The sequence below is a fragment of the Psychrobacillus sp. FSL H8-0487 genome (assembly GCF_038008385.1).
Classification (GTDB): Bacteria; Bacillota; Bacilli; order Bacillales_A; family Planococcaceae; genus Psychrobacillus; species Psychrobacillus psychrotolerans.
Map to the genome: position 1 here is coordinate 1 of NZ_JBBOZA010000001.1, position 115343 is coordinate 115343.

96 protein-coding genes, 14 tRNA genes, 12 rRNA genes, 1 other RNA gene and 1 other annotated feature (1 of these 124 running past the window's edge) are annotated in these 115343 nt (G+C 39.3%); of the genes, 107 read left to right on the plus strand and 16 right to left on the minus strand.

What is annotated here, in order from left to right:
* From dnaA to MHI47_RS00060, 12 genes are all read left to right on the plus strand, one after another.
* Nucleotides 1-1344, plus strand: coding sequence for a chromosomal replication initiator protein DnaA (gene dnaA, locus MHI47_RS00005; protein ID WP_093538017.1), 1344 nt, complete (start codon nucleotides 1-3; stop codon nucleotides 1342-1344).
* Nucleotides 1345-1517: 173 nt separating this feature from the next.
* On the plus strand, nucleotides 1518-2654 hold the full coding sequence (gene dnaN, locus MHI47_RS00010) for a DNA polymerase III subunit beta (RefSeq protein WP_093538018.1): 1137 nt from the start codon (nucleotides 1518-1520) through the stop codon (nucleotides 2652-2654).
* Nucleotides 2655-2933: 279 nt separating this feature from the next.
* On the plus strand, nucleotides 2934-3161 hold the full coding sequence (gene yaaA / locus MHI47_RS00015; protein ID WP_093538030.1) for a S4 domain-containing protein YaaA: 228 nt from the start codon (nucleotides 2934-2936) through the stop codon (nucleotides 3159-3161).
* A 1-nt stretch (nucleotide 3162) separates the two neighbouring features.
* Nucleotides 3163-4278, plus strand: a complete 1116-nt coding sequence (gene recF, locus MHI47_RS00020; RefSeq protein WP_340828953.1) for a DNA replication/repair protein RecF — start codon at nucleotides 3163-3165, stop codon at nucleotides 4276-4278.
* Nucleotides 4279-4369: 91 nt separating this feature from the next.
* Nucleotides 4370-6292 carry a DNA topoisomerase (ATP-hydrolyzing) subunit B gene (gene gyrB / locus MHI47_RS00025; RefSeq protein WP_175496307.1) on the plus strand — a complete coding sequence of 641 codons (1923 nt, stop codon included), beginning with the start codon at nucleotides 4370-4372 and terminating at the stop codon, nucleotides 6290-6292.
* A gap of 27 nt (nucleotides 6293-6319) precedes the next feature.
* Entirely contained in the window at nucleotides 6320-8836 is a 2517-nt protein-coding gene (gene gyrA, locus MHI47_RS00030; RefSeq protein ID WP_093538021.1) for a DNA gyrase subunit A, read from the plus strand.
* Between the two features lie 127 nt (nucleotides 8837-8963).
* Entirely contained in the window at nucleotides 8964-10070 is a 1107-nt protein-coding gene (locus MHI47_RS00035; RefSeq protein ID WP_340761060.1) for an HD-GYP domain-containing protein, read from the plus strand.
* Nucleotides 10071-10377: 307 nt separating this feature from the next.
* A 16S ribosomal RNA gene (locus MHI47_RS00040) occupies nucleotides 10378-11931 on the plus strand.
* A 195-nt stretch (nucleotides 11932-12126) separates the two neighbouring features.
* Nucleotides 12127-15055 (plus strand): 23S ribosomal RNA (locus tag MHI47_RS00045).
* A 186-nt stretch (nucleotides 15056-15241) separates the two neighbouring features.
* A 5S ribosomal RNA gene (rrf, locus tag MHI47_RS00050) occupies nucleotides 15242-15357 on the plus strand.
* The 16S, 23S and 5S rRNA genes sit together here, the layout of an rRNA operon.
* A gap of 358 nt (nucleotides 15358-15715) precedes the next feature.
* The gene (guaB, locus tag MHI47_RS00055; protein ID WP_093538730.1) at nucleotides 15716-17182 is read left to right on the plus strand and encodes an IMP dehydrogenase; all 1467 of its coding nucleotides are present in this window, start codon (nucleotides 15716-15718) and stop codon (nucleotides 17180-17182) included.
* A 142-nt stretch (nucleotides 17183-17324) separates the two neighbouring features.
* Nucleotides 17325-18659 carry a serine hydrolase gene (locus tag MHI47_RS00060; RefSeq protein WP_340828956.1) on the plus strand — a complete coding sequence of 445 codons (1335 nt, stop codon included), beginning with the start codon at nucleotides 17325-17327 and terminating at the stop codon, nucleotides 18657-18659.
* A gap of 22 nt (nucleotides 18660-18681) precedes the next feature.
* Here MHI47_RS00060 and pdxR read toward each other — a convergent pair whose 3' ends face one another.
* Complete coding sequence (gene pdxR / locus MHI47_RS00065) at nucleotides 18682-20100, minus strand: MocR-like pyridoxine biosynthesis transcription factor PdxR (protein ID WP_419958828.1); 1419 nt, start codon at nucleotides 20098-20100, stop codon at nucleotides 18682-18684.
* Between the two features lie 226 nt (nucleotides 20101-20326).
* Nucleotides 20327-20545 (plus strand) — a binding site (T-box leader).
* Nucleotides 20546-20597: 52 nt separating this feature from the next.
* Between pdxR and serS the strand changes: the two genes are divergently transcribed.
* Nucleotides 20598-21872 carry a serine--tRNA ligase gene (gene serS / locus MHI47_RS00070; protein WP_340828959.1) on the plus strand — a complete coding sequence of 425 codons (1275 nt, stop codon included), beginning with the start codon at nucleotides 20598-20600 and terminating at the stop codon, nucleotides 21870-21872.
* Between the two features lie 17 nt (nucleotides 21873-21889).
* On the opposite strand, the gene tadA is transcribed toward serS, so the two are convergent.
* Complete coding sequence (tadA, locus tag MHI47_RS00075; RefSeq protein WP_340828961.1) at nucleotides 21890-22363, minus strand: tRNA adenosine(34) deaminase TadA; 474 nt, start codon at nucleotides 22361-22363, stop codon at nucleotides 21890-21892.
* Nucleotides 22364-22439: 76 nt separating this feature from the next.
* Here tadA and MHI47_RS00080 point away from each other — a divergent pair, with 76 nt between their 5' ends.
* The 3 genes from MHI47_RS00080 (at nucleotide 22440) to MHI47_RS00090 (ending at nucleotide 24986) form a co-directional block, all read left to right on the plus strand.
* Nucleotides 22440-23576, plus strand: coding sequence for a glycosyl hydrolase family 18 protein (locus tag MHI47_RS00080; RefSeq protein ID WP_340828963.1), 1137 nt, complete (start codon nucleotides 22440-22442; stop codon nucleotides 23574-23576).
* Between the two features lie 106 nt (nucleotides 23577-23682).
* Complete coding sequence (locus tag MHI47_RS00085) at nucleotides 23683-24315, plus strand: deoxynucleoside kinase (protein ID WP_093538735.1); 633 nt, start codon at nucleotides 23683-23685, stop codon at nucleotides 24313-24315.
* Between the two features lie 2 nt (nucleotides 24316-24317).
* Nucleotides 24318-24986: a deoxynucleoside kinase gene (locus MHI47_RS00090; RefSeq protein ID WP_093538736.1), complete on the plus strand. Its 669-nt coding sequence runs from the start codon at nucleotides 24318-24320 to the stop codon at nucleotides 24984-24986.
* Between the two features lie 177 nt (nucleotides 24987-25163).
* Here the strand turns inward: MHI47_RS00090 and MHI47_RS00095 are convergent.
* Nucleotides 25164-25256 (minus strand) — tRNA-Ser (locus tag MHI47_RS00095).
* A gap of 218 nt (nucleotides 25257-25474) precedes the next feature.
* On the opposite strand from MHI47_RS00095, the gene ffs reads away from it, so the two are divergent.
* The 19 genes from ffs to rsmI all read left to right on the plus strand — a co-directional run bounded on the left by ffs (nucleotide 25475) and on the right by rsmI (nucleotide 41876).
* An RNA gene (gene ffs, locus MHI47_RS00100) (signal recognition particle sRNA large type) lies at nucleotides 25475-25742 on the plus strand.
* A gap of 152 nt (nucleotides 25743-25894) precedes the next feature.
* Complete coding sequence (gene dnaX / locus MHI47_RS00105) at nucleotides 25895-27640, plus strand: DNA polymerase III subunit gamma/tau (protein ID WP_340828965.1); 1746 nt, start codon at nucleotides 25895-25897, stop codon at nucleotides 27638-27640.
* A 14-nt stretch (nucleotides 27641-27654) separates the two neighbouring features.
* Nucleotides 27655-27975: a YbaB/EbfC family nucleoid-associated protein gene (locus tag MHI47_RS00110; protein WP_093538738.1), complete on the plus strand. Its 321-nt coding sequence runs from the start codon at nucleotides 27655-27657 to the stop codon at nucleotides 27973-27975.
* Between the two features lie 12 nt (nucleotides 27976-27987).
* Entirely contained in the window at nucleotides 27988-28584 is a 597-nt protein-coding gene (recR, locus tag MHI47_RS00115; RefSeq protein WP_093538739.1) for a recombination mediator RecR, read from the plus strand.
* Between the two features lie 17 nt (nucleotides 28585-28601).
* The gene (locus MHI47_RS00120; RefSeq protein ID WP_340764307.1) at nucleotides 28602-28814 is read left to right on the plus strand and encodes a YaaL family protein; all 213 of its coding nucleotides are present in this window, start codon (nucleotides 28602-28604) and stop codon (nucleotides 28812-28814) included.
* Nucleotides 28815-28873: 59 nt separating this feature from the next.
* Nucleotides 28874-29131: a pro-sigmaK processing inhibitor BofA family protein gene (locus MHI47_RS00125; RefSeq protein ID WP_340828968.1), complete on the plus strand. Its 258-nt coding sequence runs from the start codon at nucleotides 28874-28876 to the stop codon at nucleotides 29129-29131.
* Nucleotides 29132-29398: 267 nt separating this feature from the next.
* Nucleotides 29399-30952: ribosomal RNA gene (locus MHI47_RS00130) — 16S ribosomal RNA — on the plus strand.
* A 195-nt stretch (nucleotides 30953-31147) separates the two neighbouring features.
* A 23S ribosomal RNA gene (locus MHI47_RS00135) occupies nucleotides 31148-34076 on the plus strand.
* Between the two features lie 185 nt (nucleotides 34077-34261).
* A 5S ribosomal RNA gene (rrf, locus tag MHI47_RS00140) occupies nucleotides 34262-34377 on the plus strand.
* Between the two features lie 319 nt (nucleotides 34378-34696).
* Entirely contained in the window at nucleotides 34697-36121 is a 1425-nt protein-coding gene (locus MHI47_RS00145) for an aminotransferase class I/II-fold pyridoxal phosphate-dependent enzyme (protein ID WP_340828970.1), read from the plus strand.
* A gap of 2 nt (nucleotides 36122-36123) precedes the next feature.
* Complete coding sequence (gene tmk / locus MHI47_RS00150; protein WP_093538621.1) at nucleotides 36124-36765, plus strand: dTMP kinase; 642 nt, start codon at nucleotides 36124-36126, stop codon at nucleotides 36763-36765.
* A gap of 44 nt (nucleotides 36766-36809) precedes the next feature.
* Complete coding sequence (locus tag MHI47_RS00155) at nucleotides 36810-37139, plus strand: cyclic-di-AMP receptor (RefSeq protein WP_093276576.1); 330 nt, start codon at nucleotides 36810-36812, stop codon at nucleotides 37137-37139.
* Nucleotides 37140-37163: 24 nt separating this feature from the next.
* Nucleotides 37164-37604: a YaaR family protein gene (locus MHI47_RS00160; protein ID WP_340761067.1), complete on the plus strand. Its 441-nt coding sequence runs from the start codon at nucleotides 37164-37166 to the stop codon at nucleotides 37602-37604.
* A gap of 136 nt (nucleotides 37605-37740) precedes the next feature.
* Nucleotides 37741-38748 (plus strand): DNA polymerase III subunit delta', encoded by a 1008-nt coding sequence (holB, locus tag MHI47_RS00165; RefSeq protein ID WP_340828971.1) that lies wholly within the window; start codon nucleotides 37741-37743, stop codon nucleotides 38746-38748.
* A complete protein-coding gene (locus tag MHI47_RS00170; protein WP_340828973.1) occupies nucleotides 38741-39571 on the plus strand; it encodes a PSP1 domain-containing protein in 831 nt (276 codons plus the stop codon). Before holB ends, MHI47_RS00170 begins: the two co-directional genes overlap by 8 nt.
* Nucleotides 39572-39583: 12 nt before the next feature.
* On the plus strand, nucleotides 39584-39937 hold the full coding sequence (gene yabA, locus MHI47_RS00175; RefSeq protein WP_175496343.1) for a DNA replication initiation control protein YabA: 354 nt from the start codon (nucleotides 39584-39586) through the stop codon (nucleotides 39935-39937).
* Between the two features lie 64 nt (nucleotides 39938-40001).
* A complete protein-coding gene (locus MHI47_RS00180; RefSeq protein ID WP_093538626.1) occupies nucleotides 40002-40748 on the plus strand; it encodes a tRNA1(Val) (adenine(37)-N6)-methyltransferase in 747 nt (248 codons plus the stop codon).
* Nucleotides 40735-40998 carry a GIY-YIG nuclease family protein gene (locus MHI47_RS00185; protein WP_340828975.1) on the plus strand — a complete coding sequence of 88 codons (264 nt, stop codon included), beginning with the start codon at nucleotides 40735-40737 and terminating at the stop codon, nucleotides 40996-40998. Before MHI47_RS00180 ends, MHI47_RS00185 begins: the two co-directional genes overlap by 14 nt.
* Nucleotides 40998-41876 carry a 16S rRNA (cytidine(1402)-2'-O)-methyltransferase gene (gene rsmI, locus MHI47_RS00190; protein WP_340831963.1) on the plus strand — a complete coding sequence of 293 codons (879 nt, stop codon included), beginning with the start codon at nucleotides 40998-41000 and terminating at the stop codon, nucleotides 41874-41876. Before MHI47_RS00185 ends, rsmI begins: the two co-directional genes overlap by 1 nt.
* 166 nt (nucleotides 41877-42042) lie before the next feature.
* Here the strand turns inward: rsmI and MHI47_RS00195 are convergent, their stop codons facing one another.
* A complete protein-coding gene (locus MHI47_RS00195; protein ID WP_093538628.1) occupies nucleotides 42043-42318 on the minus strand; it encodes an AbrB/MazE/SpoVT family DNA-binding domain-containing protein in 276 nt (91 codons plus the stop codon).
* 343 nt (nucleotides 42319-42661) lie between these two features.
* On the opposite strand from MHI47_RS00195, the gene metG reads away from it, so the two are divergent.
* The 27 genes from metG (at nucleotide 42662) to MHI47_RS00325 (ending at nucleotide 68626) form a co-directional block, all read left to right on the plus strand.
* Nucleotides 42662-44617, plus strand: a complete 1956-nt coding sequence (metG, locus tag MHI47_RS00200; protein ID WP_340828976.1) for a methionine--tRNA ligase — start codon at nucleotides 42662-42664, stop codon at nucleotides 44615-44617.
* A gap of 186 nt (nucleotides 44618-44803) precedes the next feature.
* Nucleotides 44804-45574, plus strand: a complete 771-nt coding sequence (locus tag MHI47_RS00205) for a TatD family hydrolase (RefSeq protein WP_340828977.1) — start codon at nucleotides 44804-44806, stop codon at nucleotides 45572-45574.
* A 118-nt stretch (nucleotides 45575-45692) separates the two neighbouring features.
* The gene (locus MHI47_RS00210) at nucleotides 45693-46904 is read left to right on the plus strand and encodes a G5 and 3D domain-containing protein (protein WP_093538631.1); all 1212 of its coding nucleotides are present in this window, start codon (nucleotides 45693-45695) and stop codon (nucleotides 46902-46904) included.
* Nucleotides 46905-46990: 86 nt separating this feature from the next.
* Complete coding sequence (gene rnmV, locus MHI47_RS00215) at nucleotides 46991-47551, plus strand: ribonuclease M5 (protein WP_093538632.1); 561 nt, start codon at nucleotides 46991-46993, stop codon at nucleotides 47549-47551.
* A gap of 3 nt (nucleotides 47552-47554) precedes the next feature.
* The gene (rsmA, locus tag MHI47_RS00220; RefSeq protein WP_340767851.1) at nucleotides 47555-48433 is read left to right on the plus strand and encodes a 16S rRNA (adenine(1518)-N(6)/adenine(1519)-N(6))-dimethyltransferase RsmA; all 879 of its coding nucleotides are present in this window, start codon (nucleotides 47555-47557) and stop codon (nucleotides 48431-48433) included.
* Between the two features lie 153 nt (nucleotides 48434-48586).
* A complete protein-coding gene (gene veg, locus MHI47_RS00225) occupies nucleotides 48587-48850 on the plus strand; it encodes a biofilm formation stimulator Veg (protein WP_093538634.1) in 264 nt (87 codons plus the stop codon).
* Nucleotides 48851-48976: 126 nt separating this feature from the next.
* Nucleotides 48977-49150 (plus strand): small, acid-soluble spore protein, alpha/beta type, encoded by a 174-nt coding sequence (locus tag MHI47_RS00230; RefSeq protein WP_093538635.1) that lies wholly within the window; start codon nucleotides 48977-48979, stop codon nucleotides 49148-49150.
* 332 nt (nucleotides 49151-49482) lie between these two features.
* On the plus strand, nucleotides 49483-50349 hold the full coding sequence (gene ispE / locus MHI47_RS00235) for a 4-(cytidine 5'-diphospho)-2-C-methyl-D-erythritol kinase (RefSeq protein WP_340831965.1): 867 nt from the start codon (nucleotides 49483-49485) through the stop codon (nucleotides 50347-50349).
* Nucleotides 50350-50404: 55 nt separating this feature from the next.
* The gene (gene purR / locus MHI47_RS00240; protein ID WP_093538636.1) at nucleotides 50405-51256 is read left to right on the plus strand and encodes a pur operon repressor; all 852 of its coding nucleotides are present in this window, start codon (nucleotides 50405-50407) and stop codon (nucleotides 51254-51256) included.
* On the plus strand, nucleotides 51234-51605 hold the full coding sequence (locus tag MHI47_RS00245; RefSeq protein WP_093538637.1) for a RidA family protein: 372 nt from the start codon (nucleotides 51234-51236) through the stop codon (nucleotides 51603-51605). The genes purR and MHI47_RS00245 overlap by 23 nt, the downstream gene beginning before the upstream one ends.
* A gap of 493 nt (nucleotides 51606-52098) precedes the next feature.
* Entirely contained in the window at nucleotides 52099-52386 is a 288-nt protein-coding gene (gene spoVG, locus MHI47_RS00250; protein ID WP_093538668.1) for a septation regulator SpoVG, read from the plus strand.
* Nucleotides 52387-52595: 209 nt separating this feature from the next.
* Nucleotides 52596-53966, plus strand: a complete 1371-nt coding sequence (gene glmU, locus MHI47_RS00255; protein ID WP_340761073.1) for a bifunctional UDP-N-acetylglucosamine diphosphorylase/glucosamine-1-phosphate N-acetyltransferase GlmU — start codon at nucleotides 52596-52598, stop codon at nucleotides 53964-53966.
* A 22-nt stretch (nucleotides 53967-53988) separates the two neighbouring features.
* Entirely contained in the window at nucleotides 53989-54948 is a 960-nt protein-coding gene (locus MHI47_RS00260; RefSeq protein ID WP_093538639.1) for a ribose-phosphate diphosphokinase, read from the plus strand.
* A 76-nt stretch (nucleotides 54949-55024) separates the two neighbouring features.
* Nucleotides 55025-55624 (plus strand): 50S ribosomal protein L25/general stress protein Ctc, encoded by a 600-nt coding sequence (locus MHI47_RS00265; RefSeq protein ID WP_340828979.1) that lies wholly within the window; start codon nucleotides 55025-55027, stop codon nucleotides 55622-55624.
* A gap of 87 nt (nucleotides 55625-55711) precedes the next feature.
* The gene (gene pth, locus MHI47_RS00270) at nucleotides 55712-56275 is read left to right on the plus strand and encodes an aminoacyl-tRNA hydrolase (RefSeq protein ID WP_340828980.1); all 564 of its coding nucleotides are present in this window, start codon (nucleotides 55712-55714) and stop codon (nucleotides 56273-56275) included.
* A gap of 47 nt (nucleotides 56276-56322) precedes the next feature.
* Entirely contained in the window at nucleotides 56323-56553 is a 231-nt protein-coding gene (locus MHI47_RS00275; protein WP_093538670.1) for an anti-sigma-F factor Fin, read from the plus strand.
* Nucleotides 56554-56612: 59 nt separating this feature from the next.
* Nucleotides 56613-60146, plus strand: coding sequence for a transcription-repair coupling factor (gene mfd, locus MHI47_RS00280; protein ID WP_340828984.1), 3534 nt, complete (start codon nucleotides 56613-56615; stop codon nucleotides 60144-60146).
* Nucleotides 60147-60232: 86 nt separating this feature from the next.
* Complete coding sequence (spoVT, locus tag MHI47_RS00285; protein ID WP_340764319.1) at nucleotides 60233-60769, plus strand: stage V sporulation protein T; 537 nt, start codon at nucleotides 60233-60235, stop codon at nucleotides 60767-60769.
* 37 nt (nucleotides 60770-60806) lie between these two features.
* Nucleotides 60807-62459: a putative polysaccharide biosynthesis protein gene (locus MHI47_RS00290; RefSeq protein WP_445678288.1), complete on the plus strand. Its 1653-nt coding sequence runs from the start codon at nucleotides 60807-60809 to the stop codon at nucleotides 62457-62459.
* A 13-nt stretch (nucleotides 62460-62472) separates the two neighbouring features.
* Nucleotides 62473-63945, plus strand: coding sequence for a nucleoside triphosphate pyrophosphohydrolase (gene mazG / locus MHI47_RS00295; RefSeq protein ID WP_340828986.1), 1473 nt, complete (start codon nucleotides 62473-62475; stop codon nucleotides 63943-63945).
* Between the two features lie 4 nt (nucleotides 63946-63949).
* Nucleotides 63950-64240: an RNA-binding S4 domain-containing protein gene (locus MHI47_RS00300; protein ID WP_093538643.1), complete on the plus strand. Its 291-nt coding sequence runs from the start codon at nucleotides 63950-63952 to the stop codon at nucleotides 64238-64240.
* Nucleotides 64241-64989: 749 nt separating this feature from the next.
* Nucleotides 64990-65292: a sporulation protein YabP gene (gene yabP / locus MHI47_RS00305; protein ID WP_340828988.1), complete on the plus strand. Its 303-nt coding sequence runs from the start codon at nucleotides 64990-64992 to the stop codon at nucleotides 65290-65292.
* Nucleotides 65289-65792 carry a spore cortex biosynthesis protein YabQ gene (gene yabQ, locus MHI47_RS20150; protein ID WP_340761082.1) on the plus strand — a complete coding sequence of 168 codons (504 nt, stop codon included), beginning with the start codon at nucleotides 65289-65291 and terminating at the stop codon, nucleotides 65790-65792. Before yabP ends, yabQ begins: the two co-directional genes overlap by 4 nt.
* Nucleotides 65793-65811: 19 nt before the next feature.
* A complete protein-coding gene (locus MHI47_RS00310) occupies nucleotides 65812-66207 on the plus strand; it encodes an FtsB family cell division protein (RefSeq protein ID WP_093538646.1) in 396 nt (131 codons plus the stop codon).
* Between the two features lie 139 nt (nucleotides 66208-66346).
* The gene (locus MHI47_RS00315) at nucleotides 66347-66781 is read left to right on the plus strand and encodes a S1 domain-containing RNA-binding protein (protein WP_093496479.1); all 435 of its coding nucleotides are present in this window, start codon (nucleotides 66347-66349) and stop codon (nucleotides 66779-66781) included.
* Nucleotides 66782-66944: 163 nt separating this feature from the next.
* The gene (locus MHI47_RS00320) at nucleotides 66945-68150 is read left to right on the plus strand and encodes an EAL-associated domain-containing protein (RefSeq protein WP_340828991.1); all 1206 of its coding nucleotides are present in this window, start codon (nucleotides 66945-66947) and stop codon (nucleotides 68148-68150) included.
* Between the two features lie 26 nt (nucleotides 68151-68176).
* The gene (locus MHI47_RS00325) at nucleotides 68177-68626 is read left to right on the plus strand and encodes a DinB family protein (RefSeq protein WP_340828994.1); all 450 of its coding nucleotides are present in this window, start codon (nucleotides 68177-68179) and stop codon (nucleotides 68624-68626) included.
* A gap of 113 nt (nucleotides 68627-68739) precedes the next feature.
* Here MHI47_RS00325 and MHI47_RS00330 read toward each other — a convergent pair.
* Nucleotides 68740-68811 (minus strand) — tRNA-Glu (locus MHI47_RS00330).
* A gap of 8 nt (nucleotides 68812-68819) precedes the next feature.
* Nucleotides 68820-68893 (minus strand) — tRNA-Met (locus MHI47_RS00335).
* A 226-nt stretch (nucleotides 68894-69119) separates the two neighbouring features.
* On the opposite strand from MHI47_RS00335, the gene MHI47_RS00340 reads away from it, so the two are divergent.
* The 7 genes from MHI47_RS00340 to MHI47_RS00370 all read left to right on the plus strand — a co-directional run bounded on the left by MHI47_RS00340 (nucleotide 69120) and on the right by MHI47_RS00370 (nucleotide 78605).
* Nucleotides 69120-71492: a SpoIIE family protein phosphatase gene (locus tag MHI47_RS00340; protein WP_340828995.1), complete on the plus strand. Its 2373-nt coding sequence runs from the start codon at nucleotides 69120-69122 to the stop codon at nucleotides 71490-71492.
* A 378-nt stretch (nucleotides 71493-71870) separates the two neighbouring features.
* Nucleotides 71871-73262: a tRNA lysidine(34) synthetase TilS gene (gene tilS, locus MHI47_RS00345; protein WP_340828996.1), complete on the plus strand. Its 1392-nt coding sequence runs from the start codon at nucleotides 71871-71873 to the stop codon at nucleotides 73260-73262.
* A gap of 19 nt (nucleotides 73263-73281) precedes the next feature.
* The gene (hpt, locus tag MHI47_RS00350) at nucleotides 73282-73824 is read left to right on the plus strand and encodes a hypoxanthine phosphoribosyltransferase (protein ID WP_093538651.1); all 543 of its coding nucleotides are present in this window, start codon (nucleotides 73282-73284) and stop codon (nucleotides 73822-73824) included.
* A 97-nt stretch (nucleotides 73825-73921) separates the two neighbouring features.
* Complete coding sequence (ftsH, locus tag MHI47_RS00355; protein WP_093538652.1) at nucleotides 73922-75922, plus strand: ATP-dependent zinc metalloprotease FtsH; 2001 nt, start codon at nucleotides 73922-73924, stop codon at nucleotides 75920-75922.
* A 114-nt stretch (nucleotides 75923-76036) separates the two neighbouring features.
* Nucleotides 76037-76819 carry a type III pantothenate kinase gene (locus MHI47_RS00360; RefSeq protein ID WP_093538653.1) on the plus strand — a complete coding sequence of 261 codons (783 nt, stop codon included), beginning with the start codon at nucleotides 76037-76039 and terminating at the stop codon, nucleotides 76817-76819.
* On the plus strand, nucleotides 76820-77701 hold the full coding sequence (gene hslO, locus MHI47_RS00365; protein ID WP_093538654.1) for an Hsp33 family molecular chaperone HslO: 882 nt from the start codon (nucleotides 76820-76822) through the stop codon (nucleotides 77699-77701). It abuts the gene before it with no gap.
* Complete coding sequence (locus MHI47_RS00370) at nucleotides 77685-78605, plus strand: peptidyl-prolyl cis-trans isomerase (RefSeq protein ID WP_093538655.1); 921 nt, start codon at nucleotides 77685-77687, stop codon at nucleotides 78603-78605. The genes hslO and MHI47_RS00370 overlap by 17 nt, the downstream gene beginning before the upstream one ends.
* 49 nt (nucleotides 78606-78654) lie before the next feature.
* Here MHI47_RS00370 and MHI47_RS00375 read toward each other — a convergent pair whose 3' ends face one another.
* Both MHI47_RS00375 and MHI47_RS00380 read right to left on the minus strand, forming a co-directional pair.
* Nucleotides 78655-79629, minus strand: a complete 975-nt coding sequence (locus tag MHI47_RS00375; protein ID WP_340829001.1) for a sensor domain-containing diguanylate cyclase — start codon at nucleotides 79627-79629, stop codon at nucleotides 78655-78657.
* A gap of 27 nt (nucleotides 79630-79656) precedes the next feature.
* Complete coding sequence (locus MHI47_RS00380; protein ID WP_093538657.1) at nucleotides 79657-80457, minus strand: alpha/beta fold hydrolase; 801 nt, start codon at nucleotides 80455-80457, stop codon at nucleotides 79657-79659.
* Nucleotides 80458-80719: 262 nt separating this feature from the next.
* Here MHI47_RS00380 and cysK point away from each other — a divergent pair, with 262 nt between their 5' ends.
* From cysK to rrf (MHI47_RS00515), 27 genes are all read left to right on the plus strand, one after another.
* Nucleotides 80720-81643: a cysteine synthase A gene (gene cysK, locus MHI47_RS00385; protein ID WP_093538658.1), complete on the plus strand. Its 924-nt coding sequence runs from the start codon at nucleotides 80720-80722 to the stop codon at nucleotides 81641-81643.
* A gap of 159 nt (nucleotides 81644-81802) precedes the next feature.
* The gene (locus MHI47_RS00390) at nucleotides 81803-83215 is read left to right on the plus strand and encodes an anthranilate synthase component I family protein (RefSeq protein WP_340829002.1); all 1413 of its coding nucleotides are present in this window, start codon (nucleotides 81803-81805) and stop codon (nucleotides 83213-83215) included.
* Complete coding sequence (pabA, locus tag MHI47_RS00395) at nucleotides 83212-83802, plus strand: aminodeoxychorismate/anthranilate synthase component II (RefSeq protein ID WP_340829003.1); 591 nt, start codon at nucleotides 83212-83214, stop codon at nucleotides 83800-83802. Before MHI47_RS00390 ends, pabA begins: the two co-directional genes overlap by 4 nt.
* On the plus strand, nucleotides 83803-84642 hold the full coding sequence (gene pabC / locus MHI47_RS00400) for an aminodeoxychorismate lyase (RefSeq protein ID WP_093538660.1): 840 nt from the start codon (nucleotides 83803-83805) through the stop codon (nucleotides 84640-84642). It abuts the gene before it with no gap.
* Entirely contained in the window at nucleotides 84642-85499 is an 858-nt protein-coding gene (folP, locus tag MHI47_RS00405) for a dihydropteroate synthase (RefSeq protein WP_340831969.1), read from the plus strand. The genes pabC and folP overlap by 1 nt, the downstream gene beginning before the upstream one ends.
* Before the next feature lie 5 nt (nucleotides 85500-85504).
* The gene (gene folB / locus MHI47_RS00410; protein ID WP_093538661.1) at nucleotides 85505-85870 is read left to right on the plus strand and encodes a dihydroneopterin aldolase; all 366 of its coding nucleotides are present in this window, start codon (nucleotides 85505-85507) and stop codon (nucleotides 85868-85870) included.
* Complete coding sequence (gene folK, locus MHI47_RS00415) at nucleotides 85867-86388, plus strand: 2-amino-4-hydroxy-6-hydroxymethyldihydropteridine diphosphokinase (RefSeq protein WP_340829004.1); 522 nt, start codon at nucleotides 85867-85869, stop codon at nucleotides 86386-86388. The genes folB and folK overlap by 4 nt, the downstream gene beginning before the upstream one ends.
* A complete protein-coding gene (locus tag MHI47_RS00420) occupies nucleotides 86340-86561 on the plus strand; it encodes a helix-turn-helix domain-containing protein (RefSeq protein ID WP_093538663.1) in 222 nt (73 codons plus the stop codon). The genes folK and MHI47_RS00420 overlap by 49 nt, the downstream gene beginning before the upstream one ends.
* The gene (dusB, locus tag MHI47_RS00425) at nucleotides 86561-87586 is read left to right on the plus strand and encodes a tRNA dihydrouridine synthase DusB (RefSeq protein ID WP_340771281.1); all 1026 of its coding nucleotides are present in this window, start codon (nucleotides 86561-86563) and stop codon (nucleotides 87584-87586) included. Before MHI47_RS00420 ends, dusB begins: the two co-directional genes overlap by 1 nt.
* Before the next feature lie 178 nt (nucleotides 87587-87764).
* Nucleotides 87765-89255, plus strand: a complete 1491-nt coding sequence (lysS, locus tag MHI47_RS00430) for a lysine--tRNA ligase (RefSeq protein WP_340761096.1) — start codon at nucleotides 87765-87767, stop codon at nucleotides 89253-89255.
* A gap of 444 nt (nucleotides 89256-89699) precedes the next feature.
* Nucleotides 89700-91253, plus strand: a 16S ribosomal RNA gene (locus MHI47_RS00435).
* Between the two features lie 195 nt (nucleotides 91254-91448).
* Nucleotides 91449-94377, plus strand: a 23S ribosomal RNA gene (locus MHI47_RS00440).
* A gap of 120 nt (nucleotides 94378-94497) precedes the next feature.
* Nucleotides 94498-94613: ribosomal RNA gene (gene rrf, locus MHI47_RS00445) — 5S ribosomal RNA — on the plus strand.
* Between the two features lie 24 nt (nucleotides 94614-94637).
* Nucleotides 94638-94713: transfer RNA gene (locus MHI47_RS00450), tRNA-Val, on the plus strand.
* 13 nt (nucleotides 94714-94726) lie between these two features.
* Nucleotides 94727-94802, plus strand: a tRNA-Thr gene (locus MHI47_RS00455).
* Between the two features lie 8 nt (nucleotides 94803-94810).
* Nucleotides 94811-94883: transfer RNA gene (locus MHI47_RS00460), tRNA-Lys, on the plus strand.
* Nucleotides 94884-94911: 28 nt separating this feature from the next.
* Nucleotides 94912-94996, plus strand: a tRNA-Leu gene (locus MHI47_RS00465).
* A 17-nt stretch (nucleotides 94997-95013) separates the two neighbouring features.
* Nucleotides 95014-95088: transfer RNA gene (locus MHI47_RS00470), tRNA-Gly, on the plus strand.
* Between the two features lie 15 nt (nucleotides 95089-95103).
* Nucleotides 95104-95192, plus strand: a tRNA-Leu gene (locus MHI47_RS00475).
* A 15-nt stretch (nucleotides 95193-95207) separates the two neighbouring features.
* Nucleotides 95208-95284 (plus strand) — tRNA-Arg (locus tag MHI47_RS00480).
* 5 nt (nucleotides 95285-95289) lie between these two features.
* Nucleotides 95290-95366 (plus strand) — tRNA-Pro (locus MHI47_RS00485).
* A 12-nt stretch (nucleotides 95367-95378) separates the two neighbouring features.
* Nucleotides 95379-95454 (plus strand) — tRNA-Ala (locus tag MHI47_RS00490).
* Between the two features lie 179 nt (nucleotides 95455-95633).
* Nucleotides 95634-97187: ribosomal RNA gene (locus tag MHI47_RS00495) — 16S ribosomal RNA — on the plus strand.
* 94 nt (nucleotides 97188-97281) lie between these two features.
* Nucleotides 97282-97358: transfer RNA gene (locus MHI47_RS00500), tRNA-Ile, on the plus strand.
* 17 nt (nucleotides 97359-97375) lie between these two features.
* A tRNA-Ala gene (locus tag MHI47_RS00505) sits at nucleotides 97376-97451 on the plus strand.
* Nucleotides 97452-97566: 115 nt separating this feature from the next.
* A 23S ribosomal RNA gene (locus MHI47_RS00510) occupies nucleotides 97567-100495 on the plus strand.
* 118 nt (nucleotides 100496-100613) lie between these two features.
* Nucleotides 100614-100729: ribosomal RNA gene (gene rrf / locus MHI47_RS00515) — 5S ribosomal RNA — on the plus strand.
* A gap of 208 nt (nucleotides 100730-100937) precedes the next feature.
* Here rrf (MHI47_RS00515) and MHI47_RS00520 read toward each other — a convergent pair.
* Nucleotides 100938-101495, minus strand: coding sequence for a GNAT family N-acetyltransferase (locus MHI47_RS00520; RefSeq protein WP_340829006.1), 558 nt, complete (start codon nucleotides 101493-101495; stop codon nucleotides 100938-100940).
* Nucleotides 101496-101869: 374 nt separating this feature from the next.
* Between MHI47_RS00520 and MHI47_RS00525 the strand changes: the two genes are divergently transcribed.
* From MHI47_RS00525 to MHI47_RS00540, 4 genes are all read left to right on the plus strand, one after another.
* Nucleotides 101870-102544 (plus strand): response regulator transcription factor, encoded by a 675-nt coding sequence (locus MHI47_RS00525; RefSeq protein ID WP_093536698.1) that lies wholly within the window; start codon nucleotides 101870-101872, stop codon nucleotides 102542-102544.
* The gene (locus MHI47_RS00530) at nucleotides 102541-103920 is read left to right on the plus strand and encodes a sensor histidine kinase (RefSeq protein WP_340829008.1); all 1380 of its coding nucleotides are present in this window, start codon (nucleotides 102541-102543) and stop codon (nucleotides 103918-103920) included. Before MHI47_RS00525 ends, MHI47_RS00530 begins: the two co-directional genes overlap by 4 nt.
* A 74-nt stretch (nucleotides 103921-103994) precedes the next feature.
* The gene (locus MHI47_RS00535; protein ID WP_340829010.1) at nucleotides 103995-105965 is read left to right on the plus strand and encodes an MMPL family transporter; all 1971 of its coding nucleotides are present in this window, start codon (nucleotides 103995-103997) and stop codon (nucleotides 105963-105965) included.
* A 2-nt stretch (nucleotides 105966-105967) separates the two neighbouring features.
* Nucleotides 105968-106357 carry a hypothetical protein gene (locus tag MHI47_RS00540; RefSeq protein WP_340767880.1) on the plus strand — a complete coding sequence of 130 codons (390 nt, stop codon included), beginning with the start codon at nucleotides 105968-105970 and terminating at the stop codon, nucleotides 106355-106357.
* A 14-nt stretch (nucleotides 106358-106371) separates the two neighbouring features.
* Here the strand turns inward: MHI47_RS00540 and MHI47_RS00545 are convergent, their stop codons facing one another.
* Together MHI47_RS00545 and MHI47_RS00550 are read right to left on the minus strand one after the other, a co-directional pair.
* On the minus strand, nucleotides 106372-107274 hold the full coding sequence (locus MHI47_RS00545) for an EamA family transporter (RefSeq protein WP_093536692.1): 903 nt from the start codon (nucleotides 107272-107274) through the stop codon (nucleotides 106372-106374).
* Between the two features lie 13 nt (nucleotides 107275-107287).
* A complete protein-coding gene (locus MHI47_RS00550; protein WP_340761102.1) occupies nucleotides 107288-107860 on the minus strand; it encodes a GNAT family N-acetyltransferase in 573 nt (190 codons plus the stop codon).
* A 154-nt stretch (nucleotides 107861-108014) separates the two neighbouring features.
* On the opposite strand from MHI47_RS00550, the gene MHI47_RS00555 reads away from it, so the two are divergent.
* The 7 genes from MHI47_RS00555 (at nucleotide 108015) to MHI47_RS00585 (ending at nucleotide 112656) form a co-directional block, all read left to right on the plus strand.
* Nucleotides 108015-108212 carry a PLD nuclease N-terminal domain-containing protein gene (locus MHI47_RS00555; protein WP_093536688.1) on the plus strand — a complete coding sequence of 66 codons (198 nt, stop codon included), beginning with the start codon at nucleotides 108015-108017 and terminating at the stop codon, nucleotides 108210-108212.
* Nucleotides 108209-109114, plus strand: a complete 906-nt coding sequence (locus MHI47_RS00560) for an ABC transporter ATP-binding protein (protein WP_093536686.1) — start codon at nucleotides 108209-108211, stop codon at nucleotides 109112-109114. The genes MHI47_RS00555 and MHI47_RS00560 overlap by 4 nt, the downstream gene beginning before the upstream one ends.
* Nucleotides 109107-109889, plus strand: coding sequence for an ABC transporter permease (locus MHI47_RS00565; RefSeq protein WP_093536684.1), 783 nt, complete (start codon nucleotides 109107-109109; stop codon nucleotides 109887-109889). The genes MHI47_RS00560 and MHI47_RS00565 overlap by 8 nt, the downstream gene beginning before the upstream one ends.
* Nucleotides 109890-109906: 17 nt before the next feature.
* Nucleotides 109907-110611 (plus strand): CBS domain-containing protein, encoded by a 705-nt coding sequence (locus MHI47_RS00570; RefSeq protein ID WP_093536682.1) that lies wholly within the window; start codon nucleotides 109907-109909, stop codon nucleotides 110609-110611.
* An 88-nt stretch (nucleotides 110612-110699) separates the two neighbouring features.
* A complete protein-coding gene (locus MHI47_RS00575; RefSeq protein WP_245762664.1) occupies nucleotides 110700-110975 on the plus strand; it encodes a hypothetical protein in 276 nt (91 codons plus the stop codon).
* 246 nt (nucleotides 110976-111221) lie between these two features.
* Nucleotides 111222-111848: an NAD(P)-dependent oxidoreductase gene (locus tag MHI47_RS00580; protein ID WP_093536680.1), complete on the plus strand. Its 627-nt coding sequence runs from the start codon at nucleotides 111222-111224 to the stop codon at nucleotides 111846-111848.
* A gap of 10 nt (nucleotides 111849-111858) precedes the next feature.
* Complete coding sequence (locus MHI47_RS00585; protein WP_340761106.1) at nucleotides 111859-112656, plus strand: metallophosphoesterase; 798 nt, start codon at nucleotides 111859-111861, stop codon at nucleotides 112654-112656.
* A 45-nt stretch (nucleotides 112657-112701) separates the two neighbouring features.
* Here the strand turns inward: MHI47_RS00585 and MHI47_RS00590 are convergent, their stop codons facing one another.
* The 5 genes from MHI47_RS00590 to MHI47_RS00610 form a co-directional block, all read right to left on the minus strand.
* Nucleotides 112702-112893, minus strand: a complete 192-nt coding sequence (locus MHI47_RS00590) for a CsbD family protein (RefSeq protein WP_093536676.1) — start codon at nucleotides 112891-112893, stop codon at nucleotides 112702-112704.
* Nucleotides 112894-112956: 63 nt separating this feature from the next.
* Nucleotides 112957-113694, minus strand: a complete 738-nt coding sequence (locus tag MHI47_RS00595) for a hypothetical protein (protein WP_340829014.1) — start codon at nucleotides 113692-113694, stop codon at nucleotides 112957-112959.
* A gap of 2 nt (nucleotides 113695-113696) precedes the next feature.
* Entirely contained in the window at nucleotides 113697-114224 is a 528-nt protein-coding gene (locus tag MHI47_RS00600; protein WP_340829015.1) for an RNA polymerase sigma factor, read from the minus strand.
* Between the two features lie 105 nt (nucleotides 114225-114329).
* Nucleotides 114330-114929: a response regulator transcription factor gene (locus MHI47_RS00605; RefSeq protein ID WP_093536674.1), complete on the minus strand. Its 600-nt coding sequence runs from the start codon at nucleotides 114927-114929 to the stop codon at nucleotides 114330-114332.
* A gap of 2 nt (nucleotides 114930-114931) precedes the next feature.
* Nucleotides 114932-115343: the 3' portion of an ATP-binding protein gene (locus MHI47_RS00610; RefSeq protein ID WP_340829016.1), read on the minus strand. 719 nt of this gene lie beyond the right edge of the window; 412 of the gene's 1131 nt are visible here — the last part of the coding sequence; its start codon lies beyond the right edge, outside the window — the gene reads right to left on this strand; the stop codon is at nucleotides 114932-114934.

The window sequence follows — 115343 nt, forward strand, 5'->3', positions numbered from 1 at the left end:
TTGGAACACTTAGAAGAACTTTGGGCTAAAGTTCTCTCTGAAGTAGAAAAGAAAACATCTAAACCAAGTTTTGAAACTTGGCTGAAGTCGACCAAACTACTTTCATATAAAGGAGAAACTGTTACGATAGCTGCACCTAACTCATTTGCTAGAGATTGGTTAGAAAATCATTATGTTCACCTAATAGCTGGCATATTAACCGAGTTAACTGGAAACGAACTATTAATATCTTTCGTTGTGCCGAAAAATCTAGACATGGATGATTTCGACATGCCTAAACCAAAAATCTCTGCAAATAATGGAGATCAACCAGATTTTTCTCCAGGAATGTTAAATTCCAAGAATACATTTGACACGTTTGTCATTGGATCTGGGAATCGCTTCGCCCATGCAGCCTCTTTAGCTGTTGCCGAGGCCCCTGCTAAAGCTTACAATCCACTTTTCATATATGGAGGAGTTGGACTAGGAAAAACCCACTTAATGCATGCGATTGGTCATTATGTACAAGAACACAATCCAAATGCTAAAGTGGTTTATTTATCTTCTGAAAAGTTTACAAATGAGTTTATAAACTCTATAAGAGATAATAAAGCAGTCAATTTCCGCAATAAGTATAGAAATGTAGATGTGTTATTAATAGATGATATTCAGTTCCTTGCAGGAAAAGAATCAACTCAAGAAGAATTTTTTCATACATTTAATGCTCTGCATGAAGAATCTAAGCAAATTGTCATTTCAAGTGACCGTCCGCCAAAAGAAATTCCTACTTTAGAGGATCGTTTGCGCTCTCGCTTTGAATGGGGATTAATCACGGATATTGCACCACCAGATTTAGAAACTCGTATTGCTATTTTACGCAAAAAAGCCCGTGCTGATGGATTAGATATCTCAGATGACGTGATGGCATATATAGCAAACCAAATAGACTCTAATATTCGTGAGTTAGAAGGTGCTCTCATCCGAGTAGTAGCCTATTCTTCTCTTATAAATAAGGATATTAATATCGACTTGGCAGCAGAAGCTCTTAAAGATATCTTGCCCAATGCTCGTCCAAGAATTATCACGATTTTAGATATTCAAAAGGTTGTTGGGGAGCATTTTCATATTAGATTAGAAGATTTTGTTGCAAAAAAACGTACAAAGTCCATAGCATTCCCACGCCAAGTAGCTATGTATCTTTCACGAGAGCTGACTGATTTTTCGTTGCCTAAAATTGGAGAAGAATTTGGTGGACGTGATCATACGACCGTTATTCATGCACACGAAAAAATATCCAGAATGCTAAAAGATGATGCAAATCTTCAAGACGATGTAAAACAAATCAAATCTATTTTAGGTAGGTAAAAAAGATTTTGTGGATAAATGCATAGTTTACTAGATTACTTAGACACAACTTATGCACATGTGGACAAGTAGGTATACGTTAAGAAAAAGATACTTATCAACATATCCACAAGCCCTAGTACTATATCTATTATTCTTTTAAATAAATATAATTATATAAGTGAGGTATAAAAATGAAATTCGAAGTAATGAGAGATAGTTTATTAGAGGGATTAAGCGATGTTATAAAAGCAGTAAGTTCCAAAACAACAATTCCAATTCTGACTGGATTGAAATTAGAAATTACTAATAAAGGACTTTATATTACTGGTAGTGATTCAGATATTACTATTCAAACTTTTATACCTGTTGAAAAAAATGGAGAACAAGTTATTAGTATTACAGAACCTGGCTCTATCGTCCTACAAGCAAGAGTATTCAATGAAATTGTACGGAAGTTGCCTACCAATAATGTAGAAATTGAAGTTACCAATCAGTTTCAAACACATATTAGATCAGGAAAATCAGAATTTAATCTTATTGGATTAGATGCATCGGAATATCCAATGCTTCCTGAAATAGAGGAAGAAAGACAATTCTTCATTCCATCTGATTTACTTAAGTCAATTATTAAAGAAACAGTATTTGCAGTATCGACTTCAGAAAGTCGTCCAGTCCTTACTGGTGTCAATTGGCAAGTTAAGGATGGGGAACTTCACTGTATAGCTACTGATAGTCATAGATTAGCTAAGAGAAAAACAGCTATTAAAGATTTACCAGAGGAAGAATATAGTATCGTTATTCCTGGGAAAAGCTTAAATGAATTAAATAAAATTTTAGAGGAAACATCATCAGAAGTTGCGATTGTGATGACTCAACAACAAGTTTTATTTAAAACAGGAAACGTGCTATTTTACTCTCGATTATTAGAAGGTAATTATCCGGATACTTCAAGATTAATCCCAAATGAAAGTAAAACAACTATCTTGGTTAACAGTAAATCTTTACTGCAAGCAATTGATAGAGCTTCTTTACTTGCACGTGAAGAAAGAAACAATGTTGTTCGTTTTTCCACTTTAGGAAATGGATTTATAGAAGTTTCTTCTAACTCACCAGAAATAGGTAATGTCGAAGAACAAATTCAAGCTGAAGAAATAGATGGCGAAGAATTGAAGATTTCATTTAGTGCCAAATATATGATGGATGCTTTAAAAGCTATTGATGGTCAAGATGTTAAGATCTTATTCACAGGGGCTATGAGACCATTTATATTGAAATCTGTGCATGATGATTCCATACTACAACTAATTTTGCCAGTTAGAACTTACTAATATTCATGAGGTAGTCACATTTGTGGCTACCTTTTTTTTTTGAGATTTTTTCCTTACATATTGTCCGCGTTGGTTGGGTAGATGCTTGAGTTACTTCAAGATATCGATAAAAGCTAAGGCGACCTTTTCCTAGAATTCTTCCAGCAATTGATACTCTGATAAGCTCAACGAGGAAGACCATTGTCGGAGCATATATAGGGGCTCACGCTTTTCTTTGCTTATTTCGGTATTTGAGGTAAAATGAAGGGATAATGAAAATGAGAAGAGGTTGAGTTATTGATGGAAGAAATTCGATTTGACTCAGAATATATAACACTTGGGCAATTATTAAAAATGACAGATACAATTAGCTCTGGCGGAATGGCCAAATGGTTTTTAAGTGAGCATGAAGTATTTGTTAACGGAGAAGTAGATCAACGAAGAGGTCGTAAATTACGTCATAATGACGTCGTAAATATTCCGGAAGTAGGAAGATATAAATTGGTTGGACCTGAGAACGGGGCTTGACATGTATATTGAACGTTTAGAGTTAAAAGATTTCCGTAATTATGATTCAATTGAAATGAATTTTTCCTCTAAGATCAATGTATTAATAGGTGAAAATGCGCAAGGTAAAACAAATTTGATGGAGTCTCTCTATGTATTATCCATGGCCAAGTCTCATAGGACCTCAAACGATAAAGAATTGATACGTTGGGACGCAGACTATGGTAAAATAAAAGGGGATATTCAAAAAAAATATGGACACTTACCTTTGGAATTAATTCTTTCCAAAAAAGGGAAAAAGGCCAAGGTAAACCATTTAGAACAAACACGGTTAAGCGATTATATAGGTCAGCTTAATGTCGTAATGTTTGCTCCAGAAGATTTATATTTAGTAAAAGGTAGTCCACAAGTGAGAAGACGATTTCTTGATATGGAAATCGGTCAAATTTCCCCTATTTATTTACATGATTTACTTCAATTCCAAAAAATAATGAAACAGCGAAATCATATTTTAAAACAACATCAAGGGAAGTCGATGTTAAATGATGTGATGTTCAATGTTTATACAGAACAATATATAGAATCCGCTGTAAAAGTGATTCAAAAGAGATTTCACTTTATGCAATTGCTACAACAATGGGCAGAACCCATTCACTTTGGGATTTCTAGAGGTTTAGAAAAATTGCGAATTACCTATAACTCTTCAACTGGGATTCAACCAGAATGGTCAACAAATGAAATGAAAAATCATCTCGAAAAAAAAATAGCAGAAAGTCAGAGTAGAGAACTCTACCGTGGTGTATCCTTAATCGGACCACATCGTGATGATTTACAATTTTTTGTAAATGACTATGACGTTCAAACTTATGGATCTCAAGGACAGCAGCGAACAACAGCATTATCTTTAAAACTTGCTGAAATTGAATTAATAAAACAGGAGGTTGGTGAATCTCCTGTTTTATTACTGGATGATGTTCTATCCGAACTAGATGATTACCGACAATCTCACTTGTTGAATACAATTCAAGGAGATGTACAAACCTTTGTAACGACTACAAGTGTAGAAGGAATTGCACATGAAACGATTCAGCAGGCCGAGTTGTTTCATGTGGAACAAGGGACAATAGTAGACCCGTAAAAATTAGTGACGAATATAAATGGTAAACAAAATAATTATTAAATGATTCACCATTATTGAAGGAATGAAAGAGTGGGTGAGCAAGTTGGCTATGGAAGAAAAAGACCTAGAGCAATCTTATGATGCTGATCAGATACAAGTATTAGAAGGATTAGAAGCTGTTCGAAAGCGTCCAGGAATGTATATTGGTACAACAAGTTCAAGAGGGCTTCATCATCTTGTTTGGGAAATTGTTGATAATAGTATTGATGAAGCATTAGCAGGACACTGTGATCATATTATTGTCACTATCGAAAAAGATGATTGGATACGAGTAGAAGACAATGGTCGTGGTATACCAGTCGATAATCAAGAAAAAATGGGTAAACCAGCAGTAGAAGTAATTATGACAATTCTACATGCAGGTGGTAAATTTGGCGGTGGCGGATATAAAGTATCCGGAGGACTACATGGTGTAGGTGCCTCAGTAGTAAACGCCCTATCCGAATATACAGAAGTATATGTTAAACGTGATGAAAAAATTCATCTTATCAAATTTGAACGTGGAGCAGTTTCCGCTCCTTTAGAAGTTATTGGAGAAACAGATGTTACTGGAACAACTACAAGATTCAAAGCTGATAGCGAGATATTCACAGAAACTACAGTATATGAATACGAGATACTTGAACATCGTGTTCGTGAACTTGCGTATTTAAACCGTGGGTTGTCTATAACACTTGCTGATGAAAGAGAAGGAAAAGAAAAAACGATTAAGTATTACTACGAGGGTGGTATTAAATCATACGTAGAAGATTTGAACGAATCCAAAGAACCTATAACAGAAGAGGCTATCTTCGTTGAAGGGGAAAAGGATGGAATCTCTGTAGAAATTGCAATGCAATACAATTCAGGATACTCTTCTAACATTTTATCTTTTGCTAATAACATAAGTACCTACGAAGGTGGTACGCATGAATCAGGCTTCAAAACAGCATTAACTCGTGTCATTAATGACTATGCAAGAAAAAACGGTTTGTTAAAAGAGGCAGACACCAACTTATCAGGGGATGATGTGAGAGAAGGCTTAACTGCAATTGTTTCCATCAAACATCCAAACCCTCAATTTGAAGGACAAACAAAAACAAAGTTAGGTAACTCCGAAGTAAGTACTATTACTAATAGTCTTTTCTCCGAGGGATTTGATCGATTTTTATTAGAAAATCCTCAAATTTCAAGAAAAGTAGTGGAAAAAGGCTTGATGGCTGCTAGAGCACGGGTAGCTGCTAAGAAAGCTCGTGAATTTACACGTCGAAAATCTGCATTAGAGGTTTCTAGCTTACCAGGTAAGTTAGCAGACTGTTCTTCTCGTGTTCCCGCAGAAAGTGAACTATATATCGTAGAGGGTGACTCTGCCGGTGGTTCTGCTAAATCTGGTCGAGATCGTCATTTCCAAGCAATATTACCTTTACGTGGGAAAATCCTGAACGTGGAAAAAGCACGTTTAGATAGAATTTTAGGAAATGCTGAGATTCGCGCAATGATCACTGCACTTGGAACTGGTATTGGAGAAGAGTTTACATTAGAAAAAGCTCGTTACCATAAAATTATCATTATGACAGATGCTGACGTAGATGGAGCGCATATTCGGACATTGTTACTTACTTTCTTCTTCCGTTTCATGAGACCATTAATAGAAGCTGGCTATGTATATGCAGCCCAACCACCATTGTATCAAGTGAAACAAGGAAAGCATGTAGAGTATTGTTACAACGATGAACAATTAAAAGAAATATTAGATCGTTTACCTAAAACCTCAAAACCAAATATTCAACGTTATAAAGGGTTAGGAGAAATGGATGCAGATCAACTTTGGGATACTACTATGGATCCTGAAGAACGTACATTACTACAAGTAAATTTAGATAATGCAATGGAAGCAGATAAAGTCTTTGAACAATTAATGGGCGAAGAAGTAGAACCAAGACGTCTTTTTATTGAAGAGAATGCTGTATACGTGAAAAACTTAGATATATAAGAAAGTGTGTGACTGGAGGTCTTTAGGATGTCAGAAATACCGAATAAAGGCGTTAAAGGGATTAATATTAGTACAGAAATGAGAACCTCATTTCTAGACTATGCAATGAGTGTTATTGTATCCCGTGCCTTACCAGACGTTCGTGACGGGCTAAAACCTGTACATCGTCGAATTTTATATGGTATGCAAGAGTTGGGGAATACGCCTGATAAACCTCATAAGAAATCGGCTCGTATTGTAGGAGACGTAATGGGGAAATATCATCCACATGGTGACTCATCTATTTATGATGCAATGGTCCGTATGGCGCAAGATTTTAGTTATCGTTATATGCTAGTAGATGGTCATGGAAACTTTGGTTCTGTAGATGGTGACGGAGCAGCGGCCATGCGTTATACAGAATCACGTATGTCTAAAATTGCTTTAGAGTTATTGCGAGATATTAATAAAAACACCATCGATTATAAAGATAACTATGACGGACAAGAAAAAGAACCAGTTGTATTACCTAGTAGATATCCTAACTTACTTGTAAACGGTGCTTCTGGAATTGCTGTTGGGATGGCTACGAACATTCCATCACATAATCTAGGAGAAGTAATTGACGGAGTGTTAGCTCTAGCTGAAAATCCTGCTATTACGATTGAAGAGTTAATGTCGATTATACCTGGACCAGATTTTCCAACGGGTGGTATTATTTTAGGCCGAAGCGGAATTCGTCGAGCTTATGAAACAGGTAGAGGCTCTATATTAATCCGTGCAAAAGTGGAAATTGAAGTAAAATCAAGTGGTAAAGAAGTTATTCTTGTTAAGGAATTACCATATCAAGTAAACAAAGCTCGTTTAATAGAAAAAATCGCAGAATTAGTACGCGATAAAAAAATTGATGGAATTACGCATTTAGCGGATGAATCTGATCGTAATGGAATGCGAATTGTCATTGAAGTACGGAAGGATGCAAATTCTCACGTATTATTAAATAACTTATATAAACAAACTGCATTACAGTCAAGCTTTGGCGTTAATATGCTTGCATTAGTAGATAACCAACCAAAAGTTTTGAATATAAAAGAAATGCTTTATCATTACTTAGAACATCAAAAAGTAGTAATACGTCGTCGCACACAGTTTGAACTGAACAAGGCTCAAGATCGAGCACATATTTTAGAGGGACTTCGAATTGCTTTAGACCATATCGACGAAATTATTAAGTTAATCCGTGCTTCACAAACAGGCGAAGAAGCCAAAAATGGATTGATAGAGACTTTCAATTTATCAGAAAGACAAGCACAAGCTATATTAGATATGCGTTTACAACGTTTAACTGGTTTAGAACGTGATAAAATTGAAGAAGAATATAAAAACTTAATGACACTAATTGAAGAACTAAAATTCATTTTGGCAAATGAGTATCGTGTAGTGGAAATAATTAAAGAAGAAATCTCTGAGATTAGAGATCGCTACGCAGACAAACGCCGAACTGAAATTGTTGCTGGAGGAGCAGAAGTTTTAGAGGATGAAGATTTAATCCCTGTAGAAAATTCTGTGCTTACTTTAACAAACAAAGGATATATTAAACGACTACCTGCTAATACGTATAAGAGCCAAAAAAGAGGTGGACGTGGTGTACAAGGAATGGGTACAAATGAAGATGACTTTGTAGAACATTTATTGTACACATCAACACATGACACAATTCTCTTCTTTACAAACAAAGGGAAAGTTTATCGAGCTCGAGGATTTGAAATTCCAGAATACGGTCGTACAGCTAAAGGCTTGCCAATTATAAACCTATTAGGTGTAGAAAAAGACGAACAGGTTACTGCTATGATTCCAATGGCATCATTTGAAGAGGAAAATTACTTTATCTTCACAACGAAGTATGGGATAACAAAACGTTCTCCTGTTACTGGATTTGCACATATTCGTGCAAATGGGTTGATTGCTATTTCATTGCGTGAGGAAGATGAACTTATTGCTGTACGCTTAACTAATGGTGAGAAACAAATCATTATTGGAACAAGACAAGGTAAATTAGTTCGATTCGAAGAAACCGATATACGTTCGATGGGTAGAACTGCCGGAGGAGTAAGAGGGATTCGTCTGAAAGACGATGACTATGTAGTTGGTATGGAAATTATCGAACCTGAGCAAGAGATTTTAGTTGTTACAGAAAATGGATACGGCAAACGAACTCCAGAGTCGGAATATCGCCTGCAAAGTCGCGGTGGTATGGGTGTTAAAACTTGCCAAATCACAGACAAAAATGGTCCTTTATCAGCTGTTAAGGCGGTTAACGGAACAGAAGACTTAATGCTAATTACGATTAATGGAATGCTTATCCGTATGGATGTAAAAGACATTTCTAAAACAGGCCGTAGTACACAGGGCGTTCGCTTAATGAGGTTATCAGGAGATGAATTAATTTCTACTGTAGCTAAAGTTGAAAAAGAAGATGATGACGAAGATATTTTAGAAAATTTAGAAGAAGATTCTACATTGGAAGAAATTGAAACACCATCAACGGAAGAACAATCTGAATAAAAAGTAAAAACACACCCTTAAATAATTTTATTTAAGGGTGTGTTTTTGTATCTAGTTTAAATTCCATATACTTTCATGATGAATATTTAGTATAATAAATGAAATATTAGGAAAGAAGGAATACTTTATGAACCAAAGCCTCATTAACTTAGAGGAATTAAAATTAGGTACGATAATTGCAGAAGATATATTAGTAAACACTAATTCACCTATCATTCATAAAGAGGCAAAGGTAACTAGAGAACTTATTCAAGTGTTGCGAGCTTTTAATATAACTAAAGTACCCGTTGTTCTAGAAAATGTTTTTAATAGATCAGATGAAGAGATTAAAAAGTTAAATGAGGATAGAGTAGAATCTCTTCCAATAGATGAAAAACCGATAGTGACTACGAGTTTTGTTCAATTATATAAAGATGCTGTAGATAGCTTCTATAAAGAATTCATGGGCTGGGAATCAGGCATGAAAGTAGATGTAGCAAAACTAAGGAACATTATTATGCCTTTAGTTGAAAAAGCAATGGTAGAAAAACAAGTATTTTCTCTCTTAAATATGTATTCTAAAATGGATAAATATATAGCACATCATTCTATAGCAGTTGGAATTATTTCAGGAGCAATAGCGAAAAAGTTGAATTACTCTTCTGGTCAAATAACGCAAATGGCTACGGCCGGTCTAATGGCTGATATAGGTATGGCAAAAGTAGATTCCAAAATAAGAGATAAAAAGTCTGCCCTAACTGAATTCGACTTTTCGGAGATAAAAAAACATACCATTTATAGTTTTCAAATGATAAAAGATAGTCCTTTATTAAAACCTGAAATGAAGTTAGCAATTTTCCAACATCATGAACGTTTAGACGGAAGTGGATATCCGAAAAGTGATAAATTGGATAATGTTTCTGTTTACTCACAAATAATAGCAGTAGCTGATGTCTATCATGCGATGACTTCAGAACGAGTTTACCGTGCCAAGAGTTCCTCTTTTAAAGTATTAGAAATGATTCGAGAAGAAGGATTTGGAAAGTATAATATAGAAGTCGTAAACAAATTAATAGAATTAGTAGGGTCTTTACCAATTTCAACGCGGGTTCTTCTATCAAATGGAGAAAAAGGAGAAGTAATTTTCTTACATAGAGATTCTCCTATGCGCCCAATGATTCGATTATCTGATAGTGGGCAAATAATAGATTTAGCTGCTAAAAGAACTCTTCATATAGAAAGTGTTATTAGTTAAAGTAACCTAAACTCTTTCTTCTTTTGTTAGGAGAGGAAAGAGTTTAATATTATTTTACAATAAAGTGTTGACATACTTCCGAAAGCTTGATATTATATAGAAGTCGCCAAAACGACATTACAACAACATGAACATTGAAAACTGAACATGCAAAACGTTAAGAAACATAGCTTTCAACTAACTTGTTAGGATGATAGCAAAACAATTTTGGACATCATTTAATGATGATGCCAGCAAAACAAAATGAGCTTTTAAACTAGTTCTAATTTGTTCGCTTTCAATGTGCTCTGCATACTGGAAGTGAACTATTATGGAGAGTTTGATCCTGGCTCAGGACGAACGCTGGCGGCATGCCTAATACATGCAAGTCGAGCGAATGACGAAGAAGCTTGCTTCTTCTGATTTAGCGGCGGACGGGTGAGTAACACGTGGGCAACCTGCCCTGTAGATTGGGATAACTCCGGGAAACCGGGGCTAATACCGAATAATCCATTTCCTCACATGGGGAGATGTTAAAAGACGGTTTCGGCTGTCACTACAGGATGGGCCCGCGGCGCATTAGCTAGTTGGTGAGGTAACGGCTCACCAAGGCGACGATGCGTAGCCGACCTGAGAGGGTGATCGGCCACACTGGGACTGAGACACGGCCCAGACTCCTACGGGAGGCAGCAGTAGGGAATCTTCCACAATGGACGAAAGTCTGATGGAGCAATGCCGCGTGAGTGAAGAAGGTTTTCGGATCGTAAAACTCTGTTGTGAGGGAAGAACAAGTATGAGAGTAACTGCTCGTACCTTGACGGTACCTCATTAGAAAGCCACGGCTAACTACGTGCCAGCAGCCGCGGTAATACGTAGGTGGCAAGCGTTGTCCGGAATTATTGGGCGTAAAGCGCGCGCAGGCGGTCCTTTAAGTCTGATGTGAAATCCCACGGCTCAACCGTGGAAGGTCATTGGAAACTGGGGGACTTGAGTACAGAAGAGGAAAGCGGAATTCCAAGTGTAGCGGTGAAATGCGTAGAGATTTGGAGGAACACCAGTGGCGAAGGCGGCTTTCTGGTCTGTAACTGACGCTGAGGCGCGAAAGCGTGGGGAGCAAACAGGATTAGATACCCTGGTAGTCCACGCCGTAAACGATGAGTGCTAAGTGTTAGGGGGTTTCCGCCCCTTAGTGCTGCAGCTAACGCATTAAGCACTCCGCCTGGGGAGTACGGTCGCAAGACTGAAACTCAAAGGAATTGACGGGGGCCCGCACAAGCGGTGGAGCATGTGGTTTAATTCGAAGCAACGCGAAGAACCTTACCAGGTCTTGACATCCCGCTGACCGGCCTAGAGATAGGCTTTTCCCTTCGGGGACAGCGGTGACAGGTGGTGCATGGTTGTCGTCAGCTCGTGTCGTGAGATGTTGGGTTAAGTCCCGCAACGAGCGCAACCCTTGATCTTAGTTGCCAGCATTCAGTTGGGCACTCTAAGGTGACTGCCGGTGATAAACCGGAGGAAGGTGGGGATGACGTCAAATCATCATGCCCCTTATGACCTGGGCTACACACGTGCTACAATGGACGGTACAGAGGGTCGCAACCCCGCGAGGGTGAGCAAATCCCATAAAACCGTTCTCAGTTCGGATTGTAGGCTGCAACTCGCCTACATGAAGCCGGAATCGCTAGTAATCGTGGATCAGCATGCCACGGTGAATACGTTCCCGGGCCTTGTACACACCGCCCGTCACACCACGAGAGTTTGTAACACCCGAAGTCGGTGGGGTAACCCTTACGGGAGCCAGCCGCCGAAGGTGGGACAGATGATTGGGGTGAAGTCGTAACAAGGTAGCCGTATCGGAAGGTGCGGCTGGATCACCTCCTTTCTAAGGATAATATCGGAATACGAATCTTTATTCGTATCTTAACGTTTTGCAGTTCAGTTTTGAATGTTCATTTTATATGAAGATTCAACGCTTGTTCTTTGAAAACTGGATAAAACGACATTGAAACAATAAACAACAAGAAATTCTGTTGTGATTATTTACGTAATCACGACGTGTAAGACTTTTTAACTTTTAGGTTAAGTTAATAAGGGCGCACGGTGAATGCCTTGGCACTAGGAGTCGACGAAGGACGGCACTAACACCGATATGCTTCGGGGAGCTGTAAGTGAGCTTTGATCCGGAGATTTCCGAATGGGGAAACCCACTGTTCGTAATGGAGCAGTACATTTGCGTGAATACATAGCGCATCTGAGACACACCCAGGGAACTGAAACATCTAAGTACCTGGAGGAAGAGAAAGAAAATTCGATTCCCTGAGTAGCGGCGAGCGAAACGGGAATAGCCCAAACCAAAAGGCTTGCCTTTTGGGGTTGTAGGACACTCTACATAGAGTTACAAAGGAATGAGTTAGACGAAGCGATCTGGAAAGGTCCGCAGGATAGGGTAAAAGCCCCGTAGTCTAAAATTCATTCTCTCTTGAGTGTATCCTGAGTACGGCGGAACACGTGAAATTCCGTCGGAATCTGGGAGGACCATCTCCCAAGGCTAAATACTACCTAGTGACCGATAGTGAACCAGTACCGTGAGGGAAAGGTGAAAAGCACCCCGGAAGGGGAGTGAAATAGATCCTGAAACCGTGTGCCTACAAGTAGTTAGAGCCCGTTAATGGGTGATAGCGTGCCTTTTGTAGAATGAACCGGCGAGTTACGATCCCATGCAAGGTTAAGTCGAGAAGACGGAGCCGCAGCGAAAGCGAGTCTGAATAGGGCGAATGAGTATGTGGTCGTAGACCCGAAACCAGGTGATCTACCCATGTCCAGGATGAAGGTAAGGTAACACTTACTGGAGGTCCGAACCCACGCACGTTGAAAAGTGCGGGGATGAGGTGTGGGTAGCGGAGAAATTCCAATCGAACCTGGAGATAGCTGGTTCTCTCCGAAATAGCTTTAGGGCTAGCCTCAAACGTTAGAATCTTGGAGGTAGAGCACTGTTTGGACTAGGGGCCCATCCCGGGTTACCGAATTCAGACAAACTCCGAATGCCAATGATTTATGTTTGGGAGTCAGACTGCGAGTGATAAGATCCGTAGTCAAGAGGGAAACAGCCCAGACCACCAGCTAAGGTCCCAAAGTATTTGTTAAGTGGAAAAGGATGTGGCGTTGCTTAGACAACCAGGATGTTGGCTTAGAAGCAGCCATCATTTAAAGAGTGCGTAATAGCTCACTGGTCGAGTGACGCTGCGCCGAAAATGTATCGGGGCTAAACAAATCACCGAAGCTGTGGATTGATACCTTTGGTATCAGTGGTAGGAGAGCGTTCTAAGGGCGTTGAAGTCAGACCGGAAGGACTGGTGGAGCGCTTAGAAGTGAGAATGCCGGTATGAGTAGCGAAAGACGGGTGAGAATCCCGTCCACCGTATGACTAAGGTTTCCTGAGGAAGGCTCGTCCGCTCAGGGTTAGTCGGGACCTAAGCCGAGGCCGATAGGCGTAGGCGATGGATAACAGGTTGATATTCCTGTACCACCAAACCACCGTTTGAGTAATGGGGGGACGCAGAAGGATAGGGTAAGCATGCTGTTGGTTATGCATGTCCAAGCAGTAAGGTGTGAATGTAGGCAAATCCGCATTCTTTAACATTGAGCTGTGATGGCGAGGACGTATGTCTAGAGTTCCTGATTTCACACTGCCAAGAAAAGCCTCTAGCGAGGTGAAAGGTGCCCGTACCGCAAACCGACACAGGTAGTCGAGGAGAGAATCCTAAGGTGAGCGAGAGAACTCTCGTTAAGGAACTCGGCAAAATGACCCCGTAACTTCGGGAGAAGGGGTGCTCTTTTGGGTTCATAGCCTAGAAGAGCCGCAGTGAATAGGCCCAGGCGACTGTTTAGCAAAAACACAGGTCTATGCAAAACCGTAAGGTGAAGTATATGGGCTGACGCCTGCCCGGTGCTGGAAGGTTAAGAGGAGTGCTTAGCGCAAGCGAAGGTGCGAATTGAAGCCCCAGTAAACGGCGGCCGTAACTATAACGGTCCTAAGGTAGCGAAATTCCTTGTCGGGTAAGTTCCGACCCGCACGAAAGGCGTAACGATCTGGGCACTGTCTCAACGAGAGACTCGGTGAAATTATAGTACCTGTGAAGATGCAGGTTACCCGCGACAGGACGGAAAGACCCCGTGGAGCTTTACTATAGCTTGATATTGAATTTTGGTGCAACTTGTACAGGATAGGCAGGAGCCTTAGAGCCCGGAGCGCCAGCTTCGGAGGAGGCGTCGGTGGGATACTGCCCTGGTTGTATTGAAATTCTAACCCATACCCGTAACCCGGGTAGGAGACAGTGTCAGGCGGGTAGTTTGACTGGGGCGGTCGCCTCCTAAAGTGTAACGGAGGCGCCCAAAGGTTCCCTCAGAATGGTTGGAAATCATTCGAAGAGTGTAAAGGCAGAAGGGAGCTTGACTGCGAGACCTACAAGTCGAGCAGGGTCGAAAGACGGGCTTAGTGATCCGGTGGTTCCGCATGGAAGGGCCATCGCTCAACGGATAAAAGCTACCCCGGGGATAACAGGCTTATCTCCCCCAAGAGTCCACATCGACGGGGAGGTTTGGCACCTCGATGTCGGCTCATCGCATCCTGGGGCTGTAGTCGGTCCCAAGGGTTGGGCTGTTCGCCCATTAAAGCGGTACGCGAGCTGGGTTCAGAACGTCGTGAGACAGTTCGGTCCCTATCCGTCGTGGGCGTAGGAAATTTGAGAGGAGCTGTCCTTAGTACGAGAGGACCGGGATGGACACACCGCTGGTGTACCAGTTGTTCTGCCAAGAGCATCGCTGGGTAGCTATGTGTGGACGGGATAAGTGCTGAAAGCATCTAAGCACGAAGCCCCCCTCAAGATGAGATTTCCCATTACGCAAGTAAGTAAGATCCCTCAAAGACGATGAGGTAGATAGGTTCGGGGTGGAAGCGTGGCGACACGTGCAGCTGACGAATACTAATCGATCGAGGACTTAACCAAATTTTGTTTAACGTAACAATGTCGTTTATCCAGTTTTGAGTGAACAAGCACTCTATTTATGAGGGTTTCAAGACACGAGTAATTCGAGGAAACAATTGAGAGAGGAAAGGAACATACTACCGTATGTGACTGACCGAACGAATGAAGTTGACGAAGAAGTACGATGTATATTGGAAGCCGAAAGAGTCTAGTGATGATGGCGAAGAGGTCACACCCGTTCCCATACCGAACACGGAAGTTAAGCTCTTCAGCGCCGATGGTAGTTGGGGGTTTCCCCCTGTGAGAGTAGGACGTCGCTGGGCACCAAAAAGAAGTCGTTACCGAGTAAAATCGGTAACGACTTCTTTTTATTCTATCCAATACTAAAAAAACTTGATCCTCCGCAGATAGAATAATCTCTTAAAGTATATACCTATCGATAAAATGAAAATTCCACTAAATTTAACATCTATAAAGCACCCCATTTGATCTGGTTAAAATAAGTAGTCTTATATAATTGCTCAAACATTAATTATATTTCTACTTTATATATACATAGTTGATTTAAATAATATAGAAAGAAAAATCCGAATAAACATATTATTTGCGGATTCTTGACACTTACAAGAAGCGCTGATAACCTTGTAATAATATTCATTTAACGAGGAGGAATTTTGAAAAATGTGGGAGTCTAAATTTCAAAAAGAAGGATTAACATTTGATGATGTTTTATTAGTTCCAGCTCAATCGGAAGTTTTACCAAAAGATATCAATTTATCTGTGCAATTAACGGATAAAATTAAATTAAATATACCAATGATTAGTGCAGGAATGGACACAGTAACAGAAGCTAAAATGGCAATAGCAATGGCACGTCAGGGCGGACTTGGAATTATTCATAAAAATATGAGTATTGAAGAACAATCTGAACAAGTACTAACAGTTAAACGTTCAGAAAATGGAGTTATTACAGATCCTTTCTTTTTAACTCCAACTCATCAAGTATATGATGCAGAGCATTTGATGGGGAAATATAGAATTTCCGGTGTCCCTATTGTAAATAATGAAGAAGATTTACAATTAGTCGGCATTATCACCAACCGTGATTTACGTTTTATTCAAGATTACTCTTTAAAAATTGATGATGTAATGACAAAGGAACAACTAGTTACAGCTTCTGTTGGAACCACTCTTGAGGATGCAGAGAAAATTCTTCAACAATATAAAATTGAAAAGTTACCTATCGTTGATGAAAATGGAAAACTAAAAGGATTAATCACTATTAAAGATATTGAAAAAGTGATTGAATTTCCTAATGCTGCAAAGGATCATCATGGACGCTTGTTAGTTGGCGCTGCAGTAGGTGTTACAAAAGATACGATGCTTAGAGTGCAAAAACTTGTAGAAGCACAAGTAGATGTGATTGTTATTGATACAGCACATGGTCATTCTCAAGGGGTTATGGATACGGTAAAAGAAATTCGCAACACTTATCCAGATTTAGATATCGTAGCTGGAAACGTTGCTACTGGTGAAGCAACTAAGGCTTTATTTGAAGCAGGAGCTGATGTTGTCAAAGTTGGTATCGGCCCTGGTTCTATTTGTACTACTCGTGTTGTAGCGGGTGTTGGGGTTCCTCAAATTACAGCTATATACGATTGTGCTACAGAGGCTCGCAAAGCAGGTAAAACAATAATTGCTGATGGTGGTATTAAGTATTCAGGTGATATTGTAAAAGCTTTAGCTGCTGGTGGACATGTTGTTATGTTAGGAAGTTTACTTGCTGGTACGACAGAGAGTCCTGGAGAAACAGAAATTTTCCAAGGCAGACGTTTTAAAACTTATCGCGGAATGGGATCAATTGCAGCTATGGAAAAAGGCTCAAAAGACCGTTACTTCCAAGAAGATGCTAAAAAATTAGTTCCAGAAGGCATTGAAGGCCGTCTTCCTTATAAAGGACCACTTTCTGATACTGTGCACCAATTACTAGGTGGTGTTCGTGCAGGAATGGGGTATTGTGGAACAGGTACACTTGAAGCGCTAAGAGAGAATGCGCAATTCATCCGCATGACTGGTGCTGGATTACGTGAAAGTCATCCTCATGATGTTCAAATTACGAAAGAAGCTCCAAACTACTCTATATCGTAAGTAATTGCACTGGATAGAAACTTTTGCACCCATTTGTCGTCTTAAACTAGGACGAATGGGTGCTTTTTTGTATACAAGTGTCCTACCTTGCTAAAGTATGATAAAATGAGCAATGATAAAACCAAAAGGTGGAGGTACGATAGTGAAGAAGGTATGGATGACATCAATGATAAAGTGGCTTGTACTTCCGATGTTTCTTGTGTCAGTAGTATGTAGTATGCCTGCTGCTACAAAAGCAGAGGAAAGCTTGAATTTAAATGTAGATGCAGCAATTTTAATCGATGCAGAGACAGGAAAAATTTTATATGAAAAGAATTCTGAGACAGCGCTTGGAATAGCAAGTATGACGAAAATGATGACGGAGTATTTGTTATTTGAAGCAATAGCAGAAGGTAAAGTAACATGGGATCAACAATATAATGTTACTGAATATACATACAAAATCTCTCAGGATCGTCGTTTAAGTAATGTACCACTACGTGAAGATGGTAGCTATTCTATTCAAGAGCTTTATGAAGCAATGGCCATATATTCTGCAAATGCTGCTACTATAGCAATTGCTGAAACAATTGCAGGTACTGAAGATAATTTTATAAAGCTAATGAATGAAAAAGCAGCAGAGATGGGACTAGAAGGATATAAATTCGTCAATTCTTCAGGTCTAAATAATGAAGATTTACAAGGTATGCATCCAGCGAGTACTAATGCTTCTGATGAAAACGTAATGCCTGCCAAATCAGTGGCAATTCTTGCATATTATTTGATGAAAGATTTCCCTGAAGTTTTAGAAACTACAAAGATTCCTAAGAAAATATTCCGTGAAGGAACTTCTGATGCAATAGAGATGAGTAACTGGAACTGGATGTTACCAGGTTTAGTATATGAATATGAAGGCGTAGATGGATTGAAAACCGGAACAACAGAATTTGCAGGTCATTCCTTTACTGCAACTGCTCAAAAGAACGGAATGCGTGTTATTTCTGTCGTAATGAAAGCAGTGGGTGCAGATGGAAAAGGTTCGTACAAAGCACGTTTTGATGCAACAAGAGCTCTATTAGATTATGGGTTCTCCCAGTTTTCTAAAGAAGAGATTGTTCCAGCAGGATTTAAAATTCCAAAACAAGCCACATTAAAAGTAGAAAAAGGGAAAGAGGACACAGTTGCAATTGCTGTGAAAGAACCCATTTCTTTGATTATTAAGACAAATGAAAAAGAATTGTACAAGCCTGTATTTACACCAACTAAAGAGACGCTTGAAGCAGCTATTAAAAAAGACACAGTTGTAGGTAAAGTTCACTTAGAGAAATCTGAAGGAACTGACTATGGCTATATAACTGATCAAGCGGCAGAAACAGATGTAGTAACTACTGAAGCGGTAGAACGTTCTAGTTGGATAAGCTTAATGTTCCAAGGGATCGGTAAATTTTTCGGTAATTTATGGAACAGCACAACAGACTTTATAGGTGGATTATTTTAAATAGCAGAAGCACCGTAGCTCATCAAGAGTTACGGTGCTTTTTAATTTCTAGTGCTTTCATCAGTTGATGAATAGAAGAAGCAACTTGTTCCATTTTTAGGCCACCAAAACCTAGTACAAGCTTTGGAAAAGTTTGCTCATCTAAATTCGATGAAATGTAATCCTGAAGACCATAAATCCGAATGTCCGCTTGCTCAGCAAGTTTCACTAGTTCTGTCTCTGTTTTAGTTGTACGAATGGTCAGTAAAATATGCATTCCCGCCTGTTCTCCAGAAATACTAACCGTGGGATGGTATTGTAAAATAGTTTTTGTAATAATTTCTAACTTACGTTTATAAATTTTTCTCATTCTATTTAAATGTTTTGCGAAGTAACCATCTTCCATAAAGTTTGCTAGTATATGCTGATCCATTCGAGGAACTGTAGCTGCATAATAAGAAAATCTTTGTTTATATTGTAAGATTAGAGACTTTGGTAGAACTGCATAGGCTATTCGCAAAGAAGGCATTAGTGACTTAGAAAATGTACTCAAATAGATGACCCGTTCATTTTGATCTATACCTTGTAGGGATGGAATAGGCTTACCCGTGTATCTAAACTCGCTATCGTAATCATCTTCAATAATGTATCTATTATCCTGCTGATATGCCCACGCTAGTAACTGGTTGCGGCGGGTTGCAGACAATACTGCTCCTGTCGGAAACTGGTGAGAGGGAGTCACATACATCACATTTGCAAAAGATTGCTCTAGTTTAGAAACTATGACCCCATCATTATCTACTGCTATAGGTACAGACATCCTACTATCATTAAAAAATAAGTGATGTGTAAGTGGATACCCAGGGTTTTCAAATCCATACACTGCCTTTTCACCAAGCAAATGAATAATGAGCGGCATAATTTGTTCAGTACCTGAGCCTAGAATAATTTGTTCAGGTGTACTCTTTACTCCCCTAGATTGGAATAAGTAAGAAGAAATTTGCTGTCTTAATAAATAATCTCCTTGGGGATGACCTAACTGTAGTAACTCCCCATTTTCTTCATTAACAATGTCCTTCGCATATCTTCTCCAAGTCTTAAAAGGAAAAGAGTCTGTATCAATTTTACCTGTAGAAAGATCGACCGAAAAGGAAGGTGTATCAGTCGATTCCGGCACGATAGAAGCAATACCTTGTTCAATGATCGCTAATTCTTCTAAATTTTGAACAAAGTATCCACGTCGAGGTTCAGATACTATAAACCCTTCAGCAACTAACTGGCTATAGGCAAACTCAATCGTTGTCTGACTAACTGCTAAATATTCGGCAAGCTTTCTTTTAGAGGGAAGCTTAATACCTTCTTCAATTGTTCCGTTTATTATGGCTTTCTTTATGGATTGATATAATTGTTCATATAGTGGGGTTTTTGAATTATGTATTAACTGAAACATTAGGAAATCCATTATTTCTCCCATCTGACCACTTCTTTTGATTTATTTTAGATACTTATAGTATGGTCATATTTTATTATACTAAATTTAATAAAAATAATGGAGCACTTGCATAAACAATTGGAAATCCTTTCACAAACTCTCGTCATGTAGGAAGGCAATGTTATATTGTAGAGAAGATATAGGAAAGTCTTGCAAAAGAAGTTCACGTATAGTAAAGTATGAGTAATTTCATGAATCAAAAACGATGATAGGAAGCAGTAACAAGCTCGTTTTTTATAGAGAGTCAGCGGTTGGTGAAAGCTGATATAAACACTTGTGAATCCGTCCTTTGAGTTGTGCGGCTGAATGATTAGTAGGTCGTGCCGGTTGAAAAGCCGTTAGAGTACAAGTAAGTGGATTCTGTCTATGACAGGATTAATCAGGGTGGCAACGCGGGTATGCTCTCGTCCCTTTTTCATGGGATGGGGGCTTTTTTGTGTTTTCAAAATTTTAAGGAGGAATATTATATGTTGGATGTAAAATTTGTACGTGATAATTATGAAACAGTTAAAGCAAAACTTGCTAAGCGTGGGGAAGATATTTCAGAATTTGATCAATTCCAACCTTTAGATCAAAAGCGTCGTGAATTGATTGCGAAAACAGAAGTGTTAAAGGCTGAAAGAAACGAGTTTTCTCAAAAAATATCTCTGATGAAACGAAACAAAGAAAATGCGGATGAACTTATCGCACGTATGCGTGAAGTAGGCGATGCAATAAAATCATTAGACGATGAGCTTCGGGATGTAGAAGAAAAATTTGAATATATGATGATGCGAATCCCGAATATTCCGCATGATAGTGTACCGATTGGTGATTCTGAAGATGATAACGTAGAAATACTTAAATGGGGAGAAGTTCCTTCATTTGATTTTGAAACGAAAGCACATTGGGATATTGCGACAGATTTAAAATTAGTAGATTTTGAACGAGCGGCAAAAGTAACAGGAAGTCGTTTTGCATTTTATCGTGGACTAGGAGCAAGACTGGAACGTGGATTATTAAACTTCATGATGGACCTACATGCTGAAGAGCATGGCTATGAAGAAATGCTTCCTCCTTATTTAGCAAATCGTGCAAGTCTTACAGGCACTGGGCAACTTCCAAAGTTTGAAGAGGATGCTTTCCTAATTGGAGAAGAGGATTATTTCTTAATACCAACGGCAGAAGTACCTGTAACAAATTTTTATAGAGACGAAATATTAGATGGAGCGGAACTTCCACAAGCGTTCACTGCTTATAGTGCTTGTTTCCGTTCTGAAGCTGGATCAGCAGGTCGCGATACTCGTGGGTTAATACGTCAACATCAATTTAACAAAGTCGAGTTAGTTCGTTTTGTAAAGCCAGAGGATTCTTATGAGCAGTTAGAACTTTTAACTGGACATGCAGAAAAAGTATTACAATTGTTAGGTCTGCCATATCGTAAACTTCATATGTGTACAGCAGATCTAGGCTTTACAGCTGCAAAGAAATACGATTTAGAGGTTTGGTTACCAAGCTATGGTGAATACAAAGAAATTTCTTCATGTAGTAACTTTGAAGATTTCCAAGCTAGACGTGCAGGAATTCGTTTTCGTCGTGAAGCTGGAGGAAAACCTGAGTATGTGCATACTTTAAATGGCAGTGGATTAGCACTGGGACGAACAGTAGCGGCTATATTAGAAAATTACCAACAAGCGGATGGAACAGTTATAGTTCCAGAAGTTCTTGTTCCGTATATGGGTGGAAAAACTGTTATTAAATAAAAAAAGAACCAGATTCGCTATAAACAGCGTTTCTGGTTCTTTTTTTGTTCACGAAGGTTACGGAAAAATTGAGTGAGTATACTGCCGCATTCTTCTGCTAAAATGCCTTCTGTGACGTCACAGCAATGGTTAAATCTATCGTCATTTAATAGTCTGTACAGGGAATCTACACAGCCGGCTTTGGTATCTCTTGCTCCGTAAACTACTCGAGGAATTCGTGACTGTAAAATTGCTCCTGCACACATAGGGCAAGGCTCCAAGGTAACATATAAAGTTGTTTCTTCTAATCTCCAATTATTAAGTGCTGCACAGGCCTCTTGAATAGCGAGCAGTTCTGCATGGGTTGTGGCATTTAGGCTTGTTTCTCTTAAGTTGTAAGCCGATGCAATAACTTGATCATTATGTACTATTACAGCACCTATAGGAACTTCTCCAATGGCTGCTGCCTTCTTTGCTTCTTCTATGGCTAAATTCATATAATATTCATCCATTTTTCATCGACTCCTTCTTCTTAGTTTAGCATGTTTTTTTGAGAACTTGCATACTCTAAGATGAAGGAGTGATGCATTGATCCATATAGTTAAACAAGGAGATAGTTTATATGCAATCGCCAAACGGTTCGGAACAACAGTGGAAAGTATTGTCTCTATAAATGAAATTCCTGACCCTGATGTATTAGTAATAGGCCAGGCGCTGGTACTACCATCAACTCCAAGTCCAAACAGACCTACCATTGAGACAAATTTGTATGTTGAATGGTATACAGAAGTACCTGCGGAACGTGTGCTAGAGCAAGTAGAGAAGGTAGCCTCCAATTTAACGTATATGATGCCTTTTTCGTATGAAGTACTACGAGACGGCTCATTGACGGAGATGAATTGGGGGACGTTAAGTGAAATTGCTAAAGAGCAACAGGTAGAAACAGTAATTGTCATAGCGAATATTGAAGATTATGGGTTTAATGCTTCTCTAGCTCATACCATTTTCACCGTTGAAGCAGTGAAGACCAATTTGTTTAAACAAGCGGTGGCAGAGGCTGAAAAAAGAGGAACGAAGCATATTCATATAGATTTTGAATATATGGAAGCGACGGATAGAGAAAACTACGTGAACTTTATAAAGGAATTTAAGGAATTTGCTAAAGGATATGTTATATCCGTAACACTTCCGCCTAAGACTAGTGCCGATCAACCAGGAAGATGGTATGAAGCTTTTGACTATAAGGCAATAGGAGAAGTAGCAGATTTTGTTGTTATTATGACTTATGAATGGGGATATAGTGGTGGGCCACCGATGGCTGTCTCTCCAATTGGACCAGTTCGTAGAGTATTGGAATATGCAAAGACAGAAATACTGCCAAGTAAAATTATGATGGGGCAGAATTTGTATGGATATGATTGGACATTACCTTATAAGGTAGGAAACCCAAATGCTAGAGCATTAAGTCCACAACAGGCTATTCAACTAGCAAAGGATCGAAATGCCGCAATCGAGTACGATCAAAATGCACAGGCTCCTTTCTTTCACTATTGGCAGAATGGTATCGAACACGAGGTTTGGTTTGAAGATGCACGTTCTATTCAAGCTAAATTCAAACTTTTAATAGAACTGCAGCTGCTAGGAATAGCATATTGGCATAGTGGATTTGACTTTCCACAAAATTGGTACTTACTTCATGAAATGTTCCAAGTGAAGAAAAAATAGAGCAAATTAGCCTTTCCTTGGAAAGGTGGATTTGCTCTATTTTTCGTTTTCAGCGTGTGCTAAAATAGATGATACGACTTGAAATCTTAGAGTGAGGTTAAAACTTATGTCCATTCCATTTATAACAGTAGAAGGTCCAATAGGGGTTGGGAAGACTTCCCTGGCGAAAGCTATTTCGGCCAAATATCAATTTGCATTACTGAAAGAAATTGTCGATGAGAATCCTTTTTTAAACAAGTTTTACGAGGATATAGCAGAGTGGAGTTTCCAAACAGAGATGTTTTTTCTGTGTAATCGTTATAAACAATTAAGTGATATAGAGAAAAAATATTTATCAAAAGAAAATCCAGTTGTGGCTGATTATCATATTTTCAAAAATCTAATTTTCGCGAAACGTACATTGAGTGAAGTAGAATATGAAAAGTATGAATCAATATATCAAATCCTAACAAAGGATATGCCTGTTCCTAATATGGTCATATATATAGATGCAAGTATAGATGTACTTCTTAGTCGAATTGATATGCGAGGAAGGGATTTCGAAAAAAAAATTAGCCCTGACTACTTGGAGCAGCTCTCAGCAGATTATCGAATGTTTATCGATGACTTCGAACAAAAGCATCCTGAAGTACCAGTTCTTCGAATAAGCGGAAACGAGATAGATTTTGTTCAAAATGGTAAGGACCTACAAATAATACTAGAAAAAGTAGATGCAACATTGCATAAAAGGAGTTATTAATAATGAGTTTAAGAGAGAAATATGGCATCCCTTCAAATGCAGTCATTACAATTGCAGGAACTGTTGGAGTGGGTAAATCAACAATGACTAAAGCATTAGCAGAAGCATTACATTTTAAAACGTCTTTTGAAAAAGTAGATACAAACCCTTATTTAGATCGTTTTTACGAAGACTTTTCTAAGTGGAGCTTTCATTTACAAATCTACTTCCTAGCTGAACGTTTTAAAGAGCAAAAAAGAATGTTTGAGTATGGCGGTGGCTTTATACAAGACCGTTCTATTTATGAAGATACTGGTATATTTGCACAAATGCATAAAGAAAAAGGTACGATGGATCCTGTAGATCATGAAACCTATACTAGCTTGTTTGAAGCTATGGTAATGACTCCATATTTCCCACATCCAAACTTACTAATATATTTAGAAGGATCAATGGATGACATTATCGATCGAATTCACGATAGAGGTCGCCCAATGGAGCAGCAAACCCCTATCTCTTACTGGGAAGAAATGCATGGACGCTATGAGCGATGGATTGATGCATTCAATGGTTGTCCAGTACTTCGTTTGAATATTAATGATTATGATATTATGACAAACCCGAATGACGTAGAAACAATTTTAGAACGCGTTGGTCAATTCATGGAACAAACTGCTATTATTCGTAAATAAATAAAATCCTCCTGTGATTATTTACAGGAGGATTTTTATATAAGTAAGTTATTTTGGCATAAAAAAAGAAGCTAACGGATATCGCTACCTTCTTAATATTCTGAACACAATGTTTTAAGAAAAATTCGTTACCTATGTAACGAATTCAATCTCAAATTTATGCGTGTGTATATAAAATGGAGGAGGAAGAGGGATTCGAACCCCCGCGCGGTATGACCCGCCTGTCGGTTTTCAAGACCGATCCCTTCAGCCAGACTTGGGTATTCCTCCGAAGTACATCAACTAATTTATCATAGAAGAAAATGAATGTCAACATATTTTTAGTCAAATGAGTGTGAGAAACTATATATTACCATTGTGGAAAGAAACGAACGAATATTATCTCTATAAAAAATCTTTATGTTATTACTATAAAATAGTAAATGTATATAAATTTACTTGTGCTTTATCATTGATTTTTGTCTATAAAAAAAGTATACTTGTAAATGCCGTGCTAGGTGGGAAGGTAGCGGTGTCTTGTAACTCGCAATCCGCTCTAGCGAGACTGAACTCCTTCTCTGAGGTTGAATACATGTAGGGTCTGGTATTTGCACGTGACGTTGACGTTTGGGTCCTGCGCAATGGGTACCCATGAACCATGTCAGGTCCGGAAGGAAGCAGCATTAAGTGGTGTTTTCTCATGTGCCGCGGGGTAGCCTAAACTGAGTTAACGACAAAGGTGCCGCTTATGTGTTTCAATCGAAGGAAGGTGCACGGCATTTAATATTAAACTTCAACTCATTTGTCTAATAGACAGATGAGTTTTTTATTTGGAAAAAAGATTTACTATACATAAATAAGCGAAGTCTAGTTAGCTTTATGGTATAATAGAAACCATTAACAATTAGAAATGAGAAGGAGGGAAATGATTGTCGTATCAAGCTTTTTACCGTGCTTATAGGCCACAATCGTTTGCGGAAATGTCCGGTCAAACTCATATTAAGCAAACTCTTCAAAATGCCCTCCTTTACAACAAAACAACACATGCTTATTTATTTTCTGGTCCTCGAGGTACAGGTAAAACTAGTGCAGCGAAAATATTTGCAAAGGCTTTGAATTGTGAAAATGGTCCAGCAAAAGAGCCTTGTAATACATGTGAAACTTGTAAAAGTATAACAGAAGGCTCAAATACAGATGTGATTGAATTTGACGCAGCTTCTAACTCTCGAGTAGAAGAAATGCGTGATATTATCGAAAAAGTACGATTTGCACCTTCTAATGCTAAATATAAAGTGTATATTATCGATGAAGTGCATATGCTTTCCACGAGTGCATTCAATGCATTACTGAAGACACTAGAAGAACCACCAGCCCATGCTGTGTTCATCTTAGCAACAACAGAACCACATAAAATACCATTAACTATTATCTCTAGGTGTCAGCGTTTTGATTTTAAACGAATTACATCCAGTGATATTGTCTCTCGCATGGAAGAGGTATTAACGGATGCAAAAATTGAATACGATGAAGATGTACTGAAAATCATTGCGCAATCAGCCGCCGGCGGTATGCGTGATGCACTTAGTATGCTCGATCAAGTTGTATCCTTTAGTGCTGATAAAATGACCATTGAAGATGCATTACTGGTAACTGGTTCAATCGGGCAGGAAGTCTTTTTTCAATTAGCAGATGCATTGATAGACAAAGATATAGCCAAGGCATTAGCTTGTATAGAAAAGTTAATCGAAGATGGCAAAGATCCAGTTCGATTAACAGAGGATTTTATAACATTCTATAGAGACTTACTTGTCCTGCTTGTTGCTCCTGAGCAAACTGAATTACTAGAAATAGCGACAGGAGACTCTATGTTTTTAGAGCTTGCTTCCAAGTTTCAAGTAGATACCTTATACAAAGGCATTTCTATCTTGACAAATACACAACAAGAAATGCGTTTTTCTAATCATGCGAAAGTATATCTAGAAACAGCAATAATTCGATTGGCACACGTACCAAAAGAAGGAACCGTATCAAGTGAGAGTAACTCGGAGTTAGAAACAAAGGTACGAGTACTTGAAACACAATTACAACAATTACAACAGCAATTAAGCCAAGGGATGACATTGCAAGCTACTACTGGAACGCAAGATCAACCAAAGCGTCAAAGACAAAAGTCCTCTGGAGGCGTCAAAGTATCGAGTGGTCGGATATCAGAAATTTTGAAGACCGCCACAAAAACCGATATCCAGGTGATTAAATCTCAGTGGGCAAGTATTTTACAGCAATTGCAAAAATCTCATGCTGCTTTATTAAATGATGCAGAGCCTGTAGCAGCATCTTCTAATGCATTTGTGTTAAAATTCAAGTATGATATTCATTGTCAAATGGCTATGGAGAACAAAACATTCTCTACTTCGTTTCCCCAGTTAATCGCTAACTTAACAGGGACTATGTATGAAGTATTATATGTGCCTGAAGAAAATTGGTTAAAGATTCGAGAAGACTTTATTAAGCAGAACGGTTTAAACCAAAGCACTCCAGAAACTGATGGAAATTCCTCTGAGCCAAATGACTCAATGGAACTATTACAGGCGATGGAACAAGTATCAGAGGATCCGTTGATAGTAGAGGCGGAGAAATTATTCGGAAAAGAATTTGTAGAAGTACAAGATAACTAAGGAGGAAAATTATTATGCGTGGAATGGGAAATATGCAAGGTATGATGAAACAAATGCAAAAAATGCAAAAGAAGATGGAAGAGGCACAAGAAGAACTAGCTACTCAACGTTTTGAAGCAGTAGCCGGTGGTGGCATGGTGAAAGTTATAGTTTCAGGACAAAAGGAAGTACTAGAAGTAGAACTAGATCCAGCAGTAGTAGATCCAGATGATATTGAAATGCTTCAAGATTTAATCGTTATTGCTACAAATGATGCTATTAAAAAAGCAGAAGAAACAGCGAACTCCACAATGGGTCAATTCACGAAAGGGTTGAACCTTCCTGGCATGTTCTAGGAGGAATAATAGATGCATTATCCTGAACCGATATCAAAACTAATTGATAGTTTTATGAAATTGCCGGGAATAGGGCCGAAAACAGCGGCCCGTCTGGCTTTTTTTGTCTTAACCATGAAAGAAGATACTGTTTTAGATTTTGCAAAAGCTTTAGTTGATGCAAAACGAAATTTAAGCTTTTGTTCTGTATGTGGGCATATAACCGATATTGATCCTTGTCATATTTGTCAGGATCAACAAAGAGATGCATCTTTAATCTGTGTGGTTCAAGATACAAAAGATGTAATTGCCTTGGAAAAGATGAGAGATTATAACGGACGATACCACGTACTTCATGGAGCAATTTCACCAATGGATGGAATTGGCCCAGAAGATATCAATGTACCTTCGCTTTTGAAAAGATTGCAAAATACAGAAATCGAAGAACTAATACTAGCTACCAATCCTACTATAGAAGGAGAAGCAACGGCGATGTATATTTCACGTCTTGTTAAACCGTCTGGTATTAAAACAACTAGAATTGCTCATGGATTACCTGTAGGTGGAGATTTAGAGTATGCAGATGAAGTAACTCTCTCTAAAGCTCTAGAAGGTCGCCGAGAGTTGTAGGAGGATGTGTTGGTGTGATGTTTTCTAAAAAAGGGAAAATGAAAAAGGAATTCGATGAGCAATTCATTACACTCATGAAAGAAACAAAGTCAGAGTGGCATCAAGCCCAGTTAATAGAGGATTACTTAAATGACTACGATTTAGATGCAGTTGCTAAAAGGAAAATGGCAGAAAGTATCCACTTCTATCTATATAAAGAAGCAAGGATCCGAAATGTCATCCTCAAATAGAATAACAAGAGCAATAGTTACATATAATGATAGATATGATTTTATGGAGGGTGTAACTCATGAAGTTTGTTATCATTATATGTTCACTATTGCTTTTATCTTTTTTGTTATTTCGTAATTCATTCCCAAAGTTTTTTGAAGGACTATCTATCTTGTTGTTTCGTTTAGGTTTTTCCATACTCTTATTATATGGTGTACATTTATTGGTGGGGTCAACGGGTTATGCAATACCGGTGAATTTGTTTACAGGTACTGTAGCGGCAGTGTTAGGTATACCCGGAATCATCTCTGTTGTAGCGATTTCTATATTAATTTAAAAAAGGTTGCAAAAAGTGTTGACTTTATCATGAGAAGCGAGTAATATTGTAGAAGTCGCCAAGAGGTAATACATTATGGCAGGCAACATGAACATTGAAAACTGAACATGCAAAACGTTAAGAAACATAGCTTTCAACTAACTTGTTAGGATGATAGCAAAACAATTTTGGACATCATTTAATGATGATGCCAGCAAAACAAAATGAGCTTTTAAACTAGTTCTAATTTGTTCGCTTTCAATGTGCTCTGCATACTGGAAGTGAACTATTATGGAGAGTTTGATCCTGGCTCAGGACGAACGCTGGCGGCATGCCTAATACATGCAAGTCGAGCGAATGACGAAGAAGCTTGCTTCTTCTGATTTAGCGGCGGACGGGTGAGTAACACGTGGGCAACCTGCCCTGTAGATTGGGATAACTCCGGGAAACCGGGGCTAATACCGAATAATCCATTTCCTCACATGGGGAGATGTTAAAAGACGGTTTCGGCTGTCACTACAGGATGGGCCCGCGGCGCATTAGCTAGTTGGTGAGGTAACGGCTCACCAAGGCGACGATGCGTAGCCGACCTGAGAGGGTGATCGGCCACACTGGGACTGAGACACGGCCCAGACTCCTACGGGAGGCAGCAGTAGGGAATCTTCCACAATGGACGAAAGTCTGATGGAGCAATGCCGCGTGAGTGAAGAAGGTTTTCGGATCGTAAAACTCTGTTGTGAGGGAAGAACAAGTATGAGAGTAACTGCTCGTACCTTGACGGTACCTCATTAGAAAGCCACGGCTAACTACGTGCCAGCAGCCGCGGTAATACGTAGGTGGCAAGCGTTGTCCGGAATTATTGGGCGTAAAGCGCGCGCAGGCGGTCCTTTAAGTCTGATGTGAAATCCCACGGCTCAACCGTGGAAGGTCATTGGAAACTGGGGGACTTGAGTACAGAAGAGGAAAGCGGAATTCCAAGTGTAGCGGTGAAATGCGTAGAGATTTGGAGGAACACCAGTGGCGAAGGCGGCTTTCTGGTCTGTAACTGACGCTGAGGCGCGAAAGCGTGGGGAGCAAACAGGATTAGATACCCTGGTAGTCCACGCCGTAAACGATGAGTGCTAAGTGTTAGGGGGTTTCCGCCCCTTAGTGCTGCAGCTAACGCATTAAGCACTCCGCCTGGGGAGTACGGTCGCAAGACTGAAACTCAAAGGAATTGACGGGGGCCCGCACAAGCGGTGGAGCATGTGGTTTAATTCGAAGCAACGCGAAGAACCTTACCAGGTCTTGACATCCCGCTGACCGGCCTAGAGATAGGCTTTTCCCTTCGGGGACAGCGGTGACAGGTGGTGCATGGTTGTCGTCAGCTCGTGTCGTGAGATGTTGGGTTAAGTCCCGCAACGAGCGCAACCCTTGATCTTAGTTGCCAGCATTCAGTTGGGCACTCTAAGGTGACTGCCGGTGATAAACCGGAGGAAGGTGGGGATGACGTCAAATCATCATGCCCCTTATGACCTGGGCTACACACGTGCTACAATGGACGGTACAGAGGGTCGCAACCCCGCGAGGGTGAGCAAATCCCATAAAACCGTTCTCAGTTCGGATTGTAGGCTGCAACTCGCCTACATGAAGCCGGAATCGCTAGTAATCGTGGATCAGCATGCCACGGTGAATACGTTCCCGGGCCTTGTACACACCGCCCGTCACACCACGAGAGTTTGTAACACCCGAAGTCGGTGGGGTAACCCTTACGGGAGCCAGCCGCCGAAGGTGGGACAGATGATTGGGGTGAAGTCGTAACAAGGTAGCCGTATCGGAAGGTGCGGCTGGATCACCTCCTTTCTAAGGATAATATCGGAATACGGATTTTTATTCGTATCTTAACGTTTTGCAGTTCAGTTTTGAATGTTCATTTTATATGAAGATTCAACTCTTGTTCTTTGAAAACTGGATAAAACGACATTGAAACAATAAACAACAAGAAATTCTGTTGTGATTATTTACGTAATCACGACGTGTAAGACTTTTTAACTTTTAGGTTAAGTTAATAAGGGCGCACGGTGAATGCCTTGGCACTAGGAGTCGACGAAGGACGGCACTAACACCGATATGCTTCGGGGAGCTGTAAGTGAGCTTTGATCCGGAGATTTCCGAATGGGGAAACCCACTGTTCGTAATGGAGCAGTACATTTGCGTGAATACATAGCGCATCTGAGACACACCCAGGGAACTGAAACATCTAAGTACCTGGAGGAAGAGAAAGAAAATTCGATTCCCTGAGTAGCGGCGAGCGAAACGGGAATAGCCCAAACCAAAAGGCTTGCCTTTTGGGGTTGTAGGACACTCTACATAGAGTTACAAAGGAATGAGTTAGACGAAGCGATCTGGAAAGGTCCGCAGGATAGGGTAAAAGCCCCGTAGTCTAAAATTCATTCTCTCTTGAGTGTATCCTGAGTACGGCGGAACACGTGAAATTCCGTCGGAATCTGGGAGGACCATCTCCCAAGGCTAAATACTACCTAGTGACCGATAGTGAACCAGTACCGTGAGGGAAAGGTGAAAAGCACCCCGGAAGGGGAGTGAAATAGATCCTGAAACCGTGTGCCTACAAGTAGTTAGAGCCCGTTAATGGGTGATAGCGTGCCTTTTGTAGAATGAACCGGCGAGTTACGATCCCATGCAAGGTTAAGTCGAGAAGACGGAGCCGCAGCGAAAGCGAGTCTGAATAGGGCGAATGAGTATGTGGTCGTAGACCCGAAACCAGGTGATCTACCCATGTCCAGGATGAAGGTAAGGTAACACTTACTGGAGGTCCGAACCCACGCACGTTGAAAAGTGCGGGGATGAGGTGTGGGTAGCGGAGAAATTCCAATCGAACCTGGAGATAGCTGGTTCTCTCCGAAATAGCTTTAGGGCTAGCCTCAAACGTTAGAATCTTGGAGGTAGAGCACTGTTTGGACTAGGGGCCCATCCCGGGTTACCGAATTCAGACAAACTCCGAATGCCAATGATTTATGTTTGGGAGTCAGACTGCGAGTGATAAGATCCGTAGTCAAGAGGGAAACAGCCCAGACCACCAGCTAAGGTCCCAAAGTATTTGTTAAGTGGAAAAGGATGTGGCGTTGCTTAGACAACCAGGATGTTGGCTTAGAAGCAGCCATCATTTAAAGAGTGCGTAATAGCTCACTGGTCGAGTGACGCTGCGCCGAAAATGTATCGGGGCTAAACAAATCACCGAAGCTGTGGATTGATACCTTTGGTATCAGTGGTAGGAGAGCGTTCTAAGGGCGTTGAAGTCAGACCGGAAGGACTGGTGGAGCGCTTAGAAGTGAGAATGCCGGTATGAGTAGCGAAAGACGGGTGAGAATCCCGTCCACCGTATGACTAAGGTTTCCTGAGGAAGGCTCGTCCGCTCAGGGTTAGTCGGGACCTAAGCCGAGGCCGATAGGCGTAGGCGATGGATAACAGGTTGATATTCCTGTACCACCAAACCACCGTTTGAGTAATGGGGGGACGCAGAAGGATAGGGTAAGCATGCTGTTGGTTATGCATGTCCAAGCAGTAAGGTGTGAATGTAGGCAAATCCGCATTCTTTAACATTGAGCTGTGATGGCGAGGACGTATGTCTAGAGTTCCTGATTTCACACTGCCAAGAAAAGCCTCTAGCGAGGTGAAAGGTGCCCGTACCGCAAACCGACACAGGTAGTCGAGGAGAGAATCCTAAGGTGAGCGAGAGAACTCTCGTTAAGGAACTCGGCAAAATGACCCCGTAACTTCGGGAGAAGGGGTGCTCTTTTGGGTTCATAGCCTAGAAGAGCCGCAGTGAATAGGCCCAGGCGACTGTTTAGCAAAAACACAGGTCTATGCAAAACCGTAAGGTGAAGTATATGGGCTGACGCCTGCCCGGTGCTGGAAGGTTAAGAGGAGTGCTTAGCGCAAGCGAAGGTGCGAATTGAAGCCCCAGTAAACGGCGGCCGTAACTATAACGGTCCTAAGGTAGCGAAATTCCTTGTCGGGTAAGTTCCGACCCGCACGAAAGGCGTAACGATCTGGGCACTGTCTCAACGAGAGACTCGGTGAAATTATAGTACCTGTGAAGATGCAGGTTACCCGCGACAGGACGGAAAGACCCCGTGGAGCTTTACTATAGCTTGATATTGAATTTTGGTGCAACTTGTACAGGATAGGCAGGAGCCTTAGAGCCCGGAGCGCCAGCTTCGGAGGAGGCGTCGGTGGGATACTGCCCTGGTTGTATTGAAATTCTAACCCATACCCGTAACCCGGGTAGGAGACAGTGTCAGGCGGGTAGTTTGACTGGGGCGGTCGCCTCCTAAAGTGTAACGGAGGCGCCCAAAGGTTCCCTCAGAATGGTTGGAAATCATTCGAAGAGTGTAAAGGCAGAAGGGAGCTTGACTGCGAGACCTACAAGTCGAGCAGGGTCGAAAGACGGGCTTAGTGATCCGGTGGTTCCGCATGGAAGGGCCATCGCTCAACGGATAAAAGCTACCCCGGGGATAACAGGCTTATCTCCCCCAAGAGTCCACATCGACGGGGAGGTTTGGCACCTCGATGTCGGCTCATCGCATCCTGGGGCTGTAGTCGGTCCCAAGGGTTGGGCTGTTCGCCCATTAAAGCGGTACGCGAGCTGGGTTCAGAACGTCGTGAGACAGTTCGGTCCCTATCCGTCGTGGGCGTAGGAAATTTGAGAGGAGCTGTCCTTAGTACGAGAGGACCGGGATGGACACACCGCTGGTGTACCAGTTGTTCTGCCAAGAGCATCGCTGGGTAGCTATGTGTGGACGGGATAAGTGCTGAAAGCATCTAAGCACGAAGCCCCCCTCAAGATGAGATTTCCCATTACGCAAGTAAGTAAGATCCCTCAAAGACGATGAGGTAGATAGGTTCGGGGTGGAAGCGTGGCGACACGTGCAGCTGACGAATACTAATCGATCGAGGACTTAACCAAATTTTGTTTAACGTAACAATGTCGTTTATCCAGTTTTGAGTGAACAAGCACTCTATTATGAGGGTTTCAAGATACAAGCAGTGCTAGGAAACAAGTGAGAGAAGGAAGGAACGTACTAACGTACGTGACTGACAGATCGAATGAAGTTGACAACGCAATGCGCCGTATATTGGAAGCCAAAAGAGTCTAGTGATGATGGCGAAGAGGTCACACCCGTTCCCATACCGAACACGGAAGTTAAGCTCTTCAGCGCCGATGGTAGTTGGGGGTCTCCCCCTGTGAGAGTAGGACGTCGCTGGGCACCAAAAAGAAGTCGTTACCGAGTTATATCGGTAACGACTTCTTTTTTCTATACTGAGTCAAAAAAATAGACGACCATGCTCCAACCTTCACTAACGGAGTACTATACCCTGTATTCATTGGAGTGCCCGTGGAAGCGTCCACCTACTTGTATATCGCTCTACACTACCTTCAAAGAATGAAAGTGTGTTGAAACGGAAACAAGGAGTATTTTTCATTCTTTCCTCTCTTATGAATCCAGTGTTTGCAGGACACTTTTTAAACTTAAGGACAATTCATGTATAATAGAGAAAGAAATTAGAACGTATTGTGAGGTAAATATGATGCAAGAAAAAAGACCATTAGTTGAGGCATTGGAGCAATTTCATAAGAAAAAGTCGATTTCTTTTCATGTGCCTGGACATAAACATGGACTTTTATCCAATCTACCACAACTTATTAGCAATTCGATGCAATATGATTTAACTGAGTTAGATGGATTAGATGATTATCACCATCCAAAAGAAGCAATTAAAGAAGCAGAAGAGTTACTTACTAGACTATATAACACCGATGACAGTTTCTTTTTAGTGAATGGAACGACTATTGGAAATATAGCTATGATATATGCGACTTGCCAGTACGGTGAACAAATTATTGTGCAACGGAATGCGCACAAATCTATTTTTCATGCAATTGAACTGGTGGGCGCAGAGCCAATTTATGTATCACCTATATGGGATGAACATAGTAAGACGGCATCTTATGTACCGTTAGAGGTGATTGAAGAAGCAATTCAACAGTATCCTTTTGCTAAAGCAGTTGTCCTAACCTATCCAAACTATTATGGAGTTTGTTCTCGGGACTTAGAGGAGATCATTAACCTTTGTCATAGTCTGGAAATGCCTGTGCTAGTAGATGAGGCACATGGCGCACATTTCCAGTCAAATAAAGAGTTTCCAAAGTCAGCTTTGTTATATGGAGCTGATGTGGTTGTCCAATCAGCTCATAAAACACTACCTTCGCTAACAATGGGTTCATATATACATATTCGCTCTCACTTGATTGAAAGTAAGAGAGTTAATAAATACTTAAGAATGTTACAATCCAGTAGTCCTTCCTATTTAATCTTAGCCTCTCTTGATGATGCAAGAAGTTATGTGGAAAGATATAGCCCGATGGATTATAAACAGTTGTTGGATAGAAGAGAAGTGTTTATAGATGCATTAGAAACTATTCCATTAATAGAGGTAGTCCAAGTAGACGATCCTTTAAAACTGTTAATACGAGTCGGAAAATATTCTGGGTTTCAAGTGCAGCAAGCTTTTGAAAAACAAAATATATATGTTGAGCTTGCTGATATATATCAAGTCTTGCTCATTCTCCCTTTACTAAAAGTAGAACATGAATTTCCGTTTGCAGAGATTAGAAAACGAATGAAATATGCCATAGAGGACTTAAAAAAAGAGACTCCAGAGTATACGAGTAGCACACTTTACATGGAACAAAAAAATATTTCTACCTTACAGATGCATTTAGAACTAGTCAATGAGAAACAAGGAGAATGGATTCCTTATGCAAGGTCAATCGGTAGGATAGCCAAGGGAATGATTGTTCCCTACCCCCCTGGGATTCCACTACTTCTACCAGGGGAAAAAATTACTGTTCCCATTCTAACGGAATTAGAGGTATGGATTGAAAAAGGTGCTTCATTTCAAGGGGAACATCAATTAGAGGAAAAGTTAATATATGTTGTGGAGGAGTAACTGTGCAAAAAAAAGGGTATTTTATAACAAGTGAAGGTCCAGAAGGTGCAGGAAAAACAACTGTTATGAATTTATTGGGTGAACGACTAATAGATGAAGGCTACGAGGTAGTAATGACTCGGGAGCCTGGTGGTATTATGATTTCCGAAAAGATTCGGGACATAATCTTGAATAATGAGCATACAATGATGGAAAGCCGCACAGAAGCACTATTATATGCTGCGGCTAGGAGACAACATTTAGTAGAGAAGGTTCTTCCAGCGTTAGCAGCTGGGAAAATTGTGATTTGTGACCGATTTATTGATAGTTCCTTGGCATATCAAGGGTTTGCTCGTGGTATTGGCGTAGAAGAGATATGGGCTATTAATAAGTTTGCTATCGGAGACACAATGCCAGAAAAAACATTGCTATTTGATATTGATCCAGCAGTAGGACTAGCTAGAATAAATGCTCATAAGGAACGAGAAAAAAATCGATTAGATGTAGAAAATTTAGCATTCCATCAAAAAGTACGAGCAGGTTATTTGTCATTAGTTGAAAAATACCCGGAACGTATACAAGTAATCGATGCCTCTCAAACAATTGAGAACGTTTTAGACGAAACATATGTAATCATCAAACGCGAGTTAGAAATAATTAGATAATTCGTGGTATAATAAAGAAAAAATATTAATAGGGGTGAGTATCGATGAAATTGATAGTAGCGGTAGTTCAAGATCAGGATAGTAATAGGTTGTCTAATGCATTAACAAAGGCAAAGTTTAGAGCAACAAAACTGGCAAGTACAGGTGGTTTCTTAAGATCTGGGAATACTACATTTCTAATCGGTACCGATGATTCTCTAGTTGCTTCAGCTTTAGAGCTTATAAGAGATAATTGTAGAGCTAGAGAGCAGATGGTAGCGCCTGTATCTCCAATGGGAGGAAATGCAGATTCGTATATTCCATACCCGGTTGAGGTTGAGGTTGGAGGGGCTACAGTATTCGTACTCCCAATTGAACAATTCCATCATTTTTAATAATGAAGGAAGGAGTAGTAAACAGTGAAGATTAACCAAGATATGCGTGTCGGCATAGATAATATACGAAAAGACGCTATGCAGAATGGAAATCAGTCAGTAAAATTTGGCCAAATGGTTATAAAACAAGAACAACGCATGCAGACAGATACGATGACAAGGCTACTAGGAGACATTTCCACAGCTGGAGATCGTCTCGCACGTTCCCGCAACCTACGTGATATGGCCAAATTTAAAATGCTTATCCGAAAATTTTTACACGAAGCCGTAGATTTTGGAATGGGGTTAAAGCAGTCCCATACATGGAATCGTTTCGGTGAAGGTAGAAAATTGAAACTTGTAGAAACAATCGACGAAAAATTAGTGGAATTGGCAGAAGAAATCTTAAACCAAGAAAAAAGTTCAATAGATTTGTTGGATAAAATTGGGGAGATAAAAGGATTACTGATCAATTTATACACGTAAGTTTCCCGTGTTTTCGCTTACTGCGAAACGCGGGATTTTTCACAAGAAAGTATATGCTTACACGAAGATTGCTGCAGAAGAATAGGTTGTTTCTTACATAAGTAATTTTTCTTTTCTATAGAAAGAGGTGAAAGTTATGGAAAACTGGTCGATAGAGGATGTAGACAGATTACAACCTACCGTAGTTAAACAAATTCAAACAATTGTCTCTAAAAACCGAATCGGACATGCCTATATTCTAGAAGGGGCTAAAGGAACTGGGAAAGTGAAAGTAATGCAATTTTTCGTTCAGCTTCTTTTTTGTGAAAGTCCCGTAAATAATGTTCCATGTGAAACATGTCGATCATGTAAAAGATTAAAATCCTTCAATCACCTTAACTATATGCAACTAGAACCGGATGGTCAGTTTATAAAAAAGGGACAAGTAGATGAACTGGTTCATGCTCTAAGTAAAACAACTATTGAAAAGCAAAGAAAAATATATGTAATACATCATGCAGATCAACTAAATGCAAGTGCTGCAAACACATTATTAAAGTTTTTAGAGGAACCTCAAAGCGAGATAACGGCGATTCTATTAACAGATAAAATGCATGCATTACTTCCAACTATTCGATCAAGATGTCAGCATTTAAGTTTATCTCCAATGCCAACTGCTATCTTAAAACAGAACTTAATACAAGAGGGAATCACTGACTCCATGGCATCTACAGTTTCTAAAATGACGAATCAAGTAGAAGAAGCAATTAACTTGGCGAAAGATGAGCAGTTTGGACTTGTAAGGAAATCAGTGTTAAAATTGGTTGAAGCGAATGGAAGAAGTGTTCAGGATGCATTGATGTGTATTCACGAAGATTTTGGACCTTTGCTCAAAGAGAAAGAGCAGGCTGAACAAGCGTTAGATTTACTACTATTTGCATATCGTGATATAGTAGCTATAAAAGCAAGTCCCATCGCAGATTGTACTTTTCCAGATATGATTTCTTATTGGAAACAAATTGCTCTGCAAACAACGTATGAGCAATTATCAAAGCAATTAGAAATGATTTTACATGCAAAACAAAACTTGCATAAAAATATGAACCGGACACTGATGATGGAGCAGTTAATGCTTAACCTGCAGGAGGGATTTACTTTTGTATAATGTTGTAGGAGTCCGTTTTAAAAAAGCGGGTAAAATATATTATTTTGATCCAGTAGAATTTGCTTTAGTGAAAGATGATTATGTAATCGTCGAAACAGCTAGAGGCGTAGAGTATGGTAAAGTTGTAGTTCCGATTAAGCAAGTTGAGGAACATGACGTTGTGCTTCCTCTAAAACAAGTAGTTAGGCCTTCTACTGATAAAGATCGCATCCAAGTAGAAGAAAATAGATTAGAGTCAGCCCAAGCCCTTGCACTAGGGACGGAAAAGATTATCGAAAGAAACCTAGAAATGAAGCTGATAGATGTTGAGTATACATTCGACCGAAATAAGATTATTTTTTATTTTACCGCAGAAGGTCGCGTAGACTTCCGAGATTTGGTTAAAGATTTAGCATCCGTATTTAGAACTCGTATTGAGCTTAGACAAATTGGAGTTCGTGATGAAGCGAAAATGTTAGGTGGCATAGGTCCTTGTGGCCGAATGCTTTGCTGTTCAACATTTTTAGGTGATTTCGAACCGGTTTCTATAAAAATGGCAAAAGATCAAAACCTATCACTTAATCCATCTAAGATTTCTGGATTATGTGGACGTCTGATGTGCTGCTTAAAGTATGAGAACGATGAATATGAAACTGCTAGAGAACAGATGCCGGATATTGGAGATAAAGTTGAAACTCCTGATGGCTTAGGTCGAGTAGTAAGTATGAATATTTTAGAGCGAGTTTTACGTATAGAGTTACCTGATCCACAACGTGTTCTAGATTATACGTTAGAAGAAATTACAAACCATGCGACAAATCAAGTGCAATGGTCGGGGCAATGAGGTGAATGTGTGATGGACCGCAATTTTTTTGATACAATTATAGATTTTGAAAAACAATTAGAGTCCACGCAGCTGCAATTTCGCGCTTTAAAAGAATTTGTGGCGATAATGGTTGAAGAACGTGAAGCGCTACAACAAGAGAATAATCATTTAAGACAACGACTCGATGAAATACATGAAAAAGAAGCAATGATTGAGAAATTACGAGACGAGAAATTGCATAAACTTGATGTAGGAGAGGGCCATGATAATCTAGCTCGACTATACCAAGAAGGCTACCATGTGTGTCACGTTCATTTTGGGAGTTCTCGTAAAGAAGAAGATTGTCTATTTTGTCTTTCATTTTTAAACAAACAGAACATCTAAACAATTGACTGATGCCACTCCATAAGTGGGTGTCAGTCTTTTGTTTTGCTTGGGGGTAATAAATATGGAACAATGGTTAAAGGATGACGAACGACTAGATTATTTGTTGGCAGAAGATTTACGTATTATTCAAAGTCCTTCTGTCTTCTCTTTTTCTTTAGATGCAGTGTTGCTAGCAAGGTTTGCATATGTACCGATGAAAAGAGGTAAAATCATTGATATTTGTTCAGGAAATGGAGCAATTCCATTATTTTTAAGCGCGCGAACAAATGTAGAAATTATTGGAGTGGAATTACAAGAAAGATTAGCAGATATGGCTACGAGAAGTGTTCAATTTAATAATCTGACCAACCAGATTACTATTGTGGAAGCTGACGTTAAAGGGATTGCGAGAGAGCTTGGTTCAGAAAAGTTTGATGTTGTTACTTGTAATCCACCTTATTTTCCAGCTCATGAGGCAAGTGAGAAAAACTTAAAAGAGCATTTAGCAATTGCCCGACATGAAATTCACCTTACTCTAGATGAAGCAGTTCAATCAGCTAGTGAATTATTAAAACAAGGTGGAAAAGCTGCTTTTGTTCATCGTCCCGGGAGACTTTTAGATATCGTAACTGCAATGAGAGCGAATCGTTTAGAACCAAAGCGAATCCGCTTCGTCTATCCAAAAGAAGGAAAAGAAGCTAATACATTGTTAATAGAAGGTATAAAGGATGGAAAACCTGATTTGAAAATACTAGCGCCTCTATACGTGTATGGAGACGATGGCAAATACACGCAAGAAGTTAAAGAGATGCTGTATGGAAAAGAGTGAAAAACAGCATACTTTTTACGTCTTGGAATGCAAAGATGGATCTTATTATGCCGGTTATACAAATGACCTAGCGAAAAGAGTGAAGGTACATAATGAAGGCAAGGGAGCGAAATATACTCGAGCCAAACGGCCAGTCACTTGTATATACAGTGAATTGTATGAAACTAAGCAAGAGGCTATGCAAGCTGAATATGCATTTAAGCAGCTGTCGAGAAAACAAAAAATAACATATATGGAGGCAAGTAAATGATTAAATCTCAGAAATCGACCGAACATGAACAGAGCAGCTGCTTGTATTTAGTTGCAACACCCATTGGTAACTTAGAAGATATGACGATGAGGGCTATTCGCATATTAAAAGAAGTAGATATTATTGCAGCAGAGGATACAAGAAATACTAAGAAACTGTGTAACTACTTTGAAATTTCTACACCACTGTTAAGTTATCATGATCATAACTTACAAGTTGGTGGAGAAAAATTATTAGAATTATTAAGAGAAGGTAAAAGCATAGCATTGGTTAGTGATGCGGGTCTTCCTTGTATTTCTGATCCTGGAGCAGATATTGTTGCTAAAGCAGTTCAAGAAGGTTTTGCGGTTGTACCAATCCCGGGTGCAAACGCTGCATTAAGTGCACTTATAGCATCCGGACTTTCGACACAGCCCTTTTTCTTTTATGGCTTTTTAAGTCGCAATAAAAAAGAAAGAAAAGCAGAAATTGAAAAGTTGCAAAAAAGACAGGAATCCGTGATTTTATATGAGTCACCACACCGTTTAAAAGAATCATTACGGGATATGCAATCTATAATGGAAGGAACTCGCAAAATCGTATTAGCACGCGAGCTAACAAAGAAGTTTGAAGAGTTTTTAAGAGGTACAATTGACGAGGCTGTTGAGTGGGTGGAGCAGGCAGAGATACGTGGAGAATTCTGTATTGTTTTAGAAGGGAACGAAGAGGTTTCAGAAACAAGTGATGAAGCACAATGGTGGTCAGAACTAACCTTAGAAGAGCATGTGGATCGCTTAATAGCAGAGAAACAATGTACTTCAAAAGAAGCTATTAAAGAAGTTGCGATTCAAAGAGGACTGTCTAAACGAGAAGTATATCAAAACTACCATGTAGAATAGAAAATTGTACGCCTAGGTGAGCCCCGACGTTCTTCTGAGAAGAAGTTTTGTGGAGGAATAAGATCATAGGATCTACTCTTTATTCTATTTAATTATAAAAAAACCGCAAACTTAGTTAAGTTTGCGGTTTTTACAAAAATTATATGTAACTATTGGAATTTCAAAATTACTTAATGTTATTTTGAATCTCTTTAATTAGTAATTCTGCACCTTCTGGGCTTAAAATCAGTTTTCCACCAACTAGACGTAGGTTGTCATCTGATACTTCACCAGTTACAGCACAAGTCATATTTGGCATATATTTTTTTAGAATGATTTTATCATCATCTACGTAAATCTCTAATGCGTCTTTTTCAGCAATACCAAGCGTGCGACGTAATTCAATTGGAATAACTACACGACCTAATTCATCAACCTTACGTACAATACCTGTAGATTTCATATGAAAATTATTCTCCTCTCAAGAGTGCATATTTTTCGCCAAGATTCGACATAAACCTCTTTTATGTAATATATCATACCAAGTACTCCCATTTCCGTCAATAATTAATGCTTTAGCGAAAGAGAGAGCGACGATATAAATTTGATAATAAGTCAATTTTTTGTTAAAAAAATGATTATTTATTATGTAAATAGGAATTATTTTGATATATTATCTATTTTTTTGAAATTAATTATTTTATAATTTTCGTTCGACAAGACTGTATAAATGAATTGATTGAAACAAACTCTTCATTTAGATAGAATAAAGAATAAAGAGAATCAACATTGGAGGCATCTTTACATTGAAAGATCAACAGAAAACATTCTATTTAACAACGCCGATTTATTATCCGAGTGGAAAATTTCATATTGGCACCGCATATACAACCGTTGCTTCCGATGCGATGGCAAGATATAAAAGACTTAGAGGGTATGAAGTTCGTTTCTTAACCGGAATGGATGAGCACGGTCAAAAAATTCAAGAAAAAGCTCAAGAAGCGGGAAAAGAACCTCAAATTTATGTAAATGAAATTGCAGAGGCTGCAAAAAAGGTTTGGGCTTTAATGGATATTTCCTATGATGATTTTATCCAAACAACGGAAGAACGCCATACAAAAGTAGTAGAGAAAATATTCCAGAAGTTCTTGGATAATGGAGATATTTACAAGGGAGAATATGAAGGATGGTATTGTACACCTTGTGAATCCTTTTTCACTGAGACTCAGTTAGTAGAAGGAAACTGTCCAGATTGCGGTCGTCCAGTTCAAAAAGTAAAGGAAGAATCATACTTCTTTAATATGAAAAAGTATGCTGACCGTTTGTTGAAGTATTATGAGGAAAATGTAGATTTTATAGAGCCAGAATCTAGAAAAAATGAAATGATCAATAACTTCATTAAACCAGGTTTAGAAGATTTATCGGTATCAAGAACATCCTTCGATTGGGGTATAAAAGTGCCTAGCGATCCAAGACATGTAATCTATGTGTGGGTAGATGCTTTAACTAATTATATTACTTCATTAGGTTATCTATCAGATGATGATTCCTTATTCCAAAAGTTCTGGCCTGCGGATGTTCATGTAGTAGGTAAAGACATTGTCCGTTTCCACACAATCTATTGGCCAATATTCCTAATGGCTTTAGATTTACCGCTACCTAAAAAGATTTTTGCTCATGGATTTATCATGATGAAAGACGGTAAAATGTCTAAATCCAAAGGAAACGTTGTTTATCCAGAAGTGTTAGTGGAACGTTATGGATTAGATGCAACACGCTATTTCCTATTGCGCGAACTTCCTTTTGGTCAAGATGGGGTATTTTCTCCAGAGTCTTTCGTAGAGAGAACAAACTTTGACCTTGCAAATGACTTAGGAAATTTGTTGAATAGAACCGTTTCGATGATCAATAAATACTTTGATGGTAAAATTCCAGTAACACTAAGTGAAACAACCGAGTTTGATGCAACTATCCAGAACTTTGCCAAAAGCACAATCGATAAATATCAGGAAAATATGGAGAATATGCAGTTTAGCTTAGTACTTGGAGATTTATGGGCTTTAGTTTCCCGCACTAATAAGTATATTGATGAAACTCAACCTTGGGTACTTGCGAAAGATGAAACTACTCGAGGACAATTAGCATCTGTTATGACTCATTTGGCAGAAAGTCTTCGTCAAATTGCAACACTAGCTCAACCATTTATGACCAATAGTCCAAAACAAATTGCAGAACAACTTGGTTTTACTGAGGATTATTTAAAATGGGACAATTTAGGATCATTTAATGTTATTAATGACGGTATAACAGTTATAAAAACAGGGGTTCCTATTTTCCCGAGACTAGATGTTGAAGTTGAAGTAGCTTATATTCGTGAACAAATGCTAGGTTCGGTTCAAACTCCTCAGGAAGAAGAAAAAGAAGAGGAACCTCAGGTAGAAGAAATAACAATTGATGACTTTTTTAAAGTAGACTTACGCGTTGCAACAGTATTATCTTGTGAAGCAGTGCCTAAAGCTGATAAATTATTAAAGTTGCAATTAGATATGGGGTATGAAAAGCGTCAAGTAATTTCAGGTATTGCACAGCATTTTAAACCGGATGAGGTTATTGGTAAAAAAGTAATCGTAGTAGCAAATCTCAAACCAGTGAAGTTAAGAGGAGAGTTATCTCAAGGAATGATTCTTGCTGGTGAAAAAAATGGTTATCTGACTTTAGCTACAGTAGATGAAAATCTTGAAAATGGCGCTCAAGTGAAATAAATTTCTAAATAGACCTGTCATTTTTAGACAGGTCTATTTTTATTCATATAATATTTTGAAATACTATTTAAAATATTGCATATTACTGCAATCCTTATTAGAGTAAAGGAAGATTTGAAGAAAGTATTACTAAAATAGTATTAAAAAGAGTGTAATTTAACCTATAAAAGGCAGGGAGTAGTTCATATGTTTATCGATACACATGTACATTTAAATGCAGATCAGTATGAAGAAGATTTACAGGAAGTGATTGATCGTGCTTTGGAAGCTAATGTAAAAAAAATGGTCGTTATTGGGTTCGATCGTATCACAATTGAAAGAGCTATGAAGTTAGTGGAAGAATATTCTTTTATCTATGCTGTAGTTGGATGGCATCCTGTCGATGCGATTGATTGTACAGAAGAAGATTTAAGATGGATTGAAGAACTTGCGGCACATGAAAAGGTTGTAGGCATAGGGGAAATGGGACTGGATTATCATTGGGATAAATCTCCTAAAAATATTCAACAAGAGGTATTTCGGAAACAAATAAGGTTGGCTCAAAAAGTAAAATTACCAATTATTATTCATAATCGCGACGCAACAGAAGATGTGATTCGTATTTTACAAGAAGAAGAAGCGTATCTTACAGGAGGTATCATGCATTGTTTTGGGGGAAGTGTTGAAACAGCAAAGCAATGTATAGATATGAATTTTATGATATCACTTGGAGGGCCTGTAACGTTTAAAAATGCAAAGAAACCTAAAGAGGTTGCAGCAGAAATTCCACTGGAGTATTTGTTGATCGAAACAGATGCACCATATCTAGCTCCGCATCCACATCGAGGAAAAAGAAATGAACCCGCACTTGTACCACTTGTTGCCGAGGAAATAGCGCGGTTAAAAGGAATTTCAATTGAAGAGGTCGCTGAAGCAACCACCAAAAATGCAGAAAGGTTCTTTAATTTAGCAAAGTAAAAAAGCGTTAATTAAGAGGTGTATAATTTATACCTTTTAATTAACAAGTTAACCTAATCGGTTGACAAGCTCTTTGGGACTCTATATAATCACTTCAGTGAACAAGGAGGCGTTTTTCATGTTACATAATCCCATGAAAAATCTGTTCTTTAATTCATTGAGGAGCAAGCAAACCTTAGTAAGTATAGTATCTTTGCTATTGTTTCTTGCAGTGATTTCTTTCGTTTTATTCGAAGGAACAAAGAAAACTGTTGCTTTAACAGTTGATGGCAAACAACAAGAAATATTAACGCATGCAAATACAGTTGGTGAATTATTAAAGGATCACAAAATAGTAGTAGCCAATGAAGACTTTTTACATCCCTCAGTGAACACTTCAATTGAAAATAATTTATCGATTGAGTGGGAGCAGGCAAGACAGATAAAAATATCAGTAGACGGAGAAATTCAAACTCTTACAACTACTGAAGATTTAGTTTCAGAAATACTCGCGAAGGCTAATGTTGCAGTTACTGAACATGATGCAATAACACCTGCTGCAGATGCAGAGGTTGGACCTGATAACAATATTGCTATTGAAAAAGCATTTGAAATAACGCTTTTAGATGGTGGTGAAGAGAAGAAGGTACGGTCCACTTCGACTACGGTCGCTGACTTTTTAAAACAACAAAACATTCAATTGAGTGAATTCGACCGAGTAGAACAGAAAATGGATGAATCAATAGTTCCTAATTCTATAATACAAGTAGTGCGAGTAGAAAAGGTCACCGATGTAGTTGAGGAAGCAACAAACTTTGCTGTAGAAACGAAAAAAGAAGACTCGCTACTAAAAGGGAAAGAAAAAGTAGTACAACAAGGTGTAAATGGAACGGTTTCACGGACTTATGAAGTAGTGAAAGAAAATGGTAAAGAGATTTCTCGTAATATGATGAGTGAGAAGATAATTAAAGAACCCACTAAAAAAGTAGTGGCAGTTGGAACGAAAGTAATGACTGCTAGTGTTTCGCGTGGAACAAACTCAGCGGCAGCTCCATCTGGAGGGAAAGAGTTTTATGTAACTGCGACGGCATATACTGCTTATTGTAATGGATGTTCTGGCGTAACTGCGACAGGGATGAATTTGAAGACTAATCCTAATTTGAAGGTTATTGCCGTAGACCCTAGTGTTATTCCACTGGGTTCAAAAGTATGGGTAGAGGGCTATGGTCATGCGGTAGCTGGGGATACTGGGGGAGCTATCAAAGGGAATAAGATTGACCTTTTCATGGCTTCTAAATCACAGGCATATGACTTCGGTCGTAAAAAAGTACGTGTAAAAGTTTTAAACTAATCGTTATAGCTTTCCCTTTCATTGATTGGGAGAGCTTTTTTGCGTTATGATAGCTATAGCAAAAAGAAAGAAAAGAGGAAAACCGGTTGCAAATAAAAGAAATAATAGTTGTAGAAGGAAAAGATGATACAACTGCCATAAAACGTGCTGTAGAGGCAGATACTATTGAAACGAATGGTTCAGCCATTTCTAAAGAAACGCTTATGAAAATAAGTCATGCTCAAGATAAACGTGGCGTCATTGTCTTTACTGATCCTGATTATCCAGGAAGACGTATTCGTGCTATTATCGAAGAACAGGTTCCGGGTGTAAAACATGCATTTTTATCCAAGGAAAAAACGATTGCGAAAAACGGCAAGGGTTTAGGGATTGAACACGCGAAAGATGAAGATATTCGTACTGCTCTTTCTAATGTTTATACCCCAAAATCAGACACAGAAACGTTTTTAGAAATCCCGTTGTCTATTTTAATAGACGGACAACTAATAGGTCATCCCCATTCGAAGGAAAGAAGAACAAGATTGGGTGAACTATTGAAAATAGGCTACACTAATGGAAAACAGCTACAGAAACGACTATCTATTTTTCAAATTAGCCAACAGCAAGTGGAAGAAGCGATAGCACAACTCAATATGGAGGAAAAATAAAATATGCAAAAAGATATAGCTACACCAATACGGACACAAGAGATATTAAAGAAATATGGTTTCTCATTCAAAAAAAGCTTAGGGCAAAACTTTTTAATAGATCCAAATATATTACGTAATATTGTCAGTCATGCAGATCTTACGAAGGATTCGGCAGCAATTGAAATTGGGCCTGGAATTGGAGCATTAACCGAGCATCTAGCAAGAGCAGCAGGAAAAGTGGTTGCATTTGAAATCGACCAAAGGCTGCTACCAGTTTTAGCAGATACTTTATCTCCATATGACAACGTAGATGTTATTCATGCAGATATTTTAGAAGTAGATGTGAAACAAATTTTTGAAGAACAGCTTAAAGATTACAAAGACGTTATGGTGGTTGCCAATTTACCTTACTACGTTACAACTCCAATATTATTGAAACTGTTAATGGATCGTCTCCCTATCCGTGGGTTGGTGGTCATGATGCAAAAGGAAGTAGCTGATCGAATCACGGCATCTCCGGGAACGAAAGCATACGGATCACTATCTATTGCTATTCAGTACTATATGCAAACAGAAATCGCAATGATTGTTCCAAAAGCAGTGTTTATGCCACAACCAAATGTTGACTCAGCGGTTATAAAACTTACTCGACGTGAAGCGCCACCGGTTCAAGTCATTGATGAAGAGTTTTTATTTAAAGTTTCTCGTGGTTCTTTTGTTCAACGAAGAAAAACGATTATTAACAATCTACAATCATCCCTTCCTAATGGAAAAGCTAAGAAGGATTTAATCATCCAAGCGCTAGAAAAAGTAGGGGTGGATCCAACGAGACGTGGAGAAACTTTAAGCATTGAAGAGTTCGGGAAATTATCCAATGAACTATATGCAGAATTTCATTAATGCTACTTGTTACAAAATAAGTAATATTTATAAAAAAATGAGTACCTCAAACAAATAAAAACGTTGACAAGTATGCATAATGATTGTTAAAATATTTTGTTTGACAAAAATATAAATAGGTGGTAAGATAGGTATTAGTGAGGTGTATGCGAAATGACAAAAACTTTAGCTGATATTAAGAAGTCATTAGATCATCATTTAGGCAAACGTTTGCAATTAAAAGCAAACGGAGGACGTAAGAAAACAATTGAGCGTGCAGGTGTACTTAGAGAGACATATCATGCAGTATTTGTTATCGATTTAGATCAAGATGAAAACTCTTTTGAACGTGTATCTTATAGTTATGCAGATGTTTTGACTGAAGCAGTAGAAATCACTATTTTTGACGAAGCAAATAATTTAATAGTTGTAAAATGATATTTAGAACTTTTATTTTTTTATAATTTTAAAAACCCCTTTTCTATTTTATTAAATAGAAAAGGGGTTTTCTTTTGATTTGTGGACATACTAAAAAAGCTAGTTGTTCCAAAGGAGGATTCACCTATGTCTAGAAAAGGGATAATGTCTAAAGAATTAAAAGAAGAGATAGCCAAAGATCTTGGATTTTATGATGTAGTCAAAACCGAGGGCTGGGGAGGAATTAAATCACGTGATGCAGGTAATATGGTAAAACGAGCAATTGAAATGGCCGAACAGCAAGCAAGATCACCAAAGTAAATAATCATTTACCGAAATTAACGTAAAAATGCGCACGAGAAGAAACTAAAGAGCAACTAGCAAAAAGAAAAGGCGGAGCAATCCGTCTTTTCTTTTAATGTATAAGCACATTTAAGAGGGTTAAATCTAATGTGCTTACCCTTTTAAATGTCTATTGTGGAATCCACATTGATAGAAGAAGTAAGTAATCTCATAGATTATAAATAAGCTTCACTTCCTCTCTGCTCCTTCCCTAGGTTCTATCAAAGAAGAGAAGCTTAATCTCACTTCCGTATTCCTTATACACTGTGTTAAAATAGGGGACAACATATTTGGGGGAAGGAGCAGATGGAATGTATTACGTAAAAGCACCTGCTAAAATAAACTTAACATTAGATGTATTACATAAGCGTCCAGATGGTTACCATGAAGTTGAAATGATAATGACTACTGTGGATTTAGCAGACCGTATAGGACTAGAGGTAAGAGAAGATGGAGCAATACATATATTATCAGTAGATCGCTTTGTTCCAAACGATCATCGGAATCTAGCATATCAAGCTGCAAAGATTCTAAAAGAAACCTATCGAGTGAAAAAGGGAGTTTCTATAACAATCGAAAAGAATATACCTGTAGCTGCTGGTCTAGCGGGTGGTAGTAGTGATGCAGCTGCCACTTTAAAAGGGCTCAATATTATTTGGGAATTAGGTCTTTCCCTGGACGAGCTTGCTCAAATTGGCACCAAAATAGGTTCAGATGTGCCGTTTTGTGTGTTTGGAGGTACTGCTTTAGCTACCGGAAGAGGAGAGCGAATACAAGAACTTCCTTCGCCTGCTAATTGCTGGATCATTCTTGCTAAGCCGACGCTAGGGGTATCTACTGCAGATATTTACGGTAATTTAAAAGTAAATGAAATAAAACATCCGAATACTACTAAAATGATAGAATCTATTCATCAAAAAGACTTTGATCTAATGTGCGCTTCCGTCGGAAACGTATTGGAGGATGTAACACTCAAGCTATATCCAGAGGTTGCTGTTTTAAAAGAGCAAATGAAAAGATTTGGAGCGGACGCTGTATTAATGAGTGGAAGTGGTCCAACTGTATTTGGAATAGTTGATCATGAGACAAGAGTCCAGAGGATATATAATGGTCTTCGCGGATTTTGCGATGAAGTATATGCAGTTCGATTAATGGGAGATCGTGAACCACTTGCTTAAAACCGGATGTTTGTGTTAAGTTTTCTATAAAACATTCGTCTTTGGAGGTGATAGTATGAAATGGAAAAGAAGTGAACGGCTTGTAGATATGACTCAATATCTTATGGAGCATCCACATAAATTAATCCCTTTGACATTCTTTGCTAATTTATATCAATCTGCTAAGTCTTCTATAAGTGAAGATTTAACCATTGTAAAAGAAACATTTGAAGCGAGAGGTAGAGGCTTGCTTGTGACTGTTCCTGGAGCGGCAGGTGGAGTCAAGTTTATCCCAACAGTAGCAGAAGAAGATGTGCTAGAAATAGCAGAAGATTTGATGACACAACTTTCTAAAGTGGATCGGTTGTTACCGGGTGGTTATTTGTATATGACGGACCTGTTAGGAAACCCGTCACTTATGAATAAGATCGGTAAAGTATTCGCATCTGCATTTGCGAATTCGAAAATTGATGCCATCATGACGGTAGCTACTAAAGGTATTCCAATTGCACATGCTATAGCAAGACATTTAAATGTACCTGTAGTCATTGTACGAAGAGATAGTAAAGTAACAGAGGGTCCAACGGTAAGTATTAATTATGTATCTGGGTCAGCACGACGTATTCAAACAATGGTTCTTTCTAAAAGAAGTATGGAAAAAGGGCGACGTGTCTTAATCACGGATGACTTCATGAAAGTCGGAGGAACGATTAATGGCATGAAGAGCTTGCTAGAAGAATTCAATTGTGAGTTAGCTGGTATAGCTGTACTAGTAGAGGCAGAGCATCAAGGGGAACAATTAGTCGATGATTATTTATCTCTAGTAAAGCTTCACGAGGTAAATGAAAAAGATGGAACAATTGCTTTAACACAAGGAAATTACTTTGAGAAAGGTGGCAAATTAAATGAAAGCAGTATCAACAACTAATGCACCTGCAGCGATCGGTCCATATGTACAAGGGATGGTTGTGAATGGAATGTTTTACAGTTCAGGTCAAATTCCGTTAACATCTGCAGGAGAAGTGGTAGAGGGCTCTATTACAGAGCAAACAGCTCAAGTATTTGCTAATTTAGAGGCAGTTTTAACAGAAGCAGGCTCTTCCTTGTCTCAAGTAGTAAAGACGCTTGTCTTTTTAAAAGATATGAATGATTTTGCGGAATTTAACGAAGCTTATGAGAAGCATTTTAACGGTCACAAGCCTGCACGTTCTGCGGTAGAAGTTGCGAGACTACCAAAAGACGTAAAGGTAGAAATAGAAGTAATTGCAGTAGTATAAAAGTAGATGAAAGGTGTTTCCTCGGAAACGCCTTTTTTGATATAGGAAAACACCATAATATTACTGAAAAAGGGATGCTAGTTGGTTGTGACGACAGTCGCATCCAACTAGCATCCCTAAATTCTATATCCAAATGGTTGTCTAAAGTACCTCGAAAAGTCGATAAACTGGTTTCTCTCTATAGGAGCAGGTGTCTTTCGTTTTAAGGGACTTGTAAGAATGAACAATTAGATGACTGACTGTTATTCCGTTCAGGTGGATTCTTTTCTTGAGAGGTGCCTAAGTCTCTTCGATTTGCTGCGGAGTCTTTGCTTAACGCTTTTTTACTTCTGGATTTTTCTTACTGGTTTGATTATAATCTCCATTTGTATCGTTTTAGAATTAACAATTTAAAATATTTAAAATATTTCTTGTAAAAAGAAGGAATTCAGAAGTTTTTGTGGAATAACAAATGAAAGAGATATTTGCAACTTTGAAAAAGGGTGGTGAGAGAATGGAAGTAACAGACGTAAGATTACGAAAAGTGACTACTGATGGTCGTATGAGGGCTATCGCTTCCATTACACTGGACAATGAGTTCGTTGTCCATGATATTCGTGTAATAGATGGAAATAATGGTTTGTTTGTAGCAATGCCAAGTAAAAGGACAACAGAAGGTGAGTTTAGAGATATTGCTCACCCTATTAACGTAGGAACACGTACAAAAATTCAAGATGCTATTCTTTATGCCTATCATTTAAGTAATGAAGTAGAAGAAAAAGTTGGAGAGCCAACTGTATAAGGGCAAATAAAACCATTTCTCTGAGAGATGGTTTTTTTATGTCGATTTCTCAAAGATTAGCAAAACTAGTATAGATTAGTCGATTATTTAAGAAATTCAAATATATTACTTGTTTTGTCATGTATTTGTCAAGAGATATTTCCTTGAAATCTTGCTTCATTTCGGCTATAGTCAAAAGAGTAAATTAGCCCACTGGAGGGAACTTAAAAATGACAAATACTTATGCGGTTGTATTAGCAGCTGGTAAAGGTACACGTATGAAGTCTAGTTTATATAAAGTATTACATCCTGTATGTGGGAAGCCAATGGTAGAACATGTAGTAACAAACATGGAACTACTTGGTGTAAAAAAAATCGTCACAATCGTAGGGCACGGAGCAGAGGAAGTACAACGTCGATTAGGCGAAAGAAGTGAATATGCTTTACAAGAAGAACAGTTAGGAACTGCTCATGCAGTCTTACAGGCAGAAGAAGTGTTAAAGAACTTATCTGGAACAACTATTGTTATTTGTGGTGATACGCCACTAATTACAGCAAAAACAATGAGTGATTTGTTGGAGCATCATAAATCTACAGGAGCAAAAGCAACAATTTTAACAGCTATTGCAGAAAATCCCACAGGTTACGGTAGAGTTATTCGTTCTGTAGATGGGAATGTTCAAAGTATTGTAGAGCAAAAAGATGCTACAGCAGAGGAACAACTTGTACGTGAGATTAACTCGGGAACATATTGTTTTGACAATGAAGCACTATTTAAATCATTAAAGCTAGTTAATAATAATAATTCTCAAGGCGAATACTATTTGCCGGATGTCATAGAAATCTTACAAAAAGAAAACGAAATTATCTCAGCGTATGCGGCAGATGAATTTGAAGAAATATTAGGCGTGAATGATCGCATCGCATTATCTCAAGCAGAAGAGACTATGCGTTTACGTATTGCCCAACACCATATGCGTGAAGGGGTTACAATCATCGATCCTAGAAATACATATATCAGCAGTGAAGCTATAATTGGAGCAGACACTGTCATTCAACCTGGAGTTATCATTGAAGGTAAAACAACCATTGGTATGAACTGTACGGTTGGTCCGAATAGCCATATAGTATCAAGTACTATAGGTGATGAAACGATAATACATTCGTCAGTAGTACTATCCAGCGAAGTTGGGGACCATACCTCTATCGGTCCGTTTGCTCATATTCGACCGCAATCAGATGTCGGCAATGACGTGAAGATTGGTAACTTTGTTGAAGTGAAAAAGTCAACAGTTGGCAATGGAAGTAAAATCTCTCATTTAAGTTATATGGGTGACGCTTCAATTGGAACTAATGTTAATGTGGGTTGTGGAACAATTACAGTGAATTATGATGGAAAAAATAAATTTACCACAACAATTGAAGATGATGCATTTGTTGGATGTAATTCAAACTTAATAGCACCAGTGACTATTGGAAAAAAAGCTTATGTTGCAGCGGGTTCCACTATTACAAAGGATGTACCTGGTGAAGCACTTGCAATTGGAAGAGCACGACAAGAGAACAAAGATGGCTATGTGAACAAACTAAACATAAAATAACCCATTATCCAGGAGGACAATCATGCCAGAACAATATGCAAATTCGAAGTTGAAAATATTCACACTAAATTCCAATAGGGAATTAGCGGAAGAAATCGCAAAAGAAGTAGGAGTACCTCTAGGTAAAAGTACAGTTACTAGATTTAGTGATGGTGAAGTACAAATCAATATCGAAGAAAGTATTCGTGGATGCGATGTATTCATTGTTCAGTCAACTTCAGGTCCTGTAAACGAACATATTATGGAACTATTAATAATGCTTGATGCTCTAAAACGTGCTTCAGCTCGTACAATTAGTGTAGTGATTCCATATTACGGATATGCACGTCAAGACAGAAAAGCACGTGCTCGTGAACCAATCACTGCTAAACTTGTAGCAGATCTATTAACAACTGCAGGTGCAACTCGTGCAATTGTACTTGATTTACATGCTCCACAAATCCAAGGATTCTTTAATATTCCAATTGATCATCTAGTTGCAGCACCAATTTTATCTGACTACTTCCTAGGTAAAAACTTTGACCCGGCAGAATTGGTAATCGTGTCTCCTGATCACGGTGGTGTTACTCGTGCTCGTAAGATGGCAGATCGCCTTAAAGCACCAATTGCTATTATTGATAAACGTCGTCCTCGTCCGAATGTGGCAGAGGTTATGAATATCGTAGGTAATGTTGAAGGGAAAACGGCCATTCTAATAGACGATATTATTGATACAGCTGGAACTATCTCTATTGCAGCAGCAGCATTGATGGAAAGTGGAGCGAAAGAAGTTTATGCTTGCTGTACGCATCCAGTATTATCAGGTCCTGCTATTGAACGTATAGATAACTCAGTTATTAAAGAACTAGTTATTACAAACTCAATCCAATTATCGGATGATAAAATGTCACCGAAGATTAAAGAATTGTCAGTTGCTAAATTACTGGGCGATGCAATTGTACGTGTTTTCGAACAAAAGTCAGTTAGTACATTGTTTGATTAATTTCTAAAATGTTTGAACTTTCCTGAAGATGGGTATTTATATTTATAGAACGCAATTCAGGAGGATGAAGAATATTATGAGTACAGTAGTGAAAACACAAAAACGAGATAAAAAAGAAAATGCAAAACTTCGAAATAGTGGGTTTATACCTGCAATAGTATACGGTTATGAAGTGGAATCTCAGTCTATCGCTGTTAGTGAAAAGGACTTTACAAAAACACTTCGTGAAGTTGGTCGTAATGGTGTCATGAAATTAGACATTGATGGTAAATCAGTAAACGTTGTATTGAGTGACTATCAGACGAATATTCTAAAAGGGCAAATGATACATGCCGACTTTTTAGCGATCAACATGAAAGAAGAGTTAGAAGTAAATGTTGCAGTTAATGTTACTGGAACTTCCGTTGGTGTTTCTGAAGGTGGTATGCTTCAACAGCCAAATCGCGAACTTACAGTTACAGTGAAACCTTCAGATATTCCAGATAGTATTGATATAGATGTATCTGGAATGGCTATCGGAGATACATTGACCGTAGCAGATATTAGAGAAAAAGTGGATTATCCAATTACAAACGAAGATGACTATACATTGGTTACAGTATCGGCACCTCGAGTAGAAGAGGAAACAGAGGATACTGAGGAAGAGCCAGAAACACCAACAACAACAGAAGAATAATAAAACAAAAGAGGTTGTCTTTAGGCAACCTCTTTTGTTTTATATATGGTAAAATTAATTAAAACTTGTAATAAGGGAATGGAACGAATGAAAATTATCGTTGGTCTTGGAAATCCAGGGAAACAATATGAGGCTACGCGTCACAATATTGGTTTCCATGTAATCGATGAACTTTCTAAGAGATTAGATATACCACTTACACAGTCTAAATTTAATGGGATGTACGGTATTGGGCATGTTGGTACTGAAAAAATTATGCTTTTAAAACCATTAACATATATGAATCTATCTGGGGAATGTGTTGTACCGATGATGGATTACTATGAAGTAAATGATGATGAAATAGTTGTTATTTATGATGATTTAGACTTACAGGTAGGGAAATTACGACTTCGACAAAAAGGTAGTGCTGGTGGACACAATGGTATTAAGTCAATTATCCAACACTTAGGCTCACAGGAATTCAACCGCATTCGAATTGGTGTAGACCGTCCTAAAAATGGTATGAAAGTTCCGGACTATGTGTTATCAAATTTTAGTGAAGATGAAAAAATAGAAATGATACATGCTGTAAAGAATAGTGCAAATGCATGTGAAGATTGGGTAACGAAAAAATTTCTAGATGTAATGAATACATACAATGGTGCATAAAAAGTAAAGAAAAAGCCTATACTTCCTAAAAAGGAGGTTTTATGGCTATGCCAATTCGTTATAAATGTCGCCATTGTGAAACAGAAATTGGGCAGTTGCCATTCGATCACATAGATGACCAGTTTCTACAAAAACATGAGCTTACACAAGAAGATCAACATATATACATTAAAAATGGAGCAGAGGGCGACTACACTGTGCAGTGTATTTGTGAAGAGTGCCAGGAGTCCCTTCAAAAATTCCCAAATTACTATGCGTTAAAAAAATGGATACAGTAGATGCTTTGGCACGAATTTCGTGCACAAAGCCTTTTTCTATTTAGATTGGAGGTATACAGATGGAACCTTTAAGTAACTTATTGATGGAAGACACACAAATACAAAAGCTAGTAAAAGAATTAGAGAGTGGTAGAGACCAACAGTTATTAACCGGTCTTACTCCTAGTGCTAGAGCTGTGTTTACTAATATGCTTTATAACACAAGGCAGGGAGCTATACTAATCGTAACGCCTAACCTTTTGCATGCTCAAAAACTAACAGAGGATCTAGTAAAACTAATTGGGGAGGACCATGTACATTTATATCCTGCGGATGAGTTAATTGCAGCTGATATATCTGTTGCCAGTCCAGAACTTCGTGCACAAAGACTAGAAGCAATAGATCATATGTTAACACATGATAAAGGTGTTTATATCGTTCCTATTGCGGGGTTAAAAAAACATATGCCCTCCAAAAAAGACTGGCAAGCTAGTAGCATATCGATTGCAGAAGGGGAAGAGATCAGTTTAGATTCCTTTTTACAAAGGCTTGTAAATATGGGGTATGTACGCCAGTCTATGGTGACAGCACCTGGAGAATTCGCTTTACGCGGCGGAATAATCGATATTTATCCACTTTATCTAGAAAATCCTATTCGTATAGAACTATTTGATACAGAAGTGGATTCTATTCGGACCTTTTCTGCAGAAGATCAACGCTCGTTGGAAAAACGAAAAGATATACGAATTTTACCCGCTACAGAATTTGTGTTAACTGAAGAGAAAAAAATACTGTTAGCAGAGAAATTAGAAGAGGCATTAGCCGAAAGTCTAGAAAAAGTTAAAATACCAGAAGTAAGGGATCTCTTCTACCAAAATATTCAGCAAGATATTGAGTTGTTAAAGCAAGGCGAACAACCGCAAGAGTATATGAAATATGTTTCCTTGCTGGAAGAGACTAGTAGTTTTTTAGGGAACTACTTTAACAAAAATGGAACCGTTTTATTTGATGAGCTTGGAAGAATTCAAGAAGTAACAGAGACTTTAGAAAGAGAGGAAAATGATTGGATTCTTTCATTATTAGAAGAAGGTAAAACTGTACACCGTGTAAAACCCTCTTTTAATCTAAAAGAAATCATCCAGATGTTTTCTAACGAAAAGCTATACTTTTCGTTATTCTCTCGTACTTTTTCAGGAATTTCGATTAAAAAGAATATTAGTTTCTCTTGTAAGCCAATGCAAAACTTCCATGGACAAATGCATTTATTGAAGAATGAAATCGAGCGATTTACGCAAGGAAAGTTCCGCTTGTTTATACTAGCGGATGGGAAAGATCGCATCCAAAAAATACATGAAGTGTTAGAAGATTATGAGATTCCCTCACAACTAGGTGCTTCAGCCAATGATATGATGTCACCTGGTATTTTTATCATAGAGGGAGATTTAGAAGCTGGTTTTGAACTTCCATTACAAAGAATAGCTGTTATTACCGACTCTGAGTTGTTTAAACAAAAGCATAAGAAAAAAACGAGAGCTCAAAAGGTAACGAATGCGGAGCGTATAAAAAGTTACTCCGAGATAAAACCAGGAGATAACGTTGTACATATACATCATGGTATTGGGAAATATATTGGAATCGAAACATTGCATGTTAATGGAGTTCACAAAGATTATCTTCATATTCGTTATCGTGGAGAGGATAAATTATTTGTTCCTGTTGATCAAATAGATCTTATTCAAAAGTATGTGGCATCTGGTGAAAAAGATCCAAAACTTCATAAGCTAGGCGGAGCAGATTGGAAGAAGACCAAAACAAAGGTATCAGCAGCAGTTCAAGATATTGCGGATGAGTTAATAAAGCTTTATGCAAAACGGGAAGCAGAAGTAGGTTATGCATTTGAACCAGATAGCGATATGCAGCAGTCCTTTGAAGCAGCATTTCCTTATGAGGAAACGGAGGATCAGCTTCGTACTATAATAGAAGTGAAAAAGGATATGGAAAAACCTAGACCAATGGATCGTCTAGTCTGTGGAGATGTAGGTTATGGAAAAACGGAAGTTGCCATCAGAGCAGCATTTAAAGCCGTCATGGAAGGTAAACAAGTAGCCTTTCTCTGCCCAACAACTATATTGGCCCAACAGCATTATGAGACTATGTTAGAACGTTTTCAAGATTTTCCGATTGAAGTTGGTCTACTAAGTCGCTTCCGCAACAAAAAACAACAAACTGAAACAATTAGTGGGTTGAAAAAAGGACTAGTAGATGTAGTGGTAGGTACACATAGAATTCTATCCAAAGACGTGGAGTATCACGACCTAGGTCTTTTAGTTGTGGATGAGGAACAACGATTTGGAGTTAAACATAAAGAACGGATTAAACAAATGAAGACAAATGTAGATGTCATGACGTTAACAGCTACACCTATACCTCGTACATTACATATGTCGATGATTGGAGTACGTGATCTTTCTGTCATTGAAACTCCCCCTAAAAACCGTTTCCCGGTTCAAACCTATGTGATGGAGCAAAATAGTGGGCTAGTCCGTGAATCAATTGAAAGAGAACTTGCTCGCGGGGGACAGGCATTTTATCTATACAATCGAGTGGAAGATATTACGAGAAAAGTAGATGAAATACAAATGTTAGTTCCAACTGCAAGGGTAGGATTTGCACATGGACAAATGAGTGAAACGGAATTAGAGTCCGTTATCATTAGCTTTATAGAGGGAGAATACGATGTTTTAGTTACTACGACTATCATCGAAACAGGTATCGATATCCCAAATGTAAATACACTTATTATTCAAGACGCTGATAAAATGGGACTTTCCCAATTATATCAACTACGTGGTCGGGTAGGACGATCTAATCGTGTTGCTTATGCTTATTTAATGCATCAAAGAGATAAAGTTTTGACGGATGTCGCAGAAAAACGATTGCAGGCTGTAAAAGAATTTACAGAGCTAGGTTCTGGCTTTAAAATTGCAATGCGTGATCTATCTATTCGGGGTGCCGGAAACCTATTGGGCTCTCAACAGCATGGATTTATTGACTCAGTTGGGTTTGACCTTTATACACAAATGTTAGAAGAAGCTATTGCGGAAAAACGTACTGGTATTAAAAAAGAAGATATACCAGATATGGAAATTGTCCTATCTACGGATGCTTATATATCCGATGAATATATTCCTGATGGATACCAAAAGATCCAAATGTATAAACGTGTTAAAGCAATGGAAAAAGAAGAGGAATATTTTGATCTCCTAGATGAATTCCAAGACCGGTTCGGGGATATACCTCTCGAAGCAGAAAAATTACTTCGTATAGCACGTATGAAAATTTGGGGCATAGAAGTAGGAGTAGAGTCTATTAAGGAAGTAAACAAAGTTATATCAATTTCTATAAGTGCAGAAGGAACAAGGGATATTAATGGAGCGAAACTGGTAGAAGAATCTATGAAGTATGGACGTGCGGTTGGTTTTAATATGGATAACGGTAGTTTAGTACTGACAATTGATGAACGTAAAACAGGTAAATTTAATCCATTTGATGTATTGGAAGAAATGATGAGACTTTTGCCTGAATCTAAAAAAGAAATAGCAGACGTTAAGTAGGTCTTTGCATATTTTTGGCTAACATGATGCATACTATGGCAGAAATGAACTTTAGTTTCCAATCTGTCGAAAGTGAGGCATATTACATGAAAGCAACAGGCATCGTACGTCGTATTGATGATTTAGGTAGAGTTGTAATTCCCAAAGAGATACGTCGAACCCTTCGAATCCGAGAAGGAGATCCATTGGAAATTTTCACGGATAGAGAAGGAGAAATAATCTTAAAAAAATATTCACCTATTAGTGAGCTTGGAGATTTTGCAAAAGAATACGCGGAAACCTTATATGAAACTTTAGGTACTCCGGTATTAATATGTGACCGTGACGAAATGATTGCAGCAGCGGGACTTTCAAAGAAGGATTATTTGAATCGTAGGTTAAGTCCTGGGATTGAAGACATTATAGGTCTGCGCTCTATCGTAATGGAGAAACATGAAAACTCAGTTGAGTGGATTCCTGGAGTAGTTGAAACTGTAAAATCATATTGTATTGCCCCTATTATTGCTTCGGGAGATCCAATTGGAGCTGTACTCATTATTTCAAAAGTACATTTTATAGGTGAAGCTGAACTAAAAGCAATTGAAACTGCAGCAAACTTTTTGGCAAAACAAATGGAAAGTTAATAAAATCTTCCTCTTCTACAAAAGAGGAAGATTTTTTTTGTTATACTATTCCTATCGTATTATGGGAGTAGGATTGGTTATGAGTAATGACTGGAATATGAAAACTTATATGAAGGGCGCAGCTATGCTGACGATTGCTGCTATTATCGTCAAGTTACTAAGTGCGGTTTATCGGGTGCCTTTTCAAAATTTAGTAGGCGATGAAGGATTTTATATATACCAACAAGTGTATCCATTCATTGGCATTATCACTACTTGGACATCGTTTGGTTTCGCAGTTGCGCTGTCTAAAATACTATCGGATTATAAAGCGCTTGGAAAAGAGTATGCTATTCCAAGGATAAAAAAAATTACTTTTTATTATATCGGATTTATTTCTATTTTATTTTTTATTTTATTGTTTATGGGAGCTGGATTCTTAGCTGAAGCTATGGGTGATGCAAATCTTGCGCAGTTATTAAAAGCTGGTTCTTTCGTCATTTTACTAATGCCCATGCTTGCTGTATTGAAAGGGGATTTTCAATCGGATGGGCGCATGCAGCCAGTGGCTTATGCACAGGTGTTGGAACAGGCAGTGCGCGTTTTTGTCATATTATTTGGTACTTGGATTATCGTGTCTACAAGTTTTGATCTATATAAGGCGGGAAGTATGGCTATGTATGGTGCAGTGGCAGGTGAATTAGCTGGCGTCGTACTACTATCCTTTATTTATTGGAAATCGATGAAACATACAAAGACTGAGAAGGCTCAACAAAATGTACCTGTGTGGCCAATTATAAAGAACTTAACGCTACTGAGCTTAAGTGCTAGTATAAGTGCACTATTATTCTTACTGTTTCAGCTAGTCGATTCGTTTACAGTCTTTCAAGTCCTGATGGAAAGTGGTATGGAAAGACAACAGGCAATGGAGAAAAAAGGCGTCTATGACCGAGGACAACCACTTGTCCAATTAGGTATTGTCATAGCATCTACGCTTTCTTTAGCAATCGTTCCTCTGGTAGCGCACCGGATGGGTAAAAACTCGGGGAGAACAGCAGTGCCTTTCATGCAACTAACATACCGAGTAGCATTTACTTTTGGAATTGCGGCAGCTCTAGGGCTAATTGTTGTTCTTCCATATGTAAATGAGATGCTATTTCAAACAAAAGAGGAATCTATAACGTTAATGGTTTTTTCTTTTCAAATTGTATGGATGTCTTTAATACTTACATTAATGGCAATGTTACAAGGCAGTGGAATGGTGAAGATACCTACGTTTTTCTTGCTGCTTGGAGTTTTGTGTAAGTGGTTGTTAAATAGTTTACTGGTCCCCACTTATGGAGTATTAGGAGCAGCTATCTCAGGTAATGTTAGTTTAGCGATTATCTATGTGTTGATGTGTTATTATTTTAAAAAGACTTGGAATATCCAATTTGCTCCTGCAGTTTTCTATAAAGGGATTACAAAAGCCTCCCTATTAATGATCGTGTGTGTTGTTGCTTATGTAGTATTGGGTGATGCCGTGTTATTTGATAATCTTTCTAGTAGAATACAATCGGTTGTCATTTCGTTAACTGCAGTTATGTTGGGTGCCGCAATTTTTTTAGTAAGTATAGCAAAAGATCGTGTGATAGCAGAGAAAGAGTGGTTTTTATTGCCATTTGGTAGACGAATGGCGACTTTTCAGCTTTGGTTAAATAAAGAAAAGTAAGGTTGTGAGTAATATGAATGAAATTACGATTATTGGTCTTGGAGCGGGTGACCTAGATCAGCTGCCATTAGGTATATATAAAAAGTTAAAAACGGCCGAGTACTTGTATGTTCGGACGGAGCAGCACCCAGTTTTAGAAGAGCTAAAAGCAGAAGGACTTTCCTTCACTAGTTTCGATACAGTGTACGAAAATAATGATCAATTCGAAGGTGTCTATGAAGAAATTGTAAAACGGCTTCTAGAATTGGCACAAGAGCAATCAGTTATATATGCAGTACCTGGACATCCATTAGTTGCCGAACAAACAGTTCAGCTCTTAATTGAAGCGGAAAAACAAGGGGAAATTAAAATCCGTATAGAAGGTGGACAAAGTTTTCTAGACCCCATTTTTGGCGCTTTACGGATTGATCCCATTGAAGGGTTTCAATTACTAGACGGAACAAGCTTTAAGTGTGATGAAGTTCAAATGAATGCACATGTGCTAATTGGACAAGTATATGATGCATTTAGTGCTTCCGAAGTAAAGCTAACTCTAATGGAAAAGTATCCTGACGACTATGAGGTAACGATTGTAACTGCTGCAGGGACTGCTACAGGGACTGCTACAGAAAGTTTAACGAAGGTCCCCTTATTTGAACTGGACCGAGTGATGAAGTTAGATAATCTTACTACATTATACGTTCCGCCAATCTATAAAAAAGAAGATCGCTTAAAAGAGTGGCAAACACTTCGTCAAATTGTTTCTGAACTAAGGGGTCCTAACGGGTGTCCGTGGGATAAGGAACAAACACATACAACCTTAAAGAAATACGCTGTAGAAGAGGTGTATGAGCTTCTACAGGCGATTGACGAGGAAGACGATGATCATATTGTAGAAGAATTAGGCGACGTTCTGTTACAAGTGTTTTTACATGCACAAATAGGAGAAGATAACGGATATTTTAGTATGGAAGACGTATTAAACGCTATTTCTGACAAAATGATTCGTAGACACCCTCATGTATTTGGTGAAGTAACAGTAGATAGCACGGAAGACGTTCTCCGTAATTGGCAACAAATAAAGGCAGAAGAAAAAAGAGATTCTGGTGATTCTTTATTAGAAGGAGAAATGCGCGCGGACTCTTCCTTGCTTACTTCTTTTAATTATCAGAAGAAAGTTGCGAAGGTTGGTTTTGACTGGCCAGACGTTTCAGGGGCTTGGGAAAAGTTTGAGGAAGAGCTCGGCGAATGGAAGAAAGAATTAGCGGAGGGTACAAAAGATTCACAAGTAGATGAATTAGGTGATTTGCTATTTACTATTGTAAATTTAGCGCGTTTTTATAGTTTATCTCCCGAGCAGGCAATGATTCAGGCTAATAAAAAGTTTAAAAGCAGATTCCAATTTATAGAGAGAAGTGTGAAGAGTGGAAAAGGAGACTTTTCTCACTATACTTTAGAAGAGCTAGATCTCTTTTGGAAAGAAGCTAAAAAATTAGAAGGGCAGTGACGAAATGAGATTAGATAAATACTTAAAGGTTTCCAGACTTATCAAGCGTAGAACATTAGCAAAAGAAGTAGCGGACCAAGGTAGAATAACGATTAATGGCAAAGTAGCAAAAGCAAGCGCAGATGTAAAAGCTGGGGATGAATTGTCCATTAGATTTGGTCAAAAAGTAGTAACTGCAACGGTAGATGCGGTTAGAGATTCTGCGAAAAAAGAAGAGGCATCATTGATGTTTACAATTATAAAAGAAGAGAGATTAGAAAAAGTAGATCCAGAATTTATTGATGATGAAGATTAGTTAGATATTTTCGTCTAAAACTGTTTCTGTAGTATTCGAATGGCTTTGGACTGGCGGGTCGCTTCATTATTACCGAGTGAATTTTTAAAGAGGTGGTTGTGACAGAAGTCACAACCACCTCTTTTTCTATCGAAAATTTTATGGCTTTTGTCTGTCCGCCATCCTTCTATAACTCTTAGAAACAGGTTAGTGCATTTTGAGATAACTAGAGATAAAATACTTTCCTACTTAAAGAGGAAGCTCATGAAGATACAATTTCGCGAGTTACTTCGCTTCTCTATTGGCTATATACTTACCATTTCTCTAGATTTCCACTAGATAAGAGAAAATCTACTTTCTTCATCCTTCATGATGAAATAGTATCTCTAATTTTATAGTAACGGACTACTCACATAATTGATTGTAGTGAAAGGTGGCGACTCCGGCGGGATGAGTGAGTCAGATGAGATATCAAAACGACGCGTTAGCGACGGTGATAGCTCATCGCTCACCCCTCGGAGGCCAACAGGATGTTGGTCACGAAGGCGTTGCCACACGAGTGGCGCTCTTAGCCTTTGAACTCCACCTGTAACGGAAATCAGTAGTATTATTATTCCGTAGATCTAATTTTTTAGTATTCAGGTACTCTAGAATCTAGAGAAGTACCAAATAGAAATTAAATAGTTTCTTGTGAAAAAAAGCATGGTAGTTTGTCATGCTTTTTTTTTTGGAGCATACAATAAAATAGGACAAGAGAGGAGAGAGTATATATGCAATATCAAGCAGAAAATCAAACAATTACTATTCCATCGGGGGACCATTTGATTTCGCTTAGAAATCGTAAGCGCATGGACTTAACGTCTGTAAAATCTATTGAAAAATTTGATCAACAAGAATTTTATGTGAGAACTTCTCAAGGTATACTTCACATCAAAGGAGAAGACTTAAAAATTGTCCATCTTGATGTTGATAAAGGATTATTAACTTTGGAAGGAATCGTTCGAGCAATACAATATGATGATGAGCAAAGTTTAGACGGAGCTAGAGGATTACTTCATAAATTATTCGGATGACACTCTCATTACAATTCTTTAGTCTATTACTAATGGTCTGTAGTGGGGTATTGGTAGGGGCAATAATCGAAGGAACGCGCTTTATAACGGAAAGTTTCCCGAGGCGTTCCTACGTTTATAAATATCGTGTAGTGCTGGAGGTATTTGTTTGGATCGCACTGGGTTTAGGCTCATTTTATATACTTTTTGATGTGCGGGATGGCGTATGGAGAATTTACGACCCATTAGCACAAATAGTAGGTATTCTCTTATACGATCAATTATTTCAGCCAGTGTTTCGTTTAACAGGTAGAATTATCTTGCGTTTGATCTTCCAACCAATTTGGTGGATAATTCATTTCATTTGGATAGTTATTAATAAAGTTATTCATCTTATTTGGATGCTCATCTCCTTCATCTTAAAACCATTTCAATATATATTTCGAAAAACGTGGCATTTGGCCCTTCAGAAAAAGCCAAACTTCCGTTATAATAGAAAGTACACAAAAAAATTGAAATAGTTTGATAGGAGAGAGCAAAATGGGAGAGAAGCAAAGAAACATACCTACACGGAAACAAATTGCATCGATTAATACTGATTATGTTCGCTCTATCGAACGCCAAGAAAATCGGATCAAAGCAAAAAAGGTTCGTTTAGCTAGACGATTAGTATTATTTACAATTTTATCTTTTGCTTTAGTTGGATTATTAGTATCTACCCTATTGAATAGCAAAAGTGCATATGAAGAAAAACAATTACAAAAAGAGCAAGTGGCTCAGGAGTTGGAACAAGTTAAGGAAGAGCAAGAAATTCTTAAAGTGCAAATTTCAAAACTTAACGATGATGAGTACATTGGCAAACTATTAAGAAAGCAATATTTCCTTTCTGAGGAGGGTGAAATAATATTCACTTTGCCTGGAAAAGAAGAAAAATAACTTTAAAAAAACAAAAGCAAAAGAGTAGTCTTATTGACACTCTTTTTTTGTTAGCTATAATAAAGGTAGGGATTTGTACGGAAAAGCGTATAAGTTCGAAAAAAGAGTCGCTTAAATTTTAAGGAGGAGCATTTTTTTTATGTCAATTGAAGTAGGCAGCAAGGTAGAAGGTAAAGTAACAGGAATCACAAATTTCGGAGCATTCGTCGAACTACCAGGAGGCTCAACAGGTCTTGTTCACATTAGTGAAGTGGCGGACAATTATGTAAAAGATATTAATGAGCATCTGAAGGTTGGAGATGTGGTTGAAGTTAAAGTGATGAATGTTGAAGCGGATGGCAAAATCGGATTATCTATTCGAAAAGCAAAGCCTCAAGCGGAAAGACCAGAGAGACCCGAACGTCCTCAACGTCCACGTGGTGGTAATAATCGTCCAAATGATCGCGATCGTCCAATGAAAGAGAATTTTGAGCAAAAAATGACTAGATTCTTGAAGGATAGCGAAGATCGTTTGTCTACGTTGAAGCGCGCGACAGAATCTAAGCGCGGTGGCAGAGGCGCTAAAAGAGGATAATTTGCTGTCTGTTTTATAGGTAGAAAAAATGTCATATAGATGAAAAGGTGTTGGGCTATGCTAACACCTTTTTTTTGTACACAAAATAGAAGATTAAGCATATCCTTAAAGTAAGGTAACATTAAAAACATAGATATGTTTGAACTTTCAAGGAGGTTATTAGATGGATGCAATGGATGTACTAACGAATATAGAACATGTTAAAGCATATTATCAACCAATTTTTAGTGCGGACGAACATATTGTAATTGCGTATGAAGTATTAGGGAAGTTAGTCAACAAAGAGCAGCTTATAAATTTAAATACCTTTGCATATGATGAGGATATTCCGGTAGAGTATCGATTAGAAGTTGAACGTAAAATATTGCGCTTAGCTCTATCAGAGTTAATGGAAAAGACTAATGACTATGATATATATTTGCCGTGCAATGCGAATTTACTAATACTAGACTATGGAGAGAGTTACTTAGATATTATTAATGAGTTTGTCTCAGAAGACTCTCTTTCAAGAATTGTACTAGTCCTTTCAGAACATGATTATAAAGGTGATTTTGGTAAACTTAGTAATATACTGAAATATTACCGTACTTACGGTATAAAGATAGCTATAAATCAGGTAGGTTCGGAAAGTCATATAGATTATATAAAAATGTTGTCACCAAATATATTAAAAGTAAATATAGAAAAATTGAGTTATGAGTCTTGGAGTGCGCAAAATGACTTATTTACATCCTTAGGATCGCTTGCTCGGAAGATAGGGGCTAATATGCTGTTTGAAGGGATCGATAGTGTACACCAACTTCAATTTGCTTGGAAAAATGGCGGACGATATTATCAGGGGAAATATCTAGCAACAGCTCAAGCAGATACAGTTTCAAGAGAATTGTTAAAAGATCATTTTAAAGAAAAGTTTCAGCAATTTATAACAACAGAAAAGCGATTACTTGAAGAGAAATATAATGAATTAAAAAATTTGCAGAATATGTTAGAAACAGCAATTGGACATATAAATCCAACTAGTGACAATATAGAGCAGCTTTTATTACTTGCAGAAGAGTTAAATGAATGCTCATTCCGAATATATATTTGTAATGAAGATGGATTTCAACTATCCCCTAATATTATGCAAGTCGACAAAAAGTGGACAGTGCAAGAGGATGCTGTCAACAAAAATTGGAGTTGGCGTCCATACTTCTTAAAAACAATAATAAAAATGCGTAATGACCAAAGTGGTGTATTTTCGGACATGTATAGCGACATTGAAACAGGAGAAATGATGCGTACATTCTCCATTCCACTTAACGATAGGGAATATTTGTTTATTGATATCTCATACGACTATTTATTTAAATATAATATTTTTAGGTAAACTCATAAATAATGGGGGCTAAGCTTGTGACGAAAGAGGAACTATTAAAATCTTATAATGAATATATCAATTGGCTGGATTCTTTATATATATTAGATGAAATAAGAGCAACTGCACCATATGCGAACGGAAAATGGTCCCCAAATGAAATAGTGATGCATCTTGCAGAATGGGACCGATTTACTGTGGAACAGCGCCTACCAAATATGAAAGAAGGGGAAAGGTTTGAAGGGTCTCCTGATTTTGAAGCATTTAACGCAAAAGCCGCAGCCCTTGCTCATGAACAAACATTTAAAGAAACCCTTTCTTATGCCAAAAAACAACGTCAAAAAATTATCGAAAAGCTTCAGCAAATTGATGAAATAGATTGGAACAAAGTTTTTTATATTGGTAATAGTGAGTGTACTGTTAGTAGTTATTTCACAGACTTTTTGGAGCATGATGCACACCATAGAAAACAAATCTCGGCTCTATGAAGGGTCTTGCATTTGTAAGGTTAAAAGGAATCTTTTTAAAGAACTTCGACAAATTGCATACTTTTCAACATAAAAAAGCAGTTCCTAAAATTCTTAGGAACTGCTTTTTGAGATGACCCCTACGGGATTCGAACCCGTGTTACCGCCGTGAAAGGGCGGTGTCTTAACCGCTTGACCAAGGGGCCGTAAAATATGGCGGCCGAGGGGATCGAACCCCCGACCTCACGGGTATGAACCGTACGCTCTAGCCAGCTGAGCTAGGCCGCCGTTTTAACGAACAAATTATATATTACAAGCGTTTTGCCAAAGTGTCAATGCTTCTTTAAGAGAATTTTAAAAAGATTAAAAGAAAGTTTGTTGCAAATATTCAAATCATTTAATTTATTAGCTGATGAAGTCGAAAAGTTATTTTAAGTTCACGTCAGAAACAGACATACTTTTTGTAGTAATACTAGGTATACTTCCATCAATAGTTGAATAGGAGGTATTCGCTTTGAAGGTTTACGAACAGCAACAAAAACGCGGTATATCGATAAGAAAGATTATGGAGGGTTTCAAAGCCAAGAGAGTAACGCTTTTCTTTTCTATCATTTTTCTACTTCTATCATTTTTTCTAGCACAAGTTGTATTGTTCGAGGCCTCGGTTCCATTTTTCCTTCCTCTTTGGGCACTGGTTAATCTGAGGTTTCAACGTTTCGTGCCTTGGACAGTTGCAGGTGCTATTCTAGGAAGCTTTACTCTCGGATTTGGACAAGTAATTATTCACGCTATGCAGGCATTATTATTTCCGTTTTATCAAAATCGATTTATTAGGAAGATCCCACTACCTTTATATGTACTAATAGATGTCGTATGTATACAAATTGTGTGGCAGTTCGTTTCTTATGGGGGAGAGATTCCAGTTTCAATTTGGCTAGCCATTGGATATGAAGGCATACTAAGTCTATTTATGACCATATTTTTGTTTCAGTTATTTCTTCCCTTTCCGGACCTATTGCACAAAAGGTGGACAGGAGAAAGAATGGGCGCTGCATTACTTATAGGAGCACTTGTCTTGACTGGAATGTCTTCGTATATATTTGGTTACGTATCGATTCCGTTAATGGCGGCTCATTTGGTCATAGCGGTATCAGCGGCAATCGGAGGAGTCCAACTGGCAACGGTAGTAGCTGTACTTTCTGGAACAATATTAAGTATTTCGAAGCTTAGCTTTAGCGGTATGATTGCTGTCTACGCGGTAACTGGCTTCTTGGCAGGACTTCATAAGCCTTTTGGGAGACTGTGGCAAGCGTTTAGTATGCTCGGTGCTACATTTTTCTTTATATTATATGATCGCACCTTACCTTTAGATTCTGTGTATATAGGATCACTTGTCATTGCCTCTCTATTATTCTTTATGGTTCCTTCTGCGTGGATTAAGCAATTGAAAGATCAATTGTATCCTGATACAACAAGTGTTCTTTTAAGAAGACAAAAGTGGATGACAGAAAAAGTAAATCATCAGCTCCAAGAGTTTCAGCATTTTGTCGACTTTATCACTCGGTTTATATCGGAGAAATTTGATTCGAAGGCGCTGAGAAAGGATGAAAAAACAGTGCCACTCCCAATTTGTCGTTCATGCTTTCAATATGAAAAATGTTGGGGAGAAAAATCCAATGGTATGCCTGTATTGATAAAGGAATGGGAAGACCAACCTAAAAAGTCTAGAATGCAAACAGAGAATCGAATTCAATATAAATGCGTAAAACCAATACAAGTGATGCATGAGCTGAAGGAAAAAGAAGCTAAACAACAGCTCACGTATGAATTACAGCATGGAAAGAAGATGTTTGCGCTCAAATTGAAAGACATGGGCAATCACATGAGTGGGTTGATGAGCAATTTAGAAAACAATATAACTATGTATTCTTCTCATGAAGAAGTGATTAAAGAAAAGTTCCAACAAGCAAATATTCCCTTCTTCCAAATAGATGTGTTGAATATTGAGATAGGACAAATGGAGATCGTTTGTTGTTTACCAATTGAAGCAAGAGCAAAAATGGTAGGGGAACGTTTAATTGTTCCATTATTATATGACCTGTTGAACGAACCGTTTGAAATTACGGCTATGAAAGAAATCCATCACCCATACGAGCATATTCAATTAACGTGCAAATCGTCTGTTCGTTTTCAACTTACACATGATGTGTATACATCATCAAGTAAAAACACCATCTATTCGGGGGATGCCCATGCAGTATTCCCATTGCATCCAGGATTGATGGCAGTTATTTTATCAGATGGAATGGGGAATGATGTAGAGGCGCATAGAGAAAGTAGACGTGTCATGCAGTTCATGAGGGAGTGTTTAAATAAAAAAATGGATCCAGAAACAACCATGCATACACTGCACTATATGATGAGTCTACAAAATGACAATGATAGCTATGCAACTGTAGACCTTGCATTGATAGATCTGCAAAAAGGAGAATTGTGGTCTTGGAAGGCCGGAAGTATGTCGACATATCTAATTCGCGGAAATGAAATGAGAAAAATAGAAAGTAAACATGTCCCATTCGGATTCCTACCTACTTTCTCAATAGAAGCCAGAAAAATGGACATAAAAGACGGAGATGTATTGGTTATGCTATCAGACGGTGTATTCTCAGGAAACACGACTGTCGAAAAACAGGAGCAATATTATCAAAAAATACTACAAGACCCAACCATGAATGCAGAACGCTTTGTGAAAATGTTAGAACAAACTTACTCACTACCAGGAGACGACCGCACAGTTATTTTCATGCATGTAGAGCATGTAGTACCAGAATGGTCCCTATTCACACCACGCCAAACAGCCAAACACCAAGAAAGAATGGTACACTAATAGAAAAGCGAAAGGTGCCCGTGAGCCTCGACCAGCGCTGGAAGACAAACGGTAAAGGCGCACTTTGCCTTAACCGCTTGTCTGAAGCGACTCGAGAGGCTGGCACCTGTAGCTAGACAGAATAGAAAAGCGAAAGCGCCTGTGTCTGCCCTGGCAGGCACTGGAAGAATTTCGTGGAAAGGCGACCTTGCCTTTCTTGAAATTCTGAAGTGACCCGAAGGGCAAGGCGCTGTAGCTAGACAGAGAAGAAAAGCGAAAGCTCCTATAGGGAAGGGTAGTCTAGGATGCACATCGTGTCCTAGACTGCATAACCCTCATCGTGCGGACCCGTCAGGTCGGGTATTCACTAGAAGAGGGACCAATAATAGAGGTGGAAAAATGCATCCTTTCATTTTAAAAGTAAAAAAATATATAGATAAGTACCAGCTAATACAAAGGGGTGATCGTCTTCTTCTAGCTTGTTCTGGAGGAGCAGACTCGGTTGCTGCGGTGCTTACCTTTCATGAACTTAAGAAGTTATATAATTTACAGCTGGGTATTGTTCATACGGATCACCAGCTTCGAGGGGCAGAGTCGGCAGAAGATATGCACTTTGTTGAACAATTAGCTATTCGATTAGACATTTCTTTTTATGGTACTACACTGGAAGTGCCTTCTAGAGTCGAGGCAGAAGGTGGAAATGTTCAGGTGATATGCAGAGAAGAAAGGTATGCTTACTTTGATACTGTTATGAAACAAGAAAACTTTGATAAGCTAGTATTCGGTCACCATGCTGATGACCAGATAGAAACAATAATAATGTCATTGGTAAGAGGGACGTTGGCATCTTCTCTTACAGGAATACCGATAACAAGACCTTTTTCAAACGGTAGCATCATTCGTCCATTCCTATGTGTAACGAAGGATGAGATTTTGGATTATGTTCAGTTTCAAAAACAAGCATTTAGACATGACCCCAGTAACGATAAACATACATATACAAGAAATCGTTTACGCCATACTGTTGTACCTCTTTTGCGTCAAGAAAATTTACATGTGGCCGATAGTATCCGGACGTTCGTAGAAAAACAACAACAAGATGACGACTTTTTACAGACACTTGCAAAAGAGAAGTTTGACCAGCTTGTGACAGTTAAAAGTAAATCGAGCTTTTTTATGGATTCAAAGCAGTTTAGGGAAATTCCAGTTGCTTTACAAAGAAGAGTGATTCTAATACTATTAAAGTATCTGTATGATAGCTCTAGTGCGCTATTAAATAATCGCTTAATTGAATCTATTTTAACTGCTTGTAATGAGCAGGATGGGAATACAGTGATTCATTTACCAAAAGATTTTTCCCTCATACGTCATTACAGTCATATCCAGTTTTCCTCCGCTCCCCTAAAGTCTCTACCAATTCAAAGTCAAATAATTGATGAAGACTGCTGGGTAGAAGTTGGTACTGGTTATTCGATATACTTGACTAGAAACTTAAACGAGCAGATTCCTTCCGATGAAAAGTGGTTTATCCAATTGGACAGTGATTCATTACCTCTTTCTATACGAACGAGGATAGAAGGAGATCGAATACATTTAAAAGGGATGTCTACTCCAAAAAAAGTTTCACGATTGTTTATTGATGAAAAAATTTCGAGTGAAAAACGAGAGGGTTGGCCAATACTTATATCAGCTAAAAATGATATAATGGCTGTAATAGGTCTTCGTTGCGGGCAGCAACTTGAAAAGAATAGAACTACGCAAAATTTTGTATTATACGTGAAGAGATATTAAGCCATAGGAGGATTTAACGATGTTAGAAAAGGATATTTTAGAAGTTCTGTTATCTGAGGAACAAATCAATCAAAAAACACGTGAATTGGGAGCCTTATTAACTGAAGAGTACAAGGATCAATACCCACTTGCAATTGGAATTTTAAAAGGTGCAATGCCTTTCATGTCTGATTTGATGAAACGTGTGGATACATACATTGAAATGGATTATATGGATGTATCAAGTTATGGCAATGCAACAGTTTCTTCTGGAGAGGTTAAAATCGTAAAAGATTTGAACACAAGTGTGGAAGGAAGAGATATTTTAATAATCGAAGACATAATCGATAGCGGGATGACATTAAGTTACTTAGTGGACCTTTTCAAATATCGTAAAGCAAAATCGATTAAAATTGTTACTTTGTTAGACAAACCAACTGGTAGAAAAGTAGACTTAAAAGCAGACTTTGTAGGCTTTGAAGTTCCAGATGCATTTGTGGTTGGATACGGATTAGATTATGCAGAAAAGTATCGTAACTTACCATATGTAGGTGTATTGAAGAAAGAAGTTTACAGTTTTTAGTTTTAAGCCTAGTTAAAAGGCTTTTCATTGTACGTCCAAAAATTCGTATGATAAGATAATCATTAGTTTTTCTGTTTACCTTGTGAGGAGGCTGGGAATGAATCGAGCATTGCGCTACGCCATATTATACTTATTAATATTCTTTGTAATCGTTGGGATTTTTGCTACATTCAACACGAGCAATACGACTACTAAAAATATTAAGTTTAACGAGTTTATGACTTCTCTGGAAAAAGGAGAAGTAACAAGTGTTACATTACAACCTGAATCAGGTGTATATTACGCTGAAGGTGAAATGAAAGGCTATAAAAAAGGAGAAAAATATTTAGCGATTCTCCCATATAATAGCGAAGATTTACAAACAAAAATTTATACATTGGCAACATCCAATTCAGTGCCTGTGGAATATAAAGAAACTCCTAAAACAAGTGGTTGGGTTCAATTCTTCACTGGATTATTGCCGTTCTTAATTATTATCATTTTATTCTTCTTCTTATTAAGCCAATCACAAGGCGGTGGTAACCGTGTGATGAACTTCGGTAAGAGTAAAGCGAAGTTATACGATAATGATAAGAAAAAAGTTAGATTTAATGATGTTGCTGGTGCAGATGAAGAAAAAGCTGAACTAGTTGAAGTAGTAGATTTCTTAAAAGATCCACGCAAATTCGTGGAAATTGGAGCTCGTATACCTAAAGGGATTCTATTAGTAGGTCCTCCGGGTACTGGTAAAACATTACTTGCTCGTGCAGTTGCGGGTGAATCTGGCGTGCCTTTCTTCTCTATTAGTGGATCGGATTTCGTTGAAATGTTTGTTGGAGTAGGGGCTTCCCGAGTACGTGATTTGTTTGAAAACGCTAAGAAAAATGCACCATGTATTATCTTTATAGATGAGATTGATGCAGTAGGTCGTCAACGTGGAGCTGGACTTGGTGGAGGTCACGATGAACGTGAGCAAACACTAAACCAACTACTTGTTGAAATGGATGGTTTCGGTGCAAACGAAGGTATTATTATCATTGCTGCAACAAATAGACCAGACGTATTAGACCCAGCACTTCTTCGTCCAGGTCGTTTTGACCGTCAAATTACTGTAGGTCGTCCAGACGTTAAAGGTCGTGAGGCGGTACTTCAAGTACATGCTCGTAATAAGCCACTTGATGAATCAGTTGACTTAAAAGCGATTGCACAGCGTACACCAGGATTCTCTGGAGCAGACTTAGAAAACTTATTAAACGAAGCAGCTTTAGTAGCAGCTAGACGTGATAAGAAAAAAGTCGATATGCGAGATATAGATGAAGCGACTGACCGTGTTATTGCAGGTCCGGCAAAAGCTGGAAAAGTCATTTCTGAAAAAGAAAGAAATATTGTTGCATACCATGAAGCAGGCCATGTGGTTGTTGGTTTAACTTTAGATGATGCAGATATCGTTCATAAAGTAACAATCGTTCCTCGTGGTCAAGCAGGTGGATATGCAGTTATGCTTCCTAGAGAAGATCGTTATTTCATGACAAAACCGGAATTACTAGATAAGATTGCTGGTTTGCTTGGTGGTCGTGTAGCAGAGGATATTATTTTCGGTGAAGTTTCTACCGGAGCACATAATGACTTCCAACGCGCAACAGGTATTGCTAGAAAAATGGTTACAGAATATGGGATGAGTGACAAGCTAGGGCCAATGCAATTCGGTCAAGCACAAGGAGGCAACGTCTTCTTAGGTCGTGATTTTAACTCTGAACAAAACTATTCGGATGCAATTGCTTATGAAATAGATCAAGAAATGCAAATAATGATTAAAGATCAGTATACTCGTACGAAACAAATATTAACGGAAAAACGTGAATTATTAACATTAATCGCAAAAACGTTACTAGAGGTAGAAACACTAGATGCTGCTCAAATAATGCATTTACAAGAGCATGGTACCCTTCCTGAACGCTCATATGATGAGATAGATCAAAAAGCTGCTATTGAGCTGAAGAAAGAAGAAGTATCGGATGCAGTAGGTGCACCTGCGGATCCATCTATTAGTGATTTACCAAAAGAAGAGGGTTCACTAAAAGAAACAGAAAGCCCAGTTCAAGAAGAACGTAGAGATTAATAGATAAGAATAAGCTGATTGCCTCCTTATAACTCGAGGCAATCAGCTTTTTTCTTCGTATATATATATGGTATGATGTGTGGGAAACGCAACAAAAAGGTGAGGATAAGCTAGATGATACTTGTTTTAGATACAGGAAATACTAATATTGTGTTAGGGGTTTACGAAAACGATAAGCTGATACATCACTGGCGTATGGAGACAGATCGTTTAAAAACGGAAGATGAGTATGGAATGCAGGTGAAGGCATTATTTACTCATGCCGCCATTTCTTTTGATCAAATAGAAGGCATCATAATCTCTTCTGTTGTTCCACCTATTATGTTTTCCTTAGAAGCTATGTGTAAAAAATATTTTGGCATTAAGCCCATTGTGGTTGGTCCTGGAGTCAAAACGGGATTGAATATTAAATATGATAATCCGCGTGAAGTCGGGGCCGATCGAATAGTAAATGCGGTAGCTGCTATTCATGAATACGGAAGTCCTCTAATCATTGTAGATTTTGGAACTGCTACGACCTATTGTTTTATCAATGAACTTGGAGAGTATATGGGTGGGGCCATTGCTCCGGGTATAGGTATCTCAACAGATGCCCTATTTAATAGAGCTAGTAAGCTTCCGCGTATAGAGTTGACAAGGCCTGAAAATGTCATTGGGAAAAATACAGTTGCTGCAATGCAAGCTGGAATCGTGTACGGTTATGTAGGGCAAGTAGAAGGTATTGTAAACCGTATGAAGCAAGTATCAAAGAAAACACCTAAAGTAATAGCTACAGGTGGTATGGCTTCCTTAATAGGGGACGAAACGACTATAATGGATGTTATTGATCCATTCTTAACGTTGAAAGGTTTATATTTAATATATCAACGAAATATTGATGAAAGAGGTAATAAATAGATGAGTGATTATTTAGTAAGAGCTATAGCGTTTGAAGGGAGTGTACGTGCCTTTGCGGTTCGTACAACTGACACAGTAGGAGAAGCACAAAGACGTCACGGGACTTGGCCAACCGCATCTGCTGCACTTGGAAGATCGATGACGGCTTCACTAATGATGGGTGCTATGTTAAAAGGTGAGGATAAAATAACGGTAAAAGTAGAAGGAAATGGTCCAATTGGTCCAATGATTATTGATAGTAATGCAAAAGGTGAAGTACGTGGTTATGTAACTAATCCTCAAACCCATTTCGATTTAAACGAACATGGTAAATTAGATGTTCGTCGTGCTGTAGGGACAGAAGGTACACTTACGATTGTAAAAGATTTGGGCATGCGAGACTTTTTTACAGGACAAGTTCCAATTGTATCGGGTGAACTTGGCGAAGACTTCACATATTATTTTGCTGTTTCTGAACAAGTTCCTTCTTCTGTTGGACTTGGCGTTCTTGTAAATCCAGACAACACTATTCTGGCGGCTGGCGGATTTATAATACAATTACTACCTGGAACAGATGATGAAACGATTACAATTATTGAAGAGCATTTATCTAAGATGGAGCCTGTTTCTAAACTAATCGAAAGAGGTTTAACTCCAGAAGAAATACTATTTGAAATTCTTGGTAAAGATAATGTTCGGATTTTAGATTCTGCACCAGTTTCTTTTGATTGTAATTGCTCTAAAGAAAGATTCGGGAAGGCCATTTTCACACTAGGTGAAAAGGAAATTCGTGAAATGATCGAAGAAGACGGAGGGGCCGAAGCACACTGTCATTTCTGTATGGAGAAATACAATTATTCAGTAGATGAATTGGAGTCATTTATCGATGAAATTAACGCATGATAATAATGCCCCTACTAAAAAGCGCTTAAAAACTAAACCGGTATTAGTTGTTCTGAGTATCCTGTTGCTAGGTAATTTACTGTGGTTCATCGCATGGTTAATACCAAACGATACGACTAAATCTAATGATTCGGAAGAAGTTGCGTCCGTAGCGGGAAAAGTTATTACGAAAGAACAATGGATGGCTTCTATGGAGTCTATCTACGGTAAAGAAGTTTTGTTAGATATTGTGAATGCAGAAGTTATGGAAGCTGCGGCTAAAAAATATAAGATTAAAGTAACGGATGACGAAGTGGATTTAGAACTTGCTTTAATACGTTCAACGCAAGACGGCGTGTCCTTACAAACCAATGATGAAGACATTGTTAGAAAGAGTATTCGTTCTCGCTTAATTCTAGAAAAAGTATTAGCCAAGGATATTGTCATTGAGGACGAGGCGATTAAAGCATTTTATGACAATAACAAAAATCTATACAATACTGCAACATCTTATCGAACAAGTGTCATTTATGTAAACACAGAGGCTGAAGCCGAAAAAGTTGCAAAAGAGTTAGAAAATGGTTCGTCTTTTGAAGGACTTGCTAGAGAACGATCTGCTGATCCAAGTTCGGCAAGTCTAGGTGGAGATATCGGTTATATATCCGAAGGAAATGAATCGGTGGATAAAGTTTTAATTGATGCAATTCAGAAGACGAAAAAAGGTAAATGGAGTAAACCAATTACATTAGCGGATGGAAGATTCGCTGTAGCAATGGTGAAGAGTATATTCGAAGGTAAATCCTTTTCCTATCCTGATGTAAAAGGTCATATTCGCAGAGAACTGGCGCTTGATCAAATTCCGCAATCAGTTACACAAGAAGCTTTTTGGGAAGAGTTTGATGCAGATTGGGTTTATAGTGAGTAATTCATATGTTTAGAGACCATCTTTTATAATAAAGATGGTCTTTTTTAATTTAGATGATCTGAAAAGTAGCATGTGTCACTTTATTCCTTCCGCTTTCCTTTGAAGAATAGAGTGCTTTATCTGCATGTGCCATAATAGAAGAGGTTGTATCCATAGGATTACTAGTCGCTACACCAATACTCACGGTAATTTTCATGATCTCCCATTTAGCAAATTGAATGGTACTTCTTAATAGCTCTGCTTCTTTTAAAGACTCTTCCTCATTTCTCAAAGGCAAAATTACAACGAATTCCTCACCACCATATCGAGCGATCGTATAGTCTTTTGGGAAAAAATCCGCCAATAGCTTAGTTAATTGGATTAAAACCTTATCACCTACAAGATGTCCGTGTGTATCATTGACCGTTTTAAAATGATCAATATCTAATATTAACAGTGAAAAGAGGCAATTGGTTTGTTTAAGTTGCACTAAGTATTCATCTAATTTTTCAATGAAGTATCTGCGGTTTTTTAAACCAGTAAGCCCGTCAGTAATGGAAAGTATCTCGAGCTTATTGTTTAGTTTTAGTAATTCTATTTGCTTATGTTCAAGCTCAAGATGTAGTTCTTCCATTTTTACTAAAGCGGCATTCTTCTCACGATATGCTTCCTCTACTAGTATTTTAGCTTGACGTATTTCTTGTTCATAATCTATTCGTCTACCCATATGTACAAAAATACAATCTACAACATCAGTTTCCTCATAATATTTCCCGTTAAATAATACTGGAATATCTGTACCGTTACTTCCTTTTAAGTTTAAATATATTTCATCCACATATCCATTTAGTTGGATAAAAGGATAAAAACAGGAGTGGAACAATAATTTATTGGCAACGGACATAATAGATTCAATATGATTGGAGATTAAATTGTCTTGTGTGTAGTTTCCCATCTCAAGGAATGTTCTATTTACATCTAAAATTACTCCTTGTGGCGTCATGGAAATGTAACCACACGGCAAACTATACAATCTCTTATCCATCAAAGTACATCCTTCCAATTCAAATATTTACGTCAATAGAAAATTATTTATATAACTAATCGTTTCTTTGGGATGGCTAAGGTGAGGGTAATGCCCCTTAGCTTCCATTAAGTAAAGCGTACTATTCTTCATATGCTCGTGTAAATAATTGCCTACTACTAGAGGTACGATACTGTCATCAGAACATTGCATTATTAACGTAGGTGTTGTTACTTTATCTAAATCTGCACGATGGTCAGAAAAGAACGTAGTCTCAGCAAATTGTCTAGTTATTAAAGGATTTGATCGAGTAAAGCTCTTTTCAAGTTCTTCTGTTAGTGCAGGAACGTCAGGGTTTTTCATACCGAGCGGTGCCATAAAGCTAGCCCAACTAAAATAATTCATTTCCATCATAGTGAGTAGTTCTAGGACATCCTTTTCTTCGAACCCACCATGATATATGTCCCCCTCATTGATATAGCAAGGAGAAGGTCCAATCATTATCATTTTACTGAAGTATTCAGGGCGTTCAATAGATGCAAGCATGCCAATCATGGAACTGACCGAATGTCCGATAAATATAACATTCTTTAATTTGAGTGTTTCCAGAATGTCTAAAACGTCCTGAGCGTAGCCATGAAGTGTGCTGTACTTTTCGAAATCATACGCAGTTAAATCTGAATTTCCTGACCCTACATGATCAAACAAGATTATTTGATAATTTTTTTCAAAAAATGGTGTAATATATCTCCACATATTTTGATCGCATCCAAAACCATGTGCGAATATAATAGTACGGTCGCCCTCACCTAAAATTTTCACATTATTTCTAACTAGTATATTATTCATAAAAAAACCCCGATCATCTTAGATTTGTTTTCATTAAATTTAAGTTGACATTTGCACAAAATTCTCCGAAGTATAATCATTGTAAATAATCAATTATACACGAGTTACTTTTAGTATTCTATCGCTTAAATGATAATATGGATAAATTTTCATGATGGAATATTCAGAAATATTGAATGTAAATTTATTGACATTTTCACTGAATCATTGGTATGATTAAGAAATAAAACCTATTAGACAAGTAGGGATTGGGAGTGGAGAAATGACGAAGTTAGCGCAATCTGTATTGGATTTGATCGGAAATACACCAATCGTAAAATTAAACCGTGTAGGAAACCCTGAAGATGCTGAGGTATATGTAAAACTTGAATACTTTAATCCAGGGAGTAGCGTAAAGGATCGTATCGCAATGGCCATGATTCAAGCTGCTGAAAAAGAAGGTAAGTTAAAAGAAAATGGCACAATTATAGAGCCTACAAGTGGTAACACAGGGATTGGTCTTGCTATGATAGCGGCAGCAAAAGGCTATAACGCTGTATTAGTTATGCCTGATACTATGAGCTTAGAGCGTAGAAACCTACTTCGCGCTTACGGAGCGGACCTTGTATTAACTCCTGGTGCTGACGGTATGAAGGGTGCTATTGCAAAAGCGGAAGAGCTTGCAAAAGAAAATGGTTGGTTTATGCCCCAACAATTCAATAATGGAGCAAATCCAGAAATCCATCGCTTAACAACTGGTCCTGAAATCGTAGAGGCATTCGATCAATTAGATGGATTTGTATCAGGTATTGGTACTGGTGGAACAATTACAGGAGCAGGTGGAGTGTTAAAAGAAAACTTCCCAGGTATCCATATTGCTGCAGTAGAGCCAACTGATTCAAATATATTATCTGGTGGTAAACCAGGCCCTCATAAAATTCAAGGTATTGGTGCAGGATTTATACCAGAAGTTCTGGATACAAAGCTTTATGACTCAATCATTCAAGTAACGAATGACGATGCATATGCCACTTCTCGTGAAGTAGCGAAACTAGAAGGTATTCTTGGTGGAGTTTCTGCAGGTGCAGCAATTTATGCGGCCCTTCAACTTGCTAAAGAACTTGGAAAAGGGAAAAAGGTATTAGCGATTGTTCCGGATAATGGAGAGCGTTACTTAAGCACACCTTTATACAAATTCGAAGATTAATAACAAATAGATAGAAAATATGAAGAGAGGGAGCAGTTAATGCTTCCTCTTTTTTCTGTATTTCTATTTTATAAATAGTTTCAATTATTTTCTTAGTGGCGAAAAGGAGTAGTTTCAAGTTAAGATGAAATCAAATCGTTTATAGGGGGATTTGAGAAAGTGAATATCAAACTAGAGACACATACCTTTCATTTGACAAAGGAAACTTTTTTCTATGCTTATAAAATGTTAACAAAAGAGCAACCATATAACGTGTTTTTAGAGAGTGGCAGGGGTGGTCACTTATCTGTTGCAGCTTGGAATCCTGTAGCTATAGCAAAGTCAGTAGAAAATGGCTTGCAGATTCATTGGAGAAGTGGAGAAAGAGAAGTTCGTGAAGGAGAGGCACTAGAGGAGTTAGAAAAACTAGTTTCTGAATATAAGTTGCCTTTTCAGCAAAATCTACCCGACTACCAAGGTGGGGCTATTGGTTTTATTAGTTATGATTATGCAAGGAAGATAGAAGTTTTACCGGATTTGGCTGAGAATGATTTACATATTCCAGATATCTATTTCCATCTATACGATTGTTGGGCAGTATTAGATATAAAAACAGAAGTGGTCACGTTAATGAAGCTCTCTACTTGTGATGTAGATTTAATGGAACTAAAGCAAGAGTATATGGAAGCAGCTGAAAAGGGAATGGATTTAAGGAAGTTTCATCCTGGTTCTGCAATGGAAGTAGCGGAAGACCCAGCTGAGTTAAAGGTGTCGGTAAGCTCAAGTGAGTTTGAATCTGCCGTATCGAAAGTTCAACAATACATAGCGCAAGGCGACGTTTTCCAGGTTAACTTATCTGTCAGACAATCGAAACAATTGAAAGTAAGTCCAATAGAAATGTATGAAGCATTGCGTGCATTCAACCCTTCTCCTTATATGGCTTATATACAAGCACCAGAGTTCTCAGTTGTCTCAGGATCCCCCGAATTATTAGTAAAGAAAAAGGGGACTGAGTTATCTACAAGACCAATTGCTGGAACAAGACCGCGGGGGAAAAGTGACTCGGAAGATATCTTGTTAGCAAATGAATTGATTGAAAATGAAAAAGAGCGTGCGGAGCATGTCATGCTTGTCGACTTGGAGCGAAATGACCTTGGCCGTGTTTCGTCCTATGGAACAGTGGAAGTGGATGAGTTTATGGTTATAGAAAAATACTCTCATGTGATGCATATTGTCTCTAATGTAAAAGGGACACTTCAATCTGGTACATCCAATAAAGAGATCATTCGTGCAATGTTCCCTGGAGGTACGATAACCGGTGCACCTAAAATTCGGACGATGGAAATAATCGAAGAGCTAGAGCCAGTGCGTAGAGGGCTTTATACAGGGTCAATTGGGTGGTTAGGATTTTCCGGAGATTTAGAATTTAATATTGTAATACGTACTGCATTTATTCAAGACGGGATGGCTCATATACAAGCTGGTGCTGGCATTGTCATTGACTCGGTACCGAGCGCGGAATATACGGAATCATTAAACAAAGCAAAAGCAGTGTGGCAGGCGAAGGCTATGGCAGAAGGAGGGTACAAATGATCTTAATGATTGATAACTATGATTCTTTTACTTATAATCTCGTTCAATATATAGGAGAGTTAGAAATTGAAGTAAAGGTGGTTCGTAATGACGAAATAACTATAGAGAATATTCTAGAACTAGACCCTCAAGTCATTGTTGTGTCGCCTGGACCATGTACACCAAATGAAGCTGGTATTAGTTTGGAGGTAATTACGTATTTTGCAGGGAAGATTCCTATTCTGGGTGTTTGTTTAGGTCACCAGGCTATTGGACAAGCATTTGGAGGAAAGGTTATACGTGCCGAACGTTTGATGCATGGGAAAGTTTCTCCAGTTTTCCATGACGAAACTGGTGTGAATAGCAATATGCCAAATCCTTTTCAGGCGACAAGGTACCATTCCTTACTTGTGGAAAGAGAATCATTACCGGACTGTTTGGAGATTACCGCTTGGACAGAAGAAGGGGAAATAATGGGACTTCGTCATAAAAAGTATGCTGTAGAGGGAGTTCAATACCATCCGGAGTCAATCATGACCGAAGAAGGTAAAAAAATCATCCGTAACTTTGTTGAAACGTATAACTTTACCGCTAAGGAGAGTCATTAAATGGATGCATGGAAAGATGGAAGACTTTACCGCGCAGACGAACTAATGGTATCTGCATATGATCACGGCTTTTTATATGGACTTGGCTTTTTTGAAACGTTTCGTACATACAATGGAAAAGTTTTTTTATGGGATGCGCACTGGAATCGTTTATGCCGGGCACTTTCCGACTTCCGAATAGAGTTGCCCTGTGAAGAACAGGAGCTAATTGCAGCGGTAGCAGCACTTACAGAAGCGAATCATGGGGAGGATGGCTATTTTCGGTTGAATATTTCGGCTGGTCCCCACGACATTGGTTTGCAACCTTCGTATTATAAGAAGCCGACAGTAATTTTATATCGTAAAGCATTGCAAATTGCAACTAGGGGCACAGAGAAATCTGCTATCTGGCTAGAGACAGTTAGAAATACTCCTGAAAGTGGTATGCGTCATAAATCCCACCACTATGCGAATAACGTACAAGCTAGATTCGAGTTAGAGTCGCTAGCTTCTTGTGAAGGTTTTTTCCTAACGGTAGATGGGTTTGTAGCAGAGGGAATAACATCGAACATTTTTTGGTCCACTAATGGGAAGTTGTATACTCCATCTTTACAAACGGGTATTTTAGCAGGTACGACACGTGAGTGGGTGAGAAACTGTTCTTTATTTGAAGTGGAAGAAGGTTTCTTCACAAAGGATGAATTAGAAAAGGCGGATGAAGTATTTATCACTAATGCGGTACAGGAAATAATACCGATTAAGCAATTGGGGAAAATCCAGTTTTGGGGTAATGCGGGACCAGTTTATAAGGCGTTACATGATAGCTATAAAAGATGCATACAGCAAGAAGGGATCGAATGATGAATTTACACAAAAATAGTGGCAAGTTTGAAGCTGGTGGAGTTGCGTTAGACTTTCAGAAGGAAACGATTGTGATGGGTATATTAAATATTACTCCTGACTCTTTTTCAGACGGTGGAAAGTTTAACAAAATAGAAACTGCTGTTGCAAGAGCGAAACAAATGGTTGCTGATGGTGCCAAAATAATAGATATTGGCGGTGAATCTACAAGACCTGGCTATACCCGTATTTCAGATGATGAAGAAATTGCTCGTGTTGTTCCTGTCATTCAAGCGATAAGAGCAGAAGTAAATACAGTAATCTCGATTGATACATATAAATCTGCAGTTGCAAAAGCTGCAGTACTTGCGGGTGCACATGTGATAAACGATATTTGGGGAGCTAAGAGAGATCCTGAAATAGCAAAAATTGCAGCTGATCATGGAGTTCCGATAATATTGATGCACAATAGAGACAATGAAGAGTATGCTGATTTCTGGTCAGAAGCAAAACAAGATTTAGAAGAGAGTATTCAAATAACGAAAGCGGCTGGAGTTCCGGACGAGCATATATGGTTGGATCCGGGTATTGGTTTCGCCAAATCAACTACTCAAAACATCTGGATGATACAGCATTTAAGTGATTTAGTTGAGATGGGTTACCCTGTATTATTGGCAACGTCTCGTAAACGATTAATCGGTAACGTTTTGAATCTTCCTGTCGATGAACGAATGGAAGGTACTGGAGCAACAGTTTGTTATGGTGTTCAAGTTGGGTGTCATTTGGTGCGAGTACATGATGTAAAAGAAATAACTCGTATGACGAAAATGATGGATGTATTGACTGGAAAAGTGAAGTATATGGAAAGTGAGGCGTAATATAAATGGATTATATACATTTGAATGACTTAGAATTTTACGGATTTCACGGAGCATTGCCAGAGGAAACAAAGTTAGGTCAAATATTTAGAGTAACCATCACGTTAGCATGTGATTTGAAAAAAGCAGGTGAAACCGATAATTTAGAGGAAACTGTAAACTATGCAGAGGTCTTTGAGCTATGCAAAGGAATAGTAGAAGGCAAACCGTATTTATTAATAGAAGCAGTTGCAGAAAAAGTCGCTACATCTATCTTACAAGAATATGCAGAGAAGGTTAGTGGCTGCCGTATCCAATTAGTAAAACCGAATCCCCCGATTGTTGGACATTATGCTTCTGTGGCCGTCGATATTACTAGAGGGACATTATGATGAATCCTGTATTTATATCGCTAGGATCAAACATAGGAAATCGTTTGGAGTTCCTTCAGCAAGCAGTGCGGTTGTTGCAGCAAGTAGAAGGAGTGAATGTAGTCAAAGTATCTTCGGTTTATGAAACAGACCCGGTGGGGTATGAGGATCAGGCTGCATTTTTGAATATGGTAGTAAAGATTGAAACGTTATGTAGTCCACATGAAATGTTAAAAAAGTGTAATGAGATAGAGGCACAATTAGGACGAACTCGAGAAATCCATTGGGGGCCCCGAACTGTAGACCTTGACATTTTGTTGTATAATAAAGAGAATATGAAAACAGAGGACCTTATTATCCCACATCCACGGATGATGGAAAGAGGCTTCGTGCTTATACCACTTGTGGAATTACAGGCGGATTTAGTAGATCCGCAATCTAAGCAGTTAATAGCAGATGCTGCGCAAGTTCAGAAAGAAGGCGTCCATTTATGGAGAACATTCGATGGGGTCGGCGCATTCGTGCATTTCGTAGGTTAAAAATGGTAAAGCAGGTTGAACTTGCAAAAGAAATGGAAATGTCTGTGTCTATACTTGGTCAAATTGAGCAGGGTAAACGAATTCCGAGTGAGGAGCAATTAGAAAAGATTGCCTCTATACTTCATATACAAGTAGAAGAATTAAAAGGAGAAACAAAGGTAGGTGAACAATGATGGCAAATGCATCGACAAAACCATTTAAAATAGGTAATCACATAATGGATAATCGAGTAGTATTAGCACCAATGGCTGGTATTTGTAATTCAGCATTTCGATTGACTGTAAAGGAATTCGGAGCTGGCTTAGTATACGCTGAGATGATCTCGGATAAAGGGATTGTACAGAAAAACGAAAGAACCTTGAGTATGCTTTATATTGACGAGCGTGAAAATCCACTATCACTTCAGATTTTTGGTGGAGAAAAAGAAACTCTTGTAGAAGCAGCTAAGTATGTTGACCAAAACACGTCAGCGGATATCATTGATATCAATATGGGTTGTCCTGTAAACAAAATCATTAAATGCGAGGCTGGAGCTAGAATGCTTTTGGATCCTAACAAGATTTATGAAATGGTTGCAGCGGTAGTAGATAACGTTAAAAAACCAGTAAGTGTGAAAATGCGTACTGGTTGGGATGAAGAACATCTATATATGGTGGAAAATGCCCAAGCTATAGAACGTGCTGGCGGATCAGCAGTAGCTGTCCATGGTCGTACACGCGTCCAAATGTATGAAGGACATGCAAACTGGGATTTAATACGTCAAGTGAAAGAGGCAGTGAATATTCCTGTTATCGGAAATGGTGACGTAAATACACCTCAAGATGCAAAACGTATGCTAGATGAGACAGGTGTAGATGCAGTTATGATTGGTCGTGCTGCGCTAGGTGATCCGTGGATGATTTACCGTACAGTAGAGTACTTGGAATCGGGTCTGTTAAAACCAGAACCAACTGTACAAGAAAAAATGGACATATGCTTACTGCATTTTGAACGTTTAATGGCCCTAAAAGGTGAAAATATTGCGGTTAGAGAAATGCGCAAACATGCTTCTTGGTACTTAAAAGGTATTCGGGGCAATGGTATAGCAAGAAACAAGATTAATCAAACTGAATCTGCACAAGAGTTAAAAGACTATTTACGTTACTTTGCAGAAGAGTCTTCTAAAGAATATGAGGCTGCAGAATCTATCCTGATTTAATCGATAAACCAAAGGGCTGTCACTATAGGTGGCAGCTTTTTCCGTTTAAAACCATAATCAGAATAATAGAAAAAGTATTCTTCTATTAGAAAAAGATGATTAGAATGCAGAAATTGTGTACAATAAATGCAACGTGAAAAAGTAATTACGGATAATAGATAGTGGAGGAGTGACGAACATGTCTAATATGGAAGAATTAAACGATCAACTTTTGGTGAGAAGACAAAAGATGGCTTCAATACAAGAAAAAGGGCTAGATGCTTTTGGTAGTAAATTCGTACGTTCACATTTAAGTAATGAAGTAGTTACTGAGTTTGATCAATTTACAAAAGAACAATTAGAAGAAACACTACATGAAGTGATTATTGCTGGTAGAATTATGACGAAGCGTGGAAAAGGAAAAGCAGGATTTGCACATATTCAGGATCTTGGTGGCCAAATTCAAATTTATGTACGTAAAGATGCTATTGGTGATGACGCTTATGAGTTATTTAATACAGCTGATTTAGGAGATATAGTGGGTATACGTGGAAATGTATTCCGTACACAAGTTGGAGAGCTATCTGTAAAAGCAACTGAGTTCACATTCTTAACTAAATCTCTACGACCGATGCCGGAGAAATTCCATGGCTTAAAAGATGTCGAGCAACGTTATCGTCAACGTTATTTAGATCTAATGACTAGTGAAGAAAGTAAAAATACATTTATAACGAGAAGTCGTATTATTCGTGCTATGCGTCGTTACTTAGATAACGAAGGCTACTTAGAGGTGGAAACACCAATGTTACATACAATAGCAGGTGGAGCAGCAGCTCGTCCCTTCATAACGCATCATAATGCGTTAGATATGGAATTATATATGCGTATCGCAATTGAATTACATTTAAAACGCCTTATCGTAGGTGGATTAGAGAAAGTCTATGAAATTGGTCGTGTATTCCGTAACGAAGGTGTATCTACACGCCATAACCCAGAGTTTACGATGATTGAATTGTATGAAGCTTATGCAGACTATAATGATATTATGAATCTAACGGAAAACTTAGTTGCTCATGTAGCGCAAGATGTTTTAGGGACAACTACGGTAACTTACGGGGAAGATCAGATTAATCTTGCGCCGGGTTGGAGACGTTGGCATATGGCTGATGCGGTAAAAGAAACTACGGGTGTTGACTTCTGGGCAGAGCTTACAAAGGAAGAGGCGCACGCTTTAGCTAAGGAGCACGGAGTAGATGTAAGACCATCTATGGAAGTAGGACATGTATTAAATGAATTCTTCGAACAAAAAGTAGAAGAAACACTAGTGCAACCGACATTTATCTTTGGTCATCCAGTAGAAGTATCACCACTTGCGAAGAAAAATCCAGAAGACGGCCGCTTTACTGATCGTTTTGAATTATTCATCGTCCGTCGTGAGCATGCGAATGCTTTTACAGAGTTAAATGATCCTATTGATCAACGTCAGCGCTTCGAAGCACAAATGGTAGAAAAAGAAGCTGGTAATGACGAAGCGCATGAAATGGATGAAGATTTCTTAGAAGCGCTTGAGTATGGAATGCCGCCAACAGGTGGTCTAGGTATCGGTATAGATAGATTAGTGATGTTATTAACTAACTCAGCCTCTATTCGCGATGTACTATTATTTCCGACAATGCGTCATAAAGATTAAGATAGGTATTATAAAAAGTGAGTTACTACTATTAGTAGTGGCTCACTTTTTATATTTATACTATATATTGTGTGTAGAATAGTCGTTAGAAGTTTTTAAATAAAATTTATGAAAACCACTTGTCAGAACGTTTTACAGGTGGTATAGTTATCAAGTTGTCATTTTCATTAGTGACTTACACGAAAAACAAATTAAAAAAAGTTGTTGACAACGATATCAGGATTTGGTATGATATTAAAGTCGCCAAAACGACATTGCAACAACATGAACATTGAAAACTGAACATGCAAAACGTTAAGAAACATAGCTTTCAACTAACTTGTTAGGATGATAGCAAAACAATTTTGGACATCATTTAATGATGATGCCAGCAAAACAAAATGAGCTTTTAAACTAGTTCTAATTTGTTCGCTTTCAATGTGCTCTGCATACTGGAAGTGAACTATTATGGAGAGTTTGATCCTGGCTCAGGACGAACGCTGGCGGCATGCCTAATACATGCAAGTCGAGCGAATGACGAAGAAGCTTGCTTCTTCTGATTTAGCGGCGGACGGGTGAGTAACACGTGGGCAACCTGCCCTGTAGATTGGGATAACTCCGGGAAACCGGGGCTAATACCGAATAATCCATTTCCTCTCATGGGGAGATGTTAAAAGACGGTTTCGGCTGTCACTACAGGATGGGCCCGCGGCGCATTAGCTAGTTGGTGAGGTAACGGCTCACCAAGGCGACGATGCGTAGCCGACCTGAGAGGGTGATCGGCCACACTGGGACTGAGACACGGCCCAGACTCCTACGGGAGGCAGCAGTAGGGAATCTTCCACAATGGACGAAAGTCTGATGGAGCAATGCCGCGTGAGTGAAGAAGGTTTTCGGATCGTAAAACTCTGTTGTGAGGGAAGAACAAGTATGAGAGTAACTGCTCGTACCTTGACGGTACCTCATTAGAAAGCCACGGCTAACTACGTGCCAGCAGCCGCGGTAATACGTAGGTGGCAAGCGTTGTCCGGAATTATTGGGCGTAAAGCGCGCGCAGGCGGTCCTTTAAGTCTGATGTGAAATCCCACGGCTCAACCGTGGAAGGTCATTGGAAACTGGGGGACTTGAGTACAGAAGAGGAAAGCGGAATTCCAAGTGTAGCGGTGAAATGCGTAGAGATTTGGAGGAACACCAGTGGCGAAGGCGGCTTTCTGGTCTGTAACTGACGCTGAGGCGCGAAAGCGTGGGGAGCAAACAGGATTAGATACCCTGGTAGTCCACGCCGTAAACGATGAGTGCTAAGTGTTAGGGGGTTTCCGCCCCTTAGTGCTGCAGCTAACGCATTAAGCACTCCGCCTGGGGAGTACGGTCGCAAGACTGAAACTCAAAGGAATTGACGGGGGCCCGCACAAGCGGTGGAGCATGTGGTTTAATTCGAAGCAACGCGAAGAACCTTACCAGGTCTTGACATCCCGCTGACCGGCCTAGAGATAGGCTTTTCCCTTCGGGGACAGCGGTGACAGGTGGTGCATGGTTGTCGTCAGCTCGTGTCGTGAGATGTTGGGTTAAGTCCCGCAACGAGCGCAACCCTTGATCTTAGTTGCCAGCATTTAGTTGGGCACTCTAAGGTGACTGCCGGTGATAAACCGGAGGAAGGTGGGGATGACGTCAAATCATCATGCCCCTTATGACCTGGGCTACACACGTGCTACAATGGACGGTACAGAGGGTCGCAACCCCGCGAGGGTGAGCAAATCCCATAAAACCGTTCTCAGTTCGGATTGTAGGCTGCAACTCGCCTACATGAAGCCGGAATCGCTAGTAATCGTGGATCAGCATGCCACGGTGAATACGTTCCCGGGCCTTGTACACACCGCCCGTCACACCACGAGAGTTTGTAACACCCGAAGTCGGTGGGGTAACCCTTACGGGAGCCAGCCGCCGAAGGTGGGACAGATGATTGGGGTGAAGTCGTAACAAGGTAGCCGTATCGGAAGGTGCGGCTGGATCACCTCCTTTCTAAGGATAATATCGGAATACGAATCTTTATTCGTATCTTAACGTTTTGCAGTTCAGTTTTGAATGTTCATTTTATATGAAGATTCAACGCTTGTTCTTTGAAAACTGGATAAAACGACATTGAAACAATAAACAACAAGAAATTCTGTTGTGATTATTTACGTAATCACGACGTGTAAGACTTTTTAACTTTTAGGTTAAGTTAATAAGGGCGCACGGTGAATGCCTTGGCACTAGGAGTCGACGAAGGACGGCACTAACACCGATATGCTTCGGGGAGCTGTAAGTGAGCTTTGATCCGGAGATTTCCGAATGGGGAAACCCACTGTTCGTAATGGAGCAGTACATTTGCGTGAATACATAGCGCATCTGAGACACACCCAGGGAACTGAAACATCTAAGTACCTGGAGGAAGAGAAAGAAAATTCGATTCCCTGAGTAGCGGCGAGCGAAACGGGAATAGCCCAAACCAAAAGGCTTGCCTTTTGGGGTTGTAGGACACTCTACATAGAGTTACAAAGGAATGAGTTAGACGAAGCGATCTGGAAAGGTCCGCAGGATAGGGTAAAAGCCCCGTAGTCTAAAATTCATTCTCTCTTGAGTGTATCCTGAGTACGGCGGAACACGTGAAATTCCGTCGGAATCTGGGAGGACCATCTCCCAAGGCTAAATACTACCTAGTGACCGATAGTGAACCAGTACCGTGAGGGAAAGGTGAAAAGCACCCCGGAAGGGGAGTGAAATAGATCCTGAAACCGTGTGCCTACAAGTAGTTAGAGCCCGTTAATGGGTGATAGCGTGCCTTTTGTAGAATGAACCGGCGAGTTACGATCCCATGCAAGGTTAAGTCGAGAAGACGGAGCCGCAGCGAAAGCGAGTCTGAATAGGGCGAATGAGTATGTGGTCGTAGACCCGAAACCAGGTGATCTACCCATGTCCAGGATGAAGGTAAGGTAACACTTACTGGAGGTCCGAACCCACGCACGTTGAAAAGTGCGGGGATGAGGTGTGGGTAGCGGAGAAATTCCAATCGAACCTGGAGATAGCTGGTTCTCTCCGAAATAGCTTTAGGGCTAGCCTCAAACGTTAGAATCTTGGAGGTAGAGCACTGTTTGGACTAGGGGCCCATCCCGGGTTACCGAATTCAGACAAACTCCGAATGCCAATGATTTATGTTTGGGAGTCAGACTGCGAGTGATAAGATCCGTAGTCAAGAGGGAAACAGCCCAGACCACCAGCTAAGGTCCCAAAGTATTTGTTAAGTGGAAAAGGATGTGGCGTTGCTTAGACAACCAGGATGTTGGCTTAGAAGCAGCCATCATTTAAAGAGTGCGTAATAGCTCACTGGTCGAGTGACGCTGCGCCGAAAATGTATCGGGGCTAAACAAATCACCGAAGCTGTGGATTGATACCTTTGGTATCAGTGGTAGGAGAGCGTTCTAAGGGCGTTGAAGTCAGACCGGAAGGACTGGTGGAGCGCTTAGAAGTGAGAATGCCGGTATGAGTAGCGAAAGACGGGTGAGAATCCCGTCCACCGTATGACTAAGGTTTCCTGAGGAAGGCTCGTCCGCTCAGGGTTAGTCGGGACCTAAGCCGAGGCCGATAGGCGTAGGCGATGGATAACAGGTTGATATTCCTGTACCACCAAACCACCGTTTGAGTAATGGGGGGACGCAGAAGGATAGGGTAAGCATGCTGTTGGTTATGCATGTCCAAGCAGTAAGGTGTGAATGTAGGCAAATCCGCATTCTATAACATTGAGCTGTGATGGCGAGGACGTATGTCTAGAGTTCCTGATTTCACACTGCCAAGAAAAGCCTCTAGCGAGGTGAAAGGTGCCCGTACCGCAAACCGACACAGGTAGTCGAGGAGAGAATCCTAAGGTGAGCGAGAGAACTCTCGTTAAGGAACTCGGCAAAATGACCCCGTAACTTCGGGAGAAGGGGTGCTCTTTTGGGTTCATAGCCTAGAAGAGCCGCAGTGAATAGGCCCAGGCGACTGTTTAGCAAAAACACAGGTCTATGCAAAACCGTAAGGTGAAGTATATGGGCTGACGCCTGCCCGGTGCTGGAAGGTTAAGAGGAGTGCTTAGCGCAAGCGAAGGTGCGAATTGAAGCCCCAGTAAACGGCGGCCGTAACTATAACGGTCCTAAGGTAGCGAAATTCCTTGTCGGGTAAGTTCCGACCCGCACGAAAGGCGTAACGATCTGGGCACTGTCTCAACGAGAGACTCGGTGAAATTATAGTACCTGTGAAGATGCAGGTTACCCGCGACAGGACGGAAAGACCCCGTGGAGCTTTACTATAGCTTGATATTGAATTTTGGTGCAACTTGTACAGGATAGGCAGGAGCCTTAGAGCCCGGAGCGCCAGCTTCGGAGGAGGCGTCGGTGGGATACTGCCCTGGTTGTATTGAAATTCTAACCCATACCCGTAACCCGGGTAGGAGACAGTGTCAGGCGGGTAGTTTGACTGGGGCGGTCGCCTCCTAAAGTGTAACGGAGGCGCCCAAAGGTTCCCTCAGAATGGTTGGAAATCATTCGAAGAGTGTAAAGGCAGAAGGGAGCTTGACTGCGAGACCTACAAGTCGAGCAGGGTCGAAAGACGGGCTTAGTGATCCGGTGGTTCCGCATGGAAGGGCCATCGCTCAACGGATAAAAGCTACCCCGGGGATAACAGGCTTATCTCCCCCAAGAGTCCACATCGACGGGGAGGTTTGGCACCTCGATGTCGGCTCATCGCATCCTGGGGCTGTAGTCGGTCCCAAGGGTTGGGCTGTTCGCCCATTAAAGCGGTACGCGAGCTGGGTTCAGAACGTCGTGAGACAGTTCGGTCCCTATCCGTCGTGGGCGTAGGAAATTTGAGAGGAGCTGTCCTTAGTACGAGAGGACCGGGATGGACACACCGCTGGTGTACCAGTTGTTCTGCCAAGAGCATCGCTGGGTAGCTATGTGTGGACGGGATAAGTGCTGAAAGCATCTAAGCACGAAGCCCCCCTCAAGATGAGATTTCCCATTACGCAAGTAAGTAAGATCCCTCAAAGACGATGAGGTAGATAGGTTCGGGGTGGAAGCGTGGCGACACGTGCAGCTGACGAATACTAATCGATCGAGGACTTAACCAAATTTTGTTTAACGTAACAATGTCGTTTATCCAGTTTTGAAAGAATAAAACTTTTTAAAATAACTCTTGTATTATTCTACAGAGTTGTTATAATAAAAGATGTCTTTCAAAAGTATTCAAGTCTAGTGACGATAGCGAAGAGGTCACACCCGTTCCCATACCGAACACGGAAGTTAAGCTCTTCAGCGCCGATGGTAGTTGGGGGTTTCCCCCTGTGAGAGTAGGACGTCGCTGGGCTTGCAATAAAATTATATATCCCATGGAGGATTAGCTCAGCTGGGAGAGCATCTGCCTTACAAGCAGAGGGTCGGCGGTTCGAGCCCGTCATCCTCCACCATATATTTACTCCTGCCGGAGTAGCTCAACTGGTAGAGCAACTGACTTGTAATCAGTAGGTTGAGGGTTCAAGTCCTTTCTCCGGCACCACTTTTTTCGAGCCATTAGCTCAGTTGGTAGAGCATCTGACTTTTAATCAGAGGGTCGTAGGTTCGAATCCTACATGGCTCATCACTTTTTATAGTGAATTATATTTTTTGCGGGTGTGGCGGAACTGGCAGACGCACTAGACTTAGGATCTAGCGCCGCAAGGCGTGGGGGTTCGACTCCCTTCACCCGCACCATTTAATTTAATAACCGAGCGGAAGTAGTTCAGTGGTAGAACACCACCTTGCCAAGGTGGGGGTCGCGAGTTCGAACCTCGTCTTCCGCTCCAAAGATTCACTAAAGTGCCGGGGTGGCGGAACTGGCAGACGCACAGGACTTAAAATCCTGCGGTAGGTGACTACCGTACCGGTTCGATTCCGGTCCTCGGCACCACTTTTTTGAAACATTGCGCTCGTAGCTCAATTGGATAGAGCACTTGACTACGAATCAAGAGGTTGCAGGTTCGAGTCCTGCCGAGCGCACCATATAACGGGAAGTAGCTCAGCTTGGTAGAGCACTTGGTTTGGGACCAAGGGGTCGCAGGTTCGAATCCTGTCTTCCCGACCAGTTATTATTTTCGGGGCCTTAGCTCAGCTGGGAGAGCGCCTGCCTTGCACGCAGGAGGTCAGCGGTTCGATCCCGCTAGGCTCCACCATGAACATTGAAAACTGAACATGCAAAACGTTAAGAAACATAGCTTTCAACTAACTTGTTAGGATGATAGCAAAACAATTTTGGACATCATTTAATGATGATGCCAGCAAAACAAAATGAGCTTTTAAACTAGTTCTAATTTGTTCGCTTTCAATGTGCTCTGCATACTGGAAGTGAACTATTATGGAGAGTTTGATCCTGGCTCAGGACGAACGCTGGCGGCATGCCTAATACATGCAAGTCGAGCGAATGACGAAGAAGCTTGCTTCTTCTGATTTAGCGGCGGACGGGTGAGTAACACGTGGGCAACCTGCCCTGTAGATTGGGATAACTCCGGGAAACCGGGGCTAATACCGAATAATCCATTTCCTCTCATGGGGAGATGTTAAAAGACGGTTTCGGCTGTCACTACAGGATGGGCCCGCGGCGCATTAGCTAGTTGGTGAGGTAACGGCTCACCAAGGCGACGATGCGTAGCCGACCTGAGAGGGTGATCGGCCACACTGGGACTGAGACACGGCCCAGACTCCTACGGGAGGCAGCAGTAGGGAATCTTCCACAATGGACGAAAGTCTGATGGAGCAATGCCGCGTGAGTGAAGAAGGTTTTCGGATCGTAAAACTCTGTTGTGAGGGAAGAACAAGTATGAGAGTAACTGCTCGTACCTTGACGGTACCTCATTAGAAAGCCACGGCTAACTACGTGCCAGCAGCCGCGGTAATACGTAGGTGGCAAGCGTTGTCCGGAATTATTGGGCGTAAAGCGCGCGCAGGCGGTCCTTTAAGTCTGATGTGAAATCCCACGGCTCAACCGTGGAAGGTCATTGGAAACTGGGGGACTTGAGTACAGAAGAGGAAAGCGGAATTCCAAGTGTAGCGGTGAAATGCGTAGAGATTTGGAGGAACACCAGTGGCGAAGGCGGCTTTCTGGTCTGTAACTGACGCTGAGGCGCGAAAGCGTGGGGAGCAAACAGGATTAGATACCCTGGTAGTCCACGCCGTAAACGATGAGTGCTAAGTGTTAGGGGGTTTCCGCCCCTTAGTGCTGCAGCTAACGCATTAAGCACTCCGCCTGGGGAGTACGGTCGCAAGACTGAAACTCAAAGGAATTGACGGGGGCCCGCACAAGCGGTGGAGCATGTGGTTTAATTCGAAGCAACGCGAAGAACCTTACCAGGTCTTGACATCCCGCTGACCGGCCTAGAGATAGGCTTTTCCCTTCGGGGACAGCGGTGACAGGTGGTGCATGGTTGTCGTCAGCTCGTGTCGTGAGATGTTGGGTTAAGTCCCGCAACGAGCGCAACCCTTGATCTTAGTTGCCAGCATTTAGTTGGGCACTCTAAGGTGACTGCCGGTGATAAACCGGAGGAAGGTGGGGATGACGTCAAATCATCATGCCCCTTATGACCTGGGCTACACACGTGCTACAATGGACGGTACAGAGGGTCGCAACCCCGCGAGGGTGAGCAAATCCCATAAAACCGTTCTCAGTTCGGATTGTAGGCTGCAACTCGCCTACATGAAGCCGGAATCGCTAGTAATCGTGGATCAGCATGCCACGGTGAATACGTTCCCGGGCCTTGTACACACCGCCCGTCACACCACGAGAGTTTGTAACACCCGAAGTCGGTGGGGTAACCCTTACGGGAGCCAGCCGCCGAAGGTGGGACAGATGATTGGGGTGAAGTCGTAACAAGGTAGCCGTATCGGAAGGTGCGGCTGGATCACCTCCTTTCTAAGGATAATATCGGAATACGAATCTTTATTCGTATCTTAACGTTTTGCAGTTCAGTTTTGAATGTTCATATTAATATATGGAAATTCAAAGAGGGCCTATAGCTCAGCTGGTTAGAGCGCACGCCTGATAAGCGTGAGGTCGATGGTTCGAGTCCATTTAGGCCCACCATACCCTTTTTTTGTTTCGGGGCCTTAGCTCAGCTGGGAGAGCGCCTGCCTTGCACGCAGGAGGTCAGCGGTTCGATCCCGCTAGGCTCCACCAAAGATTACAATTTGTTCTTTGAAAACTGGATAAAACGACATTGAAACAATAAACAACAAGAAATTCTGTTGTGATTATTTACGTAATCACAACGTGTAAGACTTTTTAACTTTTAGGTTAAGTTAATAAGGGCGCACGGTGAATGCCTTGGCACTAGGAGTCGACGAAGGACGGCACTAACACCGATATGCTTCGGGGAGCTGTAAGTGAGCTTTGATCCGGAGATTTCCGAATGGGGAAACCCACTGTTCGTAATGGAGCAGTACATTTGCGTGAATACATAGCGCATCTGAGACACACCCAGGGAACTGAAACATCTAAGTACCTGGAGGAAGAGAAAGAAAATTCGATTCCCTGAGTAGCGGCGAGCGAAACGGGAATAGCCCAAACCAAAAGGCTTGCCTTTTGGGGTTGTAGGACACTCTACATAGAGTTACAAAGGAATGAGTTAGACGAAGCGATCTGGAAAGGTCCGCAGGATAGGGTAAAAGCCCCGTAGTCTAAAATTCATTCTCTCTTGAGTGTATCCTGAGTACGGCGGAACACGTGAAATTCCGTCGGAATCTGGGAGGACCATCTCCCAAGGCTAAATACTACCTAGTGACCGATAGTGAACCAGTACCGTGAGGGAAAGGTGAAAAGCACCCCGGAAGGGGAGTGAAATAGATCCTGAAACCGTGTGCCTACAAGTAGTTAGAGCCCGTTAATGGGTGATAGCGTGCCTTTTGTAGAATGAACCGGCGAGTTACGATCCCATGCAAGGTTAAGTCGAGAAGACGGAGCCGCAGCGAAAGCGAGTCTGAATAGGGCGAATGAGTATGTGGTCGTAGACCCGAAACCAGGTGATCTACCCATGTCCAGGATGAAGGTAAGGTAACACTTACTGGAGGTCCGAACCCACGCACGTTGAAAAGTGCGGGGATGAGGTGTGGGTAGCGGAGAAATTCCAATCGAACCTGGAGATAGCTGGTTCTCTCCGAAATAGCTTTAGGGCTAGCCTCAAACGTTAGAATCTTGGAGGTAGAGCACTGTTTGGACTAGGGGCCCATCCCGGGTTACCGAATTCAGACAAACTCCGAATGCCAATGATTTATGTTTGGGAGTCAGACTGCGAGTGATAAGATCCGTAGTCAAGAGGGAAACAGCCCAGACCACCAGCTAAGGTCCCAAAGTATTTGTTAAGTGGAAAAGGATGTGGCGTTGCTTAGACAACCAGGATGTTGGCTTAGAAGCAGCCATCATTTAAAGAGTGCGTAATAGCTCACTGGTCGAGTGACGCTGCGCCGAAAATGTATCGGGGCTAAACAAATCACCGAAGCTGTGGATTGATACCTTTGGTATCAGTGGTAGGAGAGCGTTCTAAGGGCGTTGAAGTCAGACCGGAAGGACTGGTGGAGCGCTTAGAAGTGAGAATGCCGGTATGAGTAGCGAAAGACGGGTGAGAATCCCGTCCACCGTATGACTAAGGTTTCCTGAGGAAGGCTCGTCCGCTCAGGGTTAGTCGGGACCTAAGCCGAGGCCGATAGGCGTAGGCGATGGATAACAGGTTGATATTCCTGTACCACCAAACCACCGTTTGAGTAATGGGGGGACGCAGAAGGATAGGGTAAGCATGCTGTTGGTTATGCATGTCCAAGCAGTAAGGTGTGAATGTAGGCAAATCCGCATTCTATAACATTGAGCTGTGATGGCGAGGACGTATGTCTAGAGTTCCTGATTTCACACTGCCAAGAAAAGCCTCTAGCGAGGTGAAAGGTGCCCGTACCGCAAACCGACACAGGTAGTCGAGGAGAGAATCCTAAGGTGAGCGAGAGAACTCTCGTTAAGGAACTCGGCAAAATGACCCCGTAACTTCGGGAGAAGGGGTGCTCTTTTGGGTTCATAGCCTAGAAGAGCCGCAGTGAATAGGCCCAGGCGACTGTTTAGCAAAAACACAGGTCTATGCAAAACCGTAAGGTGAAGTATATGGGCTGACGCCTGCCCGGTGCTGGAAGGTTAAGAGGAGTGCTTAGCGCAAGCGAAGGTGCGAATTGAAGCCCCAGTAAACGGCGGCCGTAACTATAACGGTCCTAAGGTAGCGAAATTCCTTGTCGGGTAAGTTCCGACCCGCACGAAAGGCGTAACGATCTGGGCACTGTCTCAACGAGAGACTCGGTGAAATTATAGTACCTGTGAAGATGCAGGTTACCCGCGACAGGACGGAAAGACCCCGTGGAGCTTTACTATAGCTTGATATTGAATTTTGGTGCAACTTGTACAGGATAGGCAGGAGCCTTAGAGCCCGGAGCGCCAGCTTCGGAGGAGGCGTCGGTGGGATACTGCCCTGGTTGTATTGAAATTCTAACCCATACCCGTAACCCGGGTAGGAGACAGTGTCAGGCGGGTAGTTTGACTGGGGCGGTCGCCTCCTAAAGTGTAACGGAGGCGCCCAAAGGTTCCCTCAGAATGGTTGGAAATCATTCGAAGAGTGTAAAGGCAGAAGGGAGCTTGACTGCGAGACCTACAAGTCGAGCAGGGTCGAAAGACGGGCTTAGTGATCCGGTGGTTCCGCATGGAAGGGCCATCGCTCAACGGATAAAAGCTACCCCGGGGATAACAGGCTTATCTCCCCCAAGAGTCCACATCGACGGGGAGGTTTGGCACCTCGATGTCGGCTCATCGCATCCTGGGGCTGTAGTCGGTCCCAAGGGTTGGGCTGTTCGCCCATTAAAGCGGTACGCGAGCTGGGTTCAGAACGTCGTGAGACAGTTCGGTCCCTATCCGTCGTGGGCGTAGGAAATTTGAGAGGAGCTGTCCTTAGTACGAGAGGACCGGGATGGACACACCGCTGGTGTACCAGTTGTTCTGCCAAGAGCATCGCTGGGTAGCTATGTGTGGACGGGATAAGTGCTGAAAGCATCTAAGCACGAAGCCCCCCTCAAGATGAGATTTCCCATTACGCAAGTAAGTAAGATCCCTCAAAGACGATGAGGTAGATAGGTTCGGGGTGGAAGCGTGGCGACACGTGCAGCTGACGAATACTAATCGATCGAGGACTTAACCAAATTTGTTTAACGTAACAATGTCGTTTATCCAGTTTTGAAAGAATAAAAAAAATATAACAATAGCTTGAATTATTTTCAAGTTGTGTTATACTAAGTATTGTCTTTCAAGTTAATAAGGTCTAGTGATGATGGCGAAGAGGTCACACCCGTTCCCATACCGAACACGGAAGTTAAGCTCTTCAGCGCCGATGGTAGTTGGGGGTTTCCCCCTGTGAGAGTAGGACGTCGCTGGGCACTAAAAGAAGTCGTTACCGAGTAAAATCGGTAACGACTTCTTTTTACATATTTATGATTTAGTGTGTTTTCAAATTCTTTAACAATAGAATGAATGTTAATCTTAGCTAGTGTTCATGGAATATGTGGGAACCAATACTGTTTGTAATAAAAATGCACACCAAGTGAGTTAGCAATATATCTGCATTCTGGAATTTCAGCGAGATCATTAAAACTCTTCTTTTAAGATAGAGTACATTTTTAAATCTCGATGTTCTCCTTTCACAAATATACCTTTTCTAATTATTCCTTCAAGAGTCATTCCTGCTTTTTCCATTACTCGTGCTGAAGCAATATTTTCTAAATCACACCTTGCTTGAACACGAACCAAATCCATTTCTTCAAAGCCAAACTTTACTAATTCCTTTGCTACTTCAGTAGTTAGGCCTTTTCCCCAATAGTCTCTAGAAATAACATATCCGATTTCAGCAATTTTATGATTTGGTTGCCACCAAACAAAATCAATAGTCCCGATAAATTTTCCGTTTTCCTTATATTCAATTCCCCACGGTGACACCTGCTTATTTACATATTTATTCAATACAAATTCAACAAAACCTTTTGTATCCGCTATTGTTTCATGAGTATTCCAAGTTACATACTTAGATACTTCTTCATCTGAACCGTACAAATACATATCTTCAATATCTTCTTTCGTGACTTTTCTAAGAATAAGACGTTCTGTTTCAAGGGTAGGTAAATCACTATATATTTTCTCAATGTTCATTTAATCCCCTCCATTAATTATAGTCAGAAGTAAAGTAGTAGGTATCATCATCCCATTCTACTATAAAAATCCTTTCCCTTACACATACGCCCCAAAAGTTAGCAGCAGTCAGTTCCTCTATAGAAGAAATCTGCCGTCTATCTGCTTTTGTAGCCCGGGACATAGTGGTTAAGCTTTGTCTCCAATAAAAGCCGGGGTCTCTCTTGTTAGAGTAGGGTACGATGGGCAGTAAAAAGCAATCGTTACTAAGCAAAATGGTAACGGCTTTTTACGTCTATTTTAAAGTACTTCTATATTTTCCCTACTAACTACTTGCTGTATTACAATTAAACAGACACAATACGTAGTAACTACATTTATATAGGAGGGTTAAAGTGGCAGTAATATTAGCAGTAGACGATGATATTCATACACTTGAACTAATTTCGATTTATTTATCTCAATCTGGGTACCGTGTTATTAAAGCTGTAAATGGAACAGAGGGATTACATATGTTGGAACGTCAACTTCCAGATCTCGCAATAATTGACGTCATGATGCCTGTTATGGATGGCCTTCAACTAACCAGGTTAATACGAGAACAATACAATATTCCTGTATTGCTTTTAACAGCAAAAGGAAAACTAGAAGATAAAGAAAAAGGATATATTGCTGGGTCAGATGATTATTTAGTAAAACCTTTTGAACCTAAGGAATTGTTATTTCGTATACGCGCTATTTTAAGAAGGTATGATAAAACAAGCGATGTGAACATCCGCTTTGGTAATATGTTAATCAATCGTAAAAGCTTTGAAGTACTAGTGGGAGAGGAAATTTTAGTTTTACCATTAAAAGAGTTTGAGTTGCTATCTAAGTTGGCTTCTAAACCAAACCAGGTGTTTACTCGAGATCAGTTAATAGAAACAGTATGGGGAATTGATTTTGAAGGAGATGAACAAACATTAAGTGTTCATATAAAAAGGGTAAGAGAGCGACTAACTAAACTAGAAACGTCTGTACAGATTACTACTATCCGTGGCGTGGGTTATAAGTTGGAAGAGTCTATATGATGAAAACTTTATATAGTAAGTTCGTGTGGATGACCTTGTTGATAATGATCGCTAGTGGAACGTTGGGATTTATGGTAGTAAATACGTATTACCACCACAATCTTAAGGAGAAAAATGATGAAAAAAATGTATTAGTCGCAAGATCAATTGTTGAAAGTATTAATATGTCTAATAGTGAGCTGGATCCTCTTCTCCACTCATTAGGCAATACGGGATATCAGTTATACGTCGTAGGCGAAAATGGGTTTAAAAGAGCTTACGGGGGTGAATTTCGAGTTCAGAAAATTGATCAGACAATTGTTGAAAGTGTTTTAAGTGGGGAAACTTATCATGGTATGAGAGAGTTTCCTAAAGAAACTTTTATAACAGGTTATTTTTCAAATGAATTAACTAATACGGTTGGTGTCCCGTTTACCTACGGAGGGGAAAATTATGCTTTATTTCAACGACCGAATATTAAATTCTTATTCAATGAAATTCATCTGTTATTAGGTGGATTAGTGGCGATAATGATTATTTTAAGTGTGATAGCGATGTTGGTAGTGGCTAAAATAATGGTTGTGCCGTTAACTAAATTGACGATAGCAACAAATAAAATAGCTAATGAAGATTTCCAATCAGAGTTACCGGTATATCAGCGAGATGAAATAGGACAACTAGCAGATAGCGTTCGAAATATGGCCAAGCAACTGGATGCAACTGATCGGTACAAAAAGGAATTCATCTCCAGAGTATCCCATGACTTTCAAACACCACTTTTGAATATACAAGGATATGCTCATTTATTAAAAGAGGGAGATCTAAACCCGATTGATCATTTAAAGTACGTTACAATTATTCAACAAGAATCCAAGCGGCTCTCAAATGTTATGAAGCAGCTACTAGTTCTTACTTCATTTGATCAAGCTCACAGCCGTACAAAAAAAGAATTTTTTTCACTAGATATTCAGTTAAAACAAGTCATTCAAAAATTTAGGTGGCTACTGGATGAAAAAGAGATATCTATTAATATAAAGTTAAGACCTGTAATTATATACGGTGATAGTGAAATGCTTGAGTATGTTTGGGAAAATATTATTTCTAATGCTATAAAGTATAATCACTCTCCTGGGGAAATACATATTGCTTTAGAAGAAAGAGAAGAATTTGTAACTGTCACTGTTCAGGACACGGGAAGTGGGAGTAAGCATACTAAATATAACCAATGGACTGAAAGATTTTATAGAGAGGATGAGGCTCGTTCTACTCAGATTGAGGGAAGTGGACTAGGCCTAGCGATTGTTCAGGAAGTTATACAATCACATGAAGGTATTCTTTCTTTTGAAAGTGTTGTACCTCATGGAACCAAAGTAATTATCCGATTAAACAAGCTGTAATTATCTGTTCATCTTCCGTTCACTTTCAACTTGTATAGTACCTCTTATAAGGAAATACAATAGGAGGTACAGTTATGAAAAATAAACGGAACTGGCTAGTTATTATAGTTAGTTGGCTTATAGTGTTAGGATTACTTTCGTTCTTTGCTCCTTCCAGTAAAGAAGTAGCAAGTACATCAAAAAATGGTGGACTTCCAGAAACTTCTTTGTCGATTCAAGCAGATAAAGTTATAAAAGAAAATTTTTCTAGTAATGAAGGAATACCTCTAATCATTGTTTTTGAGAGTAAAAAGGAAAATACTGAGGAGGAAATTCAAAGCGTATTAGAATTAATGGAACAAAATTATGCTAGTATACCGAAGTTTTCTAAAATTCCTTTGGAGCAAAGAGGTTCTTTTGTGTCTGAAGATAAAAAAACATTTTTTGTGCCTTTAATCTTAGAAGGAGAATTAGAAAGCAAAGAGATTCATAAAAAAGTAGAAGAAATAAAGAGTAATGTATCTCACATTATCCCATCTGATTTTAATATTTATTATACTGGACCTGCTGGAATCGCAAGCGATACAATTGAGCTATTTTCAGAAGCAGATGTAGTTTTACTCCTAGCTACAGTAGCGATTATTTTTATCCTACTAATTATTATTTATCGTTCATTCATACTTGCTATTATTCCTTTAATTGGAGCAGGGATAGTGTATGGAGTAGTGGATAGAATTATTGGTCTTACTGGTAAGTTCACATCTATTACGATTGAAAGCCAGGCACTGTCAATTATGACGATCTTGTTGTTTGCCGTGATAACGGATTATTCCCTATTGGTATATGCGAGATATAAAGAAGAGCAAGACATGAAGATAGCACTTACTAAAACGAAAGAAACCATTCTTTATAGTGGTGGAACTATTTTGGTAGGTGTTTCAACACTTGCTTTTGCCCTTTATGAACCATATCGAAATTTTGCTCCAGTGTTTGCGATTGCAATAGTTATTATGTTAATCGCAGGGCTTACATTATTGCCAGCATTGTTTGCAGTAGTAAAAACACCGAAAAAAGTAGAAAAAACAACAAAGATTTGGGGAAATGTCGGATATATTAGTACTAGCAAACCATGGAAAGTAGCAATACCAATTCTGTTACTGCTTGGTATTGGTACGTGGCATGTAACAACAATCTCCTATTCATACGATTTATTGGCATCATTCCCAGAGGAGTTATCTTCTAGAGAAGGCTTTGCGAAACTTGGAGATGCATTTTCCGATGGGGAAATAGCACCAACAACAATTCTCATAAAGTCAAAAGATGAGAATACTATTGCCAATATTCGAGAGAAGATAGAAGGTAGACCACTAATAAGTGAGGTACGACCATCTCCTTCCAAAAGCGATCTATACACACAGTTTTCCATCATTTTAAAAGCAAACCCTTATAGTATGGAGGCTTTGAATGAGGTCGAAACAATAAGGGCTGAATTGAAAGACAGCCAGGTTTTAGTAAGTGGTGAGACAGTGAAACAAGTAGATATCCGAGAGATTAATAATAGAGATACCTTACTTGTAATGGGGTTGATGACGTTATTAATCGGATTAATACTAGTCTTTCAATCTCGTTCTATTCGGGCATCCTTGTTGATGATATTCTCTATTTTGTTGTCATTCGGAGCAGCTTTAGGATTTTCCACATGGATTTTTGAGTTATTTTACGGATATATGTCTTTTAGTTATCGAATCCCACTTTACACGTTTGTTTTTTTGGTAGCACTAGGTGTAGATTACTCAATTATGTTAATGAGTAGGTTGAAAGAAGAACGAAAACAGTATGATGAACGAATGGCAATTGCGAAGGCTGTGGAAAAAACAGGTGGTGTTATTTCTTCAGCAGGATTAATACTTGCGGCTACCTTTGCCGTTTTAATATCACAGCCAGTTATAGAGCTTAAACTATTTGGTTTCGCTGTCGCAGTTGGGGTATTGTTGGATACGTTTATCGTTCGACCGTTATTATTACCTGCGTTATTAACAATTACAACGAAAAATAGGGGGAAATGAATATGCAAAAAAGATGGAGTATACGACTAGTTCGAGCAGGAGCATTATTTGGATTATTGGGAGCGTATCTTGGTTCTCATATGGCAGGTGCGGGATCATATGCACTTCGTCCAATTCATGCCCATATATTATTGGTAGGATGGTTATCATTGTTTGTGTATGGACTATTTTATAAATTATACAAAGTGAAGTTTCCTAAGCTTGTTGCGCTTCACGGGTGGTCAGCTATAATTGGGGCAATTGGTTTAACGGCAGGAATGTACCTACAGTTCATCCAACCGTTCAATATAAACGAAACGTTTGCATTAGTTGCGTATATTATTGGTGGATCTACTTTATTGCTGAGCTTTGCAGTCTTTGTACTCGTGACTTTTACAATTGAAATAGAATAAAAAAAAGCTGGAGGTTATATATTAACCTTCAGCTTTTTGTTTTTTCGATTATCGGCATACGATGGAATACACATTCCCAATAAAATGATCACTATTCCTGCTACTTGTAATATAGAAAGAGCTTCACTTAACACAATAACTGATACGATAACGGCAACTGGCAACTCCATTGCACTTAATATGGAAGAAACCGCACCGCCAACTTTAGGAACTGCAATTACAAAGAAGTAAATTGGGATGATGATACCCATTAATCCAAGAGCTAGTCCATAAAACAATAGTGGTTCTGTAAACAGTTTTCCATTCCACATAATTTCTGGACTTTGGAAGATGGCAATCATAATCATTGCGATAAAAGAGACGAATAATAGACGAGTTGTTGTATTCATACCTTCTACTTGCTTTGTGTTGACATTCATATTTAAGGAAAAAGAAACGGCAGCAGCTAAACCATAAACCCAGCCTCTCCAGTCAATTCCACTTAAGTCGACATCTAGTATTCCTGCAGCTAGAATAGTTCCTATAAATAAGATAATAAGAGAAATAGTTTCTGCTCTAGATGGAAGTCTTTTTCTAATAATACAATCGATTAGTGTTCCAATCCATGTAAATTGGAAAAGCATAACAACTGCAAGAGAGGCAGGTAAGTATATGAGAGACATCCCGTACACAATTCCTGTTGTAGCGGTAAATACACCTGCCAATAAAATAATCTTAAAGCCTCCATTTAAACGAGGCAGTTTTCGTTGTGTTAACAGATATATTAATAATGCTAAAAGAAATCCAACGATATATTGACTAGAAATTGCTTCTGAAGCCGTATAGCCATCTCCAATTGCTAGTTTAACCATAGTTGATAATGTCCCGTAACTGCTTGCAGCAAACACAACCATTAGGGGGTAGATCCATAATTTCATAAAAAATTCTCCTTTAATTTGCAACTACTGTTTTCACCATATGATGAAAAGGCTCACCAATAATTGTCCAAGGACATAGGGTAACAAATCCTAGACGATTATACAAGCGAATTGCTGCATCTTTCTCCATCTCCACATTCAAGGCTAGCTTACCGCCACCTGAACTTTTAACTAAATGTTCAGCATAACTCAATAATTTCGTGCCTATGCCATGACCACGGTAGGCTGGATTAACTACAACCGTGTCTATATACCATTCTCCCGGGGCAGTTTCCGGATCTATAGTGACAGCAGCACCTTTTTTGTTAGAAAGATAAGCTTCTAAATTTGCATCAAGGCTAATTGCCTGTTCCGAATTATAAAATACCAGTACACCCGCGACATGACCATTCAGTTCTGCAATATACGTATTTAAATAAGAATGTCGATTATCAGTCCGTGTAAATAGGTGGATAAATTCTTTGGTAATGGCTACTTCTTCTGTTTCACCAGTCATCTGCATAGAGATGTCTCCAATAGCCTCCATGATAAGAGGAATAGCCTGAGCTGCGTCTTCTTTGTAAGCTTTTCTGATTAATATTTCCATTTAATGTTCACCTTCCAACTCGTAATTATACCATAAGTTGTCTAAATAGACTTGTTGACTACTTAGGATTATAAATAATAGGAAAATTAAAAAAATAAATGAAACCTTCCTGTTCTATATATAGTAGAATAGAAAGAGAAAAGGAGGAATAGCAATGGACTTGAATTCAATACCTTGGAACCTCATCTTACCTGTTCTAGTAATTCAATTATTATTAGTAGTGGTCGCATTAATCGATCTAGTACGTGTCAAGAGCACCAATGGACCAAAGTGGATGTGGGCACTTATCATTGTTTTTATTAATATTATTGGTCCTGTTGTGTATTTTATATTGGGGAGGCGAAATGATTGAAAACATTTCTACATGTACAGGCACTAACAAAGGAATATGGCAAAGAAAAAGCGGTAAATCAAGTTACTTTTTCGTTATATAAAAATACTGCAACGGCTTTGATTGGTCCTAATGGTGCTGGGAAAACAACCACTCTGTCTATACTAGCGGGGTTATTAAAACAGACTAGCGGATCGGTAGTTATTGATGGAGACATACAAGGAGATATTAGAAGTGAAATTGGCTTCTTGCCTCAGTATCCTCAGTTCTATTCGTGGTTAACAGCACTTGAATTTATCGAGATGGTAGCGAAGTTAAGTGGAATAGATGGGAAAATGATTAAATCTCAGTCAGTTAGAACATTAGATTTTGTTGGTCTAGCAGATGCTAAAAACAAGAAAGTAGGAACATTTTCTGGGGGCATGAAGCAACGACTTGGGTTAGCGCAAGCAATCGTTCACAAACCTGGTTTGCTTTTGCTAGATGAACCTGTATCTGCATTAGATCCGATGGGTAGACGTGAAGTTTTGAATTTACTGAAAGAACTACAAGAACATACGACTATTTTATATTCAACTCATATTTTAAATGACGCCGAAGAAATGACCGACCAGTTATTGTTCTTAAGAAAAGGGGAATTAGTTGAGCAAGGATCCTTAAAGGAAGTGCGAGACAAATACGCAAATCCCCAGTATAGAATCTTATTTGCTGATACGGAAGAAGCAGCAAAATTTGTCGAAATTAGCCCATGGCCTGCTAGACAGGAAAATGAGGTTGCCTTTGTCCATCTGGAAGATAAGAAGCCGATAATGAATGAAGTATTACAGGTACTTGCTAATAGCAATTTACGCTTATCGAAGGTTGAGCGAGCATCGGCTAGTTTAGAAGAAATCTTTTTGCAGGTGGTGAATAAACATGAGTAACTTCTCAATACTATTTCAAAAAGAGTGGCGTGAAAATGTACGGAATTTCAAAATTTTATGGATACCGCTTGTATTTATCCTGTTTGGTATTTCTGAACCTTTGACTTATTATTATTTGCCACAAATTTTAAATACGGTAGGAAATATGCCAAGTGATATGGTGTTTCAGCTTCCCGAGTACACCCCAGAACAAATTGTTATGTCAACTGTAGGGCAATATCAGTTTATCGGAATGTTAATCATAGCATTTGGGTTTGCCGGTATCATTGCTAGGGAGCGCAAAAACGGAACAGCAACTATGTTATATGTAAGACCAATTTCTTATAACGCATACGTGTTTAGTAAGTTAGCTATTATGGGCATCTTAATAGTAGGAAGCGCATGTATAGGTCTGTTGGCAAATCTCTATTACACGTATATTTTATATGGAGCAGTAGAGACGGCAGCATTTATTGGGTTCTTAGGAACATACAGTATTTGGTTGTTGTTTGCCATTAGTATTGTTATTTGTAGCAGTGCAGCTTTTTCTACAGGAGTTGCTTCTGTTACATCGATTTTCTTTCTCATAATTGTACCGTTAGTAGATGGTCTCTTAGGTACTTACTGGACTATTTCACCATGGAAGTTACCAATGTATGCGGGACAAATATTAAGTAGCAGTATAGACAATACACCTTATATTTGGAGTTTGATTGTAACATTGGTGATAATTGTACTATTAATCGTCGGAGCAGCTTTTATAACAAAAAGAAATGTATCAAAGGCAAAAATATAATAATGAGGTGATTTAAGATGGTGGCTCGTAACTCTGATAAATTTATTGTATCCTACAACCGAATAGACCAATTGATGAAAGATCTTCTTGGTACGAATGAACATATGGCATTTTTTAGATTAATTGATTTTGCTAAAAAGAAAAATGCCATTATCAGACGGTATGAGGCAGATTTACGAGAATTTGGTGATTTAAGAAATGCCATTATACACCATCGTACCTCATTGGAATACGCTATTGCTGAACCTCATGATGACGTTGTAAAAAAAATGGAGGAAATTGAAGGGGCATTAGCTAAGCCAATTACAGTAGCTCAAATGTTCCAGACAAATGTGACGATCTTTCAAGAGACCGATTCACTTAGCTATGCCCTAAAAGTAATCAAAGATAAAAAGTACAATCAATTCCCAGTATATAAGGGAAATACTTTTAAAGGTTTAATCACCCCTGTAGGCATAACTAAGTGGATGGCAAGTAAAGTGGATTCAGATTCCTTCTCAAGAAAGAGAACAATGTTATCAGAAATACTGGCACATGAAAGCAATAGAGATAATCACCGATTTATACAATCGAAAGCATCTGTTTTTGAGGCAGTAGATATATTTAAATCTTCTGTTACACGTGGGAGGCGCTTAGAAGCACTGCTCATAACAGAAGATGGAAAAGCAAGCAATAAATTGATCGGGATTATTACTCCAATGAGTCTACTGAAAATAGAATAATTCTTAAAAAAGTAGTCTTTTTCTAGGGCTATGTCATAATAATAAAGTAGGCACTAAAGTATGTGAAAGTCGAAAAAGGGGGGATTTGGTGGATTCTTTAGAGAAAGTGCAAGAACAGCGATATGATAATTTTGAAAAGACTAGTAATGAGATGACAGTTGGGGATTGGTTAATTACCATGCTTATACTCATTATTCCAATTGTTAATATTGTTATGCTGTTCATTTGGGGTTTTGGAAATCCAGACCCAAGACGTAACTACGCACGAGCTTCACTAATCTGGATGGCAATCTGTATTGTATTAATGCTTATTTTTTATGGAGTAGTATTTGCATTTATTTTTTCTTCTTTTAATAGTTATTGAGTATTTCCTGGGAAATAGCATAGTTCGACACGACCGAGTATTCCTTTGTAAAAGAAGGAATACTCTTTTTGATGTTATAATAAAGAAAAGCGAAAGCGCCTATGGAAGCCCTGACTAGCACTGGAAGGATTTCATATAAAGGCGTTCTTTGCCTTTATATACTGAAGAAGTAACTTGAGAAGTTTAGTACTAGACGGAAACTAACTAAAAACATAAGATTAGTTCTTTTTAAGGGAGATGAAATAGATGAAAGTAGCACTCTTTGGAGCCACTGGACGTGTGGGACATGCTATTCTAACGTTATTATTAGAACAGGGTATAGAAGTTACTGCAATGGTAAGAAACCCTGAAAAGATGCAACCTCATGCTAAATTATCCGTCCTACAAGGCGACGCAAAAAATAGTGCAGATATTGTAAAAGCTACGCTAGGAGTAAATGCAATTATAAGTGCACTTGGAACCGACAAAACAAGTGTATTAACAGAGTTCACCTCACACATAGTTCCCATTATGCACCAACAGCAGCTAAAGCGGATTATTACAATTGGTACTGCGGGAATATTGAATAGTAGAGCAGAACCGGGATTGCTCCGTTATCAATCATCTGAATCTAAGCGTAAATCGATAACGGCTGCCCAAGAACACCATAAAGTTTTCAATATATTAAAAGATACTGCACTCGACTGGACAATTGTTTGTCCAACCTATTTACCGACTGGAGCTTCTACAGATGATTACATTGTAATGAGAGATTACCTGCCAGAGGGTGCTGTGCAAACTACCACTGGAGATACTGCCTTATTCACTGTAAAAGAGCTAATGAAAAATGAACATTTGGGTTACAGAGTAGGTATAAAGAGTCCACGATACTAGGAGAAAATAAATGAAGAAACTGTTAATGTTAATCGTAGTGGTTATTACTTTATTGTACATAAGTAATAGTAGGATTCAAACTACCGAAATTATTGTAGAATCAGATAAAGTTCCTATGAGTTATGATGGAGTGAAAATCCTGCAGATTTCTGACTTACATGATGCAACCTTTGGAGAAAATCAGGAGAACTTAGTGGAAAAGATAAAGAAAACAAAAGCAGAACTTATTTTTATCACAGGAGATCTAGTTGATAGTAACCGATATAATTTGGACCAAAGTTTAGAATTAGTAAGGCAGATTATAGATTTTGCTCCCATTTATTACGTAACGGGAAACCACGAAATCGCTACCAATGACACCGAGAACATAAAGAATTCCTTAACTGAACTTGGCGTAAATGTACTGTCTAATGAAGAACAAATAATAGAACATAAAGGGGAAGACATTCGAATTATTGGTATCGAAGATCCTCTAAATGGAGTTTTAGTGAGCGAGGCTTTAAGTCAATTTGCGGATAATGATTTATTTACTCTCGTACTTTCCCATCGACCTGAGACTTTTCAAGATTATGTAGAGAACAAAATGGATGTTGTTTTTACTGGACATGCACATGGTGGGCAGTTTCGACTTCCAGGACTTGGGGGACTAGTGGCACCAGGACAAGGCTTTTTCCCAACATACACTGCTGGAATGTATACCGAGAACAGTACGCATATGATTGTGAGTAGGGGATTGGGTAATAGTGCAATTCCGTTTAGAATATTCAATTCACCTGAGATCGTCGTTGTGACATTAAAAAGTATCTAAAAAGAAAAGACCGCTGAATAATTTACTTAGCCAGCGGTCTTGCTTTTATAAGTGTTTATCTTTACGGTCGAAGCGGTCTTTTAGTTCTCCTACTTCTTGTTGAACTTCACCTTTTAACTTATCCACTTTACCTTCTGCTTGTAATTTATGATCGTTGGTTGCATTTCCAACTTGGTCTTTTGCTTCACCTTTTGTTTTGTTTACGGCACCTTTAACTTTGTCAGATAATCCACTCATGTAAATTCCTCCTTCAGTTTTTATACTCTACTATTTAAATACCCTGGTGGAGAAGTTTTAAACTTACTCTACTATCTTAAACTCTTGCAGCATAGCATAAAATCTTGTGCCATGGCCTTCCGCTCCTTCTAAAAAATATTTCTCTGTAATGACAAAGCTTCCACCTTTTAAATTATCTACAACGTATACATTTGTTACAGGACTATTCCATTCTGATCCGCTAATACCGTGTAATTTAAAACCTTCTACTGGATCAGACACAGATTCTGTTTCTGTCACCTTTGTATATTCCGAAGCAAGGTCTGTTTCTAGGGTCATGACCATTTCTTGAGGAGTGATATCTGTATACTGTTTAATTTCCATTGAGACTTCGGGATACCTTTTTTCTAGTGGCTCTTTGGTTGTTATAATATCAGACGTTTCACCTGGTACAAGTTTATAGCGGTCTTCATCTATATAGATAATATAGTTGGAATCCTTCCCTTCTTGTAGATTTACATTAGTTTCTTCGTCGTTTCCTTCAATACTTTGTATAATCTCTTTTTCCGGAACGAACATATCATTTATTTGTTTAATAAAGGCATTACCTGACTCCGTTTGTGTGCTAAATAGAATCATTACTCCAGCTGCCGCAGCAATAGCGATTGGAATTATTTTGGATTTCTTTTTCTTCTCTTTTTTGCTTTTTGTTTGGAAGAGTTCTTGGTCTATTTGGCTCCAAATATCATCTTTTAATGCAGAAGGAGTATCTTTCGTATGGTCTAAAATTTCTTTCTTAACTCGTTCATCTAATTGGTCCATTTTTAACTTCCCTCCATTTCCAGCAATTCTAATTGAGTCTTTAACAAGTTTCTTCCGTTAAAAAGCCTCGATTTCACAGTGTTCTGATTCAAATCGAGGATAGTAGCAATTTCTTTCTCAGAAAATCCTTTTATATATTTGAGTAAAATAGGAATGCGATATATGTCAGTCATATTTTGAATCATGCTATACAAGTCGGACAAATTTTCTTTTGAATGCTCCCTCAGCTGTTCCTTATTTTCCATTGTAGAAGTGTCGATTGGAGTATTTTTCTTTTCTTTTGATAAAATACGATAACATTCATTAACTAAAATACGATAAAACCATGCATCGAACGGAAGAGTGGAGTTGTAGGAAGATATATTGCGATAAACTCTTATAAAAGCTTCTTGCACAGCATCCTTTGCGTGTTCGTCATTTCTTGTTATTGCTTTTGCTGTTCTAATCGCATAGTTTTCATACATATCGTAAAACTGTTTAAAAGCATCAAGGCTACCGTTTCTAATGTCTTCTAAGATGTCATCATTCATGTACGCTTTTTCACTCCCTTCACTATATATACCCTGCGAGTTCTCAAAAAGTTTAGTCCATAACAAAAAAAGCTTAAAGCAGAGTGCTTTAAGCTTTTACGATTACTATTTAAACCATCCTTTTTCTTTAAATCTAGAAATGGCCTCGATTCGATTTCCAACGTCTAGTTTATCTAAAATAACGGAGATATAATTGCGGACCGTGCCCGTTGTGATAAATAGTTCGCCGGCAATTTCTTTTGTGTTTTTTCCATTTGCGATTAACTCGAGAACCTGACTTTCACGTTCTGTAAGAGGATTTTCTTCTTCGTAAGCCATATCCACAAGCTCAGGAGCGTATATTCGACGACCATCCATAATTACACGAATAGAATTTGCTAGCTCTTCACTTGGACTATCCTTTAATAGGTACCCATTTACGCCTGCTTTGCGTGCACGCTCAAAATATCCAGCCCTTGCAAAGGTGGTCAAAATGATTACCTTACAATCATTTTCTTTTAGTTCTTCTGCGGCATCCAGTCCAGTTTTAATAGGCATCTCAATATCCATAATACAAACATCTGGTTGCAATTGTTCAATCAGTTTTAATACTTCTTCACCATTATTGGCCTTACCTACAACTTCCATATCCTCTTCCAAATCGAGTAGTGAACCAAGAGCTCCTAGCACCATTCGTTGATCTTCTGCAATGACAATTCGTATCATGTCTATTCCTCCTGACTGGGTTGCTGTATAACATTGGGTACCCGTATATTCAGTGTAGTTCCATTTTTCGAATGAATATCTAAGGTTCCATTTACAAATTCAAGTCTTTCTTTCATGCCACGTAGGCCATGCCCCTTAGACCAATTTACCTTCTCTCCCATACCTTGGCCGTTATCATACACTTTTAGTAGAGTTTCTTTCGCTGATTGTTTGATAGAAATAGAGCAAGTAGATGCTCTACTATGTTTCACTACATTATTTACTGCTTCTTTTAAACACATACTAAGTACATTTTCTACAAGCAATGGAGTATTTACTAATTTAGGTGTACCAGTTACCGTACACTCTATCTGTGCAGCTTTTAGTATTTGGTTGATCCGGAAAAGTTCATCTTCAAGTTTAGTTCCGCGCATA

Excerpts from the sequence above, each read along its gene's own strand:
- mfd (WP_340828984.1), top strand. The coding sequence starts at position 56,613 with ATGGAACCTTTAAGTAACTTATTGATGGAAGACACACAAATACAAAAG.
- MHI47_RS00185 (WP_340828975.1), top strand. The coding sequence starts at position 40,735 with ATGGAAAAGAGTGAAAAACAGCATACTTTTTACGTCTTGGAATGCAAA.
- rsmA (WP_340767851.1), top strand. The coding sequence starts at position 47,555 with ATGCAAAAAGATATAGCTACACCAATACGGACACAAGAGATATTAAAG.
- MHI47_RS00110 (WP_093538738.1), top strand. The coding sequence starts at position 27,655 with ATGCGTGGAATGGGAAATATGCAAGGTATGATGAAACAAATGCAAAAA.
- MHI47_RS00265 (WP_340828979.1), top strand. The coding sequence starts at position 55,025 with ATGAGTACAGTAGTGAAAACACAAAAACGAGATAAAAAAGAAAATGCA.
- MHI47_RS00310 (WP_093538646.1), top strand. The coding sequence starts at position 65,812 with ATGGGAGAGAAGCAAAGAAACATACCTACACGGAAACAAATTGCATCG.
- MHI47_RS00180 (WP_093538626.1), top strand. The coding sequence starts at position 40,002 with ATGGAACAATGGTTAAAGGATGACGAACGACTAGATTATTTGTTGGCA.
- glmU (WP_340761073.1), top strand. The coding sequence starts at position 52,596 with ATGACAAATACTTATGCGGTTGTATTAGCAGCTGGTAAAGGTACACGT.
- folP (WP_340831969.1), top strand. The coding sequence starts at position 84,642 with ATGAATTTACACAAAAATAGTGGCAAGTTTGAAGCTGGTGGAGTTGCG.
- MHI47_RS00585 (WP_340761106.1), top strand. The coding sequence starts at position 111,859 with ATGAAGAAACTGTTAATGTTAATCGTAGTGGTTATTACTTTATTGTAC.
- MHI47_RS00260 (WP_093538639.1), top strand. The coding sequence starts at position 53,989 with ATGCCAGAACAATATGCAAATTCGAAGTTGAAAATATTCACACTAAAT.
- MHI47_RS00535 (WP_340829010.1), top strand. The coding sequence starts at position 103,995 with ATGAAAAATAAACGGAACTGGCTAGTTATTATAGTTAGTTGGCTTATA.
- veg (WP_093538634.1), top strand. The coding sequence starts at position 48,587 with ATGACAAAAACTTTAGCTGATATTAAGAAGTCATTAGATCATCATTTA.
- MHI47_RS00380 (WP_093538657.1), bottom strand. The coding sequence starts at position 80,457 with ATGAATAATATACTAGTTAGAAATAATGTGAAAATTTTAGGTGAGGGC.
- pth (WP_340828980.1), top strand. The coding sequence starts at position 55,712 with ATGAAAATTATCGTTGGTCTTGGAAATCCAGGGAAACAATATGAGGCT.
- MHI47_RS00550 (WP_340761102.1), bottom strand. The coding sequence starts at position 107,860 with ATGGAAATATTAATCAGAAAAGCTTACAAAGAAGACGCAGCTCAGGCT.
- MHI47_RS00035 (WP_340761060.1), top strand. The coding sequence starts at position 8,964 with ATGAACCAAAGCCTCATTAACTTAGAGGAATTAAAATTAGGTACGATA.
- MHI47_RS00420 (WP_093538663.1), top strand. The coding sequence starts at position 86,340 with ATGGAGAACATTCGATGGGGTCGGCGCATTCGTGCATTTCGTAGGTTA.
- MHI47_RS00595 (WP_340829014.1), bottom strand. The coding sequence starts at position 113,694 with ATGGACCAATTAGATGAACGAGTTAAGAAAGAAATTTTAGACCATACG.
- MHI47_RS00605 (WP_093536674.1), bottom strand. The coding sequence starts at position 114,929 with ATGATACGAATTGTCATTGCAGAAGATCAACGAATGGTGCTAGGAGCT.
- dusB (WP_340771281.1), top strand. The coding sequence starts at position 86,561 with ATGGCAAATGCATCGACAAAACCATTTAAAATAGGTAATCACATAATG.
- lysS (WP_340761096.1), top strand. The coding sequence starts at position 87,765 with ATGTCTAATATGGAAGAATTAAACGATCAACTTTTGGTGAGAAGACAA.
- mazG (WP_340828986.1), top strand. The coding sequence starts at position 62,473 with ATGAATGAAATTACGATTATTGGTCTTGGAGCGGGTGACCTAGATCAG.
- MHI47_RS00090 (WP_093538736.1), top strand. The coding sequence starts at position 24,318 with ATGAGTTTAAGAGAGAAATATGGCATCCCTTCAAATGCAGTCATTACA.
- MHI47_RS00205 (WP_340828977.1), top strand. The coding sequence starts at position 44,804 with ATGTTTATCGATACACATGTACATTTAAATGCAGATCAGTATGAAGAA.
- MHI47_RS00530 (WP_340829008.1), top strand. The coding sequence starts at position 102,541 with ATGATGAAAACTTTATATAGTAAGTTCGTGTGGATGACCTTGTTGATA.
- guaB (WP_093538730.1), top strand. The coding sequence starts at position 15,716 with ATGTGGGAGTCTAAATTTCAAAAAGAAGGATTAACATTTGATGATGTT.
- MHI47_RS00210 (WP_093538631.1), top strand. The coding sequence starts at position 45,693 with ATGTTACATAATCCCATGAAAAATCTGTTCTTTAATTCATTGAGGAGC.
- MHI47_RS00520 (WP_340829006.1), bottom strand. The coding sequence starts at position 101,495 with ATGAACATTGAGAAAATATATAGTGATTTACCTACCCTTGAAACAGAA.
- MHI47_RS00245 (WP_093538637.1), top strand. The coding sequence starts at position 51,234 with ATGAAAGCAGTATCAACAACTAATGCACCTGCAGCGATCGGTCCATAT.
- MHI47_RS00545 (WP_093536692.1), bottom strand. The coding sequence starts at position 107,274 with ATGAAATTATGGATCTACCCCCTAATGGTTGTGTTTGCTGCAAGCAGT.
- recR (WP_093538739.1), top strand. The coding sequence starts at position 27,988 with ATGCATTATCCTGAACCGATATCAAAACTAATTGATAGTTTTATGAAA.
- hpt (WP_093538651.1), top strand. The coding sequence starts at position 73,282 with ATGTTAGAAAAGGATATTTTAGAAGTTCTGTTATCTGAGGAACAAATC.
- serS (WP_340828959.1), top strand. The coding sequence starts at position 20,598 with ATGTTGGATGTAAAATTTGTACGTGATAATTATGAAACAGTTAAAGCA.
- pdxR (WP_419958828.1), bottom strand. The coding sequence starts at position 20,100 with ATGGATTTCCTAATGTTTCAGTTAATACATAATTCAAAAACCCCACTA.
- MHI47_RS00155 (WP_093276576.1), top strand. The coding sequence starts at position 36,810 with ATGAAATTGATAGTAGCGGTAGTTCAAGATCAGGATAGTAATAGGTTG.
- MHI47_RS00360 (WP_093538653.1), top strand. The coding sequence starts at position 76,037 with ATGATACTTGTTTTAGATACAGGAAATACTAATATTGTGTTAGGGGTT.
- MHI47_RS00300 (WP_093538643.1), top strand. The coding sequence starts at position 63,950 with ATGAGATTAGATAAATACTTAAAGGTTTCCAGACTTATCAAGCGTAGA.
- MHI47_RS00570 (WP_093536682.1), top strand. The coding sequence starts at position 109,907 with ATGGTGGCTCGTAACTCTGATAAATTTATTGTATCCTACAACCGAATA.
- folB (WP_093538661.1), top strand. The coding sequence starts at position 85,505 with ATGGATTATATACATTTGAATGACTTAGAATTTTACGGATTTCACGGA.
- MHI47_RS00580 (WP_093536680.1), top strand. The coding sequence starts at position 111,222 with ATGAAAGTAGCACTCTTTGGAGCCACTGGACGTGTGGGACATGCTATT.
- tadA (WP_340828961.1), bottom strand. The coding sequence starts at position 22,363 with ATGGATGAATATTATATGAATTTAGCCATAGAAGAAGCAAAGAAGGCA.
- MHI47_RS00125 (WP_340828968.1), top strand. The coding sequence starts at position 28,874 with ATGAAGTTTGTTATCATTATATGTTCACTATTGCTTTTATCTTTTTTG.
- MHI47_RS00315 (WP_093496479.1), top strand. The coding sequence starts at position 66,347 with ATGTCAATTGAAGTAGGCAGCAAGGTAGAAGGTAAAGTAACAGGAATC.
- yabA (WP_175496343.1), top strand. The coding sequence starts at position 39,584 with ATGGACCGCAATTTTTTTGATACAATTATAGATTTTGAAAAACAATTA.
- spoVT (WP_340764319.1), top strand. The coding sequence starts at position 60,233 with ATGAAAGCAACAGGCATCGTACGTCGTATTGATGATTTAGGTAGAGTT.
- MHI47_RS00230 (WP_093538635.1), top strand. The coding sequence starts at position 48,977 with ATGTCTAGAAAAGGGATAATGTCTAAAGAATTAAAAGAAGAGATAGCC.
- MHI47_RS00195 (WP_093538628.1), bottom strand. The coding sequence starts at position 42,318 with ATGAAATCTACAGGTATTGTACGTAAGGTTGATGAATTAGGTCGTGTA.
- hslO (WP_093538654.1), top strand. The coding sequence starts at position 76,820 with ATGAGTGATTATTTAGTAAGAGCTATAGCGTTTGAAGGGAGTGTACGT.
- MHI47_RS00275 (WP_093538670.1), top strand. The coding sequence starts at position 56,323 with ATGCCAATTCGTTATAAATGTCGCCATTGTGAAACAGAAATTGGGCAG.
- ftsH (WP_093538652.1), top strand. The coding sequence starts at position 73,922 with ATGAATCGAGCATTGCGCTACGCCATATTATACTTATTAATATTCTTT.
- recF (WP_340828953.1), top strand. The coding sequence starts at position 3,163 with ATGTATATTGAACGTTTAGAGTTAAAAGATTTCCGTAATTATGATTCA.
- MHI47_RS00375 (WP_340829001.1), bottom strand. The coding sequence starts at position 79,629 with ATGGATAAGAGATTGTATAGTTTGCCGTGTGGTTACATTTCCATGACG.
- dnaN (WP_093538018.1), top strand. The coding sequence starts at position 1,518 with ATGAAATTCGAAGTAATGAGAGATAGTTTATTAGAGGGATTAAGCGAT.
- gyrA (WP_093538021.1), top strand. The coding sequence starts at position 6,320 with ATGTCAGAAATACCGAATAAAGGCGTTAAAGGGATTAATATTAGTACA.
- ispE (WP_340831965.1), top strand. The coding sequence starts at position 49,483 with ATGTATTACGTAAAAGCACCTGCTAAAATAAACTTAACATTAGATGTA.
- yaaA (WP_093538030.1), top strand. The coding sequence starts at position 2,934 with ATGGAAGAAATTCGATTTGACTCAGAATATATAACACTTGGGCAATTA.
- tilS (WP_340828996.1), top strand. The coding sequence starts at position 71,871 with ATGCATCCTTTCATTTTAAAAGTAAAAAAATATATAGATAAGTACCAG.
- MHI47_RS00540 (WP_340767880.1), top strand. The coding sequence starts at position 105,968 with ATGCAAAAAAGATGGAGTATACGACTAGTTCGAGCAGGAGCATTATTT.
- MHI47_RS00145 (WP_340828970.1), top strand. The coding sequence starts at position 34,697 with ATGATGCAAGAAAAAAGACCATTAGTTGAGGCATTGGAGCAATTTCAT.
- holB (WP_340828971.1), top strand. The coding sequence starts at position 37,741 with ATGGAAAACTGGTCGATAGAGGATGTAGACAGATTACAACCTACCGTA.
- MHI47_RS00085 (WP_093538735.1), top strand. The coding sequence starts at position 23,683 with ATGTCCATTCCATTTATAACAGTAGAAGGTCCAATAGGGGTTGGGAAG.
- MHI47_RS00370 (WP_093538655.1), top strand. The coding sequence starts at position 77,685 with ATGAAATTAACGCATGATAATAATGCCCCTACTAAAAAGCGCTTAAAA.
- MHI47_RS00555 (WP_093536688.1), top strand. The coding sequence starts at position 108,015 with ATGGACTTGAATTCAATACCTTGGAACCTCATCTTACCTGTTCTAGTA.
- MHI47_RS00600 (WP_340829015.1), bottom strand. The coding sequence starts at position 114,224 with ATGAATGATGACATCTTAGAAGACATTAGAAACGGTAGCCTTGATGCT.
- folK (WP_340829004.1), top strand. The coding sequence starts at position 85,867 with ATGATGAATCCTGTATTTATATCGCTAGGATCAAACATAGGAAATCGT.
- spoVG (WP_093538668.1), top strand. The coding sequence starts at position 52,099 with ATGGAAGTAACAGACGTAAGATTACGAAAAGTGACTACTGATGGTCGT.
- cysK (WP_093538658.1), top strand. The coding sequence starts at position 80,720 with ATGACGAAGTTAGCGCAATCTGTATTGGATTTGATCGGAAATACACCA.
- purR (WP_093538636.1), top strand. The coding sequence starts at position 50,405 with ATGAAATGGAAAAGAAGTGAACGGCTTGTAGATATGACTCAATATCTT.
- MHI47_RS00565 (WP_093536684.1), top strand. The coding sequence starts at position 109,107 with ATGAGTAACTTCTCAATACTATTTCAAAAAGAGTGGCGTGAAAATGTA.
- pabA (WP_340829003.1), top strand. The coding sequence starts at position 83,212 with ATGATCTTAATGATTGATAACTATGATTCTTTTACTTATAATCTCGTT.
- MHI47_RS00590 (WP_093536676.1), bottom strand. The coding sequence starts at position 112,893 with ATGAGTGGATTATCTGACAAAGTTAAAGGTGCCGTAAACAAAACAAAA.
- MHI47_RS00120 (WP_340764307.1), top strand. The coding sequence starts at position 28,602 with ATGTTTTCTAAAAAAGGGAAAATGAAAAAGGAATTCGATGAGCAATTC.
- yabQ (WP_340761082.1), top strand. The coding sequence starts at position 65,289 with ATGACACTCTCATTACAATTCTTTAGTCTATTACTAATGGTCTGTAGT.
- MHI47_RS00320 (WP_340828991.1), top strand. The coding sequence starts at position 66,945 with ATGGATGCAATGGATGTACTAACGAATATAGAACATGTTAAAGCATAT.
- yabP (WP_340828988.1), top strand. The coding sequence starts at position 64,990 with ATGCAATATCAAGCAGAAAATCAAACAATTACTATTCCATCGGGGGAC.
- gyrB (WP_175496307.1), top strand. The coding sequence starts at position 4,370 with ATGGAAGAAAAAGACCTAGAGCAATCTTATGATGCTGATCAGATACAA.
- pabC (WP_093538660.1), top strand. The coding sequence starts at position 83,803 with ATGGATGCATGGAAAGATGGAAGACTTTACCGCGCAGACGAACTAATG.